A 109,911-nucleotide genomic window follows, 5' to 3' on the forward strand; every position below is an offset into this window, starting at 1 on the left:
GCGTGCCGGCTGCGGCCTTGGCGGCCGCCCGGACCACGCCGGTCGTCTTCACGCAACCGACGGCAAAGGTCGCGATCGCGCCGATCACGATGAACCTGCCGGCGCGCCGCGGCCTCGGCAGCTACACGCGCAACGTCGATTGCTGGGTCTATGTCCGACCGATCCGCGACACGGATTTCCCGTACGGCGGGCCGATGACCGAGGAGTTGCGCAAGGCGCTCGTCGGCTCCAAGGTCGACGTCGTGCCGGGCGACAAGGCGGACGTCGCCGGCGCCCAGGGGGCCGACTACCTGATTACCGGCAGCGTGCCGATCGCGCATGCCGACCTCTGCATCAACGACTTCTTCAACGCCGACCCGGCCGACGTCGACGCCCAGGTGACCGTCGCCTGGCAGGTCTGGTCGGTGCGCGAGAACCGTGTCGTGTTCCAGACGACGACGACAGGCACCGGTTCGGCCAAGAGCCCGGAACAGGTCATCACACCGGCAGCCCTGCTCGCCATGGGTGACGCGACCGAGCAGCTGCTGCAGAGCGCGTCCATGCAGCAATACTTGACCTTCGGCCATCCGAACTTGCCGCAGGTGGCCCTGCCGGTGCCGGTCGGCGCCGCACCCATAGGCCAGGTACCGGCGGGCCAGGTGGCGCCGCCGGCCGGCGTGCCGCTGCCTGGCCTGGTGACGGCGCCTGCGGGCGTGCCGGCCGCTGCGGTGGCGCCGGTGCCGGCCTCGGCCGTGCCGATCCTCGTCGCCCTGCCGGCACCCGGCGCCGCGGCCGATCTCAAGGGCAGCACGATCACGATCGGCAAGAGCGCCGGCTTCTATGTCGGCACCGACGGCTACGCCATCGCGTCGGCTGCCGCGGTCGGCGGGGCCGCGACTGTGGCCGTGACCGATGCGGCCGGCCGGAGTGTCACCGCTCAGGTCGTGCGCCGGGCCGATACCGCGGGCCTGGCCCTGCTGAAGCTGCCTGATGCACCCACGGCACCGTTGCCGATCGCGCCGCACCGGCTGGCCGCCGGCGACAGGGTGACGTCGCTCAATGGCGCCGGCACCGTCGCAGGCGCGCCCGGCGCCGACGGCAAGGTCCAAGCGAAGCTCACCGGCAGCCCGGCCGGAGCACCAGTGCTGGATGCGACCGGCAATGTCGTCGGCGTCAGCGAGGGTGGTGGGGCCTACCTGCCGATCGCGGCGGTCTTCCGTGCGCTGACGCTCGGTGTCACACTGACGGAGCGATAACCGAAGGGGCATGGGCCGGGAGGCGGCGATGGGCGAGAGCGTGGTCGAGAACGGCACCGCACCACGGCTCGCCCTGCCGCCTCGGCCCAAGACCCGGCTCGGGCTGTGGCAGCATCTGAAGGCGACGCGCGCCAACAGCGTCAGTACCTGGAGCGACGCCGCGTTCGAGATGGAGCTGGGCGAGCGCCACATGCTGTGGCGCCACGTCATCATCGCGAACGCACCCGAGCACGTCCGGCATGTGCTGCTCGACAATGCCGAGAATTACGTGCGCAGCTCCTTGTCGCGCCGGCTCCTGGAGCCGGGGCTCGGGCAGGGGTTGCTGACCACCCATGGCGCCACCTGGCGGCGCCAGCGGCGGATGATGGCGCCGGCGTTCGCGGCCAAGCGGATCGCCGATTTCGCGCCGGCGATGGTCGAAGCGGCGGAGCGGCTGGCCTGGGACTGGTCGCGCGTGCCGCCCTCGGCGCCGGTCGACCTCGCCGAGGCGATGAGCGGTCTCACGCTCGCGATCATCTCCGAGGCGATGTTCTCGGTCCGGGTCGACCCGGAGATCGCGCTCATCGGCCAGGCAGTCGCGGTCTATCAGTCCGCGATCCGGCCATCCATCGCCGATTTGATCGGCCTGCCGGACTGGCTGCCGCGGCCGGCCGTGCGCCGGGCGCACCGGATCTTTGCGGAGAGCGACCGGGTGATCCAGCGCCTGATCGACGAGCGGCGCCGGCATGGCGGTCCGGACGATCTGCTGGCCATGCTGCTGGCCGCCCCCGACGGCGAGGCGCCGGCGAGCGCCAAGGAAGTGCGCGACCATGTCGCCACCATCTTCACCGCCGGCCATGAGACGACGGCGAACGCGCTCGCCTGGACCTTCTATCTGCTGTCGCTGCATCCGGCTGAGCGCCGGCGGCTCGAGGACGAACTCGACCGGGTGCTGGGCGAGCGGGCCGCGACCGCCGAGGACGTGCCGAACCTCACGTTCACGCGCATGGTGATCGAGGAATCAATGCGGCTCTATCCGCCGGCCCATACCATGTCGCGCCAGGCGCTGGGGCCGGACCGGCTGGGCACCATCGAACTCCGGAAGGGTTCGTCGGTGTTGATCGTGCCCTGGCTGCTGCACCGCCATCGCAAGCTCTGGGACCGGCCCGACGAATTCCGGCCGGATCGTTTCGCCCCGGCCGAGGTCGCGGCGCGGCCGCGCTTCGCCTATATCCCGTTCGGCGCCGGGCCGCACATCTGCATCGGTGCCAGCTTCGCCATGACCGAGGCGATCCTGTGCCTGGCGACGATCGCCCGGCGCTTCCGCCTGACCCTCGTGCCCGGCACGACGGTCGAGCCGGTCGGCCTCATCACACTGCGCCCGAAGCACGGCCTGCCGATGCGGCTCGAGCGGCGGTAGAACTGGACAGCCGCGAGCTTGACGAAGAGGGGAGAGTGAGGGTGCTTAGGCCGACGTATCGGTCTTGCGCTTGTCGTCGATCGACTGGGCTGGGCTCAGCGTGTCCTTGGTCTCGGTCTCGCCGACCAGCTTCATGGCGGCGAGCGTGATCACGTTCATCATCGCCAGCATGGGCTGGTTGAGCAGCTTCGGCGTGTCGAGCGGGCTCTTGAACACGGCGGCGTCGACGGCGCCGTCGCTCGTGTCGCCGGTGGCGCTGCTGTACTGGTTGATCTGGCGTTCGATCTTGGCCGCGAAGTTCTGGTAGATCTGGGCGACGGTCTTCGCTTCGCCGGTGGTGCTGTCGTAGAAGACTGAGCGGTTCGCGGCCGCCGCGGCGGGCAGCAGGTCGGCCGCCTTGGTCGAGCCGTCGTGCTCGATCGACTTCACGACCGATGTTGCCCCCTGGGCACCCAGGAAATGGGCGAGGTAGAGATCGGTCGAGCTGGCCGGCCGACCGAGCGCGCGCTCGACCTCGGTCTTATTCTCGTGCGCGAACTCGGCGGCAATTTCCGACGCGATCTTGGGGTCCTTGCGCAGGTCGAGGATCGCCTTGCGCACCGCCGGATCCGCCACGTGGGGCTGGCCGGCGTCGCCGGTTGTGATCTGGCTCGCGTATTGGCCGAGCCCGTATTTGGCGCCGTAATTCTTGACCGCGGTCAGCCAGGTCGAATCGATGAACTGATAGAGCCCGGTGGCCGAGCTGGTCGTGGCCTTGGCGTCGGGCTGGAAGCTGCTCTCCTGCGACGCTTGCGCCATCAGATAGCCGAAATCGACATTCGCCAGCCGGCTGGCACGGCGGATGTCGGTGACGATCGCCGGATCGACGGCGGGAATGGCGGAAGGCGGGCGGGCGGTCATGGTGGCAGTGAGATCTCCGGACACTACCGATTACTATTCGACAACAACCTTAACCGATCTTTGCTTCCGGTACTCGCTTGATCATCGATGCGCGATCGCCAACGCCTGCTCCATGTCGGCGATCAGGTCGTCGGCATGCTCGATGCCGACCGACAGGCGCAAGAGGTCGTGCGGCACCGGGCTCGTCGGCCCCTCGACCGAACGGCGATGCTCGATCAGGCTTTCGACGCCGCCCAGCGACGTCGCGCGCTTCCAGAGCCGCGTCTCGGCCGCAACCGCGACGGCGGCCGCTTCGCCGCCTTTCGTGCGGATCGACAGCATGCCGCCGAAGCCGCCCGTCATCTGCCGGGCCGCGAGCGCATGGCCCGGGAACTCGGGCAGGCCAGGATAGAGCACCTCGGCCACCAGCGGGTGATGGGCGAAGTGCTGGGCGATCTTGAGCGCCGACTGGCTCGCGCGCTCGACGCGCAGATGCAGCGTGCGCATGCCGCGCTGCAGGAGCCAGGCCTCGAACGTGCCGAGGATGGCGCCGACGTTGGAGCGCACGGCCTTGATGCGCTCCCAGTACTCGTCCTCCCGGGCGGTGGTCAGCGTGCCGGCGATCAGGTCGGAATGGCCGTTGAGATACTTGGTGCCGGAGTGCATGACGAGGTCGGCGCCAAGCTCGATCGGCCGGGTCAGGATCGGCGTCGCGACCGTGCTGTCGACGGCGACGCGGGCGCCCGCGTCATGAGCGAGCTTCGCGATGGCCGCGATGTCGCTGATACCCCAGGTCGGGTTGGTCGGCGTCTCGAGCCAGACGAGCTTGGTGCGGCCGGGTGCCAGGGCACGGGCGAAGGCCTGGGTGTCGGTCGCATCGACGAAGCTGAAGGCGAGGCCCCATTCGGTCGCAGCGCCCTTGAGCCAGTTGCGCAGGCCCCAGTACATGACTTCGGGCGCCACGACATGATCGCCCGGCTTCAAGGCCAGGAACGTCGCGGTCGCCGCCGCCATGCCGGACGAGAACAGCAGGCTCGCGGCCCCGCCTTCGAGCGCGGTCAAGAGCCGCTCGGCCGTCTCGAACGTCGGGTTGTGCGGGCGGGCATAGACCCGGCCGTTGCGGTACTGGTTGTCCGGATCGCGCTGGTAGGTCGAGGCCGGGTAGAGCGGCGGCGTCACGGATTTGGTGATCGGCTCGATGTCCCCCAGCGCCTGGGCGATCTTGGTCGCGGGATGGTCGTCGTTGCGCAAGCTCGCCATGTCTGTCGTCCTCTCGGGAAAAGGCCTGGATCGAAGCGTGCGGAAGTTCATCTCGGCCGGCAACCCGGCTGCCGCGCAAGGCGATTGCGCCTCCCGCGCATGGGGCGGGAACCAATGGGTCGAGGCGGTGCGGCTCGCGGTCGCGGAGTGGTTGCTTCTGCGTCCTGCGGTTTACAGGCGGGCTGCCGGTACGGTAATCGGGGAGCTATGCGCCCAATGCCCTTCTTGGCCGCACTCATCGCGGCCGTCCTTCTGCTCGCTTCCCCGATCGTTCGGGCCCAGCAGCCGCCGCTCGCCAATTTCAAGCATGGCGAGCTCACCATCACCGGCGACGGCGGCAGCCATCGGTTCCAGGTCGAGCTCGCGACGGACAACGCGCAGCGCGAGCAGGGCCTGATGTTTCGGCAGAGCATGGCGGCGGACGCGGGCATGCTGTTCATCTACGACCGGGCCCAGCCGGTCGCCATGTGGATGAGGAACACCTACATCCCGCTCGACATGCTGTTCATCGCCGCCGACGGGCATATCGTGAATATCCGTCAGCGCGCGGTGCCGCATTCCGAGGAAAACATCGTCTCCGACGGACCGGTCAAGGCGGTGCTGGAGCTGAACGGCGGCATCGTCTCGCGCCTCGGCATCAAGCCGGGCGACCTGGTCAAGGGGCCGGGGCTGGGCGACTGAGACGACAGGAATGTCTCACCGGGCCGTCGAGCAGCGCCGACGCGGCCTCGGCGGGCGTTTCGACCGTCAGCCCGCGCCGACGATCGCGGCCAGGGCGGCGGTGCCGCGCTCCAGCACGGCAGGCGGCGCGCCGGCGAATGTCAGGCGCAGATAGGCGCCGTCCGCCTCGCCCGGAAACCAGTCGCGTCCTGGGCTCACGACGAGGCGATCGCGATGGCAGCGCAGGCCCACGTCGGCCTCGTCCGTTCCCTCCGGCAGCCGCACCCACAAGTGAAAGCCGCCGTCCGGAACCCGGGCGAGCGCCCGGGCACCCAGATGGGTACGAACAGCGTCGACCAGCGCGTCGCGCCGCTCCCGGAGTGCCGCATGCAGCCGACGCAGATGGCGCGGCCAGGCCGGCGAAGTGACGAACTGCAGTGCCGCCTCCTGCAGGGGGCCGGCGACGTAGAAATCCTCCGCACTGCGCGCGCTCCGCAACCGGGCGAACGCCGCACCGCGCGCGCAGAGCGCGCCGACGCGGAGGCCGGGCGCTGCCGATTTGGTCAGCGAGCGCAGATAGACGACATGCCCGTCCGGATCGGCCGAGGCGAGGGGCGGCGGCAGCGGGTGCGCGCCGAAATGCAGGTCGCGCGCCCAGTCGTCCTCGACCAAAAAGGCGCGCGCAGCGCGGATCACCTCCATCACCTCGCGGCGCCGACCGGGGCTCAGCATCGCGCCCGACGGGTTGGCGTGCGCCGGTTGGCAATAGAAGACCCGGGCGCCCGACGCGGCGAGCGCGGCTGCGAGCAGATCCGGCCGGACGCCCTCGGCGTCGGTGGCGACCGGCACGATGCGGAGGCCCGCGGCGCGCGCCGTGGCAATGGCGCCGATATAGCTCGGGCTCTCGATCGCGATGGCGTCGCCGGGGGCGGCGAGGCCGCGAAATGCCGCAGCGATCGCGGGCTTGCTGCCGGGGCAGACGAGCACGTCGCGCGGGGTGAACGCGCCGCCGGCTTGCGCCGCGAACCAGGCGCGCAGCGGCTCGGCGCCTTCGAGCGGCAGGCGGTCCCACACGCCGGGGCGGCTTGCGGCCCGGGCGAGCGCACGGGCGAGATCGTCTGTCGGCTGGAGATCCGGCGGCAGATAGCCGGTCGAAAGCCCGATCGTGCCCGGCGGCGGCACGGCGACCAGCTCTTCGAGCGCGCGCGAATCCGCCCGCGCGGCGCCGAGTGCCACGGTCTGCCACCCGAAATCGCCGCCGGTGGTCGTGGCCCAGCCTTGGGTCACGAAGGTGCCGTAGCCGGGCCGAGCCTCGATCGCTCCTTCGGCGACGAGGCGTGCTACGGCGGCGCGCACCGTGAGCGGGCTCACGCGCAACTCGCCGACCAGCTCACGCACCGACGGCAGCCGCGCGCCGGGCTGGAGCGTCGCGATTCGCGCTTCGATGACTTGCCGGACGCGATGGCTACTGATATCGTCATTCATGAAAATATATAGTAACACTATCCATCGCTCGCCAGAAGCGTTATCGACCCGGGTGCCGCACCGGACGGCCGGGTTGTTCTGGGGCGCCGTCGGCGTCTTCGCCTTCTCGTTCAGCTTTCCGATGACGCGGCTCGCCGTGATGGAAATCGACCCGACGTTGGTCGGGCTCGGGCGTGCCGTGGTTGCCGGGTTGCTGGCCGCCGTGTTTCTGGCCGTGAGGCGGGCACCGATCCCGGCGCGGGCGCTCTGGCCGCGGCTGGCGCTGGTGGCGACCGGCGTGGTCGTCGGTTTCCCTCTGTTCAGTTCGCTGGCGCTCCGGCTGATATCGTCGGCCCATGGCGCCGTCATCACCGGCCTGTTGCCGATCGCGACGGCGATCATGGCGGTGCTGCGCGCGGGCGAGCGGCCGTCCGGCGGCTTCTGGGCCGCCGCCGCCCTTGGCCTCACGGCCGTCGTCGGCTTCGCGATCGTGCAGGGCGCCGGCCGGATCGAGGCGGGCGACGGGCTGGTCTTCCTTGCGGTGGCGCTGGGCGCGCTCGGCTATGCCGAGGGCGGCGCGCTCTCACGCCTCATGGGCGGCCCGCAAGTCATCTGCTGGGCGCTCGTTCTGTCGCTGCCGGTGCTGCTGCCGGTGATGGCCTGGCGGATCGCGGCCGTGGGCTGGCCACAGGCCGGCGCCGCTTCCTGGGCGGGTTTCGCCTATGTCGCGCTCATCAGCATGTTCCTGGGCTTCTTCGCCTGGTATCGCGGCCTGGCGCTGGGCGGCGTGGCGCAGGTCGGCCAGATTCAGCTGGCCCAGCCGGTGCTGACGCTCATCTGGTCGGCGCTGCTGCTCGGCGAAGCCGTGTCGGGGGCGACGCTGCTGGCGGCCGGGCTCGTGCTGTCGAGCGTCGTGCTGACCCAGATGAGCCGGGTGCGGCGATAGCTCAGCCGAGCGCGAGCGCCCATTCGCCGCGCACGGCCTCGTCGGTCTCATGAGCGCGATGCGCCGCCAATGCTGCGAGCTGCGCCGGCGCCAGCCGGCCCAAGGCCCAGACCGCCATGCCGCGTACGAGCGGCGACATATCGTCGAGCAGCTGTTCCGCCGCCGATGCCAGCGCGTCATCTTCTGAATTGCCGATCGCGATCAGCACATTGCGCACGAAGCGGTCGCGGCCGATGCGCTTGATCGGCGAGCCCGAGAAGATTTCGCGGAAGCCGGCGTCGTCGAGGGCGGCGAGGTCGGCCAAGCGCGGCGCCGTCAGTTCCGCGCGCGGCAGGAAGGCGGGCTCAGTCGCGGCTTCAGCGAACTTGTTCCAGGGGCAGACGGCAAGGCAATCGTCGCAGCCGTAGATCCGGTTGCCCATGGCCGCGCGGAATTCGGCCGGGATCGGCCCCTTGTGCTCGATGGTCAGGTACGAGAGACAGCGCCGGGCATCGAGCGTGTAGGGCGCCGGAAAGGCCTTGGTCGGGCAGATGTCGAGGCAGCGCCGGCATTGGCCGCAATGGTCGGTCTCGGGCGCATCCGGGGCGAGTTCGAGGGTTGTGTAAATCTCGGCCAGAAACAGCCACGAGCCCCAGTCGCGCGCGACGAGATTGGTATGCTTGCCCTGCCAACCGACGCCCGCTGCCTGGGCGAGCGGTTTCTCCATGACCGGTGCGGTGTCGACGAAGACCTTGAGCTCGGTGCCGGTCGTGTCGGCGATGAAGCGGCCCAGTTCCTTCAAGCGCTTCTTCAGGATGTCGTGATAGTCGCGGTTCTGGGCATAGACCGAGATGGTCGCCCGGTCGCGCCGGCCGAGGCGGGGCATGGGGTCGACGGCCGGACCGTAGTTGGCCGCCAGCATCAGGATCGATTTCGCCTCGGGCCATAGGCCCTGCGGCTGGGTCCGGCGCTCGGGCGTGCGGGCGAGCCAATCCATGTCGCCCTGGCGGCCCTCGGCCAGGAAGTGATCGAAGGCGAGCCGGTAGCGCTCCGCGAGTTCGGCCGGCGCCACGCGCGCGACGTCGAAGCCCAGCGCCCGCGCCTTAGCGACAATCGTCTGCTTGAGGTCAGCCGCGGCCACGGTAGGGCTCGACCCCCTGATCGGGGATCCAGACGCCGCCGGGCGCCTCGCCGGTCTGGTAGAACACGTCGATCGGGATGCCGCCGCGCGGATACCAGTAGCCGCCGATCCGGAGCCATTGCGGCTCAATCTCTTTGACCAGGCGCTTCGCGATGCCGACCGTGCAGGCCTCGTGGAAGGCGCCGTGGTTCCGGAAGGACGTCAGATAGAGCTTCAGCGACTTGCTCTCGACCAGGTACGGGCCCGGCACATAGTCGATGACCAGATGGGCGAAGTCCGGCTGGCCCGTGAGCGGGCAGAGCGAGGTGAACTCGGGTGCCGTGAAGCGCACGAGATAGGGCGTGCCCGGCTCCGGGTTCGGCACCTTCTCGAGCACGGCGGCCTCGGGCGAGGCGGGTTGCTCGGTCTTCTGGCCGAGCTGGGTCAGGCCGCTGTAGATCGTCTCGGTCATCTCGTCACTCGATCGCCGGAATGTCGCCCCGGCCTTGCACCTCGTGGAAGGCGGCGGCGAAATCGTCGACCTCGCGCCGCTCGATCGCCTGGCGCAGGCCGGCCATCAGGTCCTGGTAATAGGTCAGATTATGCCAGGTGAGCAGGATCGGCCCCAGCATTTCCTCTGACCGGAACAGATGGTGCAGATAGGCGCGGCTGTAGTTCCGGCAAGCAGGACACCGGCATTCCGCGTCGAGCGGCCGCGGGTCGTCCTGGTGCCGGGCGTTGCGGAGATTGACCTTGCCGCGCCGGGTGAAGCCCTGGGCGGTGCGGCCGGACCGGGTCGGCATGACGCAGTCGAACATGTCGATGCCGCGCTGGACCGAGCCCACGAGGTCGGCAGGCGTGCCGACGCCCATGAGATAGCGCGGGCGATCGGTCGGGAGCGCCGGCACCGTGCCGTCCAGCACCTGGAACATGATCTCCTGGCCTTCACCCACGGCGAGCCCGCCGACCGCGTAGCCGTCGAAGCCGATGTCGGTCAAGGCCGCGACCGAGCGGTGCCGGAGGTCGACATAGACGCCGCCCTGCACGATGCCGAACAGGCCGTAGCCCGGGCGCGTGCGGAAGGCTTGCTTCGAGCGGTAGGCCCAGCGCATGGAGAGACCCAGCGAACTCTCGGTCTGCTCGCGCGTCGCCGGGTGCGGCGTGCATTCGTCGAGTACCATGGTGATGTCGGCGTCGAGCATGCGCTGGATGTCGATCGAGCGCTCCGGGGTCAGCTCGTACTTGGTGCCGTCGAGATGGGAGCGGAAGGTCACACCCTTCTCGGTCATCTCGCGCAGGCTGTTGAGCGACATGACCTGGAACCCGCCCGAATCGGTCAGGATCGGCTTCGGCCAGTTCATGAACGTATGCAGGCCGCCCAGCCGCTCGACCCGCTCGGCCGTCGGGCGCAGCATCAGGTGATAGGTGTTGCCGAGCAGGATCTCGGCGCCGGTGCCGGCGACGGCCTCTGGCGTCAGGCCCTTGACCGTGCCGGCGGTGCCGACCGGCATGAAGGCCGGCGTCTCGATCGTGCCGTGCGCGGTGGCGACCCGGCCGCGCCGCGCAGCGCCGTCCGTGCTGAGGAGTTCGAAGCCGAAGGCGGGCGCGGTCATGGTCTGGTCTCCGGGTCGAGCAGGCTCGCGTCCCCATAGGAATAGAAGCGATAGCCGGTCTCGCGCGCATGGACGTAGGCGGCCTGCATCCGCTCGAGCCCGGCAAAAGCCGCAACCAGCATGAACAGGGTCGAGCGCGGCAAGTGGAAATTGGTCATCAGCCGGTCGATTGCCTTGAAGCGATAGCCGGGCGTGATGAAGAGCCGCGTGCCGCCCTCGAACGGTCTCACCCGGCCGTCATCGCCGGCGGCACTTTCGAGCAGGCGCAGGCTGGTCGTGCCGACGGCGACGATGCGACCGCCGGCGGCTCGGGTCCGGTTGATGCGCTCCGCCGTCTCGGCGGTCAGCACGCCCAGCTCCTCGTGCATGACATGGTCGCTCGTATCCTCGACCTTGACCGGCAGGAACGTGCCGGCACCGACATGGAGCGTCAGCATGGTCGAGCCGATGCCCTTCGCGGCGAGCGCCGCCATCAGGTCTTCGGTGAAATGGAGGGCGGCGGTGGGGGCGGCGACGGCGCCTTCCTCTCGGGCGAACAGCGTCTGATAATCGCTTCGGTCACGCTCGTCGGCGACGCCGCCGCGGATATAGGGCGGCAGCGGAATGCGGCCATGCTCGTGCAGCGCCGTCATGAGCGCGGCACCGCCGCGGTCGAAGCGCAGAGCGATGTCGCCGGCCGGCCGCTTCTCCAGCACCTCGGCCGAGAAATCGTCCGCGAACTCGACCCGGTCGCCGACGCGCAGCCGCTTGCCTGGCTTTGCGAACACGAGCCAGGTGTCGAGTGCCAGCGCCTGGTGCAGCGTGATCGAGACGGTGGCGGCACCCCGGCGCCCGACCAGGCGGGCGGGGACCACGCGCGTATCGTTGAACACCAGAAGGTCGCCGGGGGCGAGCAGGTCGGGCAGGTCGCGCACCTGGCGATCGGTAATCGCGTCGGCGGTCACGCACAGCAGGCGTGCCGCGTCGCGCGGTTCGACCGGGCGCTGCGCGATCCGATCCGGCGGCAGCTCGAAGTCGAACGCATCGACGCGCATGGAACCGAAACCCTCGTTTGAGAAGGCAGGGTTCCTAGCACGAGATGCCGGCCCAGGGCAGGGGCTCCGGTGCAAGCCGGACCGGAGCCCCAGGTAGGGCTCGCCTTCGTCTCCGGTGCCTTCGTTTCTTGAGGCGTTTCTTCAGCCGCGGGTGAAATCCATGATCCAGTTGGTCTCCCAACTGGCGCCGCCATCCGCCGAGAAGGCCTGTTCCCAGCGGCACGCCGTCGTCGAGATCGGCGTCCAGATGAAGCGCACGCGGATCGGCCGGCCCTCGAACAGTTCATCGGCATAGAACGTGCCGATGCCGTTCTCGAACCGCCCGATCATCGGGGTGTCGATGCCGAGGCGGCGGCTGTCGAGCCAGTAAATCGACCAATTGCTCGTCTCGGGATCGAACAGGCGCAGCGTCGCGCCGTTGTAGATGCCGCGCGGCGAGCGAATCTCCGTCTCGTCGAAATTGCCGAGGCCGCCCAGGATCTTGCGCATGCCGATCCGGCCGTCGAACTCGAACCATTCCGTATCGCCGGCCAGGCGGTTGCGCAGTTGGCGGTGATGGACCGCCCAATCGCCGGCGAAGAAGTCGAAATCATGGATGCCGCCGGCGGCGGTTGTGGCTTGCGACATGGCATTCTCCCTCGTGCCCGATGCGATGAGCGGAGAATGCGCGCCGTTACCTGCCAGCGAATGTCAGGTATCGACCGGCCGCGGTCGAAATATTCGGCGGGCGAGGGGCGCGACCTAATCGGCGGCGAAATTAATGTCTTGGAGGGGTGGATTGCGGATGGTCTGCTTTACGCTCCGAATAGGCTGAAGCGGACACTGGCTGAATGCTAGTCTTGGCGAGCGCTTAACTTACACACCGTGGTTTAAAAAACAGAGACGTGGCTTGCGCCTTTCGCCGATAGATCAAGTGGGAATAAAGCATGCTCGCGCGAGTGATCTCTGCCTTCGTGATAATAGTCGGTCTCCAGACGATTTTTCACGGCCTGTTAAACGGCATCATCCGCAGGAAAATTCGTGACCGATTTCGTCAAAAGACACCATACGTCACTGGCTCGCATGCCGTGCTGCTGGGGACACTCACAATGATAGCCGGGGTATTTTTTACCTTAACCGGCCTCTTCATGATCATGCACAAATCTTAATTTAGGCACCTAAGCTCCCCTTCCTGACGTACTGGACGCTGCGCAAGGTCGGCTCAGGGTGGTTTTGACATGCGAACTGCCTTCAAAACTTCGGCTTAAGAAGTTTCTCGAAATCCCGATAAATTTCGTAGAAATCATTGCTCATTTCACTATCTAATTGGCTCATTCTAATTTCTAATTCGGACGTATCTCCACTATCACTGTTTTCAATTTTATGCGTTACATCTGACCAGTTCCAAAATTTGTACGTAAATGAAATCATTTTTCTATAAAGCGCATTATCGACGATGAACCTAGCTTGATATATTTGGCCTCTCATCATCAGAAATTCGTCATCAGTAGTTTTCTCCCTGTTAGCAACTCTTCTAGACAATTTATAAAGAATTTCGAACTTCTCTAATCTGCGTTCATACAGATCATAGCGCACTTTTCGCGCGCTATCTTCATTTGTTGCCAAGCGATAATGCCGCCGACGATGGTTAGTGCGGCTAGGATGAGTGGTTGAACGATGCTGATGTATTGTTGTATTTGCCAGATTTGCATCGGTGTAAGTGCGTTCAACATTCGTAATTTCCTGTTACCTCGGACCCAACTTTTTGGTGAATGCTTTTCGGCCCGTGGCCTGAGACTTGCGTCTGGTCAATGTGATGCACCAAAGCGCTGCGGGCAACGGCTGCTTCCGAGGAAGAGGAGTGCCATACCAGATGACGATATTGGGTCGGAAACAGTCACCGTTCTAAACCCGATTGAGCCTCGACCCTAAGCGAGCGCTTTGAGATCGCGCCTGAGACGGTCGGGGGCGCCGTCGGGCAATTGCGCGTCTACGTCCGCGTGGGTCTGCTGCCAGATCGGCACGGCGCGGGCGAGCAGGGCCTGGCCGGCGTCAGTGAGCGTCATGAGCCGGCTGCGCCGATCGGCGGGATCGGCGGTTACGACAATGAGGCCGCGCCGTTCGAGCGGCTTCAGTGCCGCAGTCAAGGTCGTGCGGTCCATGGCGAGCAAGGCTGCGACCGATCCTATGCCGGGCGGCGCCGGCCGGTTCAGCGACATCATGAGCGAGAACTGGCCGTTCGTGAGGCCGAGCGGGCGAAGCGCCTCGTCGAAGCGGCGCGCCAGCGCGCGGGCGGCGCGCTGGACATGCAGGCAGAGGCAGGTGTCGCGCACCAGGAGCGTGGTCTGAAACGGAACGTGCGCCGGTTTAAGGTCGGTCGCGCTCGAGGCGAGGTCGTTTGACATGGCTCAATAATGTTGATATCAACCTATTTAGTCAAGGCATATGCCGAACGAGACGAATGCGAGGAGAGGATCATGCAGGATCATCCGGTCGTATCGCGGGAGGAATGGCTGGCGGCGCGCCGGGCGCTGCTCGTGCACGAGAAGGAGGAAACCCGGCTGCGCGACAAGGTCAATGCGGAGCGTCTGGCGCTGCCCTGGGTCAAGGTGGAAAAGAGCTATGTCTTCGACACGGCCCAAGGCAGGCGGACGCTGGCGGAGTTGTTCGCCGGGCGCAGCCAGCTCATCGTTTATCATTTCATGCTGGGGCCAGGCTGGAAGGCGGGCTGCCCCGGCTGCTCGTTCCTCGCCGATCATCTGGGCGGTGCCTTGCCGCATCTCGAGCATCACGACGTGACGCTGACCGCCGTCTCACGCGCGCCCCTGGCGGAGATCGAGGCTTACAAGCGGCGCATGGGCTGGCGCTTCCCGTGGGTTTCGGCGTTCGAAAACGACTTCAATTTCGACTATCATGTGTCGTTCACCACGGACGAGCTGGCTCGGGGCGAGGTGTTCTACAACTTCACCATGACCCCCTCGGACCGCGCCCATAACGAATTGCCCGGCCTCAGCGCCTTTGTGCGCAACGCGGCCGGTGAGGTTTTCCACACCTACTCGAGCTACGCGCGTGGTCCGGAAGAGCTCATCGGCACCTTGATGATTCTCGATCGCGCGCCCCTGGGCCGCAACGAGACGACGATCATGGATTGGGTTCGCCGCCATGACGAATACGAGGCTGTGCCGCAGGCGACGTCCTGCTGCGCGTCATAATCAACGATGGGGAGAGAAAGATGACTGAACTCAAAGGCAAGTTCATCTGGTACGAGCTGGGCACGACCGACACGGCCGCCGCCGAGGCCTTCTACAAGAAGGTCGTCGGCTGGGGCGCCCAGGATTCCGGTGTCAAGGACGAGGCCGCGCCGGACAAGACCTACACGATCTGGAGCGCCGGCGAGGTGCCGATCGGCGGCCTGATGGCGCTGCCGGCCGAGGCCTGCGCCGCGGGTGCCCGGCCCGGCTGGATCGGCTATATCGGCGTCAAGGACGTGGACGGTTTCGCCGAGCAGGTGAAGCGGGCCGGCGGTGCGGTCGTATTCGGTCCGGCGGATATTCCGACCGTCGGGCGCTTCGCCATCGTGACCGATCCGCAGGGCGCACGGTTCACCCTGTTCAAGGGCCTCTCCGACCAGGAGATGCCGACCCTTCCGCCGGGCACGCCGGGCACCACCGGCTGGCACGAGCTCGTGACCTCCAATTGGCAGGGCGCCTTCGATTTCTATTCCGGCCTGTTCGGTTGGGTGAAGGGCGAGGGCATGGATATGGGGGCCATGGGCACCTATCAGATCTTCCACATCGGCGACATGCCGGCGGGCGGCATGATGACCATGGCCGACCGGCCGCCGTCCTGGGGCTTCTATGTCAACACCGACGCGATCGATGCCGCGGCGGCACGGGTCAGGGACGGCGGCGGGCAGGTCGTCAATGGCCCGATGGAGGTGCCGGGCGGCAGCTGGATCATCAACTGCATCGATCCGCAGGGTGCCGCCTTCGCGCTCGTCGCGCCGAAGCGGTAATTCCTAAGCGCGCATTCAGCTATGGCGGGGCCGGTGCGGTATTGCAGCCGGCCCCGTTCCTTTTACGCGGGCGTCAGGCCGCCTGGCCGAAGCGGCCGACGATGAAGTCGATGAAGCTGCGCAGCTTCGGCGACATGCGGCGGTCGCGCAGGTAGATGAGGTTGAGCGGCCGGATCGGCGGTGTGTAGCCGTGGAGCAGCGGGACGAGCCGGCCGGCCTCGATATCTTCCGACAGCATGATCTCGGGCAGCATGACGATGCCCATGCCGGCAAGTGCTGCCCGGCGCAGGCCCTGGGCGCTGTCGACCTGCATCCGCCCGGCGATCGGCATGCTGATCTCGCCCCAGGACTCGCCCACCGGCCCGGTCATGCGCCAGACCGCCTGCGCCGAGCGCCATTCGGAGCGCGAGGAATAGGTGTAGGCGAGGCACTCGTGCCGGGCCAGATCCTCCGGCCTGAGCGGCTCGCCGCGCTCAGCCAGATAGCGGGGCGCCGCGCAGATCATCAGCTTGTAGGCGGCGAGCGGGCGCGCGACCAAGTCCGAGCCCTGCAGGCTGCCGATGCGGATCGCCGCCTCGAAGCCGTCCTCGGCGAGGTCCACCACCGTGTCGGTGATCACCACGTCGAGGTTGATCTTGGGATAGAGCGCCGCATAGTCGGCGAGCGCCGGCATCAGGCGCTCGGTGCCGAAGGCGGCTGACGCCGTGATGCGGAGCCGCCCCTTCGGCTGTGCGTGCGCTTCCTGCGCCAGCGAATCGGCATCCTCGACCAGCCGCAGGATCTCGACGCAGCGGTCATAGTAGGTCTGGCCGAACTCGGTCAGATGCTGCCGGCGTGTCGTCCGGTTCAGGAGGCGCGTGCCGAGCCGGTCCTCCAGCGCCTGCAGATGGTTGCCGACCATGGTCGGCGACAGGTCGCACGCAGCCGCTGCAGCGGTCAGGCTGCCGCTGTCGACGGTCCGAACGAAGACGCCCATGGCCTTCAGCACGTCCATTGCCAAGTTTTCCTGGGAAGTGATCGAAGGTTTGGCCAGTTTATCAATCATCTATGGGGCAATACATAGAAACCGGCATCACCGGCGCGCATTGGAAGGGCGAGGCCGCGTGCCCCTCATTCGATAATGCCGGGATCCGCATCCATGCTGCTTGCCAAGCCTGCCGCTTCCTTCTCGCCGGCCCTGACGCTCGCCGGCACCAGCCTCGGCTTCGTCCTGGTCATCCTCGACGTCACCGTCGTCAACGTGGCGCTGGCCCGGATCGAGGCGACGCTCGGCACCGGCGTCGCCGGCCTGCAATGGGTGGTCAACGCCTATACGCTGGTGTTCGCAAGCCTGCTATTGACGGGCGGCGCGCTCGGCGACCGGCTCGGCGCCAAGCGCGTGTTCATTGCCGGCTTCGTGCTCTTCACCGCGGCGTCGGTCGCCTGCGGGTGTGCCACCAGCATCGGGGCCCTGGTCGGCGCACGCATCGTCCAGGGCATCGGCGCGGCACTTTGCGTGCCGGCGTCGCTGGCATTGCTGAACGCCTGCTTCCCGGAGGCGGCGGCCCGGGCGCGGGCGGTCAGCATCTGGGCCGGCGCCGGTGGTGCCGCCATGGCGGCCGGGCCGGTCGTGGGCGGTCTCCTGGTCGATCGGCTGGGCTGGCCCAGCATCTTTTTTCTCAACCTGCCGCTGGGACTTGTCGGCATCTGGCTCACCGCCGGTTTCACGCCGCCGGCGCCGCAGCGACGCGGCCGCGGCCTCGATCCTCTGGGCCAGATCCTGGCGATCGGCGCGCTCGGCGGCTTCACCGTCGCCTGCATCGAGAGCGGACCGCTTGGCTGGCAGCACCCGCTGGTCGTTTCGGGACTGGTCTGCTTCGTGCTGGGCGCCGCCCTGTTCCTGCGTGTCGAGGCCACCTCTGCCGATCCGATGCTGCCGCTAAGCTTGTTCCGCTCGCGCGCCGTGAGCGTCGCCTGCCTGGTCGGGCTGCTCGCCAACTTTGCCTATTATGGGCTTATGTTCGTGCTGAGCCTGTTCTTCCAGTCGGCGAAGGGCTACTCGCCGCTCGCAACCGGGCTCGCTTTCCTGCCCATGACGGCGCTCATCACCGTCGCCAACCTCGTGGCCGGGCGCCTGACCGCGCGCTTCGGGCCGAAGCCGGCCATGGTCGCGGGGCAGGCGCTGGCGGCGGTGGGCTATCTGGCTCTCGCCGGCATCGCGGTTGAAACTTCCTACGCGGCCATCGTCGGCCCGCTGCTCGCGGCCGGCGTCGGCGTGGCGCTGGTCGTGCCGTCGATGACGGCCGCCGTGCTCGGCAATGTCGCGCGCGAGCGTGCCGGCGTCGCCTCGGGCGTGCTCAACGCCGCGCGCCAGACCGGCGGCGTCGCCGGCGTCGGCCTGTTCGGCTCGCTCGTCGGCGGGCCGCCGGACACGCTCCTCGGCGGCATGCACCTGGCGCTCGTGCTCGCGGGGGCGGCGCTGCTTGTCGGCTGCGCCGCGAGCCTGACGCTGCGGCGATGAGTCGGGGGCCGGGGCCGGGCCGGCCTGGAATGCCAACGCGGTAACGAGCCGTTGGCGCGCGCGGTGCGGCAGTTCATCTACCGCCGTTGTATGAGGTCGCAGTGACAGTGGCGCTTCCGTTTGATCGCCACGCGTCAATCCCACGGATCAGGCGGCACAGGTTCGCTGGGCGCCGGTACCGGCGGCTGAAGGGGCTCGGAATCATCTGGTTCGGGACGCGGTTTCGGACCAAGCGTCATCTCGAATACTCCTATGGCAGCCACCAGTTCGAACGGTCTACGCGTTGTTTTATCGCGTTTTGAATGGCTCGCTCTTGCTCAATGGGCAGCTTAGGTGGGTCTTTGGGATTGGCTCTCTGGCGTGCGTCTCGTAGTCTCTGCGCTCTCGTCTCGAAGGTTTTTGTCCATTGTTGCTTTATATTTATATCATCAATCAAAAATCTATATTCCATGGCTAGATGATCATAACTCTCGACGGTCTTGTCGGCATATTGAATTATTTCATCCCAATGATAGACCTTTCTGGCGGCCGTGAGCCCAGCTCCCAGTACCGTGAGTGGTGCACACACCCACGCTAGCCATGACAAATGCCCTACTATCCCTACAAACCCTGTAGCGCCGCTTGCTGATCCGCTTAGGGCGATAACTAAATTAAGCGGTTTCACCCAGTGGTTTCGGCTGTTTCTGATATGTCTGAAGTAGTCTTGAGTGTATAAGACTTCGAGATAGGCGTAGTGTATTTGCTTAACTTGCTGCCGTGATGGGTTTTGTACTGCGCCAATATCGGACACCGTAGCACCTTCTTGTCGGCAATGAGTATCGCGCTATGGTAGCGAAAATCTTCATGTGTTGCACGCGTTAGGGGTGCCTGGTTCACAGAGTTGGTTGTTAAACTGTGTCTCCAGGGCGGAGCCCATCGACCGGAACCTTGATGCGGACGCGAATCGGATAGAGCCGCTCGGCCTCCGAGGAAAGCGCAGCTGGCGCGACAGCCGCCCCATGCGGGACACGAGTCGTACGAACGGGTGCGGCGGACAGAGCCGCTACACCTGGATTGTCTCGTGATTCGGGAAAAATGGCGCGCCCTACTGGATTCGAACCAGTGACCCTCGGCTTAGAAGGCCGATGCTCTATCCAGCTGAGCTAAGGGCGCCCCGGAAAGCGATATCGCGCGGTGATCGACTGGACGCCGCGTCAGCGGATCCGGTCGAAACGGAAATTGTCGGCGTAGGCCTTGGGCTTGAGGTGCTTCTGCTGCGGCTGCTCGATCGTATAGGCGAGGCTGTGCTTGTCGGCGTAGGCCACCGCCTCCTCGAGCGTATCGAACTTGAGGCGGATCTGGTTCAGCGTGTCGGCCGCGGCGATCCAGCCCATCAGCGGCTCGGCCTGGCGCTTGGTCGCCGTCTCGAACTCGAGAACCCAATGCTTGGTCTTGGCCGTCCCGGACGACATCGCGGTCTTGGCGGGGCGGAGGATGCGGGCGAGCGCCATGGGTTCTGAAACTCCGTCGTCTGAATGCCGGCCATCTAAACACGGGCCTTGGAGACCGCGGCGCGAGCGCCGGATGGCCAAGCGACACCGAATGGTCGGGGCGAGAGGATTCGAACCTCCGACATCTTGCTCCCAAAGCAAGCGCTCTACCAGGCTGAGCCACGCCCCGGCCGTTCCGGACGGAAAGGGATTTAGAGGTTTCCGCGGCCGCGCGCAACTGATCACGGCTGCAGAGCGGGTCTGCCAAGTGCCCGAGGGGTGCAGCGTGGAGGGCTCGCGCGGCGAGAAGGCAGGCGGGCGAGAGGGACCGGCGCCGCGCGGCAGCCGGCCCTTCGCGACGGACCGAACGGTCCGGTCTGGCTTACTTGGCGCTCTTCGCCAGGGTCTTCAGCAGGTTGAGCGCGGCGTTGCGCTGCTTGTCGTCGTCGATCGCATAGAAGGCGCGAACCAGCTCGACGGTCTTGCGCTTCTTCATGAGATCGCTCGGCACCTCGTCCGCCTCAACAGCGGCCTCGTACGCTTCCTGCGCTGCTTCCGGCCCGCCCTCGACGTCGACAGTCTCGAAGAAGTAGGAGACCGGCACATGCAGGATCATGGCGAGCTGATAGAGGCGCGAGGCGCTGATGCGATTCGTGCCGTGCTCGTATTTCTGGAGCTGCTGGAAGGTCAGGCCGATGACCTTGGAGACCGCTTCCTGGGACAGGCCGAGCAGGATACGGCGGAGCCGGACCTGCGCGCCAACGGCGGAATCGATCGCTTTCAGCTGCTCGGTCGACAGCTGACCGCGGATCTGGCTGCGAGCGGCACTCGCCGCATTGGGGTGGGAGGAGCGTGCCACGAGATATCCTCTGGGAGTTGAAGTTTCGCTCGACAATAACAATAGGTACTGCCGGCCTGTAAAAAAAGAGCTTATTATAACAAAAGCTATGCAAATCTTGGATCCGGCGAACGCGCGGCCGGTGATGGCGACCCTTTGGCGCAGTTTCTCGCCAGGGACGTTATGGCGAATCGGGGCGGATTCGCTGTCCGCGCCCGCTCAGAGTGCGGCGACATTCTTCCGCTCTCGGCGAAGTGGCGTCTAGATCACCACGCAACACTAGCGAAACGCCCGACAGTTCAGTTGGTTCAATGTGGTTTCTAAGTATTTGTGATTGCCGTCGTTGGAAGTTGTGTTCCCGGATTGTGCCCTCGCCGTTGCCGCGCCGAGCGGGCGCGTGGGCGGGACGCAACTCGACGGCGAACAACCTTGGGGCGCTGGTGAGAAGCGCTCAGCGGCGGTGTCGCCACCCACGTCCGTGCGAAACGGAACACGGCGCCGCATCCACCCGGGCCGACCCCGTCCCGTTGTGGCGGCGACGCTAGCTCGCGATTGCGGCGAATGTTGGGCGCGGCGCCACGACTACCGGCACGAGGGGCTCGCTTCGGCCGCTCGCCATCGTTGCGGGCGTAACGAAAGGCGTGGTTTTTCCGCGCTCTCCGCCGTTGCGGCGACGCCCGGCCCTATGCTAGCGTCCGCACGGTTCCGAGCCAAAACCGGGTCAAACGGCACGACAGTTGCTGAGACTCGGGATAGACGAAGCAATCGTTGGCCGGGCAGGGAAGCTCTGGGGACTTTGAGGATCTTTTCAATTGCAACATTTCGGGGGTAGGTCGATGAAGCGGATATTGGCTTCTGCCGTATTCACGCTGGCGCTGGGAGTAGCCGCGTCTGCCGAGGCGGGTCAGACGCTCGACAACATCAAGAGCAAAGGCGTCCTCACCTGTGGCGTGAACGAAGGCACCGCGGGTTTCGGCCTGGCTGACAGCACCGGCAAGTACACCGGCCTCGACATCGACGTCTGCAAGGCGGTCGCGACCGCGATCTTGGGCTCGCCCGACAAGATCAAGTTCGTCCCGCTCTCGGCGCCGCAGCGCTTCACCGCGCTGCAGTCCGGCGAAGTCGACATCCTGTCGCGCAACACGACCTGGACGCTGACGCGCGAGGCCGACCTCGGCCTGCTGTTCGGCCCGGTCACCTTCTATGACGGCCAGGGCTTCCTCGTGAAGAAGTCGCTGAACGTCAAGAGCGCGAAGCAGCTCTCCGGCGCCACCGTCTGCGTGCAGCCGGGCACCACGACCGAGCTCAACCTTGCCGACTACTTCCGCGCCAACAAGATGGAGCTGAAGCCGGTCGTGATCGAGAAGCTCGACGAGGTCGAGAACGCGTTCTTCTCGGGCCGCTGCGACGCCTACACCACGGACTCGTCCGGCCTCGCCGGCACGCGCGTCACCAAGGCGCAGAAGCCGGATGACTACATCATCCTGCCCGAGCTGATTTCGAAGGAGCCACTGGCCCCGGCCGTGCGCCAGGGCGACGACCAGTTCTACGACATCATGCGCTGGAGCGTGTTCGCCCTCCTCCAGGCCGAGGAAAAGGGCATCACGTCCCAGAACGTCGACCAGATGCTGAAGAGCGAAGATCCGGACATCAAGCGCTTCCTCGGCGTGACACCCGGCAACGGCAAGGCGCTCGGTCTCGACGAGAAATGGGCCTATAACATCATCAAGTCCGTCGGCAATTACGGCGAGATCTTCGACCGGAACGTCGGCAAGAACAGCCCGCTCAAGCTCGAGCGGGGCTTGAACGACCTGTGGACGACCGGCGGCCTGATGTATGCGCCGCCGCCGCGCTAAGGAACCGTTCCATATGAGGCACCCCGCCGCCGGCCATGCGGCGGCGGGGCAGCCTTCGAAGATCGTTGCATCGTCGCGATGCACTCGTAAGCCGTGACGAGGCGGTAAGCTGATGGCAACTTCCGGGGCAACTGGGCGGTCGGCGACCGCGCGGTCGAGCGACAGCAAAATCTGGAACAACCCGACGGTTCGCGGGGTGTTCTGGCAGATCGTGATGGTGGTGGTCGTCGTCGGCAGCGTCGCCTATCTCGCCAACAACGCGATCAGCAACCTTGAGCGCCAGCACATCGCGAGCGGCTTCGGCTTCCTCAGTCGCGAAGCCGGCTTCGACATTTCCGAAAAGCTGATCGATTACGACCCGTCCTACACGTACCGGGACGCGTTCCTCGTCGGGCTCCTGAACACGTTCGAGGTCGCCGGCCTCGGCATCGTGCTCGCGACCATCCTCGGCACGCTGATCGGCATTGCGCGCCTGTCCAAGAACTGGCTCCTGAGCCGGCTCGCCCAGTTCTACGTCGAGCTGTGGCGCAATATCCCGCTCCTGCTGCAGCTGTTCTTCTGGTACGCGATCCTGCACGTCACGGCGCCGGGCCCGCGCGATGCGTGGCATCCGCTGCCGGGCGTCTTTCTGTCCAACCGCGGTCTCATGTTCCCGGTGCCGTCGGCCGACCCGACCCACAAATACATCTGGATCGCGTTCTTCGTCGCGATCATCGCGACCGTGTTGCTCGACTGGTGGGGGCGCAAGCGGCAGGAGACGACCGGCCAGCCGTTCCCGATCATCGGTGCCGCCGCGGGGCTCATCATCGGCTTGCCGGTCCTGGTGTTCCTGCTGACCGGCCTGCACTTGCAGCCCGACCTGCCGGAGCTCAAGGGCTTCAACTTCGCCGGCGGCGCCAGCTTCTCGCCGGAGTTGACGGCGCTCCTCGTCGGCCTCGTGATCTATACCGCGTCCTACATGGCGGAGATCGTGCGCAGCGGCATCCTGGCGGTGAGCCACGGCCAGACCGAGGCCGCGGGCGCGCTCGGCCTCCGCGGCGGCCTGATCCTGCGGCTCGTGGTACTCCCTCAGGCCTTGCGCATCATCATCCCGCCGATGACGAGCCAGTATCTGAACCTGACCAAGAACTCGACGCTTGCGGTCGCGATCGGTTTTCCCGACCTGGTGTTCGTCGCGAATACGCAGATGAACCAGACGGGTCAGGCGATCGAGGGCATCTCGATCATCATGGCGACCTACCTCGCCATCAGCCTGTCGATCTCGCTGCTGATGAACATCTACAACGCGCGCATCGCGCTCAAGGGGCGCTGAGCCATGGCCACGACGACCGCGGTTCCGGCATCGGGCCCGACGGCCGGGCGCCTCGTGCCCTGGCTCAAGGCCAACCTGTTCAACTCTGTCGGCAACAGCATCATCACCATCGTGCTCGCGGTGCTGCTGTTCTGGATCCTCAAGGGCCTCGTCCAGTGGGGCATCATCGACGCGGTCTGGTCGGCCCCCAACATGCGCGCCTGCCAGGCGGCGGGGACGGGCGCCTGCTGGGCGTTCGTCGGCGAGAAATGGCGCTTCATCCTGTTCGGCCGCTATCCGTTCGAGCTGCAATGGCGCCCGGCGCTCGTGACGCTCATGCTGTTCGCCATCACCGGGGCCTCCTTCGTGCCGAAGCTCTGGCGGCGCGAGACTGCGTATGCCTGGGTGGCCGTGCTCGCGGTCTCGACCGTGCTCATGTATGGCGGCATCCTCGGCCTCGAATATGTGCCGAGCGACCTGTGGAGCGGCTTGCCGCTGACGCTGATCCTGTCGCTCCTCAGCATGATCCTGGGCTTCCCGCTCGCCGTGCTGCTGGCGCTCGGCCGGCGCTCGAACCTGCCGGTGGTGAAGCTGTTCTGCACGGCGGCAATAGAGATCATGCGCGGCGTGCCGCTCATCACCGTACTGTTCATGGCGAGCTTGATGCTGCCGCTGTTCCTGCCGCCGGGCTTCACCGTCGACAAGCAGTTGCGCGCCCTCGTCGCGATCACGCTGTTCCTCGCCGCCTACCAGGCCGAGGATGTGCGCGCCGGCCTGCTGGCGCTGCCCAAGGGCCAGTTCGAGGCGGCGGATGCGCTGGGCCTGAGCTACTGGCGCAAGACGAAGTCGATCGTCCTGCCGCAGGCAATCACCATCGTGATCCCGCCGCTGGTCGGCAATCTGATCGGCAATTTCAAGAACACGTCGCTCGTCTCGATCATCAGCCTGCTCGATCTGATGCAGACGACCCAAGTCGCCCTCATCGATCCGAACTGGCGCGGCCTCACGAGCGAGGCCTATCTGTTCCTCGCCGCCATCTACTTTGTCGCCTGCTTTGCCATGTCGCGCTACAGCCAGTGGCTCGAACGTCGTCTCAACAAGGGCAAGCGCCGCTAGGAGTCTGAAACGCCATGTCTGAAGCCGCCGCCACCGCACCTGCCACTGCGTCCAAGCTCGGGGCGCCGATCATCGAGATGCGCGACGTCAACAAGTGGTACGGCGAGTTCCACGTGCTGCGGAACGTCAACCTGACGGTGCGCAAGGGCGAGCGCGTCGTGGTCTGCGGCCCCTCGGGCTCCGGCAAGTCGACGGCGATCCGCTGCATCAACCGGCTGGAAGAGCACCAGAAGGGCCAGATCATCGTCGACGGCATCGAGCTTACCGCGAACCTCAAGAACATCGAGGCGATCCGGCGCGAGGTCGGCATGGTGTTCCAGCAGTTCAACCTGTTCCCGCACCTGACCGTGCTCGAGAACCTGACGCTGGCGCCGATCTGGGTGCGCAAGGTGCCGAAGAAGGAGGCGGAGGAGACCGCCATGTACTACCTGAACCGGGTGCGCATCCCGGAACAGGCGAACAAGTACCCGGGCCAGCTGTCGGGCGGCCAGCAGCAGCGCGTCGCGATCGCGCGCTCGCTGTGCATGAAGCCCAACATCATGCTGTTCGACGAGCCGACCTCGGCGCTCGATCCGGAAATGGTCAAGGAAGTGCTGGACGTGATGGTCGGCCTCGCCAACGAAGGCATGACCATGATCTGCGTCACCCACGAGATGGGCTTCGCCCGCACCGTCGCCGACACGATGGTGTTCATGGATCGCGGCGAAGTGGTCGAGACCTCGGCGCCGCAGGAGTTCTTCGCTCAGCCGAAGAGCGAGCGCACGCGCGCTTTCCTCGGCCAGATCCTGCATCACTAAGCTTCGCGCGCTTACAACGAACGCCGGCCCGGGGATACCCGCGGCCGGCGTTTTTGTTGGCTGCATGACTAGGTTCCGCGACCCGGCATCCGATATCAGGCGAGGATCGCGCTGGTTCGGCGTTGGCTGAAACGGCACGCCGAAATTGCGCTTCTCGCGGAGGATGGCCGGAATGTTGATCCTGTCGGAGCTGAAGACTCTCACGCCCAGTCAACGCAACGCCTTCGTCGCGAGCTTCCTCGGCTGGACGCTCGACGCTTTCGACTTCTTCCTGATGTCGTTCACGCTCGGCGCGATTGCCGAGGATTTTGGCGTCCAGGTGACGGCGGTGGCGTTCGCGATCACGCTGACGCTCGCCTGCCGGCCGATCGGCGCCTTCATCTTCGGGCGGCTCGCCGACCGGTTCGGGCGCCGGCCGGTGCTGATGGTCGACATCCTGCTGTTCGCGGTGCTGGAGATCGGCTCGGCCTTCTCGCCCAACCTCATCGTTTTCCTGGTGCTGCGCGCGCTGTTCGGCATCGCGATGGGCGGCGAATGGGGCATCGGCGCCTCGCTCACGTTCGAGAGCATTCCGGAGCGCACGCGCGGTGCGGTCTCCGGCATCCTGCAGCAAGGCTACGCCTGCGGCTTCCTGCTCGCGTCTGTGGTCAACTGGGCGCTGTTCGAGCTCATCGGCTGGCGCGGCATGTTCGTGATCGGCGTCGTCCCGGCGCTGCTCGTCATCTATATCCGGATGTTCGTCGAGGAATCGCCGGTCTGGCAGAAGGGCGAGCACACGAGCGCCCGGCTCGGCTTCTTCGAGGCGATGCGCGGGCACTGGAAGCTCGCCGGCTATGTCATCGTGCTGATGACCGCCTTCAACTTCTTCAGCCACGGCACGCAGGATCTTTATCCCGAATTCCTGCGGACGACCCACCAGTTCGACAACGCCGCCGTCTCGCTCTTGACCATCGTCGCCAATGTCGGCGCCATCGTCGGTGGCGTCGCGTTCGGCGCCTGGTCGGAACGGATCGGCCGGCGCCGGGCGATCATCCTGGCCGTGCTGCTGGCGTTGCCGGTCCTGCCGCTCTGGGCGTTCAGCACGACGCCGCTCTGGGTCGGCACCGGCGCGTTCCTCATGCAGATCTCGGTGCAGGGCGCCTGGGGCATCGTGCCGACGCACTTGAACGAGCTGTCGCCGGACGCGGTGCGCGGCACCTTCCCAGGCCTCATGTATCAGCTGGGCAACCTGCTGGCCGCGATCAACGCGACCTTCCAGGCTTGGCTCGCGGTGCAGTTCGACGGCAACTACGCGATCCCACTCGCGCTCGTCGCGGGCGTGGTCGCGATCGTCATCGTCATCCTGGCCGCAGTCGGCGTCGAGAAGAAGGGCGTCGCGTTCGGCACGGCCGCGAGCACTTAGCCGCGGCGTGTTGCTGTCAACGCGATTCCGTTACGCCCCAGAGGTTTCGTTCAGCAGCGCGATCTTGCGGACAGGGATCGGCTCTGCTTGCATGCTGGACACGAAGCCTCGCCGAAAAGGGGATGTCATGAGGATCGCCGTCCGATGCTGTGCCCTTGCGGGGCTTTTCATGTTCGTGGCCACCGGCGCCGTGGCTGCAGGGAAACTGCGGTTCTGGAACCAGACGACCAGCACGATTGTCGAGCTCTATCTTGCTCCAGCCGGCACGGAGAAATGGGGACCGAACCAGTGCGAGAACGACAAGGATAAGGCCGTCGATGGCGATGAACGGCTGCAGCTGACCGGCGTGGCCGCCGGTCGGTACGACGTGAAGCTGGTCGAAAAGTCGGGACGGCGCTGCCTTGTCCGCGACGTCGAGCTCAAGGCGGACGGGCCTTACGCCTTTGCCCTCGCGGAAGAGGATCTCAAGGACTGCAAACCGTAACGCGCCGCCCCGGCTTCAAGGCGTTAGAAGTTCGCGAGCGCTAGCGGCCCCTGGTCGCGCACCATCGGATGGCGAGCGCGCTCGCATAGGCGGCGGCCGCCGCGACGGCGACCAGCCACCATTCGTGCGGCAGGCCGAACAGGCGGACGGCGGCCTCGGTATAGGCGACCAGCAAAGCCGGGAACCACAGGCCCCAAAGGCCGGGCAGCGTCCGTCTGGGAGCGATGCGCGCGAGCAGGGTGAGCGGGTTATTCATGCCGGTGAAATCTATTTGAAACCGCGCAAGCGCGTTCAAAGGTCCAGTCGCACTGCCGACCAAACAGTTTCGCCTGCTTGATCAGCTAGAATGAAGCGAAGGTCCACTTCCTTCAGTTGAAAAACATGTATTTGTCCCTCTCTGCTGCATCTGACGGCGTCGAAGGGCTGGTGTGAGGTAGCGAGCCGGACATAGCGCCAGGGCGCGGTGTCTTGCTTTGGAACGACGACGAGCTTGGCGTTGGCCTCTAGATCGTGGTCGTCAAACCCGTAACGGCCAAAATGAACGGCCTTCCCTGAACTATGAGCCTCAAATTCGCAGACCTCGCAGACGAGCGTTCTGAATAGAGCCTCTTCAACACGCTCCCAGCTGTCATATTGCTTACCTTCTTGCCAAGGCACCGCCGCGACGTCGAGTACAGGAACAAGCAGGCGGCACGCCTTCGCGAAGTTGAAGACCAGGTCCGAGACGGAAATGGGCGAGGTCATCGCCGGCCGTTCCTCAGCGCCGCGCGGGGCCGGTCTCGACCGGCGTGTCGCCCGGCAGGCCCCATTCGGACCAGGAGCCGTCATAGACCGCGAAATTGCGGTGGCCGATCAGGTGCAGTCCCAGCGCCAGCACGCTTGCCGTGACGCCGGAGCCGCAGGTGGTGACGACCGGCCGGGCGAGGTCGACGCCGGCCGCCTCGAACGCCGCCTTGATTGCCTCGGCCGGCTTCACGAGCCCGGTCGCGGCATCGACCAGGTCCAGATGGTCAAGATTGAGGCTGCCAGGGACATGGCCGGAGCGCAGGCCCGCGCGCGGCTCGGGTGCCGTGCCCTCGAACCGCCCCTTGGCGCGGGCGTCGACCAGCTGGGCTTGCCGGCTCTCGATATTGGCCAGCACCTGGCCCTTGTCGCGCACGAGCAGGCTGTTGAAGCGCGCGGTGAAATGCCGGTCGCGCGGCGGCGGCGGCAGGTCGTCGACCGGGCGCCCCTCGGCCTGCCATTTCTTGAAGCCGCCGTCGAGGATGGCGACGTCCGTGTGGCCGAACACGCGGAAGGTCCACCAGACGCGGGCGGCACCCGGCAGGCTCGAGCCATAGAGCACGATGCGGTTGCCGTCGCCCAGGCCCAGCTGGCGCACACGCGAGGCGAATTTCTCCGGCGACGGCAGCATGTGGGGCAGGGAACTGCCGGTGTCGGCGATCTCGTCGATGTCGAAGAACACGGCGCCCGGGATATGACCGGCCTCGTAATCCTCGTGCGCCGTCGGTGTCACACCCGGCATCTTGAAGCTGGCGTCGACGACCCGGATGTCGGGCGCGCCGAGGCGCTGGGCGAGCCACTCGGTCGAGACCAGCGTCTCGGGATGGGCGTAAGGCATACTCACTCCTCGATTAACCCCGCGAAGGGGATCAGCCTGCGAAGGCGATGTTGATGCGCCGATTCTGGCGCCCCTTGTTCTCGATCTTGGCGACGACGACCGGGCCGATCTCGGCCGTATTGCGAATGTGGGTGCCGCCGCACGGCTGCAGATCGACGCCGACGATGTCGAGCAGGCGCACGCGGCCGGCGCCGGTCGGCGGCTTCACCGACATGGTGCGGATGAGCTCCGGCTGGGCCGCGAGCTCTTCGTCGGTGATCCAGCGCGTCTCGACCGCGTGGCCGCCTTCGATGAGCGCGTTGAGCTTCGCCGTGATCTCGTCCTTGTCGAGACTGTCGCCCGGCACGTCGAAATCGAGCCGCGCCTTGCCGTCGGAGATCTGGCCGCCGGTGACGGAGCCGGGCACGACGGCGCACAAGAGATGCATGCAGCTGTGCATGCGCATCAGCCGATGGCGATAGTCCCAGTCGATCGCGGCCGTGACCGCCGTCCCCGGCGCGGGTGCTGCGGCGCCTTCCTCCAGCAGGTGGAGGACGCTGTCCGGTGTCTCGCCCTTGCGCGTGTCGACGATCGTGAAGACCTGGCCGTCGGCCGTGGTGAGCGTCCCGCGGTCGCCCGGCTGGCCGCCGCCCAGCGGATAGAACACTGTGCGGTCGAGCTCGACCCGATTGCCGTCGACGGCGACGACCGTCGCAGGCGTGCTTCGCAGGTAGGCGTCGTCGCGAAACAACAGCTGGGTAGCCCCTGGCATGGCGCGCGTTTCTCCCCGTTTTTGGCTTCAGAGGTCGAGCGTAGTGAGGCCGTGGTGCGGCTTCAAGAGGTGGCAAGTATCTGCATGGGTTCGATGCAACTGCAACTAACGTCATCGAACTGCAACCCGAACGGAGCATAAGAGGCCGATCGATTCTGCTGGTGGATCGAATGCAAAAGTTGTTAAAGAAGTACTTTTACATCTTTTACGCGTTCTTGCTCTACTCGGCCGTGCGTCCTGCCGTCGCCGAGACCTGGACCATGGTCAGCGAGGACGACGTGCCGCCGTTCGTGTCGATCGAGCAGGGCCGCAAAGTCGGCCTCGACGTCGACCTGATGGGCGCGGTGCTGCACGAGGCCAAGGTCGAAGCCCAGCATCGCGGCGTGCCGTGGAACCGCGTCATGCAGATGCTCGACCGCGGCAAGGCCGATCTCGGTTTCCCCTTCGTCGATACGCCGGCGATCCGCGCGAAATATATCCTGGTCGGCCCTTACCGGAACGGGCGCTCGGCCCTGGCCGGCGTTGCCGGCACCCGCATCGAGTTCAAGGAATTCGGCGATCTCAAGCGCTTCGTCGTCGCGACCGTCCAGGGTTACGCCTACTCGCCCGAATTCGACACGGCGACGGGCCTACGCAAGGACCAGACCGCGACGAGCCAGCTCTTGCTGCTGAAGAAGCTGATCGCCGAGCGCGACGACCTGATCGCCGGCGATGCCGACACGCTGAAGGTGCTGGCCGAGCGTGAAGGGGTCGCCCGCCGCATCGCGTTCCTGCCGCATCTCGTCGAGGAAGGCCCCCGTTACGTCGCGTTCCCGAAGGACCGCGCCGACAAGGCCGACCAGTTCCGCGCGGCGCTCGAACGGGTGCGGGCGCAGGGCGAGCTCGACCAGATCCTCGATCATTGGCGCGACCAGCATGCGGACGCGCCGCAAGTGGGACAATGACGATGCAAGACCTGTCGCCCCCGGCCGAACTCGCGTCGGCCCTGCCGAAAGCCCGCCGCCCGCTGTTCGCCAGGCTCGGCCGCCCCGCTGTCTTGCTCTTCCGTCCCGTTCTTGCCGGCTGGCGCCGGCTGCCGGCGCCGGTGCGCGCGGTTCTCGGCTTCGTGCCGGCCCGGCTTGCCTGGCTCGCCCCGTGGCGGCTCAGCCTGCAGAATCGTGTGCTGGCGACGATCGGCCTGGTCATGACGGTGATCATCATCGCCTCGGCCGTCGTCAACATGCAGACGGCGCAGGAGGAACGGCGGGCGACGCTCGAGGCGCGCGGCAAGCAGCTGGTCCTGATGCAGGCCGAGGCGATGTCGAAGCCGCTCTGGGACATCAACAAGCCCGAGATCGAGGGCATGCTGGCGACGCTCGCCCAGGACCCCGACTTCGCCCATGGCGTCGTGATCGACGCCGACGGCCAGACGGTTGCCGAGCGGGACAAGCCGGGCCCCGGCGGCCGCCTCAAGTTCGGCCTGCCGATCAACTACAAGGACGAGACCCACCAGGAAAATCTCGGGCGGCTCGACCTCATGCTCTCGACCGCGCGGCTCGAGGCGGCCGACGAGGCGACGCTGGTCGATACCATCGGCGTCGCGGTGCTGCTGCTGGTCGCGACCATGGTGGCGGTCTTCCTGGCCTTCCGGCAGATCAGCCGGCCGCTCAACGGCATCACCGGCGCCATGCGCCGGCTTGCCGGCGGTGATCAGGACGCCGCGATCCCGGCGACGCAGCGCCGGGACGTTATCGGCGACATGGCGCGGGCACTCACCGTCTTCCGCGACAACGGCCTGGAACACGAGCGGCTCAAGGCCGAGCAGACGGAGCGTGAGGCGGCCGCCCAGCTCGACCGGCGCCAGACGCTCGAGCGACTGGCCGATGCCTTTCAGGCGAGCGTACTGGGCGTCGTCGAGCGGCTGGGCGAGGCGGTCCAGGCGTTGCGCATCAACGCCCAGGGGCTGAATGCGACGGCCGACGAGACCTCGGCGCAGTCCGCCACGGTCGCCGCCGCGTCCGAGGAAGCCTCGGTCAACGTGCAGACCGTGGCGACGGCGGCCGAGGAGCTCCATGCCTCGATAGCCGAAATCAGCCGGCAGATGGCCGAGGCGAGTGCCATCGCCGCGCGCGCCGTGGCACAGGCCAAGGCGACCGATGCCGCGATGCATGGCCTTGCCGATGGTGCTGAGCGCATCGGCGCCGTGGTGCAGCTGATCCGCGCGATCGCGCACCAGACGAACCTGTTGGCCTTGAACGCGACGATCGAGGCGGCGCGCGCCGGCGAGGCCGGCAAGGGCTTCGCCGTCGTGGCGTCGGAGGTGAAGTCGCTCGCTGTCCAGACGCAGAATGCGACGGGCGATATCCAGGCGCAGATCGACGCGATTCGCGGCGAGACCGGCCGCGCGGTCGACGCGATCCGCGACATCGTCGGCACGATCGGCGACATCAGCGAGATCACCACGGTCGTCGCCGCCGCGGTCGAGCAGCAAGGGGCGGCGACCCAGGAGATCGCCCGGAACGTTCAGGAAGCGGCGCGCGGCACCAACGAGGTCTCGGTCAATATCGTCGGCGTCACCGACGCGGCCGGCAAGACCGGGGCGGCCGCCGGCACCCTGCTCGACGCGGCCGGCGCCTTGGCCGAGCAGTCGCAGCTGCTGCGTGGTGAAGTCGACCGCTTCACCGAGGTCGTGCGGCGCGGCTGATCGCCGAGCCGCCGGCAGGTTCGGGCGCCGGCAGGTCAGGCGCGGGCAGGTCAGGCGCCGCTGCGCAGCCGGTCGCGGTTGAGCGCCAGCCACAGGCCGGCGTGAAGCGTGAACAGATTCGCGATGCGCCCATCGGTCTGCCAGGCGGCGAAGGTGTCATAAGGCTGGACGAGGACACGGATATCCTCGTCCTCCGTCGCGAGCCCATGCAGGCCGCCGGCAGCGCCGGCATCGACGATCGCGCAATAGAGATGGAGACGTTCGGTATTGTAGCCGGGCGAGATGAGGGCGACGGCGATGCGCTCGGGCGCGCCCAGGATGACGCAGCCGGTCTCCTCGCGAACCTCGCGCTCGACCGCGGCAAGCGGCGGTTCGCCGGGATCGATCCGGCCGGCGACGATCTCGACCTGGATGGCGTCCTCGCCGGTCACCGCCGCAGGCAGCCGGAACTGCTCGATCAGCACGACCGCATCGTGCACCGGGTCGTAGAGCAGCACGCCGACGCAATCTGCGCCGACGACGATCTCGCGATCGAGCACGGGCGTCGTGGTGCCGTCGAAGCGGCGATGACGAACCTGATAGCGATCCAGCTTCAGAAAGCCGTCATGGCATCGGTCATGGGCGAGAAGGGTGTACCCTTCGGCGCGGAGGCGGCCGGCATCATCCATCAGATCGCGCTCCCTTGGTGGCTGGCCCAAGGGCACTATTCCTCAACGGGGCTGATATGGACAAGCTCTCAGGCGGCGCGCGCCGGCCGTGACCGATCGATATAGGCGCGCAGCGACGCGGTGGTGAGCGCCAAGGCCGCGGTCGACATCAGGCGCGCGGGGGCATCCGGCAGCACCGCGAGGTCGGGGCGGTAGAGATCGGCGATCCAGCCCACGGCCCGGCCGCGGCCGTCGGTGCGCTGGGCGAGTTGCGCAATCGTCCAGCCCTTGGGCACCAGCATCATTGCCGCATCGAGCGACTGGCTGTAGGGCGCCGAGGCGGTGCCGAGGGCTGTGGCGATGGCATCGTCGAGCTCTGTCGATCCGACGAGGGCAGCCTCGACGAGGGCCAACGTTCGAGGGAGCGACAAGGGACGAGCCTCCAAGGATCCGACGATCATCCTCAAAGGATAGTTGTCACCCGGCCGCCTATCGCGCGTCATTTTTGCGTCAGGGCGCGGCGGATCGGCAGGCGGATCCGGACGAGCAGCCCGGCCGGCATCCGGTTTTCCGCCGTGACGCCGCCGCCCAGCGCCTCGACGTTGCGCCGCACGATCCACAGGCCGACGCCGAAATGGACGCTCTGGTCGCCGTTGTCCGGCAGATCGGGGCGCGAGGAGAAATAGCGGTCGAAGATGCGCGGCAGGTCCTGCGGGGCGACACCCGGGCCGGAGTCGGCGATGGTGAGGTCGGCCCAGTCGCCGACGATGGCAAGGCGCACCTCGATCCTGTCGCCGGACTTGGCGAAGGAAATCGCGTTCTCGATGATGTTCTCGAACACGGTTTCCAGCATCTCGACATTGGCGCGGACCGGCACATGCGCGTCGAGGCTCGCTTCGAGCACGATGCCGCGCTCGTGGAACAGGTCGCTGTGGGCGCCCAGCACCCGCTCCAGGAGCCGGGCGAGGTCGAGCTCGATGCGCGGCATGTCGAGCAGGTCCGCCGTCGCCTCGTCGAGCCGGCGTGAGGAGGCGACGAGCCCGTCGAGCTTGTCGAGCGACCGCTCGATGAGGCCGATCGCCCGATGGCCGCGGGTATTGTCTTCCGGCAGGCTGCGCGCGACCGGCTCCAGTGACTGCCGGATGATGGCGATCGGCGTCTTGAACGCGTGGGCATTGTCCTCGGCGGCACGGCGGATGTCGCGGGCCGAATCCTGCAGCATGTCGACCATCCGGTCGAATTCCTCGGCCACCGTCGCCAGTTCCGGCACCGTGTTGCGTACGAGGAAGCTCGCCCCCTGCACCTCGCGCGCCCGGATCTGGCGCGCCCGCTCGGCGAAGCGGCCGAGGCCACGCCAGATGCTCCAGAAGGTCGTGAAAGTGAGGAGCGCCATCAACAGATAGATGGCGCCGGCGAAACGGATCTCCGGCGAATCGTAATAGGGCCGGCCAAGCGAGAGGCCGGGCAGCGACGACGCCGACAGTGAGGTTACGAGCGCCCAGCAGCCGGAGGTCGACTGAATCGGGATCAGCGAATTCACCACCTCGTCGTGCCCGTCGGGCGCCGTGTAGCGCTGTTCGATCGGTACGTCGCCGCTGCAGCTCTCGTCGAGCCGGCCGAGCACGCCCTGCTGGGCAAGGCTCGCTCGCTCGGCCTCGAGCTCCTCCGACGGTTCGGGCGCCGAGGTCGCGACATAGTAGAAGCCGCCGACGCCGCTCGAGACCGGCCGGAACAAGAGCTTGATCGTGGTCAGCGGATTGGCGAAACGGGAGAGCTCGCGGCCGATCGCCGGCAGGTTGGCCGGTCCCGGCTGGGTCAGGGTCGGGGTGAGGGCGGCCGCAACCGTGTGACCCTGTTCGCGGACGCTCGCGGTCACGAGCGCCCGCTTTTCCTGGTCGGCGGACAGGAACTGCGCATAGATCAGGACCGGGACGATCAGGAAGATCGCGCCGAGAAGGGCAGCTTTCGTCGCGACCCTGAGATGGGGGCGCATGCGATGGCCGGCGCTGCCGGCTTCATAGGACCGCGGCCAGGCCGGTATCGGGTCCTTCGTTTCACTCATTGGCGATCCAGCGATAGCCGAATCCGGCGTAGTTGCCGATACCGTCGAACTCGGGATCGACCTCGCGGAACTTCTTCCGGATCCGCTTGATGAACGTACGCACGTTCGCACGATAGCCTTCAGCACCGTAGCCGGCGACGAAATCCTTGCCATGCACCAGGTCGTAGATGTCGCGGTAATGCACGTCTTCGCCGGCGCGGCTCGCCAGCAGCTGGACGATGTTGAACTCGGTGAGCGTGAGCTCGACGGTCTCGCCGCGCCAGAGCGCGCGGCTCGTGTCGCCGCGCAGCGTGAGTTGGCCATAGTCGGTCGTGCTGAGCCGCTTCGGGTCCTGGTCCGACGTGACGGGCCGCACGCCCTGGGCGATGAGCTTCACGCGCTTCAGAATGATCGACAGCCGGCGCGACTTGTCGATGAAATCGACAGCACCGCCCTCGAGTGCCGCTTCCTCATAGAAATCGTCGCTGAGCGCGGTCAGGAAGATGACCGGGATCGTGATGACGCGCCGGCGGATCTCGCGCAGGACCGCAAGCCCGTCCATGCTCGGCATGCGCCAGTCGAGCAGCAGGACGTCGGCCGTCCCGCCATTGGCGAAGAAGGCAAGCGTATCGGGCCCGTTGGAGAAGCTCGTCACGCTGAATCCCTCATCCTCGAGATTGAGGCCCAGGGACTCGCGGAACAAGTCATCGTCGTCAACGAGGAGGAGGCGCATCGGCTGCATGACGCTCGACAAGGCGCTGGAGGCAGACATCACGTCGCTGATCGGATCGGTCATCACCCTTTACATCGACGAATAGGGCGCGGAGCGCGCCGCTTTTGAGATCTTGATAGAAGTAGACGTCCACGGCGCAGTCGTCGGCAGCATAGCGCCAGACGACGGCGGGCGGCGAATCGGCCTGTGCTTGCGGCGGCCCCAAGCGCGCTTCGACCGCGGATGCCTCGAGCCCGTCGAGCGTGACGACCGTCGGACCGGTGGCGGGCGATGGGGTCGGCGTCGGCGGTATCGTCGGCTCTGGGTGCAACGGTTCGGGCGTGCCGATGGTTGCATTGGCCGGCTCCGACGGCGGCGATGGCTTTCGCTTGGGCACTGGTACCTTGGCCGGCGGCTGGGAGGGCGCCTCGGTAAGGGGCTCGGGCGTCGTGGCCGGCGGGGGTGGGGCAGGCTTGTTTGCGCACCCGGCGACGAGAATGGCGAGGAGAACGGAGACCGCGGTGCGACGGCCCGGCCATACTCTGGCCGGGCGGGTCATGCATTGATGCTTCGCGGTTGAAGCGCAAGGTTCGGGCAGGTGTGGCCTCCGTAGGAAGAGGGCACCGCCGACGATGGCTCCGGGGGTCGGATTCGAACCGACGACCGATCGGTTAACAGCCGATTGCTCTACCGCTGAGCTACCCCGGAACGGTCGGTGCGCCGTTGAGCGCCCGCGGGTTATAGCGACCTCCCCGCGTGGCACCAAGGATTTTTTCCGTCATGCAGGCCGCGTTCGCAACGCATGGCTCGTGGGCTGAGCATTTCTCTCGAATCCGATTGCTTCATGCGAACGCTGAAATGCCCGATCGGTTTCCCAAAGGCTTCGCGAATCGGAAAAATAGTCGGTCACTTGCCATAAGGATAGGGACCGTCGAACCGCCCGATCGGCAGGATATGGCCGACGAGCCCGATGCCGTCCTCCCAATGCAGCAGCTGCAGAGCCGGCGGCTCATATATATAAGCAGCGGCCGCGCCGGGCCGGAGGTCGAGCGTCACGGCGTGGGTCGAGCTGGGCGCCGTACTGGCGATGGTCCCGGCCCAGCGGCGCTGCATGGCGCGATGGACATGGCCGGCGATCACGCGCTCGACCTGCCGATGGCGCGCGATGACGGCGGCGAATGCGTCGGCGTCTTCGAGACCGACGGCATCCACATGGCTGATGCCGGTCGGAAAGGGCGGGTGATGCAAGGCCACGACCGTCGGGCGCGCCGGCGCTTCTGTCAGCCTATGGTCGAGCCAGGCAAGCTGCTCTGGGCCGAGCCGGCCCCGCCCCATGCCCTCGATCAGGGAATCGAGGCAGATCAGCCGCACCGGAAAGGACTCGACCGTATAAGCGAACAGGTCCGTGGCGGGCAGGACGCCCAAGTCGGCGAAGGCTGCGCGCAAGGGTGCGCGTCGGTCATGGTTGCCGGGCAGCACGACGAACGGGGCGGCGAGCGCGGCCAGGATGCGGCGCAGCTCCGCATATTCCTCCGGACGGCCGCGTTCGGTCAGGTCGCCGGTGATGACGACCAGGTCGGGCGGCGTCGGCGAATGGCCGAGGCAGCGGATCGCCTCTTCAAGCGCCGCCGTCGTGTCGGCCCGACCGAACAGCCGCTCGCCCGGGGCGCAGATGTGAGGATCGCTGAGTTGCGCCAGGATCATCGCGGCAGGGCCGGTTTCCCGGTCATCGCGTTGCGGCGGTGACGATGCTCGCTGGAAACGGGTGGAGGCCGGACCGAGAATCGAACTCGGATACGAGGATTTGCAGTCCTCTGCATAACCACTCTGCCATCCGGCCACCCGTGGGAGGCGACGATATAGGCGCCAAACCAGGGGCGGGTCAAGCGGCTCCGGCGGAAAGGCGATCTGCGCGCGGTGGAGGGCCGACGGAATAGCTGGGGATCGCATTGTTTTCCGTGCGATCCGGCTTTATACCTTGCCGGCGAGCAAGATGCTGCACCGCCCTCGCGACGGGCGGCTGCTGCCGTTTTCCTGATGATTTCAAAGTCGCCGTTCTGGCGCCGAGCGCAGATTCCTGACATGACCGATTACGCCAAGGTTCGCATGAATATGGTCGAAAGCCAGATTCGACCGAACAAGGTGACCGATCCCGCGGTGCTGAGCGCCTTTCTGGAGGTGCCGCGCGAACTGTTCGTGCCGGAGGCGTTGCGGGGGGCCGCCTATATCGACGAGGACCTGCCGGTCGGCGGCAATCGCTTTCTGATGGAGCCGATGGTGCTGGCGCGCCTGCTGCAGACGGCGGCACCGCGCCCGACCGAGCAGGCGCTCGTCGTGGCGAGTGGCGCCGGCTATGACGCGGCGATCCTCGGGCGCCTCGTCCAGGGCGTCGTCGCGGTCGAGGCCGATGCCGCCCTCGCCGAGGCCGCGCGCGCGGCCTTTACTGCTTGCAACACGGGCAACGTCACGCAAATCGTCGCCGATCCCGCGGCAGGACACCCGGCGAAGGCGCCCTATGACGTGATCCTGCTGGCGGGCTCCGTCAGGCACCTGCCGGATGCGCTGACGCAGCAACTGGCCGAAGGCGGCCGCCTCGTCGGCGTGGTTAAGACGGGCGAGGGCGCTATCGGCCAGGCATCGGTCGGCCAGGCCGTGCTGATCGAGCGCGGTCCGGGCGGCTTCTCGCGCCGGGTGCTGTTCGACGCGGCCGTTGCCGAGCTGCCCGGCTTCGAGCCGGCGCCGGCCTTCGTCTTCTGATCCCGGTCATGACGGACCAACCGGTCAGCGTCACGGTCGCCGAACTCGATCGCCGCCGCCGTGCCGGCGAGGCGCTCGTCATCCTCGACGTCCGGGAGTCTTGGGAACTGGAGATCGCTCGGTTTCCCGACGCACTCACGATTCCGCTTATGAGCCTGCCGGCGCGCGTCGGCGAGGTGCCGACGGATCGGCCGGTCGTCGTGGTCTGCCACCATGGCATGCGGAGCTACCAGGCAATGTCCTGGCTCAGGCAGAACGGCGTCGCCAATGCGATCAATCTTGATGGCGGGATCGACGCGTGGGCACGTGAGATCGAACCGACGATGGGAGTCTACTGATGCCGACCACGCCGAACCGCCGGGTGCCGCACCTTCGTCATGTCGGCGCCGTCTCCATCGTGGCATTGGGGGTGGCGGCCGGGCTGCAGCCGGGCCATGCCGCGGCCCAGACGCTGCAGGACGCCCTGGTGCAGGCCTATCAGAGCAATCCGCAGCTCTTGGCCGAGCGGGCCAATCTGCGGGCGACCGACGAAGGCGTCCCGCAGGCGCTGGCGAATTGGCGCCCGACCGTGCAATTGTCGGCCTCGCAGGGCTATACCCACGTCGACAGCACATCGCCTGAGGCGGTGACCAACGTGCTGGGGCAGCCGACCGGCAAGACGGCCGACGTCTCGGGCAGCTCGAACAGCCACCCGCAGACCTACGGCGTCTCGATCACCCAGCCGCTCTATCGCGGCGGGCGCACCGTCGCCCAGACCGCCGAGGCGCTGAACCTGGTCCAGGCCGAGCGGGCGCGTCTCGTCGCGGAAGAACAGACGATCATGCTGACCGTCGCCACGGACTATATGAACGTGGTGCGCGACCAGGCGACGGTCGATCTCGACATCAACAACGAGCAGGTGCTGAAGCGGCAGCTCGAGCAGACCCAGGACCAGTTTCGGGTCGGCGAGGTGACCCGGACGGACGTGGCGCAGGCCGAGGCGTCCTACGCCCAGGCGATTGCGACCCGCCAGGCCGCCGAGGGCGCGCTGCAGGTCGATCGCGCCGCGTTCGAGCATGACGTCGGCATTGCCCCGGGCAAGCTTGTGGCGCCGACCGGTTTGCCGCCGCTGCCGACCAAGCGCGAGGCGGCAGTCGACTTGGCCTCGACCAGCAACCCGAACGTCATCGCCGCCCAGTTCGCACAGCAGGCGAGCGAAGACAACGTCAACGTCGTCCGCGGTCAGCTCCTGCCGCAGGTCGGGCTCACCGCTTCGTGGCAGCACGCCAAGGATTCGACGAACACCGCCGGCCTGCGCGCGGACGACGCGCAGGTCGTGGCCCAGGTCACGATGCCGCTCTACGAAGGCGGCGCCATCTATTCGCAGACCCGCCAGGCGAAGCAGACCGTGGCGCAGCGCAAGAGCCAGGTCGACGACGCCCGGCGCGTCGCCGTCCAGTCCGCCGCATCCTTCTGGGAGCAGATGTTGTCGGACCGGGCGACGATCACGTCGCTGCAGGCCGCGATCCGGGCCAACGAGATCTCGCTCGACGGCACTCGCCAGGAGGCCGCGGTCGGCCAGCGCACTGTGCTCGACATCCTGAACGCCGAGCAGGTGCTGCTGCAGTCGCGGGTCAATCTCGTGTCCTCGCAGCATGACGAGATCGTCGCCGAACTGTCGCTCGCCTCGGCGATCGGCGCACTCACCGCAAAAAATCTGGGCTTGCCGGTCGAACTTTATGAGCCCGACAAGAATTTCAACGAGGTTCGCGACAAATGGGTCGGCTTCGGCTCCGCCGAATAGTCCTGGTTTCCGAAGCCTGCCGCCGGGGAACGCTTCCCTTTGCGTTTTTCTCGCCGAACGTTACAGTCCAAGCCTGCTTTTCGCACGGGTGTGAGCGCTAATGTCCGAGGCCAAAGGTCAACAAGAACCCTCGATGGAGGAGATCCTCGCATCGATCCGTCGGATCATCGCCGAGGACAATGATGCGGAGAAGCCGGCCGAGGAGGCTGCGGCACCGCCGCCGCTGCATGTCGCCGAGCCGGAACCAATCTCTGCGCCGGCACCGGTAGCGGCAATGAAGGATGACGTGCTCGAATTGACCGAGGTGGTCGAGGACGAGCCGGAGCCTGAGCCGCAAGCACCCTACGAGCCGGAGGAGCCGCTGTTCCAGCCGCGCCGCTTCGAGATGCCGGAGGACCCGACGGAGGGGCTGGTATCGCGGGCGACTGCCGCCGCCTCGACCGCTGCCTTTGCCGCCATGCACAGCCGCGTACGCGAGCGCCGCGACAGCGACGTCTATCTGGGCAATGGCGCCATCACGCTCGAGGAGCTGGTCAGGGAGCTGCTGCGGCCGCAGCTGCAGGATTGGCTCGACCGGAACCTGCCGGGCATGGTGGAGCGCCTGGTGCGCGAGGAGATCGAACGGCTGGCACGCGCTGCGAAGTAGCGCGGCGGCCGCTCGAGATCGCGACATGCGGGTCGGCACTGCCGGCCCGTTTTCGTTTCGGGTCGGGTGCCATGCTTCGTCCGCGAACGAAGCGTCTCGCCTCGACCGGCGGCTCTGCCGCCGCCATCATCGCCTTCCCGATCATCAAGCCGCATCCGGGGAAGGGCGATGAAACGAGAAGTGATCCGCGTCGAGCCGATCTCGACCTATCTTGAGCGATTCCGCGCACCGGCGTCGGCCGTCACGCGCGGTGGCGGTCTGGTCTTCGTCTCCGGGCTGCCGCCGTTCGATCCGGCAACGGGCGAGATCGCCCAGGTTCCGCTCGAGCGCCAGGCGGAGCTGGTGCTCGACCAGCTGAAGCTGTGCCTCGAAGCGGCGGGAACAAGCGTGGACAATGTCCTGAAATGCAATGTGTTCTGTACGTCCGCCGAGAAGTTTGCGGCGGTGAACGCGATCTATGCCCGCTATTTCCCGGTCGATCCGCCGGCTCGCATCTTCGTCTGCGTGCCGGAGTGGAGCGGACCGTTCGACATCGAGGTCGATTGCGTGGCGGTCGCCTGACGGGGCTTGGTTCCTAACTCTCGGCCGGCTCTGCGCCGCGCCGCTCGAGGGCGGCGCGCAGCCGTTCCCGGCTGTTGGTCAGATGCAGGCGCATGGCGGCACGCGCGGCCTCGGCATCGCCGCGCGCGATCGCCTGCTGGATCTGGGCGTGCTCCTGCTGGATGCGCTGCAGATAGGCGACCTTGCCCTCCGGATCGTTCTTGAACAGGTCGAGCCGGGCGCGCGGCACGAGCCGCGGGGCGAGCCGGCCGTAGAGCTCGGTGAAATAATGATTGCCGGTGGCGCGCGCGATCTCCTGATGAAAGCGCACGTCGTGCTCGGCCGAGCTGTCCGGCCGGCTGAGGCTCGCCTCGAGCGCGTCGAACGCCTGGCGCAGCGCCGTCAGCTGCTCGCTCGTGCGCCGTTGGGCTGCGAGTGCCGCCGCTTCCGATTCGAGCGCGATGCGGATTTCCATCACCTGCAGCACGTCCTTGACGGTGCTGAGGTCAGCATCGTCGAGCTGGAAACCGAGCGAGGAGGGCGGGTCGAGCACCCAGGCGCCGCGGCCCTGTTGGGTCGCGATCCGGCCGGACGAGCGAAGGCTCGACACGGCCTCGCGCACGACGGTCCGGCTGACGCCATAGAGCGCCATCAGCTCCCGCTCGGTCGGCAGGCGGTCGCCCGGCTTCAACTCGCCCTTCTCGATGCGCGCCGACAGGTCGCGCAGCACCTGGGTCGTCAGGCTGTCGCGCTGGCGGTGCTCGATGGAACGGCCGAACAGGGGAGGCATGGGCGGGGAGGTCCTTGGAGAATATCGCCAGTTGTCGATGCTTTATGGGCGGCGGTCCCGCCGGCTGGCAAGCGGCCGGCGAGGACTTGCCGTCGTTCCAATCCTACCATATGTCTGTTGTCGTACAAGGAAACCCCAATTGGAGGAACGAAGCATGGCCGAGCATCCCGATTATCGTGCGCTGTTCGACCTCACCGGCCGTGTCGCGCTGGTCGTCGGCGGCGGCTCGGGGATCGGCGAGGCGGGGGCGCTGGCGCTCGCCGCCCATGGCGCGCGCGTCGCCGTCGCCGACGTCGACCAGGCCAAGGCGGAGGCGACGGTGGCCCTCATCACCGAGCGCGGCGGAACGGCCTCGGCCCATGTCGTCGACGTGCGCGACACGGCGAGCGTCGATCGGCTGGTGGCGACGGTCCAGGCCGCCGAAGGCCGCATCGACGTTCTGCTCGACATGCCGGCAATCAACATCCGCAAGCGGCTTGCCGATTATACGGACGAGGAGTTCGACCGGGTCGTCGACCTCAATCTCAAGGGCACGTTCCGCGTCGCCCGGGCGGTTGCCAAGGTCATGGCGGCGCAGAAGTCCGGCTCGATGATCCTGATGTCGTCGATGCGCGGCACCAGCGTCGAGCCGGGCCAGAGCATCTATGGCTCGACCAAGGCCGCGATCACGCTGCTGGTCAAGGGGCTGGCCAGCGAGATGGCCGAGCATAATGTGCGGGTGAACGCGCTCGCCCCCAGCATCATCGCGACGCCGATCAACGCGGTGATCCGGGACAATCCGGCCTGGAAGGAGGCCTATGCCTCGCGCACCGCGTTCGGCCGGTGGGGCGAGACCTATGAGATGGCCGGTCCGATCGTGTTCCTTGCGTCCGACGCGGCGAGCTATGTCACCGGCACGACGCTTTATGCCGACGGCGGTTGGACCGTTGTCGACGGCCGGTACAAGCCGCCGGTCTGAGGTCGTGCTGATGGAGGCCCGGTGCGGGTGGCGTGCCCGCACCGGATTCGATCATTGCTGCCCGAGCTTGGCGATGAGGGCGGCGAGCGCAGCCGTTTCGTCGGGCTTGAGGTCGGACAGCGGCGAGCGGACCGAGCCCGCCGGATGGCCAGCCACGGCGGCACCGGCCTTGATGATGCTGACCGCATAGCCCGGCTGGCGGTTGCGGATGGCGAGATAGGGGAAGAAGAACTCGCGCAGCAGCCGGCCGCAGGTCGCGTGATCGTCCGCCATGACCGCGTCGTAGAACTCGAGCGCGGTCTTGGGGATGAAGTTGAACACGGCCGAGGAGTAGGTCGGCACGCCCATGGCCTTGTAGGCCTGGGCATAGACCTCTGCCGTCGGCAGCCCGCCGAGATAGGTCAGCCGGTCGCCGAGCGTATTCCAGATCGAGACCATCGCCTCGATCTCGCCGACACCATCCTTGAAGCCGATCAGGTTCGGGCAGTCCTGGGCGAGGCGCACCATGGTTTCGGCCGTGAGCCGGCAAGTCGCGCGGTTGTAGACGATGACGCCGAGCTTGGTCGCCCGGCAGACCGCGGTGATATGGGCCCTCAAGCCCTCCTGGCTCGCCTCGGTTAAATAGTGCGGCAGCAGCAGCACGCCGGCGGCGCCGAGCCGCTCCGCCTCCTGCACGTACTCGATCGCCATGCGCGTGCCGTAGCCGGCGCCGGCGATGATCGGCGTCCGGCCGCGGCAGGTCTCGACCGCCGATCCTACGACCCGGCTATATTCCGGCAGGGTGAGCGAGAAGAACTCGCCCGTGCCGCCGGCGGCGAACAGCGCGGAGACCTTGTAGGCCGACAGCCATTCGAGTCGGGCGGCATAGGATCTGGCGTCGAAATCCCCGGCCCCGTCGAAGTCCGTCACGGGGAACGACAATAGGCCGGTCGGAATCGTCGCCTTCAATTCCTCGGGCGACATCAGGGAAGGCATGGGATCTGGGCTCCTGGCGGCGGGTGTGAAGGTTAAAGATAATACATCGTACAAATTTTCTGGACCAACGACAAGCAGCTGGATGCCTCCCTTGTCAGGGCGGCGCTTGTCGGATGGCCGGCGCGGGCTTAAGGACAAGGGATCATGTCCGATCCTGCGATCCTGCCGACCGGCGGAAACCGGCCGCTGCGCCGTCCCGACGAACTGGTCGAAGCCGGGCTGGCGCCGGCCGACCGGCTCGCAGCCCTCGAACGGGTCGCTGCGCGCTATGCGATCGCGATCACGCCGGCGATGGCCGATCTGGTCGATCCGACAGATCCGGACGACCCGATCGCCCGGCAGTTCGTGCCCGACGAGGCCGAGCTCGACCATCGGCCGGAGGAACTGGCCGACCCGATCGGCGATCACAGCCATTCCCCGGTCAAGGGCATCGTCCACCGCTATCCCGACCGGGTGCTGCTGAAGCCGTCGCACGCCTGCCCGGTCTACTGCCGGTTCTGCTTCCGGCGCGAGATGGTCGGGCCGGGCGGCGAGGCGCTGACGCCGGCGGAGCTCGCGGCCGCGATCGGCTACATCGCCGACCATCCCGAGGTCTGGGAGGTCGTCATCACCGGCGGTGACCCGCTCATGTTGTCGCCGCGGCGCTTGGGCGAGCTTGTCCGCGCGCTCTCGGCCGTGCCGCATGTCGCCGTCATCCGTTTCCACAGCCGCGTGCCGGTCGTCGATCCCGGGCGCATCGACGCCGCCCTGGTCGCAGCACTGGCAACCGACAAGGCGGTGTGGGTCGCGGTCCACGCCAATCACGCGCGGGAGCTCGGCGACGAGCAGGCCGCGGCGTGCCGGCGCCTTACCCAGGCCGGCATCCCGCTCATCGGCCAGAGCGTGCTGCTGAAGGGCGTCAACGATGATGTCGCGACGCTCTCGGCCCTGTTGCGCCGCATGGTGGCGCTCAGGATCAAGCCCTATTACCTGCATCACGGCGACCTGGCGCCGGGCACCCAGCAGTTCCGCACGTCGATCGATGAAGGCCAGGCGCTCGTGCGCGCGCTGCGCGGCGCGGTCTCAGGCCTGTGCCAGCCGACCTATGTACTGGACATTCCAGGCGGGCACGGCAAGGCACCGATCGGACCGGATTTCCTTGCGCGCGATACGGCCGGGCACTGGCTGGTCACGGATTTCCGTGGGCAGTCCCACCGCTATCCGCCGCCCGCGACCGAGGATAAGGGCTGAGGCAGCGACGGCGGCCGTTCAAGGCCCTTGTCTCGGTTGTGCTCGAACCGACATGCTAGCCCGCGTGGAGCGGGCGCGGGCCCGCGGGTGATCCCGAGAGCCTATTGAAACAGAACCGCCTTTACCTGCCGTCGACTTTCGAGGAGCGCGGCACGGCCGCGCCCTTCACGACGCCAATGTTCGTCTTGAGCCGCGTCCGTCCGGACGAGCGCCACGGCTTGGTTCTGCTGCTGCCGAGTTTCGTCGGCACCGAGGGATCCTATGTTGTGCCCTGGAGCGCGGTCCAGGAGATCGGCGGCATGTCGACCCACGACCGGGCGCTGCACGAGGAGATCCTGGCGGCCAAGGCGACCTCGCCGGACGAGATGCGGGCGGCGGCCTTCAAGGTGGCGGCGACCGGGCTCGCCGGCCCTCTGGCCGCCGAATCGGCCAGGCAGGCGATCGCGGCGGACCGGAAGAAGATCGACGAAACCCATATCCTGCTGATCCTGGCGCTCCTGACCTCGGCCGGCATGACCACCCGGGAACTGACCGAGACCGATCCCGAGACCGACGAATGGCGCGGCAAGACCAAGGCGATGCTGACCCAGGCGGCCGGGGAGTACGGCACCGACATCGACCAGGTCTATCATCGGATCGGCGAGCTTAGCCGGGCGCTGGCCCCGGTCGGCCTTGCGATTTCCCGGCAGGAAGCCCGGCTTCGGCAGATGCTGCAGCGTCTGGGCGAATTTCGCCAGTCGATCGCCGAGTGGGCCGAGCAGGATGTGTCCGACATGGCCGAGGGGGCATCGTTCGCGGCGGGCGTCGCCGACCTGACGCTCGATCTCGCCGGCAAGATGTTCCGCAGGCTCGATGTCGCGGTCAGCGACATCGGCAAGGTCGTGCGCAACTGGGCGGCGGAAGGGCCGCAAGCGCGCCGTCTGGCCGGCCGGCTGTCGTGGCTGCTCGACGGCTGGGAGACCGTCATGGAGCTGTGGCGCAGCGTGGCCGATCAGCCGGTCGATGTGCAGCGCGACGGCGTCACCAACCTCATGCGGGTGCTGCCGCTCATTCCGCGGAGCGAAACCGAAGATGACGGCAGCGAATTGGGCAGGCGCTGCGAGATCTTCCGGCACACGCGCTTGCAGGCCCATGTCGACTGGCGTACCGGGAAGTACGATGTCGAGCTCGTTTCCCGCATCGAGCAGATCAAGGCGAGGGCGACGGCATGAGCGATCCCAGCAATACCGGTGGGGGCGGGAGCGACAAGGCAGCCGCCGCCATGCACGATCTCGAGCGGCCGCTCGAACATATTTCCGAGGCGAAATTCCGCGAGATCGCCCGCCTCCTGGAAGAAGTGCACGAGCAGCCGGGCGTGCAGCGGATCCTCGACCATGTCCGCCCGCGTCTTGCCAAGCTCAGGCCGGGGCGCAAGCCGAACCTGCAGCGCCTGTTCTACCAGCCGCTCGAGGACCTGCTGGTGCCGGACGGGGCGCCGCCGAACAACGGTCTGTTGCCCCGGCATCTGGTGGCGCTGGTCTGGCGGCAGGTGGTCAAGACCGGTGATGCGGAGACGCGCAAGCGGTTCGAAGACGCGCTCCGCCGCGCCAAGGCCGACGACCGGGCGACCCAGGCGGCCGTTGCGAAGGAGCTGTGGCCGTGGGCCGCGGCGATCATCGCCGCCGTCGCCGGCAACCAGGGAGCCGCGAAGGCGATGCTGGGGAGCCATGCCGGCCTGCTCCCTGAGTTGATCGAGGTCGCGACGCTGCTCGAACTCGCCCCGGCGGTCGAGCGGCTGAAGGCCGAGCTGCCGCCTCGGCCGATCCACGGCCTCGCCGACGAGCAGATGGGCCAGATCCGCCGGATCATCGCCGACAGCACCGGCGGCGACGCCCAGAAGGTCTATGTCATGGTGCTGATCGCCATGGTGCGCATGGCGAAGCGGGCGGATTTCCTCGAGAGCATCATGGGCATGACGCTCGGGCTCGCGGCGACCGACAAATCCGCGGTCTACATGCGCCTCTCTCGGCTGGTCATGACCGAGATCAGTGACCGGGCCCGGCAGATGGCCGAGACCGACCGCGCGAACCTGGTCGGCCTCGCGGACAGTGCCCGTTCGCTGGTAACGGGCGTCGTCGCGGCCGAGCGAGCGCTCAAGAACGACCCGCAGGCGCGCCGGGAGTTGAGTGAAATGCGCAAGAGCGCCGAGAAGACCGTGAGCCAGGTCGTCGACACCGCGAAGGGCGCCGTCACCGTTGCGATCGCGGAAGGCCCCGGCGCCGGCCTCGAGGCACAGGTCGAGACCGAGAACAATATCCTGGCGCTCCGCAAGTGCCAGACCTTCGCCAACCATATCGGGCTCGACCGTGCCGTCGAGGGCGCCTTGGGCGGCATTGTCGGCGAGGTGCGCCAGAAGGCCGACGGGTTGTTCACCGCGTTGCGGGCTGCCGACAGCGAAGCGCCACCCCGCGATACGGCGCAACAGCAGATGTACTGGGCCGTGCGCATGACCGAGCTTGCCGGCAATCCCGACGATGCCGACAAGCTGCGCCGCGATGGCCTGAAAGCGATCGGCTGAAAGCGATCGGCTGAGCTGGTTACGCCAGGTCGAGCACGACCGGTGTGTGGTCCGACGCCTTCTCCCGGCCGCGCGGCTCCTTGTCGATCTCGCAGCCCTGCGCCCGGTCGCTCGCCCGGGGCGACAGCAGGAAATGGTCGATGCGCAGGCCCTCGTCGCGATACCAGCGGCCGGCCTGATAATCCCAGAACGAGTAGCGATGCGGCTCGTCGTGGAACAGGCGATAGGCCTCGGTCAGGCCGAGGTTGAGGAGGGAGCGGAACTTGGCGCGGCTTTCGGGCCGGCAGAGCGCATCCTCGCGCCAGCCGACCGGGTCATAGACGTCGTCGTCGGTCGGGCAGATGTTGTAGTCGCCGGCGAGCACGAACGGCTGCTCGGTCGCGAGCAGCCCTCTGGCATGGTGATAAAGCCGGTCCATCCAGGCGAGCTTGTAGGGATATTTCTCGGTGCCGACCGGATTGCCGTTCGGCAGATAGAGCGAGGCGATGCGCACGCCCGCGACCGTGCCCTCGACATAGCGCGCCTGCTCGTCGGCCGGATCGCCGGGCAGGCCGTAGAGCACGTCCTCTATCGGCTGCCGCGACAAGAGCGCCACGCCATTGTAGCTCTTCTGGCCCAGCACATGCGCCTCGTAGCCGGCGCTCTCGATCTCGAGCCGCGGGAAATCCGCCGTTTGGCACTTGATCTCCTGCAGACAGACGACGTCGGGCTGCGCCGCCTCGAGCCACGCCAGCACGTTCGGCAGGCGGGCCTTCAGCGAATTCACGTTCCAGCTGGCGATCTTCATTTGGCTTCCCCTGCGCGCCTGTTCGAGACGTTGCTTTGTCACCTCACGAGCGCAGGGACGGAGGATTCCTCGGCAGCCGTCGCCCCCTCATGCTCGACGTCGATGTCTTCGAGCGGGAGCGGCGCCCTGAGCGACTTGCTGGCACGTAGTCCGTGTAGCATGCCTTTCAGCCGCCGGGCGAGAATGTCCCAAGACCGCTCCGCGAGCCAAGCGGCGGTGATCTCTTGGAGATGTGCCCGGCGTGGCTGATCGCGCAGCAATTGATCGAGGTCGCTCACCATTGCCGCCACATCAATGGCAGCGAAGCGATGCACGGCATCGTTGGCTTCCTCGAAGATTGCCGTTGGCGTGACCGCCACCGGCACACCGCTCGACAGCGCAATCCGCACGGCGCCGCTGGCCGATTCTTTGCTCTCGTCGTACGGCAGCACCAGGAGGTCGCAGCTGCTGAGTTGCCGCATGCTCGTCTCGTGCGGATTGAACGCCGTGTCCCATTCGATCGCATCGCTCACGCCGAGTGCAGCCGCCAGCTGGCGGCAGCGCTCGATCTCCGCCGCGGATTCTGGTGCGGGGTACTCGGCATTGACGAGCCGGAGCTTCAAATTCGGCCAAGCCTGCCGCAGTTGTGCGACGCTCTCGATCAAGCGCGGGATGCCCTTGCCGGGCAGGAAGAAGCCGTAGCAGCCGATGACAGGTGCATCGCTGGGCGTCAGGGGGCGAGCCGCCGCAGTCGGTGCGCGAGGCGGTACGCCGTGCGGGAACAGGGTAACGTTCGCCGTCAGTCCCAGGTCTTTGAGCAGGTTCAGATCCGCCACGCGATGGACCAGGATACGAGTGGTCCCTCTGAGCGCATCGACGACATTGCTGCGCTCCTCTTCCGGCAGATCGAGCAGATGCAATGCCGCATGAAGGGTGACGACGGTGATCCTGTTGCGAATCCGTTGATCCTTGAGCAAGTGCGCCAGATCCGGCCACAAGATCAAGCCTGGTTGATGTTGAATGACAATGGCATCGGAGTCCGCGGCAGCGACGGCCCTGGCAAGGTCGTCCAGGCTGTCGGAATCCGCCAGGGCCCAGCTTGGATCGATATGAAGCCCGTTTGCCTCGGTCGATGGAGGGGTGCGCCCGTCAGCCAGAACGAGCATGGGCGCCGTCCGCCCGCCATCCGGCTGGGCAAGATAGTCCATCAGAAAGCGAGAATATTCCGCGACGCCACACCGGACGCCCCAGGTTGAAATCCACGCGACCCGCAATGGCTGCGACGGCGGCGCCGTCAGAGCCTCGACTGCCGCCGCTCTGACGCGACGGACCCAATCTTTGTGATCAAGCCGCCGGCGCACGGCCGCCTGAGCACGGCGAGCACGATCGGCAGACCCGCCGCTGAAGCCGTCCTCGAACGCTTCTCGCAGGGCGGCCGTGAGATCATCCTGGTCCGGCTCGACCCAGACTGATCCCGACACGGCCACGTGGCTGCCCGAAGGTTGAAAACGAAAGTCGACGAAACGCGCTTCGGTCGGCTTGCAGAAATCCAAGTGCCCGCCGTAGCCCGTCACGATCAATGGAACGCCTGCGGCCATGGCCTCCGCTGCCGGAAGATTGAAACCCTCTCCGCGGGTCGGCAGTACCAGGGAATCTGCATCCGCATAGAGTTCGAGCATCCGGTCAATATCCAGATCCTCATTAATCATGACGATCTCGGCCACGTCCGGATCGCGAATACGCAGCGCCTCAATCTGTTCCGGAACGTCATTGTGGGGGTTCGGGAACCCTTTGATGACCAGGCGGACGTGGTCGGTCTTGCGGAAGGCGCGAGCGTAGGCTGCCAGCAGCACGTCCACGCCCTTGCGAGGGAAGCAGGAGGATACGTGGAGAAACGTAAAGTGCCCGTCCTCGTGCCGGGCAGCGCGCCGCTTCAGACCGAGACGGTAAAACTCATCAAGATCGGGCGGCTGGCCTGTCGTTCGGACCGGGATCGGCAAGCCCGAATCGACAAGTGCCTTCGCGACCGAGGCAGCCGGGACGAAGACCCCGTTGAACCCCGCTGCGAGCGTGTCGATCGTCGCTGGCGGTACGAGGGATTCCTCCCAAGCGAACAAGGCGAAGGCTGCATTGCCGATGTTTTCCGGGACCAGGACTGGGTAATGCTGACTGATGACGAATTCTGGCCCGGTCGGCGGTGCTGGGCGCGATGCTAGGGCGGCCACTTGTTGAGCATCGCGAGACGGTACGCCCGATAGGTCGTCGACCGGCCCGTTCTCCCATGGAATAATCCGGACAGCGCCAGGAACGTGAGCCTCGTAGGTTAGCGCCATCATTCGGTTTATGGTCGCGAGGCTGTACGTGCCGTTGATATGCCCGGTAACGGCCACGCGCATGTTGTCGACTACCGACGACACGGTCGCGTCTCGTGGCGATGCGGCGCCGGCAGTGAGCAGGGCTTGGACCAGATGTGGCATCTGATGCTCGAGCCGGAAACCATCCAGGACTGCACGTTGCCGGGCGACGATTTCTCGCCGCCGCTCGGGTGACGCTGCAAGGTCGAGGATCGCGGCCGCGACGGTCCCGGGCGAGCGGTCCGCCAGCAGCACGCCTGCACCGCCGAGCGTGTAGGGCACGGCGCCGCACGGCCAGGCGATTACCGGCACGTCATGGGCCATCGCCTCGATGAGCGGCACGCCAAATCCTTCATGCTTGCTCAGCGATACATAAACGTCTGCCTCTCCGTACCACGCGTGCAGTTCGCTGTCCGAAACCGGTCCGGTGAGGAATACCTCGTCCTGAAGGCCGTGCTGGGTTATTCGACGAGAGATTTCCGTCGGGTAGGGAGCATCAGGCGCTGCCGCGCGCCCGACCAGCACGAGCCGGCAAGGCTCGCCCCATGCGCGGCGGAATTCCGCAAAGGCGTCGACCAGCTCGGCCTGTCCCTTGGAGGCAACGACGCGACCGACGAAGAGGATGGTGAAAGGCGCGTTCGCCCGTCGGTTCGGCCGCTCGCCAGCTTTAGCGATGAGCGCGCTTGCGTCAAACAGCAACGGGCAGGCAATTGGCGCGTCATACCCATAGGCACGCAGCTCGAGAGCATTGTACTCGCTGGCGGCGAGGGCTGCAGATACATGTGGTCGTAGCTGCTCGAGTTGTCGCAGCCCCAATTCGGCGTAGGCCCGCGTCGATTGAGAATCGTCCAGAAACTCGGACGGCGTGATGTTGTGGTACATCAAGACTTTGCGCACTGGCAAAGCCAGGATCCGGCCAAAAGCGTCATACCCCATCGAATGATGCACGATCAGCGCGTAGTCCGCGTGCTGCGGCAGGTCATCAATCTCCAGCAGGCGATCGGCGAGATCCGGAGCCCGATGCTCGACAAAGATGTCGCTCTCATAGCCCATGGCGCGAAGCTGCGCCTGGATTAGGAACATCGAATTGGTGACTGCGTCGCCAACCGCCGAGCCGGAATGAAATTGGTGAACCTTGTGGGGTCGGATGCCGTGCGTCGGCGCCGATCGTGAGTATTGCTGGCGGAATTTGCGGGTCGAGGCGAAGCCCCGATAGACCGGCGCCATGAGGGCTGAGGCCTTATAGGCGGCGTCCCGTCGTTGCAGCCATTGCCACGGGCCGGGAATGATCCGCTCGAGTCCCGCCCCGACGCGGGCGCTCCCCGGGAGGCGGGCGGCGGCCCGTGCGACCACATAGAACAGCACGCGGGAACTGCGTTTGAGAAACCCGGCATCGGTTCCACCGACACGCTGCAGACGTTCCGCGCGCGCCGGCGGCATTCCGGCCTCAATGAGGGCGCTTCCCACCCGCCCGCGCGCGACGAAGGTCGCGGCGCGCAGCGCGGCGGTAATGCGCCATGAGTGGCTTCGATGGGGCGCTTGAAGCTGCGCCTCGCGCTGGCGCAGCATGTCCGAGTTGATTCGGCCCTTCTCGATTTCGGTCCTGAGCAGGGCTTTCAATTCGGTGATCTGCAGGGTCGCCTTCCGCGATTCTTCCTCCGAAGCCTTCGCGCGCGTCCGTAAATCAGCCTCTAACTTACGGGCCCGATCCTCCGCCGCCCTGGTTGCGACGATCTGATCCTGGAGCGCGTGGCGTGAGCGCGCGGCACGCGCTTCCGACTCCTGCATCCGGATGACGGATGCCTCGTGCATGTTGGTGGTGAAGCCGTCAAACACATTGGGCGGATAGTGAAGGGCCGACGTCAGCTCGGCATGCTCTTCGGCCACATAGAATCTGTTCAACCCATCGGCGTAGGCGAAACGGTAGCGATGGGCGAGGACGAGCGGCTCCCACTCGTCAAACGTCTCATCCTGGGAATTTGGCCGCGTCGCTTCGATGACCAGGATCCAGGGGCGCCAGCGCTCGAGGTCGAAACCCTGCAAGACCGCCTGCTCGCCGCCTTCGACGTCGATCTTGAGAAAATGGATGTCGCCTGTGACATGCGCCGCGCAGATCTCGTTCAGCGTCAGCACCTCGACTTCCAGGGTGTCGACGTCGAAACCTTCGCGTCGGTGCTGCGCGGCGATATCGGCGCTGGGCGTCGACAGCCCCGTCTGCGGGACCTCGTGAAGCGTGAGCATGCCACGCTCGCTGCCGGCGGCGACGCGCAGGTTGATGTCGTCCGGCCGCTCATGCGCCAGCCTGTCGAAATAGAATTGGGTGGGCTCGATGTTGATGCCGTGCCAACGGCGGGCGTAGAACGCCTTCGTCACGGAATCGACCGTCGGGTCGTTCGCGCCGACATCGATATAGAACCCCTTCTCCACATGCTTCAGGGCACGCCAGAGCATCACGTCTTCAAAGTTCTGCGCATAGGAGACGAAAGCTGTCATCGAGAGGCGGACCTGCGGGCGTAGTCTCGGCGCCGGAACAATCGGCGCATGAAGGAATTGGCATCGGCACGCACCATGGCCGCCTGCGGGCGGCAGGGTCAAGCCGCGATGCACTCCGCCTGTGCCCGGTCAGGGCTGCCCGCCTGGTGGTGGCCGGCTATCTCGCTGCCGGCCGGTCGGCTGTTGCCGCATCGCGCGCAGTCGCAGAGACCGGCGTGCCGGTAACGGACAGCAGGTCGCCGGGGGCTGCGACCGGCGCCTCCGGTGCGGCCCGCACGGCGGCCGCGTGATAGCCATGGCTTGCGGCCAGCCCCTGCCAGCGTTTCGTCTCTGCCGGATCGGGCGGCACGCCGCGGCCGAGTTGATAGGCGCGCGCGAGATTTGCCATGGCGACCGCAAGGTTCTGTGCGGCTGCCCGGCGGAACCAGCGCGCGGCTTCGGTCGGATCGGCCGCGACGCCGCGACCCTGGTCATAGAGCACGCCCAGGTGGTTCTGCGCCTCGGGCAGGTTGCCCGTGTCCGCCGCCATGCGGAACCACCGCGCCGCCTCGGCTGGGTTCGCCTGGCCGTCGGCGAACCCCTGCTCGACGATGACACCCAGGCGATAGGCTGCCTGCGGCACGCCCAAGTCGGCCGCCCGCCGGTACCAGCGGGCGGCTTCGGCATAGTTCCGCGCGACGCCGCGTCCCTGTTCGTAGAGTGCGGCCAGATGGGTCATCGCCGGACCGTCGCCAGCCTCGGCGCCGCGCCGGTAGAGTTCGAACGCGACGAGATCGTTCGTCGGGCCGCCGCGTCCCCGTTGGCGGAACTGACCCAGGAGGTCGAGCGCCGGGGCGTAGCCCTGGCTGGCCGCGCGTCCCAGGTAGTCGACCGCCACGGCATCCGCGTCGGGCGCCGTCACATGGCCGTTGGCGGCGCATAGCGCATAGCGATATTGCGCCACCGCCAGGCCTTGGTCGGCCGCCTGCTTGTAGAGGGCAACGGTCTCGGCGAACGGCGGCACCGTGCCGAGGCCGCGGTCGTGCAGATATGCCAGGTCGTATTGCCCCATGGCGAAGCCCTGGAGCGCGGACAGGCGGAACCATTTCTCCGCCTCGCCATAGTTCTTGGCCACGCCCAGGCCGGATTCGTAGAGGCGACCCAGGTTGTTCTGGTCGGACGCGCTGCCGGCCAAGGCGGCGAGCCGGTACCATTTCGCGGCCTCGCGATTGTCGTGCGGCACGCTGTGCCCGGTCTCGTAGGCCCAGCCGAGCTCGTTCTGGGCGGTCGTGTTGCCGGCGAGCGCATAGCGCTCGATCACCGGCAGGCTCATTGTGGCGTTGCCGGCATCGAGGGTGCGGATCGCGTCGACGAGATCGGCTGGGTCGGCCGCAAGCGCGAGCGTCGGCGCGGCCGCCAGCCAGACAAGCGTTAAGCAGAGGGCGCGTCGGCCGCCCGTCATTATGGATGGCCAGTCATTACGGATGGCCAGTCATCGCAGAAGACGCGTCAGATCGAGAAGGACATGCCGCAGCCGCACGACGAGCTGGCATTCGGGTTGCGCATATGGAACTGCGCCCCGGACAGGTCCTCGACGAAATCGAGTTCGGCGCCGGCCAGCAGATCGAGTGACGTATCATCGATCACGACGGTGGCGCCGTCGCGTTCGAACGCGTGGTCGTCCTCGTGCCGCTCGGTCGAGAGCTCGAAATTGTACTGGAAGCCGGAACAGCCGCCGCCCGAGACGCCGACGCGCAGGAAGGCTCCGACGACGGCCCCTTCCGCCGTCGCGGCCTTGCGGATGCGCCGCGCTGCGCTTTCGCTGATCAGAAGCTGCCGGGTTCCGGCCATGCCGCCTTCGGCCATCGTCGATATCTCCACCCGAACATCGGGACTGAGTGTCAAGTCGGCCCATATGTGGGGCGCCTCGTCCCGTGTTTGTAGGACAGCGTCGTCGAAAACCCAAGCGTTCGCCGCGCAGGGTTGCTCGACGCGCAGGGTTGCTTGGCGCTAGGGTCGAAGCGGTGCAGCCGAAGAGGATAGGACCCAGGGACATGATGCGTTGGCAGGAGCTATTGTCGACCCGCCGCCTCGGGCAGCGCACGCCGCGGCGGACCGACGATCACCGCTCGCCGTTCGAGATCGACGTCGATCGTTTCGTGTTCTGCAGCGCGTTCCGGCGTCTGCAGTCGAAGATGCAGGTGCATGGGCCGTCGTTGCAGTCCGATCAGCCGGGTGACTATGTGCGCAACCGGCTGACCCATTCGCTCGAGGTCTCGCGCGTCGGCCGCAGCCTCGGCCAGATCGCGGGGCAATATCTGATCCAGCGCGGGCTGGCCGAAGGTGTGACCGCCGCCGATGTCGGCCATATCGTCTCCGGCGCCGCCATCAGCCATGACGTCGGCCAGACGCCGTTCAGCCATCAGGGAGAACAGGCGATTTCCGCCTGGTGGACGACGAGCCCGATCGCGGCCGAGATCTTGGCCGGCCTGCCGCCGGAATGGGCGTGGGAGCTGACGCGGTTCGAAGGCAACGCTTTCGGCTTTCGCATGCTGACCCGGCTCGAGGGCTGGCAGCCGAATGGCGGCCTGCAGCTGACCTGTGCCACGCTCGGCGCTTTCTCGAAATATCCCTGGTCGGGCGTGCTGCCGCCGGACCGGCGGCCGCATCCGATGAAATACGGCATCTTCGCGAGCGAGCTCGACCTGTTCCGCGAGGTGGCGGAGGCGACGGGGCTGATCGAGCGCGAGCCTGGTATCTGGTGCCGGCACCCGCTGGCATATCTGACCGAGGCGGCCGACGACATCTGTTATCGAATCGTCGATGTGGAAGATGCGGTCCAGGTCGGCTCCCTGCCGTTCGTCGAGGCCGAGGAGCTGCTGGCGCCGCTCGCCGATCTCGAGGCCGGCGTCTATGCGGGCCTGGTCGGCGTCGAGCGCAAGCTCACATATCTGCGCGCCCGGGCGATCTCGACTCTCATTACCGACACGCTCGACGTCTGGCGCGACCAACACGACCGGATGCTGGCGGGCGAGGCGATCCCGGCGCTGCTCGACGTCTCGCAGCACAAGGCCCAGCTCGACCGCATCGCGCGCATCACCAAGAGCAAGATCCTGCGCGGCGAGCGGCGCGCCGAGACGATGCTGATCGCGAGCCGGACCATCGATATGCTGCTGGACGGCATCGCCGGCATGCTGCTGCGGCGCGAGCGGACGAAGCGCGACGACGAGCTGGCGCTCAGGGATAATGCGGTGCTCGACATGCTGAACCGCGGCCGCGATCCGTCGCGCCCATTCTCGCGCGACCGCGCCCTATGGGTGCGCGAGATGATGGATACGATCGCGTCACTCACCGACCATGCGGCGATCCGCATGGCCAAGATCATCGCCGGCGGCCTCGGCTGAGAGATCAGGCGAGGAGATCAGGTAAGGCTGGCCGCGACCCGTTCCAGGCCGGTGAGATAGCGCTGCCAGCCGTATTGGGCACCCTGGAAATTGCGCTCGTCCTGCGGTCCGAAACCTGACTGCTCCATGCGCACGAGCACGCCGCCCTGCGTCGGTGTCAGCGTCCAGGTGACGACGGTCTTGAGGCCGTCGGCCGCATCGGTCGTGTTCCAGCTGTAGGATAGGCGCTCGCCCGGCTCGACCGCCAGCACCTCGCACTCGAGGATGCCGTTCCAGTGAGGCATCGGCTCGGTGCGGAAGTTGAAGCGATGGCCGACCACCGGCTGGAAGTCGTTCTTCATGAGCCAGTCCTCGAGCAGCGCGCCCTCGGTGAGCGCGCGCCAGACCTTGTGCGGCGGGTGCGGCATCTCGCGTTCGATGACGAGGGAGCGGGTGTCGGCGTCGGTTCGGATCATGGGGTCGTCCTGTCGCGGGTTGTGGCCGGCTGTCAGCGATGGACAATTCATAACTCAATGGTTATTGATTTGTCAAACCCGCGGAGCGTACCCGCCCGTCCGTGCTGTGCCGGGCGAATTCCCGGATCAGCCAGTCGATGAACACGCGGACGCGCGGCGAAAGCTGGCGGCTGTGGGGGTAGAGCAGCGAGACCGGCATGGGCTCGGACGGGAACGCCTCCAGGATCGGAACGAGCGTGCCGGCGTCGAGCTCCCGCTCGACGTGGTAGCGCGGCACTTGGATCAGGCCCAGCCCCTGTTTCGCCGCGAGCACGAAGGTCTCGGCGGCCGTCACGGAGACGGTGGCCGGCAGCACCACGGGCTTTTGTGCGCCGTTGATCCTGAACGACAGGGGCAGCGGGCTGCCCGTCGCCGACGAGACGAAGCCCACCATACGGTGGCCGTCGAGCGCGTCCGGCGTCGCGGGCGTGCCGAACCGTGCGAGATAATCGGGACTGGCGCAGGTCACCTCGTCGAGCAGGGCGATGCGGCGTGCCACCATGCTGCTGTCCCGCGGGTCGCCGGCACGCAGCACGCAGTCGATGCCTTCGCGCACCAGGTCGACGAGCCGATCGCCTTCGCCGATGTGCAGCTCCAGCTCCGGATATTGCGCGAGGAAGGTGGGCAGGGCGGGCAGCATGAAATGCCGGGCGAGCGTGCCGTGCACGTCGACGCGTAGCAGGCCGCGCGGCTTCACGTCGCGGAACCCGGCCTCCGCCTCTTCAATGTCGGCCAGGATCGCCAGGCAGCGCTGGTAATAGGCCTCGCCGTCGAGCGTCGGGGCGACGTGCCGGGTCGTGCGCTGCAGCAGGCGGGCGCCCAGCCGCGCCTCGAGCTGCTGCACCGCTTCGGTCAAGGTCGAGCGGGGCAGGCCCAGATCCGCCGCAGCCTGTGTGAAGCTGCGCCGCTCCACGATCCGCGCGAACACCCGCATGGCGTCGAACCGGTCCATGATGCCTCGCTATTCGGAAATCCCGAATAGTATTGCCAAACATAGGGTGATTATCCAGATCGGGCGAAGGCTCATGTTTTTCCCGGGCCGCCATCCCGGCGGCGACGGAGAAGGGAATGAGCACTCACTCGAACAAGGTCGCGATCGTCACCGGCGCGTCGCGCGGCATCGGCGCCGCGGTCGCCGAGCGCCTCGCCAAGGACGGCTTCACGATCCTGGTCAATTATTCGGGCGACGCGGCGCCGGCCGAGGCGCTGGTCCAGAAGATCGAGGCCGCCGGCGGCAGCGCCCGTGCAGCCAAGGCCGATGTCAGCGATCCGGCGGCGGTCCGCCGCCTGTTCGATACGGCCGAGGCGGCGTTCGGCGGTGTCGATGTGCTGGTCAACAATGCCGGCATCATGACCCTGGCACCCATCGCCGAGGTCGAGGATGCGGCGTTCGACCGGCTGATAGCGGTCAACATCAAAGGCACGTTCAACACGCTGCGCGAGGCGGCGCGCCGGCTGCGCAATGGCGGCCGGATTATTAATTTCTCGTCGAGTGTGGTCGGCCTCTACCAGCCGACCTACGGCGTCTATGCCGCGACCAAGGCGGCGGTCGAGGCGCTGACCTCTGTGCTCACCAAGGAGCTGCGTGGCCGCGCGATCACGGTGAATACCGTTTCACCCGGCCCGACCGCGACCGACCTGTTCCTCGTCGGCAAGCCGCAGGAACTGGTCGACCGGCTCGCGAAGATGGCGCCGCTCGAGCGGCTGGGCACGCCGGACGATATCGCCGCGGCGGTCGCCTTCCTGGCCGGGCCGGACGGCGCCTGGATCAACGGCCAAACGCTGCGCGCCAACGGCGGCATCATCTGACATCGGAAGGAGGGGACCCATGAAAAGCGTCATCGTCGTCACCGGCGCGTCGAGCGGCTTCGGCCGGCTCGCCGCCGAGGCGCTCGCCCGGGCCGGCCACGCGGTCTATGCCAGCATGCGCGAGATCGCTGGCCGCAACGCGCCGCAGGCCGCTGCCATGCGGCAATATGCCGGGGCGCACGGCGTCGATCTGCGCCCGATCGAGCTCGACGTCGCATCCGAGCCGTCGGTCGGCGCGGCGATCGCCCGCATCGTCGCTGAAGCCGGCCGGCTCGACGGGATCGTGCACAATGCCGGTCACATGGCGTTTGGCCCGGCCGAGGCGTTCACGCCGGAACAGTTCGCGGCGCTCTACGATATCAACGTGCTCGGGACCCAGCGGGTCAACCGGGCGGCCCTGCCGCATCTGCGGCGCCAGGGCAGGGGGTTGCTCGTCTGGGTATCCTCCAGCAGTACGCGCGGCGGCACGCCGCCCTACCTCGCGCCCTATTTCGCCGCCAAGGCGGCGATGGACGCGGTCGCGGTCAGCTACGCCGGCGAGCTTGCGCGCTGGGGCATCGAGACCTCGATCATCGTGCCGGGCGCCTTCACCAAGGGCACCAACCACTTCACCCATGCCGGCGCGCCGGCCGACCAGGCGCGGGCTGCGGAATATGCGGCGGGACCGACGGCCGACCTGCCCAAGGTGGCGCTCGAAGGGCTGGCGGCGCTCGAGCCGCCGGAAGCGGATGCAACCGCCGTCGCGGAGGCCATCGTCCGGGTCGTGGACGCGCCGTTTGGCAAGCGGCCGTTCCGTGTCCACATCGACCCGTCGGACGACGGGGCCGAGGTCGTCAACGGCATGGCCGACCGGGTGCGGGCGGAACTGCTGCGCCGCATCGGGCTCGCCGACGTGCTGAAGCCGCGCGCGGCCTCCTGAGGCTGCAAGCGGGCCGGACTCGCCTAAGCGCCGGCCCGCAATCGATCGTTGCCTGGCGAAATTGCAAGGGGCGGCTGCCCGAAGTCTCTATGGACGGGGCGGCCGTTCTTCCCTAGGAAGGGTGCTGGTTTCGGCACGCGTCCGGCCTGGGTGATTCGGCCCGGCCGCGCTCGTGCGCCTCAGTTGGGTCCGCCGCTTCGATGAACGTCTTTTCCTATTTTCATGCCGAGATCGCGGGCGCGCTCGGCCGGCTCGCCGCCGAGGGCAAGCTGCCGGCCGGACTCGACCTCGCGAAGCTCGTGGTCGAGCCGCCGCGCGACGCCGCCCACGGCGATCTCTCGACCAATGCGGCCATGGTGCTGACCAAGCAGGTGGGCAAGCCGCCGCGCGCCATCGCCGAGCTGCTGGTGGCGGCGCTCCGCGCCCATCCCGCCGTGACGGAGGCGACGATCGCGGGGCCCGGCTTCCTCAATTGGCGGCTCAAGGATGATTTCTGGCAGGAACGCCTCAAGGACATCCTCGCCGTCGGCCCGGCCTATGGCGCCTCCGACATCGGCCGCGGCACCAAGATCAATGTCGAGTATGTCTCGGCCAACCCGACCGGCCCGATGCATGTCGGCCACGCCCGGGGCGCCGTGTTCGGCGACGCGCTCGCGAGCTTGCTGGCCAAGGCCGGCTTCGACGTCTGCCGGGAATATTACATCAACGACGCAGGCGCCCAGGTCGACGTGCTGGCCCGCTCGGCCTATCTGCGCTACCGCGAGGCGCTGGGGGAGGCGATCGGCGAGATCCCGCAGGGCCTCTATCCGGGCGAGTACCTGAAGGCGGCCGGCCAGGCGCTCGTTCAGTGTTACGGCGACAAGTGGCTGGGCAAGGACGAGTCGGAGTGGCTGGTGCCGGTCCGCGACGTCGCGATCGAAACCATGCTCGCCATGATCAAGGACGATCTCGCGAGCCTGGGCGTGCGTCACGACGTCTTCACCTCCGAGCGGGCGCTGCACGCGTCCGGCGCCATCGACAAGGCGCTGGCGACGCTAGAGGCGGCGGGGCTCATCTATGTCGGCGTGCTCGAACCGCCGAAGGGCAAGACGCCGGACGATTGGGAGCCGCGGCCGCAGACGCTGTTCGCGGCGAGCCGCTTCGGTGACGACGTCGACCGGCCGCTCAAGAAGTCCGATGGTGCCTGGACCTATTTCGCCGCCGACATCGCCTATCACCTCGATAAGTATCGGCGCGGCTTCGCCCAGCAGATCGACGTGCTGGGCGCCGACCATGGCGGCTATGTGAAGCGCATGCAGGCGGCGGTGACGGCGATCACCAACGGCGGCGGCTCGCTCGACGTCAAGATCTGCCAGCTCGTCCAGCTCCTGGATAATGGCGAGCCGGTCAAAATGTCGAAGCGCTCCGGCACGTTCGTGACACTGCGCGAGGTGGTGGAGGAGGTCGGCAAGGACATCGTCCGCTTCATGATGCTGACGCGGAAGAATGACCAGACGCTCGATTTCGATTTCGCCAAGGTGGTCGACCAGTCGCGCGACAACATGGTCTGGTACGTCCAGTACGCCCATGCCCGCGCACAGTCGGTGCTGCGCAAGGCGCGGGCGGAGGATCCGGCAGCGGACCTCGCCGACCAGGCACTGGCCGCGGCCGACCTCACGCCGCTCGTCGATCCGTCCGAACTGGCGCTCATCCGCCAGCTCGCCGGCTGGCCGCGTCTGATCGAAAGTGCCGCAGAGGCGCACGAACCGCATCGGCTGGCGTTCTATCTCTATGAGATCGCGGCCCAGTTCCACGCGCTGTGGAACAAGGGCAAGGATGATGCGAGCTTGCGCTTCGTCCTGGCTGGCGATACCCGGACGACGCTCGCGCGCCTGGCCCTGGTGCAGGCGGTGGGCTTCGTCATCGCCTCTGGCCTGGACGTGTTCGGGGTCGCCCCGGTGATGGAGTTGCGTTGATGCCGCCGCGCCTGTTTCCAGACGAGCCCGAGCCGCCGCGCCACGACGACGGCCTGTCGATCGACCCGACGGACCGGCCCTACTACGCGTCCGAAGACGAGCCCCGGCGCGGCGGCCTGATCCGCAACATCGCGGTCGTGGCCGTGATGCTCGTCTGCGCCGGTGCCATCTATTTCGCCTACAACAAGGGCAAGCAGGCCGGCAGCGCGCCGGGCGGCGCCATTCCGCTCATTCGTGCGGACCAGGACCCGACAAAGAAGAAGCCGGACGATGCCGGCGGCTCGGTGCCCGACGAGGACAAGCTCGTCTATAACCCGAACGATCCGAACGCCGCCAAGTACGAGCGCCTGTTGCCGCCGCCGGAGCAGCCGCTGCCGAGGCCCGCGGCACCGCCGGCCGCCGACGAGCCGCTGCCGGTGCAGAACGTGGCGCCGGCGGCGACGCCGCAGATGGCGCCGCCGACGGCTGCGGCTGGGCTTGCGACCGAGAGCGCCTCGCAGCAGGCGAACACGACGGGCATGATGACGGCGCCGCCCGGCGCCAAGGCCGCGCCCGGCGTGGAGATCCCGCCGGCTCCACCGCCGCAGGCGGTGCCCGCCGCGCCCGCGAAGCCCGTGCCGCTGGCACCGCAGACGGCGGCGGCTCGTCCGGCGCCGCCGGCCGCCGCTGCCTCGGGCGGCCCGTTGCGCGTCCAGATCGCCGCCACCAAGGACGAGGCGTCGGCGCGCACCGAGTTCGCCCGGCTGCAAAAGGCGCATCCCGACCTGCTGGGCAATCTTTCGGCGACCGTGGTCAAGGCGGACCTGGGCGACAAGGGCACCTTCTACCGCATCCAGGCTGGCCCTCTTGCCGACCGGGCACAGGCCGACAAGCTGTGCGGCCAGCTGAAGCCGCTCGGGATCGGGTGCATCGTTGTCCATTGAGCGGACGGGACGACATGCTGCCGCGATCTTCGGCTGCGCCGGGACGTCCCTGACGGCGGAGGAACGAGCCTTCTTCCGCGCGGTCGACCCGGCTGGCTTTATCCTGTTCAAGCGCAATTGCGAGGCGCCGGACCAAGTCCGTGCGCTCGTGGCTGACCTGCGTGCGCTCGTCGGCTGGCGGGCGCCGGTGCTGATCGACCAGGAAGGCGGCCGGGTGCAGCGGCTGCGCCCGCCCCATTGGCGCGCGGCACCGCCGGCGCGGCGCTTCGCCGAGCTCTATCGTTTGGACGCGGTCGCCGGCTTGCGCGCCGCCTGGGTCAATGCCCGGCTGATCGCGGACGAACTCGCCGACCTCGGCATCGACGTGGACTGCGCGCCGGTGCTCGACAATCCCGTGCCGGGCGCCCACGACGTGATCGGCGACCGGGCCTTGGGTGACGATGTCCGGACCATCGCGGCACTCGGCCGCGCCGTCATTGCCGGGCTTACGGCCGGCGGCGTGCTGCCGGTGATCAAGCACTTGCCCGGCCATGGCCGCGCCCAGGTCGACAGCCACCTGCATTGCCCGGTCGTCGAGGCCGACGAAGCGGCGCTCGGAGCCCACGACCTGCCGCCGTTCCGCGCCCTGGCCGACGCGCCTTTCGCCATGACCGCTCACGTGGTCTATCGCGCATGGGATACCGAGCGCGTCGCGACCTGGTCGCACCGGATCATCACCGACGTCATCCGCGGCGCCATCGGCTTCACGGGCTGTCTCCTGAGTGACGACCTCAGCATGCAGGCGCTCGACGGCGGCCTTGGCGAACGGGCGGAGCGCGCACTCGCCGCCGGCTGCGACCTTGCGCTTCATTGCAACGGCGATCTCGCCGAGATGCGGGCGGTCGCGGGCGCGGCCGGCACCCTGTCGGACATCGCGGCCGACCGCTTCACGGCAGCGCTCGACCGCCGCACTGCGCCGGACCCGATCGACCGGCTGGCCTTGATGGCGGAGCTAGACGCGCTGCTCGCGCGTCTTGCGAACGAAAGGGGCTAGGTTTTTGAATCATTTGATGCAGACGCTTCAGGGCCTGACCGTCTGGGTGCTGCCGGTACTGTTCGCGATCACCTTGCACGAGGCGGCGCACGGCTATGCGGCGCTCGTGTGCGGCGACACTACGGCGCAGCGCGCCGGCCGGCTCTCGGTCAATCCGCTACGCCATGTCGATCCGTTCGGCACCGTCATCCTGCCGGCCGTCTCCTATTTTGCCGGCGGCTTCCTATTCGGCTACGCGAAGCCGGTCCCGGTGAATTTCGGGGCGTTGAAGCGGCCCCGGCTCGACATGATCTTCGTCGCCTTCGCGGGGCCGCTGACCAACATCGTGCTGGCGTCGCTGTCGATCTTTCTGTTCGCCCGGCTGACGCCGCTGATGCCGCCCTGGGCCCAGCTGTTCGTGCTCAGGAACCTGCAGAACTCGGTCTCGATCAACCTCATCCTGGCGATCTTCAACTTGCTGCCGATCCCGCCGCTCGACGGCGGGCGTATCGTCACAGGCCTGCTGCCGGCGCGGCTCGCGTCCCGCTTTGCCAAACTCGAGGAGGTGGGTATCCTCATTCTCCTGGGGCTGCTGGTGCTGATACCGATGCTGGGCGCGCAGTTGCACATGAATTTCAACATCTTGGCGCCCGTCATCCAATATCCGCTGAACTGGCTCGGCACGCTGCTGGTCCAATTGTTCGGGTGAATGCCGCCCATGACCGCCGAAGACGCCGCATCGAATGCCGAGCTCGTCGTCGATCTCGACGGCTTCGAGGGCCCAATCGGCATGCTCCTGGTGCTGGCGCGCGAACAGAAGGTCGATCTGACGCGCATCTCGATCCTGGCCTTGGCCGAGCAGTACCTGACCTTCATCGCCGAGGCGCATCGGCTCCGGCTCGAGCTTGCGGCCGACTATCTGGTGATGGCCGCCTGGCTCGCCTATCTCAAGTCTCGCATGCTGCTGCCCGATCCGCCGCCGGAGGACGAGCCGAGCGCGGAGGAATTGGCTGAAGCGCTGCATTTCCGCCTGCTGCGTCTGGAAGCGATGCAGAAGGCCGGAAAGTCGCTGATGGAACGGCCGCAGCTCGGCCGTGACATGTTCGCGAACGGCGCGCCGGAGGGGCTCAAGACCGTGGCGCGCCCGGTCTATGCGGTCAGCCTCTATGAACTGCTCAAATCCTATGGCGACCATCGCTCGCGCGGCGAGGCGACGGTGCTGCACATCCGCGCGCCGGAATATTTCTCGGTCGACGATGCCATCCGGCGGCTCTCGCAGATGATCGGGCACAGCGTCGAGTGGCGGCAGTTGGGCCAGTTCCTGCCGCCGCAGCTGCGTACAGGCGTGCTCGGCCGCTCGGCCTTGGCCGCGACGTTTGTCGCCAGCCTGGAATTGACCAAGAGCGGCGAAATCGAACTGCGCCAGGACGAGACTTACGGGCCGATCTTCGTGCGCGGCGTGAGGCCCGGCTCATGACGGCGCCAGACGCAACTGCATCCGAGATGACTGATCGAGAATTGGCCGAGCAGGACGGCGAGGCCGAGATGCCGGAGCCGACCGATCGGGACACGGAGCGGGAACGCGCGCTGCGCCTGATCGAGGCGTTGCTGTTCGCGTCCGACCGGCCGCTCGGCGACGCCGAGCTTGCGGCCCGCCTGCCCGAGACGCTGGTGCTCGAAGAACTCATCGAGACGCTGCGCACGCACTACCGCTTCCGCGGCATCAACCTGGTGCGTGCGGCCGGCGGCTGGACCTTCCGAACCGCGCCGGACCTGGCGGGCTTGCTGGCACACGAGACCGTGCAGGCGCGCAAGCTGACGCGCGCCCAAATCGAGACGCTTGCCATCATCGCCTATCACCAGCCGGTGACGCGCGCCGAGGTCGAGGAGATTCGGGGCGTGACGCTGGCCAAGGGCACGCTCGATCTCCTGATGGAGGCGGGTTGGGTCATGCCGAAGGGCCGGCGCGAGACCCCGGGCCGGCCGGCGACGTGGGTTACGACTGAAGGATTCCTTCTGCATTTCGGCCTCGATTCGCTGCGCGACCTGCCGAACGTCGACGAGCTCCGGGCGGCCGGTCTGCTCGATGCGCGCCCGGCCTCGACGCTGGGCGAGGCGGCGCCGGAGGAGAGCGACGACGACCGCGGTTATGCTGGCGAGGAGGATGATCCGCCATGATCGCGGCCCTGCTCGCGACCCGGCTCGCGGTCATGCCGGAACAGGCGGCAGATGCGCAGCCCGCCGCGTTGCTTGGGCCAGGCCTTTCTGCCATCATCCGCGCCATTCGATGAGGGCGGTTGGAGCGGCGCGTGATCGGTATCGGTATCTGGCAAGTCGTTCTGGCGGTAGCGATTGCGGCGCTCGCGGCCTGTGGGCTCCTGAGCGAGCGCCGGCACCGCTCGCGCGACGATCGCTAGGTTCGGCATCCGCCGCCCGATCGAGCCCTCCCTTTCCTCCGCCGTGCTGAAGCGAGTACCGGACCCTCATGTTTGATTTCGCCTGGTCAGAGATAGCCGTTCTCGGCGTGATCGCGCTGGTCGTGATCGGGCCCAAGGACCTGCCGCGGGCGCTCAAGACGGCCGGGTTCATGGTCCGCCGGGCGCGCATGCTGGCGCGCGAGTTCCAGAGCAGCGTCGACGACATGATCCGCGAATCCGAGCTGCACGACATCCGCGAGCAGGCGGCGAAGGCGGCCGGCGTCGACGACCTGAAGCAGGCGGTTCAAGAAGCGATGGACGTCGGCGGCGAGATCCGCAACGTCGTGAACGAACCGCTGGGTGGGCCGGCACTCCAGCCGCCGGGCGCGCCGCAGACCCTCGAAGGCGCGACGGCCGAGAGCCCGGCGGCAGCATCTTCCCCGACAACGCCTGCTTCCACCGAACATCCAGCGCCCGAACATCCAGCGCCCGTGACCGACCATCATTCCGAGGCGGGCAAGGACGCACCGCCGGAGCTGCATAGGACCCCGCCCGCACCATGAGCGACGAGCTCGACGAAGGCCGCATGTCGCTGATCGAACATTTGATCGAACTGCGCAAGCGCCTCATCTACTCCCTGTCCGGTCTCCTGGTGTGCTGGGGCGTCTGCTACTACTTCAGCGAGGAGCTGCTCGATTTCCTGATCCGCCCGCTGGCGGCACAATTCGGTGCCGACTCCGGTCGACACCTGATCTACACGGCCTTGACCGAGGCGTTCGTCACGCGGGTCAAGGTCGCGTTCTGGGCGGCCTGCTTCCTGGCGTTTCCGCTCATCGCGACGCAGGTCTGGATGTTCGTGGCGCCGGGCCTCTACAAGAACGAGCGCAAGGCGTTCATGCCATACCTGGTGGCGACGCCGATCCTGTTCTTCATGGGCGGGGCGCTCGTCTATTACCTGATCTTCCCGACCGCCTGGCACTTCTTCCTGAGCTTCGAATCCGCCGGCAATCCCGGCAGCCTGCCGATCGAAGCCGATCCCAAGGTGAGCGAGTATCTGTCGCTCGTCTTGACGCTGATCTTCGCCTTCGGCGCTGCGTTCCAGATGCCGGTGGCCCTCACGCTCATGGCGCGGGTCGGACTCGTCAGCTCGAAGTTCCTGGTCGAGAAGCGGCGCTACGCCATCTTCATCAACTTCGTCATCGCCGCCGTGCTGACCCCACCCGACGCCATCAGCATGACCGGCCTCGCCGTGCCGCTGCTGCTGCTCTACGAGATCTCGATCTGGAGCTGCCGCATCGTCGAGCGCAACAAGGCGAAGCGCGCAGCCGAGATCGCTTCCGACCTCGCCAAGCTTTAGACGCGGCCGCCCGTCCGATGGACGGGCGGGGACCTGACGCCTATAAAGACTTCACCCTTCAGCCTGACAGTCCGCCCCCATGCATGATTTGAAAGCGATCCGCGACGCCGCAGCCGACTTCGACCGAGGGCTTGCCCGGCGCGGCCTGGCCCCGCACTCGGCGCGGATCCTGGATCTGGACGCGGCCCGGCGCGCGGCGCAGACCGAGCTGCAGGAGATCCAGACCAAGCGCAATGAACTGTCGCGCGGCATCGGTATCGCCAAGAGCAAGGGCGAGCCGGTCGAGGCGATCATGGCCGAAGTCGCCGCCATGAAGGACCGCATGGCGGTGCTCGAGGGCGACGAGCGCCGGCTGGGCGAGGAATTGGATGCCATTCTGGCCGCCTTGCCGAACCTGCCGGCGCCCGAGGTGCCGGACGGTGCCGACGAGCACGGCAATGTCGAGGTCCGACGCTGGGGCAGCCCGCGCAATTTCGCCTTTGCACCCAAGCAGCATTTCGAGCTGGGCGAGGCGCTGGGCCTCATGGACTTCAGCCGCGCGGCCAAGGTCGCCGGCGCGCGCTTCACGGTGCTGAAGGGCGCGCTCGCTCGCATGGAGCGGGCACTCGGCGCCTTCATGCTCGACACTCATACGACCGAGTTCGGCTATACCGAGGTGATCCCGCCGGCGCTCGTCAATGACGCGACCGTGTTCGGCACGGGCCAGCTGCCGAAGTTCAGCGAAGACCTGTTCCGTACGACCGACGGGCGCTGGCTGATCCCGACGGCGGAGGTGCCGCTCACCAACCTCACGGCCGACGAGATCCTGGATGAGGCGGCGTTGCCGCTGCGCTGGACGGCCTTCACGCCCTGTTTCCGCAGCGAGGCCGGCTCGGCCGGCCGCGACACGCGCGGCATGATCCGGCAGCACCAGTTCTCCAAGGTCGAACTGGTGTCGATCGCGCATCCGGACCATTCGGAGGCCGAGCACGAGCGGATGACGAGCGCGGCCGAGACGATCCTGCAGAAGCTGGGCCTGCCCTACCGGGTCATGCTGCTCTGTGCCGGCGACATGGGCTTCACTGCGCGCAAGACCTACGACCTCGAGGTCTGGCTGCCGGGCCAGCAGGCCTACCGCGAGATTTCGAGCTGCTCCAACTGCGGCGAGTTCCAGGCACGGCGCATGAAGACGCGCTTCCGTCCGGCCGAGAGCAAGGGCAACCGCAACGTCCATACCTTGAACGGCTCGGGCCTGGCGGTCGGTCGCACGCTGGTTGCGATCCTCGAGAACTACCAGCGCGAGGACGGCACAGTCGAGGTGCCGGCCCCGCTTCGGCCCTATATGGGCGGCCTGGAGAAGATCGGCCTCTGATGTCCAGCATGCCGATTGATCTCGCCAAGGCGCGCATTCTGCTGTCGAACGACGACGGCATCGACGCCCCTGGGCTCAAGGTGCTGGAGCGCATCGCGCGCGCGCTCAGCCGCGACGTCTGGATTGTGGCGCCGGAGCGCGAGCAGAGCGGCGCTGGCCACTCGCTGACGCTGCGCCAGCCGTTGCGCATCCGCAGGCTCGGGCCGAAGCGCTTCGCGGTCGACGGCACGCCGACCGACTGCGTGCTGCTCGCAGTCAACGAGATCATGAAGGACCACCGGCCGACCCTGCTGCTGTCCGGCGTCAACCACGGCGGCAACATGGGCGAGGACATAACCTATTCCGGCACGGTCGCGGCCGCGATGGAGGGCACGCTCATCGAGGTGCGCTCGATCGCCTGCAGCCTCGCCACGGTCAACGGCCAGAAGCCGATCTGGGACGCGGCCGCGGCCCATCTGCCGGAAGTGATCCGCGCGCTCGCCGCGGCCCCGTGGCCGCCGAACACGCTGGTCAACGTCAATGTGCCGAACCTGCCGCCGGACGAGATCCGCGGCGTCAAGGCGACGGCGCAGGGCCAGCGCAAGCTCGGCGGCAACATCGTTGGCGCTACGGACCCACGCGGCCGGCCCTATTACTGGATCGGGCCGAATCGCGACGAGGATGCGGAGAAGCCGGGTACCGACATCTGGGCCGTCGCGCAGGGCTATGTCGCGGTGACGCCGGCGTTTCTCGATCTTACTCACCGGGCCGCCCTGGCATCGCTCGGAGAATTGTTTCCGTGACCGGCGGCGCCCGCTCGCCCTCGTCGGCTCCTGCGGCGCGCTTGATCGAGGAGCTGCGGCGCGCCGGCATCGCGGACGAGCGGGTGCTGGCCGCGATGGCGCGCGTGCCGCGCGACCAGTTCGTGCCGGCGGCTTTCGTCGATCATGCCTGGGACAATGTCGCCCTGCCGATCGGCCATGGCCAGACGATCAGCCAGCCGCTGGTCGTGGCGCTCATGACCGCGGCGCTCGAGGTGACCGACCGGCACAAGGTGCTCGAGATCGGCACCGGCTCCGGCTATCAGACGGCGGTCCTGGCGCCCTTGTGCCGGCGCGTCTTCACCATCGAGCGGCACCAGGCGTTGCTGCACGAGGCGAACAAGCGCTTCGCGGCACTCCGGCTCGGCAATGTCACGAGCCGGTTCGGCGACGGCACCAAGGGCTGGCCGGAGCCGGCACCGTTCGACCGGATCCTGGTCACTGCTGCAGCCGCCAAGCTGCCGGTGACGCTGCAGGAGTTGCTGGCACCGGGCGGCGTGATGGTCGCCCCGGTGGGCGCCGAGAAGGGCAAGCAGATGCTCGTGCGCGTGCGCCGGACCGACGAGGGCTTCAAGACCGAGGACCTGGTCGCCGTGCGCTTCGTGCCGCTGGTCGAAGGGTTGCCGCGCAATCCGCGCCGTCCGGTGGAGGCGGCGTCGACGTGAGCGTGCGACATCTCGGTCCCGGCGTGCTGGTAATGGCACTGCTGGCCGGCTGCCATCAGTCCACCACCCCGGCGCCCATCTACAATGGCGGCTCGGGCGAGACGCGGCCGCTGGCGCCGGCGAACGCGGCTCCGGACGCGCAACCAGGCAGCGCGCAGACCGGCATCCTCGAGACGGCGGGCGGTCGCGTGACCGTGCAGCAGGGCGAGACGCTCTATGCCATCTCGCGGCGCTCGGGCGTGCCCGTCCGGTTCCTGATCGATGCGAACAACCTGCAGCCGCCCTATCGGGTCCAGTCCGGGCAGGTGCTGACCCTGCCGCGCACCCGTCAGCATATCGTTCAGCAGGGCGAGACGCTCTATTCCGTCGCCCGGCGCTATGGCGTCGAGGCCGCGAGCCTCGCCCGCATGAACCACATCGACCCGCCCTATACGATCAAGCTCGGCCAGCCGCTGCTGCTGCCGCCGACGGTTGCCGAGGCGCCGCAGGTCGCAAGCGCACTGCCGCTCACATCGGCGCCCCCGTCGGCGCCCGCATCGGCGCTGTCGCCGGTCGAGCCTGCGAGCCCACCACCGCCCGCTGGCGCCCCGGGCGGCAACGGCGTCATGACGACGGCACTATCGCCGCCCCCGTCGGCACCGTCATCCACGGCGGCCCCACCCGCGGCGACGCAACCGCCGGCTCCGGTGGCAGTGCCGGGGCCGCCGCAGGTGCTCGCACCGCCGGCTACGTCGTCCGCTGCGCCACCTGCTGCGCCGCAGAATACGGCGGCCGTGCCGGTGCCGCCGCCTTTGCCGCAACGGCCCGGCCCAGCACCAACGTCGGCGCCTGCACCGACCCCGACGCCTGCCCCGACACCAGCACCGGCGCCGGAGGCGGCCGAAGAGGCGCCGCCGCCAGCAGGCACGACCGTGTCGCCGCCCGAGCCCGAGAGCGGGGCCGCGACCCCGCCGCCTCGCGCCGCGGCACCGTCCGCCGCCGTCGCTGCCATTGTCGATGGCCATCGACCGCCGACGGCGCCGCTGTTCAGCTGGCCGGTCAGCGGCCGGATCATCTCGACCTTCGGGCCGGCGGCCGGCGGGACCCACAACGACGGCATCAACATCTCGGCACCCGAAGGCACGACCGTCGTCGCGGCCGAGGCCGGCACCATCGCCTATGCCGGTAACGAGCTGCGCGGCTTCGGCAATCTGCTGCTCATCAAGCACGACGGCGGCTGGGTCACTGCCTATGCCCACAATGAGGTGCTGCTGGTGAAGAAGGGCGACCGGGTCCGCCGCGGCCAGGCGATCGCCCGGGTCGGCAACACCGGCGGCGTCAACGGCTCGCAACTGCATTTCGAGCTCAGGAGCGGCACCAAGGCGGTCGATCCGCTCGACCATCTGCCGCAGCTGACGGCGGGCGACTGACAGGTCTCCGTTTCGAGGGCACCGTGTTGTGTCTCGACCGCGGCTTTTGCCCGGGACGGAAATGGAGATCAGAGATGGTTAAGCTTTGGCTTGCCGGCCTTGCCGGACTGCTGATGACCTCGACCGTCGCGGTCGCCCAGGATGCGCCGATCAGTTCGCCCTCGACCACACCGACGAGCATCGACCGATCCGCCTCGCAGGAAGGCGGCATGCTGACGGAGCGGACGCGGACCTATCAGACGCAACAGCCGAGCCCGGTCGTCGTGGTGCCGCCCACGACTGAGACCACCACGGTCGAGCGGACCATCACCGTCGAGCCGCAATGACGTGGGGCTCCTGAAATGAAAACGGCGCGGTTCCAGGTCGGAGCCGCGCCGTTTCTCGTTTCACCGCCAACCTCATTGCGGCGGCTCGACCGTCGTCGTGGTCGTCGAGCTCGTGCCCGCCGTCACTGGCGGTAGCGGCGTCGTCGTAACGTAGCTGGGCGTCGTGGTGGTCCGGGTCGTCTCCGTCCGGGTCACGGTCGACGTCGGCGGCGCTTCGGTGTAGCAAGCTGCCAGCCCCATCAGCACAGTCATGGCTGCGAGCGGCGCCAAGAGGCGGGCAGGGACATTCGCGTGTTTGCGCATTCTCGGTTCCTCCGAGTGGTGTCCTTGATAGCAGAACACCATTCCCAGCGGATTGGTTTCGTCCGGCTTTATTATGACTCTATTCGAGCTTGTAGCGCCGGCGGCCGGCCAGGTCCTGGATATATTGCCAGGCGACGCGACCCGACCGGCCGCCGCGGGTCACGGCCCATTCATTTGCTTCCGCGACGAGGCTCGGATCGTCGATCTCGATGCCGTAGCGCTCGACATAGCCGCGGATGATCGCAAGATAGGTCTGCTGGTCGCAGGCGTGGAAGCCCAGCCACAGGCCGAACCGGTCGCTGAGCGAGATCTTCTCCTCGACCGCCTCGCCTGGATTGACCGCGGAGGAGCGCTCGTTGTCGATCATGTCGCGCGGCATCAGGTGCCGGCGGTTCGAGGTCGCATAGAGCACGACGTTCGCCGGCCGGCCCTCGATGCCGCCGTCGAGCACGGCCTTCAGCGATTTGTAGGCGGCATCGTCATGGTCGAACGACAGATCGTCGCAGAACAGGATGAAGCGGTGCGGCTCGCCGCGCAGCTGGTCCAAGAGCCGGGGCAGCGACGGGATGTCCTCGCGATGGATCTCGACGAGCTTGAGCTTGCCCGGCGCGCCTGCCGGCATGGATGTCAGCACCTCGGCATGGATGGCCTTGACGAGCGAGCTCTTGCCCATGCCGCGCGAGCCCCAGAGCAGGGCGTTGTTGGCCGGGAACCCGGCGGCGAACTGCTCCGTATTCTCCAAGAGGATGTCGCGGACGCGCTCGACCCCGCGCAGCAGCTTGAGCTCGACCCGGCTCACGGCCGGCACCGGGACCAGGCGGTCGCTTTCGGCGTGCCAGGAGAAGGCATCGGCCCCCGCGAGATCGACGGGCGGCGCTGGTGGCGGGGCCAGACGGTCGAGCGCATCGGCGATGCGGGTCAGGAGAAGGTCGAGCGAGGCGGGCTGGGTCATCGGTCTCTCGAACTGGAACGGAAGGCGGGTGGAACGGCAGGCGCGGGCGACGCTAACATAGCTGGCGCGGCGCAGAAAACCGGGCGGGAATCGGGGCAGGGTCGCGCGCGGCGTTCCCGACCATTGCTCTTTGCCGTCCTTTCTCGTACCTATGCGCCCCTCCGGACGGCGATCCCGCCGCCGGCCCGTTCGGCTGCGTCCGAACACCGACCACGCGTTCAGGAGTCCGCCTCGCATGTTGTTCTCGACCGCCTTCGCGCAAACCGCAGCTGGTGGCGGCAGCGATTTCCAGGCTCAGCTCGTGCAGTTCGCGCCGCTGATCATGATCGCGGCCGTGTTCTATTTCCTGCTGATCCGGCCGCAGCAGCAGCGCGCGAAGCAACTGAAGACGGCGCTGGCGGCACTCCGTCGCGGCGACAAGATCGTCACCGCCGGCGGTATGATCGCGAGCGTGTCGCGCGTCATCAACGACGACGAGGTCGAGGTCGAGATCGCGGCGGGCATCAAGGTGCGGGTCGTACGCAGCACGATCACGACGATTCTCTCGAAGCCGGAGCCGGCCGGCAAGGACGCTGGCAAGGACAAGGGCGGCAAGTCGGGCGAGACCAAGGACGCGGAGGCCGAGACGGGCGAGGGCGGCGAGGGCACCGACGGGTCGGCCAAGCGGCGCCGCGGCCCGGCCAAGCCCGCCGGCAAGGCTCCGGAGACCGAGGCCGCTGACGCCAAGCCCACGGATGCGCCGAAGTAACCGATGCTGAATTTTCAACCCTGGAAGACCTGGACGGTCATCCTCATCTGCCTCGCGGGCGTGTTCCTGGCGCTGCCCAACGTCCTGCCGGCGACGGTGGTGGCACAGCTGCCGTCGTGGATGCCGGCGCCGCGCATCAGCTACGGCCTCGACCTGCAGGGCGGCAGCCATCTGCTGCTCGAGGTCGATCTGAAGTCTGTCACCAAGGAGCGCTTGAACGGCGCGCTCGACGGGCTCCGGACCGCGCTGCTCAAGGACAAGATCGGCTACACCCAGCTCGCCGTCGAGGGCGACCATATCGCGGTGACGCTGCGCGACGCGGGCGATGCCGACAAGGCCAAGGGCCTGGTGCGCGACGTCGATCCCGATCTCGAGGCCAGCCAGACGCCGGACGGCAAATTCTCCATCGCCTATAGCGCCCAGTCGATCGCGCAGCGCCGTACCTCCGCCGTCGACCAGTCGATCGAGATCATCCGCCGCCGCATCGACGAGACCGGCACCAAGGAGCCGACGATCCAGCGCGAGGGCGAGGACCGCATCCTCCTGCAGCTGCCGGGCATCGACAATCCGGAGCATGTGAAGGAGCTCTTGGGCCGGACCGCCAAGATGACCTTCCAGCTGGTCGACGAGGGTATCTCGCCGGAGGAGGCCAAGGCCGGCCATCTGCCGCCGGGCGACGAAATCCTGCCGGGCGACGATGCCGCGGCACGCCAGGGGCAGCCGACCGAATACGTCATCAAGAAGCGCGTCATGGTCGACGGCGGCACGCTCACCAGCGCATCCGCGACCTTCCAGGACAATCGCCCGGTCATCCAGTTCAAGTTCGATTCCTCGGGCGCCCGCCGCTTCGCCGACACGACGCGCGACAATGTCCACAAGCGCTTCGCCATCGTGCTCGACAACAAGGTGATCTCCGCGCCCGTGATCAATGAGCCGATCACCGGCGGCCAGGGCATCATTTCGGGCAGCTTCACCGTGCAGAGTGCCAACGACCTGGCCCTGCTGCTTCGGGCGGGCGCGCTGCCGGCGCCGCTCACGATCCTCGAGGAACGCACGGTCGGCCCCGACCTCGGCGCAGACTCCATCCGGGCCGGCACGACCGCCTGCCTGGTCGCGGTCGGGCTCGTCGGCGTCTTCATGATCGTGTTCTACGGCCTGTTCGGCATCTATGCGAACATCGCGCTGTTCTTCAACCTGTGCCTGCTCCTGGCGGCGCTCTCGACGCTCGGCGCCACGCTGACGCTGCCCGGCATCGCCGGCATTGCGCTGACACTCGGCATGGCGGTCGACGCCAACGTGCTGGTGAACGAGCGCATCCGTGAGGAGGCGCGGCACGGCCGCGGCGTCATCTCCGCGATCGACGCCGGGTTCAGCCGCGCCTATGCGACGATCATCGACGCCAACGTCACCCACCTGATCGCCGGCTCGCTGCTGTTCGAGCTGGGTTCGGGACCGGTCAAGGGCTTCGCGGTCACGCTCTGCCTCGGCATCCTGACCTCGCTCTTCACCACCATGCTGGTGTCCCGTCTCCTCGTCGTCTGGTGGCTGCGCCGTACGCGCCCCAAGGCGATCCCGATCTAAGGTCAACCGATCCATGCGCCCGCTTTTAGTTTTTCTGCATGAGCCGCCGCACATTCCGTTCGTGAAGCTGCACACGCTGGGCTTTGTGGTCTCGATCCTGCTGACACTCGCGTCGGTCGGTCTGCTCGCGACCAGGGGCCTCAATTTCGGCATCGACTTCCGCGGCGGCATCGTCATGGAAGTGAAGGCCCCGGGCGGCAAGGCTGATCTCGAGGCCATGCGCGGCCAGCTCAACGGGCTGGGTTTGGGCGAAGTGTCGCTGCAGACCTTCGGCCAGCCGGACGACGTGCTGATCCGCCTGCCGCGCCAGCCGGGCGACGACGCGGCGCAGAACAAGGGAGTCGAGACCGCCCGGAACTCGCTCGGCCCAACTTATGAATACCGCCGCACGGAGGTGGTCGGCCCCAAGGTCGGCGGCGAGCTCATCCATGCGGGCACGATCGCGACCATGCTGGCGATCCTGGCGATCGCGGCCTATGTCTGGTTCCGCTTCGAGTGGCAGTTCGGCCTCGGCGCCGTGATCTCGACCTTCCACGACGTGATCACGACCTTGGGCCTGTTCTCGCTGCTGCAGCTCGAGTTCAATCTGACGACGCTCGCCGCGATCCTGACCATCGCCGGCTATTCGATCAACGACACGGTCGTGATCTATGACCGCGTGCGCGAGACCATGCGCAAGTTCAAGCAGATGCCGCTCGGCGGCGTCATCGACTTGAGCCTGAACGAGACGCTGTCGCGCACCGTGCTCACCTCGTCGGTGACGGCGGTGGCCGTGCTGGCGCTCCTGCTGTTCGGCGGCGAGGTCATCCGCGGCTTCAGCGCCGCGATGCTCTGGGGTATCGTGATCGGCACCTATTCGTCGCTGTTCATCGCGGCGCCGCTGCTGCTGCACGCGAAGCCGCGCCGCGGCGGCGAGAAGCCGGCGCCGGCAGGAACGGCGCCGACCAAGGCTTAAAAGGGCCGCCCCATGGACGTGACGCCGATCATCCCGGCCGGCAAGCAGGTGCTCGAGCGCTACGGCACCGAAGGCTTCCGGGTGAGCGGCACGCTCCATCAAGGGGCCATCCTGCTGTTCCCGGACGAGACGCTTGCCTGGGCGCCGCGCGCCATGGCCGAGGTCACCGAGGCGAGCCTGGCACCGGTCGTGGCCCGCGGCGGCGTCGAGATCCTGCTGCTCGGCTGCGGCCGGCGGATGGCGCTGGTGCCGCCGGCGCTGCGCGCCCACCTCAAGGCGGCCGGGGTCGTGATCGACGCCATGGATACGGGGGCAGCCTGCCGAACCTACAGCGTGCTCCTGGGCGAGGGGCGGCGCGTTGCGGCCGCCCTTCTGCCGATAACGGCCGAGTAGTACTCGATACCTGCCCGATTAATGACACGGGTGTCATTGGAGAAATTCACGCGGCTCACCCGTATATCCTCATGTTGGGTCGACATTGTCGGCCACGACGGAGGACATTCGAGATGGAACCTTGCAAGCGGGGGTATCGGGGCCATACGGCCATTGCCGCCATCGGTGGCCTGATCGCGATTGCCGGCTTCGGCCTTGCAACCCTGCAGATGGCTCATGCTGACGACGACGACTGGCATACCGAGGCGACGCGCCCTGTGGCAACGGACTCTCGGCCGTGCCAGCCGAAAGCCGAGGCCGACCGTGACGACGCCATGCCGCGGGTCGCGGAAAAGCCCCAGCGCGAGACGCTCTACGTGCCGCCGAGCCAGGTCCGGTCGCTACCGTCCTTCCCTTATATGCTGACCGCCTACCAGACCGCCGACGTCGCGCGCCCGCACTGACGAGGGCGCGCTGACGGGGCCTAGCCGAAAAACCGAAAAGAGAACCAAGGAATGATGAAGCAGATCGCAGTGATTGCTGTGGCCGCCGTCCTGCTGGCCGGTTGCTCAAACCTTAGCCGTGCGGAGCAGCGGGCGCTGTCGGGCGGCGCCATCGGTGCGGCCGGCGGTGTGGCACTCGCAGCCGCGACCGGCGGCACCAGCCTGCTCGCCGGCGGCCTGATCGGCGCCGGCGCCGGTGCCACGATCGGCGCGCTCACCAAGTAAGCCCGCGCCCAAAAGAAAAGGCGCCCGGCCGAAGAAGGTCGGGCGCCTTTGTCTTGCCTGCTTTTGTCTCTTCCGCTTGCGGGGATCAGGCCTTCGCCAGGTTCTCCGCGACGAAGTCCCAGTTCACCAGCTTGTCGAGGAAGGTCTGGACGAAGTCCGGCCGGCGGTTCTGGAAGTCGAGGTAATAGGCATGCTCCCAGACGTCGACGGTCAGGAGCGCCTTCTGGCCGTTGATCATCGGCGTCACCGCGTTCGCGGTCTTCGTGATCTTGAGCTCGCCGCCGTCCAGCACCAGCCAGGCCCAGCCCGAGCCGAACTGGCCGACCGCGGCCGCCTTGAAGGCTTCCTTGAACTTGTCGAGGCCGCCGAAGGTCTTCTCGATCCGGTCGGCCAGCGCGCCGGTCGGCGCACCGCCGCCATTCGGCTTCATGCAGTGCCAGAAGAAGGTGTGGTTCCACACCTGGGCGGCGTTGTTGAAGATGCCGACCTTGGATTCATCCTTGGCCGACGCGAGGATGATCTCTTCCAGCGACTGCGACGCCGCCGGCGTGTCCTTCACGAGGTTGTTCAGGTTCGTGACATAGGCCTGATGATGCTTGCCGTAGTGGAACTCGAACGTCTGCGCCGACATGTGCGGCTCAAGAGCGTTCTTCGGATACGGCAGAGGGGGAAGCTCGAATGCCATGGAGACCTCGTTCGGTAGGTTCCGAAAGAATGGAACGGCGCTTGCTCGGGAGGGGAGCCTGACGCCGGTGGGAACACCAGGGGCGTCGGAACCGATCCACCCGCGGGCGCGGGACGGGGCGGGCCACCGGTCGATGACCCGCCATAGGAGATATGTTGCGGCGGCCGGCTTTGGAAGCGAAAAGGATGGGGCCTCAACGCTTTCTCACCGATCGGACCTTGTTTCATGCCGTCGCGTCCCGCCGAAGCCGCCCAGCCGGTCGATGTCCAGCCAGTCGATCCTGGGCCGATCGATCTCGTGCGGCGCTACGACCATGACCGCTTCCTGGCCTCGCTGTTCGCGCCGGCGGGGCTGCGCCCGGCGATCTGGGCGCTGCTCGCGTTCAATCTGGAGATCGCCCGGGTGCGCGAGGTGGTGAGCCAGCCGGTCATCGGCCAGATCCGCCTGCAATGGTGGCGCGACGCGCTCGACGAGATTTACACCGGCAAGCCGCCACGCCGGCATGAGGTGGTCGAGCCGCTGGCGGCGGCGATCGTCGCGCACGGCCTGACACGCACCCACTTCGACACGATGATCGACGGCCGCGAGTTCGATCTCGGCGACGAGCCTCCGGCGAGCCTGGATGCGCTCGAGCGCTATCTCGAGCAGACTTCGTCCCGCCTCATCGACCTGGAGCTCGAGGTGCTGGGCGTCACCGCACCGGCCGCGTTCGAGGCGGCACGCCATGCCGGCGTGGCGTGGGGGCTCATCGGACTCGTCCGCGCCGTGCCGTTCCACGCGGCGCAGGGGCGGATCTACCTGCCGGCCGACCTGATGGCCGGGGCGGGGATCGATCGCGATGTGCTGCTGGCCGGCAAGGGGGCTTCGGCGGTGCTGGTGAAGCCGTTGGTCGACCGGGCGGCGGAGCATCTCATGGCCGTGCGACGCCGGCGCAAGGAGATTCCGCGCAAGGCGGTGTCGGCGCTGCTGGTCGCCCGTCAGGCGGCGGCCTATCTGCGCCGGCTGGTGCAATCGGGCTACGATCCGTTCGATCCGCACGTCAACGCGCCCGACCCGGGAGCCGTGTTCCGGCTCGCCGTCGGGCGATATCTCGCCTTGATCTAGGGGAAATACCGCCGTTGCGCGCCTGGATGCGGCGATGCGGATTGGCATGTGCGTTGGCCTTGGCGGCCTGCGCTGCAGGCGCGCCGGCGCCGCCAGGGACGCTAGCTGGGGTGGCCGGGCCCGAAGAGGTGACGGACCGGGCGCAGCTCTGGTGGGTACCGGTCCGGCCCTATATCGACAGCGACGCGACCTTCCTGCTCGAAACCATGGTCTATCGCCCGCCGGGTCCGGGGCCGTTCCCGCTCGTCACGATCAACCACGGCCTGCCGGCCGACAAATGGAGCCTGAGGGCCGTGAAGCCGGCCTTTGCGGCGGCGGCCCATTGGTGGGTTGCCCGGGGCTATGCCGTAGCCGTGCCGCTGCGCCGCGGCGTCGGCCGCTCCCAGGGCGATTTCGTCGAGGCGAGCGACGATTGCAGCACTGAAGACCTCGTCCAACTCGCCTATGTCGGCGCGCTCGATCTGCGTGGTGTGGTCGATTATCTCGCCCGGCAACCGTTCGTCGATCCGCACAGCATCGTCATCGTCGGCCAGTCGGCGAGCGGCTTCAGCGGCCTGGCGCTCGCGGCCGACCCGCCGGCCGGCGTTGCGGCGCTGATCGCCTTTGCGCCGGGCGTCGGCGGCTATGGCAATGGCGAGATCTGCGGTGGGACTGAGGCGCTGATCGAGGCGGCACGGCAGCTCGGCCAGCGCGGCAAATTGCCGGAGCTCTGGCTCTATGCGCAGAACGACCGCTGGTTCGGCGCGATCGGCGAACAGATGTTCTATGCCTACCGCTCGGGCGCGCTCGCGCCGATCCGTTTCGTCTCGCTACCGCCGTTCGGCGCGGACGGCCACAGCACGCTCTACCAAGCCGATCCCGGTTTCTGGGGGCCGGCCGTCAGCGACTTCCTGAAAACCATCCCGGCCCTGTCCGGTGCCGGCGGCTGACGGCTATTCCGCGGCGGTGCTGACCCGGCCGAGCCAGCCGTCGAGGTCGGCCAAGGCACGGCGCGCCATGGCCGGCTTGCGCTCGGTCTTGGCCTTCGGCACGTCGGCCAAGGGTGGGAACAGGCCGAAATTGACGTTCATCGGCTGGAACGTCTCGGCCTCCGCCCCGCCAGTGATGTGGGCGACGAGCGCGCCCAGCGCCGTCGTCGGCGGCGGGGCGGCCAGCAGCTCGCCCTTGCGCTCGGCCGCCGCCATGCGGCCGGCGACGAGCCCGATCGCCGCCGACTCGACATAGCCCTCGACGCCAGTCACCTGGCCGGCGAAGCGCAGCCGCGGCAGGGCCTTGAGGCGCAGCTGGCCGTCCAGCACCTTGGGGCTGTTGAGGAACGTGTTGCGATGGAGGCCGCCGAGGCGTGCGAACTCGGCCTTTTCCAGGCCCGGGATGGTGCGGAAGATCCGAACCTGCTCGGCATATTTCAGCTTCGTCTGGAAGCCCACCATGTTGTAGAGCGTGCCCAGCGCATTGTCCTGGCGCAGCTGGACCACGGCCCAGGGCTTCGAGCCGTTGTGCTTGTTGGTGAGCCCGATCGGCTTCATCGGGCCCCAGCGGAGCGTCTGCGGCCCGCGCCCGGCCATGACCTCGATCGGCAGGCAGCCCTCGAAATAGGGCGTGTTCTGCTCCCACTCCTTGAACTCGGTCTTCTCGCCGTCGATCAGCGCCTGGATGAACGCCTCGTACTGGTCGCGGTCGAGCGGGCAGTTGATGTAGTCGCGCCCGGTACCGCCGGGGCCGGGCTTGTCGTAGCGCGACTGGAACCAGGCAATGTCGAGGTCGATCGTCTCGGTATGGACGATCGGCGCGATCGCGTCGAAGAAGGCGAGCGAGGCCTCGCCGGTCAGGCCCAGCACCGCCTCGGCCAGCGCCGGCGAGGTCAGCGGGCCGGTCGCGACCACGACGCTGTCCCAGTCGCCCGGCGGCAGGCCGGCAATCTCCTCACGGACGATGGTCACGAGCGGATGCTCGACGAGTGCTGTCTCGACTGCGGCCGAGAAGGCCTCGCGATCGACGGCGAGCGCGCCGCCGGCCGGCACCTTGTGGTGATCGGCGGCCTTGAGGATGAGCGAGCCCGAGCGCCGCATCTCCTCGTGCAGCAGGCCTACGGCGTTGGTGAGCGGCTCGTCGGAGCGGAACGAGTTGGAACAGACAAGCTCGGCCAGGCCCTGGGTCTGGTGCGCATCCGTCTTGCGAACCGGCCGCATCTCGTGCAGCACGACCGGCACGCCGGCTTCGGCCAGCTGCCACGTCGCCTCGCTGCCGGCGAGACCGCCGCCGATCACATGCACCGGACGAAGCTCGACCATCGAAAACCCACTCCAAACCGCGAAAAGCAAACCCCGACTTTACGCGATGCAGCTGGAGCTGTGCAGCCCGGCGTCCGCAGGGCGGCCCTGCGGGCGTTCAGGCTGCCTGGGGACGGTGGAACCGGTCCAGGAGCCGGCCGTCGATGCAGGCGAGGCCGAGGCCGATCGCCGCCATGCCGGCGAAGGCCACGGGGGCCACCGTCTCGCCGAGCGCCAGCCAGCCGATCAGCAGCGCGCTCACCGGCAGGAGGAAAGTCACGAGCATCAGGTTGGTGGCGCCGGCCGTGGCCAGGATGCGGAAATAGAGCATATAGGCGAGCGCCGTCGAGACGAGCGCCAGGGCGGCAAGCGTCGCCCAGGTCGCAGCACCGGGCATCGGCAGCGTCCATGGCTGGTCGACGAGGGCCGCGAGTGGCAGCAGGATGAGCGTGCTGCCGGTAATCTGCCCAGTCGCGACCTTCAGGGGCGCGATGCCCTGGAAACGCCGGCCATAGATGCCCGCGAGCCCGTAGACGAACGCGGCGGCGAGGCAGGCGAGCTCGCCCGGCAGATCCTGGTTGGCGAGGCCGGCGAGCGCGTCCGGGCCGATCAGGATCGCGACGCCGGCGAAGCCCGCCAGCACGCCTAGCCCACGCCGCACGGTCAGTTTCTCGTTCCGGGTCAGCAGATGCGCGCTCAACACGGCGAAGACCGGCGTCGTCGCGTTCAGGATCGAGGCGAGGCCGCTCGAGATGCGCGTTTCGCCGAACACGATCAGGCTGAACGGCACGACGTTGTTGAGGAGCCCCATGACGAGGAACCGGCCCCAGAGCCGCGGCGTCATGGGCATCGGGTCGCGCCGCGCCAGAAGATAGAGATTGAGCGCCGCGGCCGCGATGCCGACCCGGCCCAGCACGATGGTGAAGGGCGGCAGGACCGCGACCAGGACCTTGAAGAAAAAGAAGGTTCCGCCCCAGAGCACCGAGAGCGCCACGAGGAGCAGCCATTCGGTGGCACCCATGCGGAGCGGTGGGGTGGCAGGCATCGATAACCTCGTCCAAGGGAGCAGTGGCCCGAGCTTGCCTGCACCGGCCAGCCGTCGCTATCCGATTATTGTCACCGAAACGGCAATATCATTTGTACACAAACAATCATGCTTGATCGGCGACGCGGCTTGGCGCACAGTCGTCACCGGATAGCGCGGACAACAGGGCGATAAGCCCGGCCGCGGGACGGATTGCTGGACGCGGTGCCGGATTTCCGGAGCCGACGCCCTCGGCCAAGGGAGGTTTCGATCGGGATGCGGACCACGCTGGCATTGAGCTTCGGCCTCGAATTCGAGGATCTTTATCGTCGGGATGGGCTCGTCCGGCTGGACCAGGCCTTCGTCGACTGGCTGCGCGTGGCGGAGCCGGCGCTCCTCGACCGGCTGATGGCCGCCCGTGCGACGCCTGAGGCGCTGACCGCCAAGGACGAGTCGGAGCTGCTGGTCGAGACCGCACCGCATCTGGAAGATTTCATCGGCCGTCTGTTCGGCATCGAGGCCGAGGTCGGAGCGCTTGCGGCCACCCACGACGCATTGGCGCCGCTCTACCGGGTGAAGCGCCTGTTCGTGCAGCGCCGCGCGGTCAAGGGCGTGACAGCGGAGCAGGCGGCCGCCCTCGACGGTCCGGCGCTTGCGGCCGAGATCGAGGCCCTCATCGGCGAGCCCTTGACCGAAGCGAGCTTCGCCACCCATGTCGAGCGCTGGAGCACCGACGAGGCCGCGCACGGCGCCGCCCTTGATCTCGCGGCGCGCTATGCCCGTTGGGCGACCCTGTCCGACGCCGGCCGCGCCCGCCATGGCGCCGGCATCCTCTTCAAGGTGCCGCACAAGCTCGATCCCGCCCATCTGGTGCCTATCGAGATCGTGACGGTCGACGGCGTCGCCATGCAGCGCCTGCCGGAGACACACTGGCGCCGGCGCCAGGGCTTCGGGCTCACCGACCAGGGCATGGATCTCACCCATGGGCTCGACCAGGCGAACTACTGCATCTGGTGCCACAACCAAGGCAAGGACAGCTGCTCCAAGGGCCTGAAGGAGAAGGACGGCGGCTTCAAGGCGAGCCAGTTCGGCGTACCGCTCGCCGGCTGCCCGCTCGAAGAGAAAATCTCCGAGATGAACCTGGTGAAGTCGCGGGGGCATGCGGTCGGCGCGCTTGCCATCGTCACCATCGACAATCCGATGGCGGCGGCGACCGGCCACCGCATCTGCAACGACTGCATGAAGTCCTGCATCTATCAGAAGCAGGAGCCGGTCGACATTCCCCAGGTCGAGACGCGCAACTTGAAGGATGTGCTGGGCCTGCCCTGGGGCTTTGAGATCTATGGGCTCTTGACGCGCTGGAACCCGCTCAACATCCGTCGCCCGCTGCCGCGGCCGGAAAGCGGCTACAAGGTGCTGGTTGTGGGACTGGGCCCGGCGGGTTTCACGCTGTCGCACCATCTGATGAACGACGGCCATACCGTGGTCGCGGTCGACGGGCTCAAGATCGAGCCGCTCGATCCGGCGCTGTCCGGCGTCACGGCCTTGGGCGAGCCGGTGCCGTTCCGGCCGATCCGCGACGTGGCCGAGGTCTACGAGCATCTGGGCAACCGCGTCATGGCGGGCTTCGGCGGCGTCGCCGAATACGGCATCACCGTGCGCTGGAACAAGAATTTCCTGAAGCTGATCCGCCTGCTGCTCGAGCGCCGGCGCGAGTTCTCAATGATGGGCGGCGTGCGCTTCGGCGGCACGCTCACGATCGACGGGGCGTTCGAGCTGGGCTTCGACCATGTGGCGCTGTGCGCCGGCGCCGGGCGGCCGACCGTCATCCCGATGAAGAACGGCCTCGCCCCGGGCGTGCGCCAGGCGTCGGACTTCCTGATGGCGCTGCAGCTGACCGGCGCCGCCAAGGCGGATTCGATCGCCAACCTGCAGGTCCGACTGCCGGTCGTCGTGGTCGGCGGCGGCCTGACGGCGATCGACACGGCAACGGAATCGCTCGCCTATTACCCGGTCCAGGTCGAGAAATTCCTCCAGCGCTACGAGACGCTGGTGGCCGAGCGCGGCGAGGCGATGGTGCGCGCCGACTGGCGGGCGCCCGAGGTCGAGGCGGCCGAGGATTTCATCGCCCATGCCCGGGCGATCCGCGCCGAGCGGGCGGCAGCGGCGGCCGAGGGCCGGGCGCCGCGGATCATCGAGCTCATCAACGGCTGGGGCGGCGTCACCATGGCCTATCGCCGGCGCCTCGTCGATGCACCCAGCTATACGCTCAATCACGAGGAGGTGGCGCTGGCGCTCGAAGAGGGCATCCGCATCGCCGAATGCCTGGCACCGGCGGAAATCGAGGTCGACGCCTGGGGCCAGGCGCGCGGCATCGTCATGACGCCGCAGATCGTCGACGAGACGGGGCGCATCGCGCCGGCCGACACGACGGTGACCCTGCCGGCGCGCACCGTGCTGATTGCGGCGGGGACCCAGCCCAACACCGTGCTCGGCCGTGAGGATCCGCACAACATCTCGCTCGACGGCCGCCACTTCCAGGCGTTCGACGAGACGGGCCAGCCGGTCAAGCCGCAGAAGAGCGCCAAGCCCGCCGACGTCCATGTTCTGATCAGCCTGCGCCCCGACGGGCGCGCCATCAGCTTCTTCGGCGACCTGCACCCGTCCTACGCCGGCAACGTCGTGAAGGCGATGGGCAGCGCCAAGCAGGGCTATCCGGTCGTAAGCCGCGTGCTGGCGCGCCGCGCGCCGGCCGAGCCTGCGCCGGCAGCGCTCGCGCGCACCATGAACGAGGGGCTGCGCCCGACCGTGCATGCGGTGACGCGGCTCACGCCGACCATCGTCGAGGTCGCGGTCAAGGCGCCGTTTGCGGCGCGCGCGTTCGAGCCCGGGCAGTTCTATCGCCTGCAGAACTACGAGACGCGGGCGCTCTCGGCCGAGGGCACGCGGCTCGCCATGGAGGGGCTGGCCTTGACCGGCGCCTCGGTCGACAAGGAGCAGGGGCTGCTCTCGACCATCGTGCTCGAGATGGGCGGCTCGTCCGACCTCTGCGCGCTCTTGCAGCCGGGCGAGCCGATCGTGCTCATGGGCCCGACCGGCACGCCGACCGAGACGCCGGCCGGTGAGACCGTGCTGCTGGTCGGCGGTGGCCTCGGCAACGCCGTGCTGTTCTCGATCGGCCAGGCACTGAGGCACCAGGGCTCGCGCGTCGTCTATTTCGCCGGCTACAAGCGCATGATCGACCGCTACAAGGTCGAGGAGATCGAGCGCGCGGCCGACCTCATCGTCTGGTGCTCGGACGAGGAGCCGGGCTTCGTGCCGGGCCGGCCACAGGATCGCGCGTTCGCCGGCAACATCGTCGAGGCGATGCGGGCTTATGCCTCTGGCGCGCTCGGCGGCGCGCCGGCGATCCCGCTGAGCGCGGTCGACCGCATCGTCGCGATCGGCTCCGACGGCATGATGAACGCGGTCGCCCGCGCACGCCATGGCGTGCTGCAGCCGTACCTGAAGCCCGAGCATCATGCGGTCGGCAGCATCAATTCGCCGATGCAATGCATGATGAAGGAGATCTGCGCCCAGTGCCTGCAGGTCCACAAGGACCCCGCGACCGGCGCCGAGACGGTGGTGTTCTCGTGCTTCAACCAGGACCAGTCGCTCGACCAGGTCGATTTCACCAGCCTGCGCGCACGGCTCAGCCAGAACGGCGTGCAGGAGAAACTGACCAAGCAATGGATCGACCGCTGCCTGCACCAGCTGGGACATCGCCCGGCTGTCGCGGCGGAGTAGGGGCTATTCGGCGCTGGCCACGATGTCGTGTGCCAGCGCCGAATAGCCGGCGTCCTTCAGGCGCGCGACCTGGTCCTGGTCGCTGCTGCGCCGGCCAATCATGGCGCTCAGCTGCTCGTCGTCGATCGGCAGCGGGCGGTACATCCGCCAGTGGCCGGTAGCGACGTCGACCAGAACGGCGCGCAGCACGATGCGCATCTTCTGCGTCTGGTCCGGCACCAGCCAGCCGGCAATCGGGACCCACGACACGGCCTTGGTGACTTCGTCGGTCTTGGAGGACTCGAGCGTTCCCCAGTAACAGAGAAGTTGGCCGTAGCCGCCCTGTGCGGCAATGAGCCGGAGCTGCCGGGCGTAATCGTTGTGGGGCTGCCCCGGAACGCCGGAGAGCGAGCCGAGCGAGAAGTCAGCGCCGAGCGCGCTCAGCATTTCGCTATCGGGTGTCATGGCGCCCGACTGGATGACCAGGATCCGTTCGTTGCGATGCGGCGCCAGCTGCTTCGCCGATGCTAGGGTCTCGGCGATCTGCGTGTCGGTGATTGGGCCGGTTGCGGGCGCGCCCAAGACGTCGAAGTCGCTGAGTTCGCCGTGATAGAGCGGGTTGTTTGAGCCCGGGTAGCCGGAATTGGAAATTGATCGGGTCACGCAGCCCGCAAGCAACAGAGCGGCGATGGCGAGCACGCCCAATCGAGACGGGCGAAGGAACTTGGTCTGCATCAGAAGGTTCCTGTTTTAGATCAGCCAGTTGACCAATCGCCGCCGATGCTAGCGTACGTGTATAGATGTCGCTCGTGGCAATTTTTGGATGTGTTTCCCAATCCGGCTCGCGCGATATCGCGGACAGCTACGCGGTTTTTGCCACGATCCACGTCTCCCTTACGTCGACGAACCGGGCGAAGCGCAGGTCTGCGGCGGTGAGGGCCTGCTCGATGTCGCTGAAGTCGATTTGCTCCGTGGTGAAGCAGTGGGTCCAGGTCTCGGCGCCGATCGTGTGCCTCAAGGTCATCCGCACGAGCGTGTCCTCGCGCACCACCGCGTCGACTTGGTTCCGCACGCCGTCCGCCTCCCAGGCGAAGCCGGGTTGGGCGCGGTCGAGCCAGCTCGGGTCGTGGCGCTGGATCAGCACCTGGCCGTCGGGCGCCAGATGCCGTCGGCAGGTCGCGAGCAGGGCGTGCCGTGTCTCGAAGCCGGGGGCATGGATCAGGCACGAGCCCATCAGCACCGCGTCGAACTGGCGGTCGAGCGCCAGGTCCTCGATGTCGGCGAGCACGGTTTCGGCGCCGCGGATCTCGGCCAGCATCTCGGGCGAATTGTCGACGGCCGTCACGCGATATCCCCGCGGCAGCAGTGGATGGGTGATGCGGCCGACGCCGGCGCCCAGCTCCAAAATGCTGCCGCCGGCCGGCACGGCTGCAGCGACGATATCCGGCTCCGGCCCCGGCTTCAGCTGCTTCCAGAAGTCGACCGAGCAGCCGTCGACGGTCCGCGCGCCCGGGCCGGTGCCGCCGTTCCTGATCATCGTTGCCATCGCCTGCACCTCCGTCGCCGTTCCGGCCGATCTGTAGTACCGTCGTCAGGCGTCGTCCAGGCGTCGTCCCGCCCGCAAGTTGTGTTCCCACAAACGGTCGGAGGAGCGCGATGCGTCTCGTCTTGCTTGGTCTTGCCCTGCTTGGTCTTGGGGGCGCGATGCTGACGCTGGCGCCGCCGGCTGAGGCGGCATCATCCGCACTGGGGCGAACGGTCCCGCCGGCATCGGTGCAGAAGCCGATCGAACAGGTCCGCATGGTGAGGCGCTGCCGCGTCGTGCGCGTCTGGCGCCGCGACCGTTACGGCCGCCGGCATCTGGTGCCGGTGCGCCGCTGCCACCGGGTTCACGTGTACTGACGGCACATCGATCCCGGTTGTCGACGGCCGGTCCCGTGTGCTAGTCCCGGAGTCCTATACAAGTTTAGACAAGGGAGACGGCGGGTGGTCGACGGTCATATCGAGCTGGTGCCGGGACATTTGTCGCTGCCGCAGCTCCGGGCACTCTACGAGAGCGACCGGCCGATCCGGCTCGCCGCGGACGCCTGGTCCGCCATCGAGCGGTCGGCGGACGCGGTCGGCGAGGTGCTGGCCGGTGGGCGCGCGACCTATGGCGTCAATACCGGCTTCGGCAGCCTCGCGACGACCCGCATCCCGGCGGAGTCCGTCGCCACCTTGCAGCGCAACCTCGTGCTGTCGCACGCCGCCGGCACCGGGCCGCTCGTCGAGGACCGGCTCGTCCGGCTCATCCTGATCCTCAAGATCAACAGCCTGGGGCTGGGATATTCCGGCATCCGCCGGCCGACGCTCGAACTGCTGATCGAGCTCGTCAATCGCGGCATCCTGCCGTGCGTGCCGTCCCAGGGCTCGGTCGGCGCCTCCGGCGACCTGGCGCCGCTCGCCCATCTGACACTGCCGCTGATCGGCGAGGGCGAGGTGCGCGTGAACGGCGTGCGCATGCCAGCTGCCGCGGCGCTCGCCGAGGCCGGGCTCCAGCCGGTGACGCTCGGCGCCAAGGAGGGGCTGGCGCTCTTGAACGGCACCCAGGCCTCGACCGGATTCGCGCTCGCCGGCCTGTTCGCGATCGAGCATGTGCTGGCGGCGGGGCTCGTCTCGGGCGCGATGTCGGTCGACGCCATGCTGGGCAGCGACGCGCCGTTCGAGGCCCGGATCCACGTGGTGCGCGGGCAGATCGGCCAGGGGCTGGTGGCGGAGAAGCTGGCGGCACTGCTCGCCGGCTCCGAGATCCGCAACTCCCATCTCAATTGCGACCGGGTGCAGGACCCCTACAGCCTGCGCTGCCAGCCACAGGTGATGGGCGCCGTGCTCGATCTCATGAGCTATGCCGCGGGCGTGCTGCGCCGCGAGGCGAACGGCGTGTCCGACAATCCGCTCGTGTTCCGCAACGCGACCGACGGCACGGCCGAGATCGTGTCGGGCGGCAATTTCCACGCCGAACCGGTCGCCTTCGCCGCCGACGCGCTCGCGATGGCAGTAGCCGAGATCGGCTCGATCTCGGAGCGGCGCATGGCGCTTCTGGTCGACGCCAAGATGTCGAGCGGCCTGCCGGCCTTCCTTGTGGCCGAGCCAGGCCTGAACTCGGGCTTCATGATCGCCCAGGTGACCTCCTCGGCCTTGACGGCCGAGAACAAGATGCTGGCCCATCCGGCGAGTGTCGACAGCCTGCCGACCTCGGCCAACCAGGAAGACCATGTCTCGATGGCGGCCCATGGCGCGCGCCGGCTCGGCCGCATGGCCGAGAATGCGGCGGCGATCGTCGGCATCGAGCTCCTGGCCGCGGCCCAGGGCATCGATTTCCGCACGCCGCTCCAGACGAGCCCGCGCCTCGCCGAGGCCATGGCGGCGATCCGGGCGCGCGTACCGTTCCTCGACCGCGACCGGATCATGGCGCCCGACATGGCTGCAGCATCGGCGCTGGTCGGCGAGGGCTGGTTTCGCCGGCTGGTGCCCGGTATTCTCCCGTCCGAATGAAATCATCAGACAAATACGAGGAGAACGCCCCGATGAAGCCCGAGATCCTGGTCGCCTCACAGATGCCGGCGCCGACGATGCGCGCGCTCGAGGAGAATTTTACCCTGCACAAGCTCTACGAGGCTGAGGATCAGGCGGCGTTTCTGGCCGGGATCAAGGATCGGGTGCGCGGCATCGCGACCTCGGGCGGCAAGGGGGCGAGTGCCGCGCTGATGGACGCCGTGCCCAAGACCGAGATCATCGCCAATTTCGGCGTCGGCTATGACGCGGTGGACGTGGGCGCGGCCAAGGCACGCAACATCGCCGTTACCAACACGCCGGACGTGCTGACCGACGACGTGGCCGACCTGGCGCTGGCCCTCTTGCTCGATGCCGCCCGGCTGGTGAGCCGGGCCGACCGCTTCGTGCGCGCGGGCCAGTGGCTGAAGGGCAATCATCCGCTCGGCCACGCGGTCGCCGGCAAGAAGCTCGGCATCGTGGGACTGGGCCGCATCGGCGCCGCCATCGCCACCCGCGCCGAGGCGTTCAAGCTCCAGGTCTCCTGGTACGGCCCGCGGCCGAAGCCGGACGTGAAATGGCCCTATGTCGCCGATCTGGTGGCGCTCGCGCGCGACGTCGATTTCCTGTGCGTCATCTGTCCCTTGACCAAGGACACGCACCATCTCATCACCCGCGAAGTGATCGAGGCGCTGGGTCCCGAAGGCACGCTCATCAACGTGGCGCGCGGGCCGGTGGTGGACGAGCCGGCGCTGGTCGAAGCGCTCAAGGCCGGCAAGCTCGGCCACGCCGCCCTCGACGTGTTCGAGGACGAGCCCCGAGTGCCGGAGGCTCTCCTCGCCATGGACAATGTCGTGCTGCTGCCGCATCAGGGCAGCGCCACGATCGAGACCCGCACGGCCATGGGCCAACTCGTGGTTGACAATCTGGTGGCGCACTTCGCAGGCCAACCGCTGCTGACGCGGGTCGCGTAGGATCTATTCACCGGGGGCAGGGGTGCTTAATACCCTGCCTCCCTTTCATGCCGGACGGCCAGAAGCACGACGTCACGGCCATCGTAGCGGTACATCACGAGATAGCTGCCGCTGCCAAAGCCGACCGGCCACTCTCGAAACTCCGGCGGCATGTCTTCGGCGGGACGACCGGCCTGCGGGTGGGTTCCGAGCAGGCGGACGCCCTGCCGGATCGCCTTGACGGCGCGGGAGGCGGCATCGGGATTCTTGGGCTTGAGAAATCCATGCAATCTGGCGACGTCGCGGAGCGCGGCGGGCGACCAGATCAGTCGTGGCACGGCGGCGGCTCTGCGTCCTCACCGGATTCGAGGCGTGCCAGCCAGGCGTCGGCTTCGTCGGCCGTCGCGTGCATTCCCGTGGCCTGATATTCGGCCCAGGCTGCCAACGCCGACTGCCGAAACTGCTCGCGCCGTTCTTCGCGGTCGACATACTGCTCGATCGCTTCACGCAGGAGCCAGTGCGTCGAGCGACGGCGCGTCTTGGCGAGTTCTTGCACGCGACGCTTTGTTTCCTCGTCAAGCTTGACGCTCGTCGTCGATGTCGCCGCCATCGGGTGCTCCAAGGTGTTACCTGGCAACACCCTATCACATGGAGATTTGACGCGCGAGCGGGAGGGGGAACGGCGTCGAAGCGGTGCGACCCTCACTAAGTTCGCTGCCACTCATCACCCGCTCCCGCCAACCGAGGGAGGGTTTAATTTTCAAGCCGCGGCGTCGCGTCGAGCGGGATGATGGCCCCCCGGTGCTGGATGACCGAGGCGGCGACGCGGCCGCCGAAGCGGGCTGATTCCGCCGGGCTTTGCCCCAGTAGGCGGGCGGCGAGATAGCCGCCGTTGAACGAGTCGCCGGCGGCGGTCGTGTCGATCGGCTTCACCAGCTCGGCGACCGGCACGGTCTCCTCGGCACCGCCAATCGAGATCAGGCTGCCGGCCTCGCCCTGCTTCACCACGACCTCGCCGACGCCCAGGTCATGGAGCCGGGCGGCGACGTCGCGCGCGGTGCCGGGGCCGAACAGGTTCGCCTCGTCGTCGACCGAAGGGAGCGCGATGTCGACCAGCTTCAGGAAGCGCCGGAAGCAGCCGCGCGCCGCCTCGGCGCCCGGCCAGCCCGCTGGCCGGTAGTTGCCGTCATAGGCGATGGTCGTGCCTTGGGCGCGTGCCGCCGTCAGGACGTCGAAGAACCGGTCGCGCCCGGCGTCCGACAAGATCGAGAGCGTGATGCCGGAAAAGATCGCGAGGTCGGCCGCCGCGATTTGCTCCGCAAGCGGGAAGGTCTCCGGCGCCTCGAACATCAGCTTCGCCGCCGCGGCCGAGCGCCAGTAGTAGAAGCGGCGCTCGCCGGCCGGATCGGTCTTGATCATGTAGAGGCCGGGCAGCTTGCCCGGCAGGCGTGCGACCGAGTCGGTCCCGATGCCTTCCGACTGCCAGAAGGCCAGCATCGAGTCGCTGTAGGGATCGTCACCGAGCGCCGTCAGATAATCGACCGCGATCCGGGCGCCGGCCGCGCGCTTCAGATAGACGGCGGTATTGAGCGTATCGCCGGCATATCCGAGCGCCAGCGCGCCCTGGCCGCGGTCGCTGAGCTCGATCATGCATTCGCCGATCGCGACCACCCGGGAAATCGCATTGCCGCTCCGCTCGCGGCGGACTTTCAGTCCCGGCCCCGCTTGGTTTAGGTTGGCGGCCATCGTCACTTTCGCATCACCCATATCACCCAGGTCAAATTAGGGAGCCCTAGCCATGCCCCAGCCGTTCGATCATACGCCGGTTATTCCGGTCCTGACCATCGAGCGGGTGGAGGATGCCATCCCGCTCGCGACCGCGCTCATCGAAGGCGGGCTCAACGCGCTCGAGGTGACCCTGCGCACGCCGAGCGCGCTCGGCGTGATCGAGAAGATCGCCCGCGACCTGCCGCATGCCCTGGTCGGCGCCGGCACGGTGCTGCGCACCGCCGACGTGACAGCGGCCAAGAATGCCGGCGCCAAGTTCCTGGTGAGCCCGGGCCTGACCCAGAGCCTCGCCGCGGCCGGCATCGCCTCGGGCCTGCCGTACCTGCCGGGCGCCGTCACGCCGAGCGAGGTCATGATCGCCCGCGAATTCGGCTTCTCGTTCCTGAAATTCTTCCCGGCCAAGGAGTATGGCGGCGTCGCCATGCTGAAGGCTTGGGCCCCGATCTTCCCCGGCATCGAGTTCTGCCCGACCGGCGGCGTCAGCGAGGCGAACGCCGCCGAGTACCTGGCGCTGCCGAACGTGCCGGTCGTCGGCGGCACCTGGGTCGCCAATGCCGAGGCGATTCGCAGCGGCGACTGGGCCGGCATCCGCGAGCGGGCCCTGCGCGCGTCGAAGCTGCGGCCGCCCCGGTAACCGGCTAAGCCCCGTCCTCGACGCAGCTGATAGGGCGCGCGGCTAATAGACCGCGCGGCCGCCCGACAGATCGAAGACCGCGCCGGTCGAGAACGAGCATTCCTCGGACGCGAGCCAGGCGATCATCGCGGCGATCTCGGTCACGAGCCCGAATCGGCCCATCGGGATCTTCGACAGCATGTACTGGATATGCTGCTCGGTCATCTGGGCGAAGATCTCGGTCTTGATCGCGGCCGGCGTCACGCAATTGACGCGGATGCCGGTCTGCGCCAGCTCCTTGCCCAAGGATTTGGTGAGCGAGATGACGCCCGCCTTGGCCGCCGAATAGGCGGCGGCGTTCGGATTGCCCTCCTTGCCGGCGATGGAGGCGATATGGACGATCCGGCCATAGTCGCGGCGGCGCATGCCGGGGATGACGGCGCGCGAGCACAGGAACGGGCCGGTCAGGTCGACGTCGAGCACCCGGCGCCAATCCTCGACGGGATAGTCATCAACCGGCCGGTTCGGGCCGGTGATGCCGGCGCTCGTGACCAGGATATCGGTCGGGCCGATTGCCCGTTCGCTGTGTTCCAGTGCCGCGGCGATCGCGTCCGGATCGGCCACGTCGACGGCGACGCCGAACTGGCCGATCCGTTCGGCCTCAGCCGCAGCGACCGCCCCGTCACGGTCCCAAATCGCGACCCGCGCGCCGGATGCGGCGAAACGCTCAGCCACCGCAAGTCCGATGCCGCGCGCCCCACCGGTGACGATCGCCCGTCGCCCGTTCAAATCGATCCGGTTCATCCGTCCTCCCAAAACTGCGCCAATATGTCTGACAATTAGTCTTCCGCTCGGCGTGCGGCTGCCTTAGGATCACGCAACGAAGGGGGTGGTCGTCAAGGGCGGCTCTCTTTTCCGAAGGCGGGCGCCTAGACCCGTCCGGGGAAAGGTTTTTTTGGGGGAGGTCGCCGGTGAAAGCTCTCGGGCTATCTTGGTGCCAGGACCGATGCGGGGTGCGGCTTAACGCCGGTCCGCAGCCGTTCGATCTCGCTCGTTGAAGGCAGCGGGAGGATAGGCGAGCAATGGCATCGGTCGGCATTCGCGGCGTCAAGAAGCAGTTCGGTTCGGTCCAGATCATCCACGGAGTCGACATCGACATCGCGGACGAGGAATTCGTCGTGCTCGTCGGCCCGTCGGGCTGCGGCAAATCGACCCTGCTGCGCATGATTGCCGGCCTGGAGCAGATCAGCGGCGGCGAGATCTCGATCGGCGGCACGGTGGTGAACAGCCTGCCGCCCAAGGAACGGGACATCGCGATGGTGTTCCAGAACTACGCGCTCTACCCGCACATGACGGTCTACGACAACATGGCGTTCAGCATGAAGCTGCGCGATGCGGGCAAGACCGAGATCGACAGCCGGGTCCAGCAGGCAGCGGAGATCCTCAGCCTCAAGCCCTATCTCGACCGGTATCCGCGGCAATTGTCGGGCGGGCAGCGCCAGCGCGTCGCCATGGGCCGGGCGATCGTGCGCGATCCCAAGGTGTTCCTGTTCGACGAGCCGCTGTCGAACCTCGACGCGAAGCTGCGCGTGCAGATGCGCACCGAGATCAAGGCGCTGCACCAGCGGCTCCGCACGACATCGATCTATGTCACCCACGACCAGGTCGAGGCCATGACCATGGCCGACCGGATTGTCGTCATGCACGATGGCGTCGTCGAGCAGATCGGCTCGCCGCTCGAGCTCTATGACTTCCCGGCCAACCAGTTCGTGGCCGGCTTCATCGGCTCGCCGGCGATGAATTTCCTGCCCGGCACGCTCCGGCGCGCCGCCGGCACCGCCTGGGTCGACAGTGCCGGCGGCGTGCGGCTGCCGCTGCCGCCCATCGCCGGCGGGCGGGACGGCCAGCCGGTCGTCTACGGCATCCGGCCCGAGCACCTGACGCTCGATGCGGCCGGTGTTGCCGCCGCCGTGTCGGTGGTGGAGCCGACCGGTGCCGACACCTTCGTCTATGCCGAGATCGGCGGCGTGCCGATCTGCGCCACGTTCGACGAGCGCCACGAGTTTCACCCCGGAGAACCGATCGCGCTCGCCCCGCGGCTTGACGCGGTCCATCTGTTCGACGCGGCCACGGGGACCAAGGTCGCCGCTTCGGCCTGATCTGTTTCCTGACGAACGGCGCCCGCCGAAGAACGGTGCCGACGCAATGAGAGAGGGAGGACGTACATGACGGACATCACGAGACGAGATGCCATCAAGATCGGTGCCGCGGCGGCGTTGACCGCGGGGGCGGCGGGCCTGGTCGGCGGCGCTGATGCGCAGGCCCAGACGGCCTTCGCGCTGAAGCCGGAGGCTGGCGCCTCGCTCAAGGTCTTGCGCTGGAAGCGCTTTGTGCAAGGCGACGAAGACGTCTGGCTCGCCAACAGCAAGAAATACGCCGAGACGACCGGCGTGCAGGTCCGCGTCGACAGCGAGAACTGGGAGGACGTGCGTCCGAAGGCCGCCGTCGCCGCCAATGTCGGCAGCGGCCCGGACATCATCATCACGACGAACGACGACGCCCAGAAATTCCCGGGCAAGCTCCTGGACGTGAGCGACCTTGCTGACTACCTGGGCGGCAAGTACAGCGGCTGGTATCCGGTCTGTGATCGCTATTCCAAGCGCGACGGCAAGTGGATCGGCATTCCGATGGGCTGCGCCGGCAATGCGCTCGTCTATCGCAAGAGCCATATCCAGAAGGCCGGGTTCGAGGAGATCCCGAAGGATCTGCCGGGCTTCCTGAAGCTCTGCCAGGGCCTGAAGAAGAACGGCACGCCGGCGGGCTTCGCGCTGGGTCATGCCACGGGGGACGCCAACTGCTGGACGCACTGGTGCCTGTGGGCCCACGGCGCCAAGCTGGTCGACGAGAATAACCACGTGACACTCGACAGCCCTGAGACCGTGGCGGCGCTCGAATATGCGAAGCAGCTCTACCCGACGTTCATCGACGGCACGCTGAGCTGGCTCGACCCGTCCAACAACAAGGCGTTCCTGGCCGGCGAGTGCAGCCTGACCTCGAACGGCATCTCGATCTACTACGCGGCCAAGACCTCGACCGATCCGGCGCAGAAGGCGATGGCCGAGGACATCTACCACTCGAACTTCCCGATCGGTAAGCCCGGCATCCCGACCGAGCAGAACCTGTTCTTCAACATGGTGATCTTCAAATATTCGAAGTATCCCAACGCGGCGAAGGACTATCTGCGCTTCATGATGGAGCAGGAGCAGTATCTGCCCTGGCAGACGGCCTCGATCGGTTACGTTGCCCATCCGCTGGCGGCCTACGCCTCGAACCCGTTCTGGACTGAAGACCCGAAGGCGACGCCTTACCGCGACGCGGTCAAGGTCATGCGCGACACGGGCTATGCCGGCGCGCTTGGCGCCGAATCGGCGCAGTGCATGGCCGACTTCCTGATCGTCGACATGTTCGCCAAGGCCTGCACCGGCGCCGTGTCGCCCGCCGAGGCGGCGAAGCAGGCGCACGAGCAGGCGAAGCGGATCTACAAGGCGTGATGCGGCGGGCGGGATCGGCCGACGGTCGATCCCGCCCGAAGCCGGAGATTGAAATGTCATGACGGTCGTATCGGAAGGGGTGGGCGGACGGGCCGGCCGCCGGCAGGGGTTGCTCGCGGTCATTGCCGACAGCAGCGATCTGCTCGGCTGGCTGTTCATGGTGCCGGCCGCAGCCCTGCTGCTCGTTTTCCTGGCCTATCCGCTGGTGCTCGGCATCTGGCTGGGCCTGACCGACGCAACGCTGGGCGACCCTGGCCATTTTACCGGGTTCGATAATTTTCTTACGCTCTTCAGCGACGACGTCTATTGGCTGAGCGTGTTCAACACGATCGTCTATACGGTCGTCGCCAGCGCCGCCAAATTCCTCTTGGGCCTGTGGCTCGCCATGCTGCTGAACGAGCATGTGCCGTTCAAGGCCTTCATCCGCGCCATCGTGCTGCTGCCCTGGATCGTGCCGACGGTGCTGTCGGCGATCGCGTTCTGGTGGATCTACGACGCCCAGTTCTCGATCGTGTCCTGGGCCTTGAAATCCATGGGGCTTATCCACAGCAACATCGATTTCCTGGGCGACCCGACGAACGCCCGCATCTCGGTCATCATCGCCAATGTCTGGCGCGGCATCCCGTTCGTCGCGATCTCGTTGCTCGCCGGCCTGCAGACCATCCCGGCCTCGCTCTACGAGGCGGCGACGCTCGACGGTGCTTCCGGCTGGCAGCGCTTCCGCTTCATCACGCTACCGATGCTGACGCCGATCATCGCGGTCGTCATGACCTTCTCGGTGCTGTTCACCTTCACTGACTTCCAGCTGATCTACGTGCTGACGCGCGGCGGGCCGATCAATGCGACCCACCTGATGGCGACGCTCGCGTTCCAGCGCGCCATTCCGGGCGGCCAGCTGGGGCAGGGGGCAGCACTCGCCACCTCAATGATCCCGTTCCTGGTCGCTGCCGTCATGTTCAGCTATTTCGGCCTGCAACGCCGCAAGTGGCAACAGGGCGGACGCGACTAGAGCCCCCTCCACGCCGACAAGGACAGCGCCCCATGGCCCGTACCCTCGCCGACCAGGCTGGTGGCATGAACTATCTGGTGTCGACCCCGCGCAAGGTCGTCACCGTCTATCTGCCGCTCGCGATCTTTCTCTTCGTGCTGCTGTTCCCGTTCTACTGGATGGCGATCACCTCGATCAAAAGCAACGATGAGCTCTACGACACGAGCCACGGCAGCCCGTTCTGGGTGATCAAGCCAACCCTGCAGCACTATTACCACCTGCTGTTTGAGACCGAATATCCAGCCTGGATGTGGAACACGATCATCGTGTCGGTCGTGTCGACCTTCCTGTCGCTGTTCGCCTCGGTGCTGGCTGCCTACGCGATCGAGCGGCTGCGCTACAGGGGTGCCAGGACGGTGGGCCTGGCGATCTTCCTCGCCTATTTGGTGCCGCCGTCGATCCTGTTTCTGCCGCTCGCCTTCATGGTGCTGCAGTTCGACATGTTCGACAGCAAGTTCGCTTTGATGCTGACCTACCCGACGTTCCTCATCCCATTTTGCACCTGGCTGCTCATGGGGTACTTCAAGTCGATCCCCTACGAGCTTGAGGAATGCGCGCTGATCGACGGCGCCTCGCGCTGGCAGATCCTGGTCAAGATCATCCTGCCGCTCGCCGTGCCCGGCCTGATCTCGGCCGGCATCTTCGGCTTCACCTTAAGCTGGAACGAGTTCATCTACGCGCTCACCTTCATCTCGTCGTCGGAGAACAAGACGATCCCGATCGGCGTCGTGACCGAGCTGGTCGAGGGCGACGTCTATCATTGGGGGCCGCTCATGGCCGGGGCGCTGCTGGGCTCGCTGCCGGTCGCGATCCTCTATTCCTTCTTCGTCGAGCACTACGTCTCGAGCATGACGGGGGCAGTCAAGGAATAGGGCGGACCAAGCTTGCAGCAGATCATCGCGGAGACCGACCGGCCGCGGACGCGGGCGAGCCTTGCCGCCGATCTCGCGGCGCTCGGCGTGGCCCCGGGGCAGCTCGTCATGCTCCATGTCTCGCTGCGCGCGCTCGGCTTCGTCGTCGGCGGTGCCATGACCCTGCTCGATGCCGTGCTCGATCGGCTGGGGCCTGACGGCACGCTGATGATGCCGGCGCATTCGGCCGATCTCAGCGACCCGGGCCAATGGGCGGCACCACCGGTGCCGGCGGGCTGGGTCGAGGAGATCCGCGCCGCAATGCCGGCGTACGATCCCGCCCGCACACCGACATGGGGGCTGGGTGCGGTGGCGGAGCTGTTCCGGACCTGGCCGGGCGTGATGCGCAGCAACCATCCGGCAGCCTCGGTGGCGGCGCGCGGCCCGCTGGCGGCGGAAATCGTCGGCCGCCATCCGCTCGATGATCCCCATGGCGAGGCGTCGCCGCTCGCCCGGGCCTACGACCGCGACGTCAAGCTCCTGCTGCTGGGCGTCGGCTGGAATCGAGCGACGCTCTTGCACTTGGCGGAGCGCCGGGCCTGGCCCGATGCGGCCCCCGTATCGGCCGGCGCCCCGATAACGCGCGACGGGCGCCGGGTCTGGCAAACCTATCGCGATTACGACAGCGATCCGGAGCGGTTTGCTGCCGTGGGCGAGGCGCTGGCGGGCGACGTTGTCCGCGGCAAGGTCGGCTCGGCGGCGGCGATCCTGGTCGATGGCCGCACCGCCGTCGACACCGCGGTCAGGGTTCTGGCGCGATCCTGACCGCGTAGGTCGGCCGGCCGTCCTCGTCGATCAGGCCAAGGGCGGCGAGGCGGTGGAGGGTCGCGCGGAAGAAGTCGGCCGTGCCGGCGCGGCCGGCGCCTTCGAGCCAGTTCTGTTCCTGGAATGCCAAGATCGCCGGTTGGCCGAGCTCGACCTCCCACAGGATGCCGAGGAGCGAGGCCATGGCCTCTTCGGTCTCGCGCGTCGCGTCGTCGGCCGCGCGCGCGCCGTCGGCGATCGCGATCTCGCCGGTTTCCGGACCGGCGCCGAGCCCGAAGTCGGGCAGGAACCGGCGCGACGGTGACGCGATCTGGTAATGGGCGACCTCATGGACCAGCACGGCTGGCTCGCTCTTGGTCCTGACGCGCGCGCCATCCCAGCTGAACGCCTGCTGCGGTGCCTCGGCGAGCGGCTGCATGCCGAAACACTCGGTCAAGGCCACGGCGTCGGCATGCCAGAGCTCGACCGGCCCGCCTTCGGCCGCCCGGCTGTCGGCGATGCGCCGGAACACGGCGGTCTCGAACGGCGCCCCATCGAGCGCCCGCTCGAACGCCGCCAGCACCAGGTCGAGCGCATGGGGCGCGATCGGTGTCAGGATCATCAGGCAGGCTCGGGACGGGCGGACATGGCGGGAATGGAAGCTTGCCGAAAGTCCAGGTCAGTGCAAGAGCCCGCCGGGCGCGGCAGCCATGAGCCAGGCCGGTTCGTGCCTAGGGGCGCCTCAGCCGCGCCATGTAATAGGCGTCGACGAGCACGCCATCCCGGAGCCCGAATTGCCGGGCGACGCCCTCGCGCTCGAAGCCGCAGCTTTCATAGAGCTTGATCGCCGCCGCGTTGTCGACGAACACCGTGAGCTCGATGCGGGTCAGGCCCAGCCAATTCTCGCCGAGGTCGACGGCGGCCTCCAGAAGCTTCCGGCCGATGCCGCGTCCGTGAAAGCTGTCGTGCACGAACAGGCCGATCTCGCCAACATGCCGGCGCCGGCCTTCGCCCTGGTTGAGCGACAACAGGCCGACGACCTTGCCGTCGAGGATGGCGGCGAGGCGATGCCGGTTCGGATCGGCCGTATCGAGCCGCTTGCGCAGCACGTCGCGCGACGCATAGGGCAGCCGCAGCGTGCCCCAGATGCAGCGCGGCTGCTGGAACAGCTCGGCCGCCGATTCCCAATCGGCCATGTCGAAGCCGCGGATCACAATGTTCTTCATGGCGCAGGTGTCTTTCTCGGGTGGGTGCGGGGATCGAGTTCGGCCGCTGCCGGCGTCGAGTTCGAGACGAGCTGGAACGGCGTCTGGAGATACGACGGCCGTGCGCTGCGCCGTGCCATGCGGAGTGCTACGACGCCGGCGAGTGCCGCCGAAGTAATGGTGCAATAGACGAAGAGCCCGGCCGGCCCAAGCCACTCCATGAGCGCCGCGCCCAGCAGCGGGCCGACCGTGGCGCCGATGCCGTAGGCGAACAGCAGGGCGCCGGCGGCGGCAACCCGGTCCTCCTCGGCGACATAATCGTTCGCATGGGCGGCCGTCACCGGGTAGATCACCTGGCTGACGCCGCCGAACACCAATGCCAGGGCCAGGAGCGACCAGAGGCCGAAGCCCTCCGCGGCCGAGAGCACGCCCGAAACCGCAGTTACGCTGATGATGACGACGAGCAGCACACTCCGCCGATCGAACCGGTCGGAGAGCCGCCCGACCGGCAGCTGGAACAGCAGCGCGCCCAGGATCGTGACGCTCATGAACACCGAGATGCGCGGGGTCGAAAGCCCGATGCCCTGGGCATAGATCGGTGCCAAGCCGGCGAAGGCCGCGTTGATGAGCCCGGCGAACAGCGAGCCCAGCACGCCCAGGGGCGTCATGCGGAACAATTGGCCGATCGACAGCGTCGAGTGGGCGGCCGGCAGCGGCGCCTCCGCATTGGTCGCGGCGACCGGGATCAGCGCCAGGACGAACAGGCCGGCGGTCAGGATGAAGCTGCCGGTGCCGCCGGTCGGCAGCAGGTCGATGAGGTACTGGCCGAGGCCGGTCGCGACCTGCTCGATCATGACGTAGAGCGCCAGCACCTGGCCGCGCGTCGCCTCGTCGGATCGATGGTTGAGCCAGCTCTCGGTGACGAGGAACAGGCCGGCGATGGCGAAGCCGCCGCAGGCGCGGAGCCCGGTCCAGGCGACCGGGTCGACGACGAGCGCCTGGAACAGGACCGAAGACGACAGAAGTGCCGAGAAGATCGCGAAGGCTCGGATGTAACCGACGCGTCGGACGACCCTGCCCGACAGCATGGAGCCGGCCATGAAGCCCGCGAAATAGGCGGCGAGGATCAGGCCGATGGTGAGCTGCCCGAACCGCTCGTAGGCCATGCGCAGGCTGAGGAACGTCTGGAACAGGCCGGCGCCGAGCAGGAGGATGCTGACGCCGAACAGCAGCGCGCCGACATTGCGCAAGATCCGCCCCAAGCCCGCCCCCGCGATTGTTTGCCGGTGCCCGATCACCCGCCCTCCGTGCGGACCATAGCTGAAGCATGGCGGCCTGCGCACGCACCGCTTGGCGCGGCGGCGGAAACGGCCTATGGGAACGCTGATTTTGGGTATTGCGATCGAGGACGGGAATGACGGGCGAACCCTTCTGGCGTGCGAAGCCGCTGGCGGCGCTCAGTGCCGAGGAGTGGGAATCCCTCTGCGACGGCTGCGGCAAATGCTGCACCATCAAGCTGCAGGACGAGGATACCGACGAGATCCTCTATACGGACGTGGTGTGCCATTTGCTGGACACCCACAGCTGCCGCTGCAGCCGCTATAAGGATCGGGCGCGGCTCGTGCCCGACTGCGTCAAGGTCACGCCGGACAATATCGCCGACCTGGGCTTCATGCCCTCGACCTGCGCCTATCGGCTCCTCGCCGAGGGCAAGGATCTGCCGGATTGGCATCCGCTCGTCAGCGGCCGGCGCGATTCGGTGCATCGCGCCGGCATGTCGGTGCGCCACCGGGTCTTTTCAGAGGAAGAGATCGAAGAGGAAGACCTGCCCGGCCATATCGTCGACTGGGTGCGCTGAACGGCCTTCAAATGTCGCGGTGGTTTTTCTCGGCCGGTTCCGCCGGCGCGGTGACGACGCGGCTGACCGGCGCCGCTTCGCCCGGCGCTGCCACGGGCGCGCGCAGACCGCCGGATCGGGCGACACGCAAGGCAACGCCGCTCAGCCTGTTGTCCAGGCTGCGGTGTAGCATGCTGGCTTCGAGATAGGCGGGATCGCTTGCCGCGGGAGCATCGCCGACCGACAGCGACAGCTCGACGCCCATGACGCCGAGCTTGGCTTCGACGCTCGGCAAGCCGGCGCCGACCAGTAGCACAGCCGCTGCCCCGGCGCCGAAGGCGGCCGATCCGATCGCGAGCTTTCCCAAATCCCGGGCTGGCATCCCCACCTCCATCCCTCAGGAAGGACGCGGGTAATCTAGCGGTGAACGTGCAAGAGGGCGAGCGGTTTCGGCGCCGCAGCCTTGGGTCAGCGGCGGCAGCGCCGATTGCCGCGCCGGCTCTCGCCGACGCTCGAGATATAGATCGCGACCACGGCGAAGGCACCGAGATCGCAGAGTTCGCTCAAGATCATCTGCACCATGGCCCTAACCCTCCGAGGCCGATGTGGTGCAGGTAATACGCTCCAGCTGGCAAAAACATCCCCGGCAATGGCATGCCAGCCGCGCATTTTTCTACCGAGGCGGGTATTCCCCCATCGCACCGGTGGCAGCACCCGCATTCCCTCGCCCATGAAATGGGAGAGGGAGGGGCCCAATCCGCCAGGATTGGGAGGGTGAGGGTGTTGCTGCGGCGAAACCCTCACCCTCCCGTCGCTCTGCGCCGGGGCCCTCCCTCTCCCGCAAGCGGGCGAGGGCGATAACGAACGCGATCGCCGCTATTCCGCAGCGGTGCGTGCCGGCTCCTCGGGCTTCCAGCGCAGGACCGGCTGGCGGGCGGCCGAGGTCTCGTCGAGCCGGCGGCGCGGCGTCAGCGTCGGGGCGGCGCGGAACTTGTCGACCTTGCCTTCCCTGGCTTCGGCCGCCAGCGCCTTCAGCACGCCGATGAACCGGTCGAGCGTTGCCTTGCTCTCGGTCTCCGTCGGCTCGATCAGGAGCGCGCCATGCACGACCAGCGGGAAATACATGGTCATGGGATGGAAGCCCTCGTCGATCAACGCCTTGGCGACGTCGAGCGTGGTGACGCCGGTGTCCTTGAGGAAGCGGTCGTCGAACAGCGCCTCGTGCATGCACGGACCCTCGAACGGCGCCGTCAGGTCGTCCTTGAGGCCGGCCAAGACGTAGTTCGCGTTCAGCACCGCGTCGCTCGCGACCTGGCGGAGCCCGTCGGCGCCATGGCTCATCATGTAGGCGAGCGCCCGCACGAACATGCCCATCTGGCCATGGAAGCCCTTGAGCCGGCCGAGTGCCTGGGTTGCAGCACCCTCGGCCTTTTCAAGCACTTCGAAGCCGTTCTTGCCATGGACGACCCAGGGTAGCGGCGCGAACGGCGCGAGCGCGGCCGCGAGCACGACCGGACCGGCACCCGGACCGCCGCCGCCATGCGGCGTCGAGAAGGTCTTGTGCAGGTTGATGTGCATGACGTCGACGCCGAGATCGGCCGGCCGGACGCGGCCGACGATGGCGTTGAAGTTGGCGCCGTCGCAGTAGAAATAGGCGCCCGCCGCATGGACCGCGTCCGAGATCTCGCGGATCTCGGTCTCGAACAGGCCGCAGGTGTTGGGGTTGGTCAGCATGACGGCGGCCACGTCGGGCCCCAGCTGCGCCTTGAGCGCCGCGAGATCGACCCGGCCGCGTGCATTGGCCGGCACGGCCTCGACCGTGAAGCCGCAGGCGGCCGCGGTCGCGGGGTTGGTGCCGTGCGCTGATTCCGCGACCAGCACCTTGTTGCGCGTCTCGCCCTTGGCCTGGTGCGCGGCGCGGATCGCCATCATGCCGCACAGCTCGCCATGGGCGCCGGCGGCGGGGCTCATGGCGACCGCCGGCATGCCGGTCAGCACCTTCAGCCAATGGGCGAGCTGGTCGATGACCGCCAACGCGCCCTGCACGGTCGAGACCGGTTGCAGCGGATGGATGTCGGCGAAGCCGGCCAAGCGCGCCATCTTCTCGTTGAGCCGCGGGTTGTGCTTCATGGTGCACGAGCCCAGCGGATAGAGGCCGGTGTCGATCGCGTAGTTCTTCTGCGACAAGCGCGTGAAGTGCCGGACGATCTCCGGTTCCGAGATGCCGGGCAGGCCGATGCGGCCCTTGCGGGCATTGGTGCCCAAGCGGTTCTTCGCCTTGGGCGGGGCGGGCAGGTCGACGCCGCAGCGGCCCTCGCTGTCGCGCTCGAACAGCAGCGGCTCCTCGATCTGCAGGCCGCGATGGCCGCTATAGGTGCCGCTGGCACCCAGGTCGGCGGTGAAGTTGCTGATTGCCTTGCTCCACTCGTTCATCGCAGCACCTCCTGGAGCTTGGCAGCGAACGTGTCCATGTCCGCCTCGGTATTGGTCTCGGTCGCCGCGACCAAGAGCAGGTTCTTGAGCTCCGGCCGGTCCGGATAGAGGCGCGAGACCGGCACGCCGGCGAGCACGCCGTGGCCGACGAGCGCCTCGACCACGTCCGCCGCCGGCTTCGGCAGGGCCATGGTGAACTCGTTGAAGAAGCTGTCGTTCAGCACCGTGACGCCCGGCACGCTCTCGAGCTTCTCGGCGAGCAGCGAGGCATGGGCGTGGTTGATCTCTGCCAGGCCCGTGAAGCCGATCTCGCCCAGGAGCGACATGTGGATGGTGAAGGCGAGGGCGCAGAGCCCTGAATTCGTGCAGATATTGCTCGTCGCCTTCTCGCGCCGGATATGCTGCTCGCGCGTCGAGAGCGTCAGCACCCAGCCGCGCCTGCCATCGGCATCGACGGTCTGGCCGACGAGGCGGCCCGGCATCTGGCGGACGTATTTGTCGCGCGTCGCGAACAGGCCCACATGCGGTCCGCCGAATGTCAGCGGGTTGCCGATCGACTGGCCCTCGGCCGCGACGATGTCCGCGCCCATCTCGCCCGGCGGCGTGATGGCGCCCAGCGAGACGATCTCGCTCACGACGACGACCAAGAGCGCGCCCTTGGCATGCGCCGCCGCAGCGAGCGCCGAGTAATCGCGGATCCGACCGAAGAAGTCCGGGTTCTGCACGACGACGCACGAGGTCTTGTCGTCGATCAGCGCCGCCAGGTCCTCGTCCGCCTCCGGATGCGGGTCGGCGGCGACGATCGTGACGCCGGCGAAGCGGGCGTTGGTCTCGGTCGTCTCGCGATAGTGCGGGTGCAGGCCGCCCGACAGCACGGCGCGGCTGCGACGCGTGACGCGGTTCGCCATCATCACCGCCTCGGCGGTGGCGCTGGCGCCGTCGTACATTGAGGCGTTCGCCACATCCATGCCGGTGATGAGCGCCACCTGCGTCTGGAACTCGAACAGGTACTGCAGCGTGCCCTGAGTCACTTCCGGCTGGTACGGCGTGTACGAGGTCATGAACTCGCCGCGCTGGATGATGTGATCGACCGTCGCCGGCACATGGTGGCGATAGGCGCCGGCGCCGAGGAAGCTCGGCACCGATCCGGCCGGAACGTTCTGGGCGGCGAGCCGGGCGAGCGCACGCTCGACCTCGAGCTCACCCTGGTGCGGCGGCAGGTCGAAAGGTTCGTCGCGCCAGGCGGCCTTCGGCACGTCGCGGAACAGCGCGTCGACCGAGGGGACGCCGATGGCGACAAGCATCTCCCGACGTTCCGCCTCCGTCAGCGGAAGGTAGCGCATCAGTTGCTCTCCGCGACCATGGCTTCGTAGGCCGCCTCGTCGAGCAGATCGGCGAGCTCGCCCTTGTCGGCAACGGTCATCTTGAAGAACCAGCCGTCGCCCGTCGGGTCGCGGTTGACCAGCGCCGGGTCGTCGGCCAGCGCCTGGTTGCCCTCGGTCACTGTGCCGGAGACCGGCGCATAGATCTCGCTCGCGGCCTTCACCGACTCGACGACGGCCGCTTCCTTGGCCTTGGCGACGACCTTGCCGGCGGCCGGCACCTCGACATAGACGACGTCGCCCAGCGCCTCGGCAGCGTGGGCCGTGATGCCGACGGTCGCCGTGTCGCCGTCGACCCGGATCCATTCATGGCTCTTGGTGTAACGGATCTCGCTCATCATTCGAACTCCTTGGGGACGGCGGCGTGAGCCGCGGTAGTAACCGCGGCATTAGCCGCGGTAGTAGCGGTGGGGAACGAAGGGTAGGGCCACGACCTGCGCCGGCCGCGGCACGCCGCGCACCATGAGCGTCACGGCCGTGCCGACTTCGGCGTACTTGGCGTCGACATACCCCATGGCGACCGGGCCGCCCTGGCTCGGGCCGAAGCCGCCGGAGGTGATTTCGCCGATCTTCTGGGTGCCGTCGGTGATCTCGGTATGCTCGCGCGCAGGCGCCTTGCCCTCGGGCAGGATGCCGACGCGGCAGCGCGGCGCCCCTCCGGCCAACTGCTGCTGGATGATCGCGGCGCCGGGGAAGCCGCCCTCGGTGCGGCGGCGCTTGCCGATCGCCCAGGCTAGATCGGCCTCGATCACAGTGGTCGTCTCATCGATGTCGTTGCCGTAGAGGCAGAGGCCGGCCTCGAGTCTCAGCGAGTCGCGGGCGCCGAGACCGATCGCGGCCACTTCCTCGTGCTTGAGCAGCAGGCGGGCGAAGCGCTCGGCGTCCTTGGCCGGCACCGAGATCTCGTAGCCGTCCTCGCCGGTGTAGCCCGAGCGGGTGACGAAACAATCGATGCCGTCGAACGTGACGTTAGCGGCGGTCATGAACGCCATCGTGGCGACCGACGGCGCCAGGCGTGCCAGCACGGTCACGGCGGCCGGCCCCTGCAGCGCCAGGAGTGCGCGATCCGACAGCGGCTCGACCGTCGCTTGGGTCCCGAGCCTCGCCTTCAGATGGGCGATGTCGGCGTCCTTGGTCGCGGCATTGACGATCAGGAACAGGTGATCCTCGAGGTTGGTCACCATCAGGTCGTCGAGGACGCCGCCCTTATCGTTGGTCAAGAGCGTGTAGCGGGTGCGCCAGGGCTTGAGTGCCTGGATGTCGCCCGGCACCAGCGTTTCGAGCGCGGCCGCGGGATTGGCGCCGCGGAGGCGCAGCTGGCCCATGTGCGAGACATCGAACAGGCCGGCCTTGGCCCGGGTATGGAGATGCTCGCCCAGCACGCCCAGCTTGTACTGCACCGGCATGTCGTAGCCGGCGAAGGGCACGAATTTGGCGCCGAGCTCGGCATGGAGCTCATGGAGCGGCACGCGCTTCAGGGCTGTTTCGGTCGGGGCGGCGCTCATGGTTCCTCTCGGGACGAACAGTGTGGACGCGTAGAGACCCGTGCTTGCACGGTTCGCGCCCCCTCTGTCCTGGGAACCTGAAAGATTGGCCGCGGCCGCGGCTTACCTCGTCGGTGAGGCGCCGATGGATCGGTGCCTGCTTTCCAGAGTCGCCGTCCCCTCGCGGTCCTTTTGCCTGAGAGTTTCCGGGGCGGTTGCTCCTTCGGCGCGGCAGAGCGATGCTGGCTCTCCCGTCTCTCCCACGAGGCTCAGTGGCTGGCGTCACCCGTCGCATTTTCGGGTTCCGCTGTCAACGCGCGAGGTCACCCCGGCGATGGAAATCTGGACGATCGGCTATGAGAAGGCGGCGCAGAGCGACGTCATCGCCGCCCTCGAGCGTGCCGGCATCCGCACCGTGATCGACGTGCGCGACCGGCCGCAGTCGCGCCGCGCCGGATTCTCGAAGAGCATGCTTGCGGGTTCGCTCAACGCGGCCGGCATCGGCTATGTCCACCTGAAGGCGCTCGGCACGCCCAAGGAGGGGCGGGTTGCCCATCATACGGGCGATCAGGTGACGTTCTGGCGTATCGTCGACGAGTCGCTCTCGACCGAGGCGGCTGGCGAGGCGCTCGAGGAGATTGCGGTCCGCGCCAAGGCTGAGCGCTGCTGCCTGCTTTGCTACGAGGCGGACTGGCGCCAGTGCCATCGCGCCCGCATCGTCGAGCGACTCGGCTGCCCCGCGCACCACCTGGAGGCGGTCGCGAGCTTTCTCTGAGCGTCAAGCACCCTCTGAGCGTCAAGCACCGGCCGTCTTCGGACGGGGCAGGAACCGCCGGGCGAGCGCCGCCAGCGCCGGCACCGTGGTCGGCCGCAGCAGGCGCGCGTCATAGCCGGCCATGCGCCGCTCGTTCTCGCTGAGACAGAGCGCGATGAGGGCCTGCGGGCTCAGGTCGCTGCCGACGGCGCTGCCGCCGGTCATGGCGAAGTTCGCGTCCTGCGCCGTGCCGTCGGCGTCGATGCCGCGGGCAATGCCGATCCGCTCCCAGATGAGAAACGCCCAGACGGCAACGACGCGCGCCTCGAACGCGATGCGGCGCCACCAGGGCAGATTGCGCCGATGCCAGGCCACCCAGTTCGCGAAGAACAGGATGTGGCGCGCCTCTTCCTGGATGACCGGCTCGAAGGTCTCGACCAGCTCGGGCGGAAAGAAGCCCGATTGCTTGGCGAGCGCGAACAGGCCAAAGGCGAAGAAACTGTCGACGCATTCGCTGTAGCCGGTAACGAGCCAGGCCCATTCCGCATCGGCCGGCGGCGGGTAGGCGGGCTCGGGCGCGAGCTTGATGCCGTAGGACGCGACGAGGTGACCCAGCACGACCTTGTGCCGCGCTTCCTCGCCCGCATCCATGTCGAGCGCCTGGCGCAACAGCGGCTCGCTGATCCGCTCGGCGAAGGTCTTGACCCGAATCGAGGCGCGGCCCTCGGTC

General features: G+C 67.5%; 111 protein-coding genes, 4 tRNA genes and 2 riboswitches (2 of these 117 only partly in view). Of the genes, 60 read left to right on the forward strand and 55 right to left on the reverse strand.

Features of this window, described 5'->3' with window-relative positions; genetic code table 11:
- A protein-coding gene (locus tag IEY58_RS09265) for a trypsin-like peptidase domain-containing protein (RefSeq protein ID WP_189044894.1) crosses the window boundary here: on the forward strand, positions 1–1,235 show its 3' portion. It extends 91 nt beyond the left edge of the window; 1,235 of the gene's 1,326 nt are visible here — the last part of the coding sequence; its start codon lies off the left edge, out of view; its stop codon occupies positions 1,233–1,235.
- Between the two features lie 28 nt (positions 1,236–1,263).
- Entirely contained in the window at positions 1,264–2,634 is a 1,371-nt protein-coding gene (locus IEY58_RS09270; RefSeq protein WP_189044896.1) for a cytochrome P450, read from the forward strand.
- Positions 2,635–2,679: 45 nt separating this feature from the next.
- Here IEY58_RS09270 and IEY58_RS09275 read toward each other — a convergent pair whose 3' ends face one another.
- Positions 2,680–3,534, reverse strand: coding sequence for a transglycosylase SLT domain-containing protein (locus IEY58_RS09275; protein WP_189044898.1), 855 nt, complete (start codon positions 3,532–3,534; stop codon positions 2,680–2,682).
- Positions 3,535–3,615: 81 nt separating this feature from the next.
- Complete coding sequence (locus IEY58_RS09280) at positions 3,616–4,773, reverse strand: trans-sulfuration enzyme family protein (protein ID WP_189044899.1); 1,158 nt, start codon at positions 4,771–4,773, stop codon at positions 3,616–3,618.
- Between the two features lie 216 nt (positions 4,774–4,989).
- Here IEY58_RS09280 and IEY58_RS09285 point away from each other — a divergent pair, with 216 nt between their 5' ends.
- Positions 4,990–5,454: a DUF192 domain-containing protein gene (locus IEY58_RS09285; protein WP_229743603.1), complete on the forward strand. Its 465-nt coding sequence runs from the start codon at positions 4,990–4,992 to the stop codon at positions 5,452–5,454.
- Between the two features lie 66 nt (positions 5,455–5,520).
- On the opposite strand, the gene IEY58_RS09290 is transcribed toward IEY58_RS09285, so the two are convergent.
- Positions 5,521–6,918 carry an aminotransferase-like domain-containing protein gene (locus IEY58_RS09290; protein WP_189044903.1) on the reverse strand — a complete coding sequence of 466 codons (1,398 nt, stop codon included), beginning with the start codon at positions 6,916–6,918 and terminating at the stop codon, positions 5,521–5,523.
- Between the two features lie 52 nt (positions 6,919–6,970).
- Here IEY58_RS09290 and IEY58_RS09295 point away from each other — a divergent pair, with 52 nt between their 5' ends.
- Positions 6,971–7,843: a DMT family transporter gene (locus IEY58_RS09295; protein ID WP_229743604.1), complete on the forward strand. Its 873-nt coding sequence runs from the start codon at positions 6,971–6,973 to the stop codon at positions 7,841–7,843.
- Between the two features lies 1 nt (position 7,844).
- Here the strand turns inward: IEY58_RS09295 and queG are convergent, their stop codons facing one another.
- From queG to IEY58_RS09330, 7 genes are all read right to left on the reverse strand, one after another.
- On the reverse strand, positions 7,845–8,963 hold the full coding sequence (gene queG, locus IEY58_RS09300) for a tRNA epoxyqueuosine(34) reductase QueG (RefSeq protein WP_229743605.1): 1,119 nt from the start codon (positions 8,961–8,963) through the stop codon (positions 7,845–7,847).
- Positions 8,950–9,414, reverse strand: coding sequence for a preQ(1) synthase (queF, locus tag IEY58_RS09305; protein ID WP_189044907.1), 465 nt, complete (start codon positions 9,412–9,414; stop codon positions 8,950–8,952). The genes queG and queF overlap by 14 nt, the downstream gene beginning before the upstream one ends.
- Positions 9,415–9,418: 4 nt before the next feature.
- A complete protein-coding gene (gene tgt / locus IEY58_RS09310; protein WP_189044909.1) occupies positions 9,419–10,555 on the reverse strand; it encodes a tRNA guanosine(34) transglycosylase Tgt in 1,137 nt (378 codons plus the stop codon).
- Positions 10,552–11,589: a tRNA preQ1(34) S-adenosylmethionine ribosyltransferase-isomerase QueA gene (queA, locus tag IEY58_RS09315; protein WP_189044910.1), complete on the reverse strand. Its 1,038-nt coding sequence runs from the start codon at positions 11,587–11,589 to the stop codon at positions 10,552–10,554. Before queA ends, tgt begins: the two co-directional genes overlap by 4 nt.
- Before the next feature lie 141 nt (positions 11,590–11,730).
- Positions 11,731–12,216, reverse strand: coding sequence for a DUF1579 domain-containing protein (locus IEY58_RS09320; protein ID WP_189044912.1), 486 nt, complete (start codon positions 12,214–12,216; stop codon positions 11,731–11,733).
- 603 nt (positions 12,217–12,819) lie between these two features.
- Entirely contained in the window at positions 12,820–13,164 is a 345-nt protein-coding gene (locus IEY58_RS09325) for a hypothetical protein (protein WP_189044914.1), read from the reverse strand.
- 332 nt (positions 13,165–13,496) lie between these two features.
- On the reverse strand, positions 13,497–13,973 hold the full coding sequence (locus IEY58_RS09330; RefSeq protein ID WP_189044916.1) for a MarR family winged helix-turn-helix transcriptional regulator: 477 nt from the start codon (positions 13,971–13,973) through the stop codon (positions 13,497–13,499).
- Positions 13,974–14,045: 72 nt separating this feature from the next.
- On the opposite strand from IEY58_RS09330, the gene IEY58_RS09335 reads away from it, so the two are divergent.
- Positions 14,046–14,780 (forward strand): DUF899 domain-containing protein, encoded by a 735-nt coding sequence (locus IEY58_RS09335; RefSeq protein WP_189044918.1) that lies wholly within the window; start codon positions 14,046–14,048, stop codon positions 14,778–14,780.
- A 20-nt stretch (positions 14,781–14,800) separates the two neighbouring features.
- Positions 14,801–15,583, forward strand: a complete 783-nt coding sequence (locus IEY58_RS09340; protein ID WP_189044919.1) for a VOC family protein — start codon at positions 14,801–14,803, stop codon at positions 15,581–15,583.
- Positions 15,584–15,656: 73 nt separating this feature from the next.
- On the opposite strand, the gene IEY58_RS09345 is transcribed toward IEY58_RS09340, so the two are convergent.
- Positions 15,657–16,577, reverse strand: coding sequence for a LysR family transcriptional regulator (locus tag IEY58_RS09345; protein WP_189044921.1), 921 nt, complete (start codon positions 16,575–16,577; stop codon positions 15,657–15,659).
- 144 nt (positions 16,578–16,721) lie between these two features.
- Between IEY58_RS09345 and IEY58_RS09350 the strand changes: the two genes are divergently transcribed.
- Positions 16,722–18,083 (forward strand): MFS transporter, encoded by a 1,362-nt coding sequence (locus tag IEY58_RS09350; RefSeq protein WP_189044923.1) that lies wholly within the window; start codon positions 16,722–16,724, stop codon positions 18,081–18,083.
- Positions 18,084–18,333: 250 nt separating this feature from the next.
- Here the strand turns inward: IEY58_RS09350 and IEY58_RS09355 are convergent, their stop codons facing one another.
- The 5 genes from IEY58_RS09355 to IEY58_RS09375 all read right to left on the reverse strand — a co-directional run bounded on the left by IEY58_RS09355 (position 18,334) and on the right by IEY58_RS09375 (position 20,411).
- Positions 18,334–18,873 (reverse strand): hypothetical protein, encoded by a 540-nt coding sequence (locus tag IEY58_RS09355; RefSeq protein WP_189044925.1) that lies wholly within the window; start codon positions 18,871–18,873, stop codon positions 18,334–18,336.
- Between the two features lie 285 nt (positions 18,874–19,158).
- Positions 19,159–19,235, reverse strand: a tRNA-Arg gene (locus IEY58_RS09360).
- Between the two features lie 41 nt (positions 19,236–19,276).
- Complete coding sequence (locus IEY58_RS09365) at positions 19,277–19,573, reverse strand: ETC complex I subunit (RefSeq protein ID WP_189044927.1); 297 nt, start codon at positions 19,571–19,573, stop codon at positions 19,277–19,279.
- Positions 19,574–19,665: 92 nt separating this feature from the next.
- A tRNA-Pro gene (locus tag IEY58_RS09370) sits at positions 19,666–19,742 on the reverse strand.
- 192 nt (positions 19,743–19,934) lie between these two features.
- A complete protein-coding gene (locus IEY58_RS09375) occupies positions 19,935–20,411 on the reverse strand; it encodes a helix-turn-helix domain-containing protein (RefSeq protein WP_229743606.1) in 477 nt (158 codons plus the stop codon).
- Between the two features lie 815 nt (positions 20,412–21,226).
- On the opposite strand from IEY58_RS09375, the gene IEY58_RS09380 reads away from it, so the two are divergent.
- The 6 genes from IEY58_RS09380 to IEY58_RS09405 all read left to right on the forward strand — a co-directional run bounded on the left by IEY58_RS09380 (position 21,227) and on the right by IEY58_RS09405 (position 27,336).
- A complete protein-coding gene (locus IEY58_RS09380; RefSeq protein WP_189044929.1) occupies positions 21,227–22,246 on the forward strand; it encodes an amino acid ABC transporter substrate-binding protein in 1,020 nt (339 codons plus the stop codon).
- Between the two features lie 112 nt (positions 22,247–22,358).
- Positions 22,359–23,558 (forward strand): amino acid ABC transporter permease, encoded by a 1,200-nt coding sequence (locus tag IEY58_RS09385; protein ID WP_189044931.1) that lies wholly within the window; start codon positions 22,359–22,361, stop codon positions 23,556–23,558.
- Positions 23,559–23,561: 3 nt separating this feature from the next.
- Complete coding sequence (locus IEY58_RS09390) at positions 23,562–24,653, forward strand: amino acid ABC transporter permease (protein ID WP_189044933.1); 1,092 nt, start codon at positions 23,562–23,564, stop codon at positions 24,651–24,653.
- Positions 24,654–24,667: 14 nt separating this feature from the next.
- A complete protein-coding gene (locus tag IEY58_RS09395) occupies positions 24,668–25,450 on the forward strand; it encodes an amino acid ABC transporter ATP-binding protein (RefSeq protein ID WP_189044935.1) in 783 nt (260 codons plus the stop codon).
- A gap of 172 nt (positions 25,451–25,622) precedes the next feature.
- Positions 25,623–26,852: an MFS transporter gene (locus tag IEY58_RS09400; protein WP_189044936.1), complete on the forward strand. Its 1,230-nt coding sequence runs from the start codon at positions 25,623–25,625 to the stop codon at positions 26,850–26,852.
- 91 nt (positions 26,853–26,943) lie between these two features.
- Positions 26,944–27,336, forward strand: a complete 393-nt coding sequence (locus IEY58_RS09405; RefSeq protein WP_229743607.1) for a hypothetical protein — start codon at positions 26,944–26,946, stop codon at positions 27,334–27,336.
- A 40-nt stretch (positions 27,337–27,376) separates the two neighbouring features.
- Here IEY58_RS09405 and IEY58_RS09410 read toward each other — a convergent pair whose 3' ends face one another.
- Genes IEY58_RS09410 through IEY58_RS09425 form a run of 4 tightly spaced genes read right to left on the reverse strand, consistent with a single transcriptional unit; the run spans position 27,377 to position 29,708 of the window.
- Complete coding sequence (locus IEY58_RS09410; RefSeq protein WP_189044938.1) at positions 27,377–27,592, reverse strand: hypothetical protein; 216 nt, start codon at positions 27,590–27,592, stop codon at positions 27,377–27,379.
- A gap of 35 nt (positions 27,593–27,627) precedes the next feature.
- A complete protein-coding gene (locus IEY58_RS09415; protein ID WP_189044940.1) occupies positions 27,628–28,080 on the reverse strand; it encodes a hypothetical protein in 453 nt (150 codons plus the stop codon).
- 13 nt (positions 28,081–28,093) lie between these two features.
- The gene (gene sseA / locus IEY58_RS09420) at positions 28,094–28,957 is read right to left on the reverse strand and encodes a 3-mercaptopyruvate sulfurtransferase (RefSeq protein ID WP_189044942.1); all 864 of its coding nucleotides are present in this window, start codon (positions 28,955–28,957) and stop codon (positions 28,094–28,096) included.
- Between the two features lie 31 nt (positions 28,958–28,988).
- Entirely contained in the window at positions 28,989–29,708 is a 720-nt protein-coding gene (locus IEY58_RS09425) for an alanyl-tRNA editing protein (protein ID WP_189044944.1), read from the reverse strand.
- 170 nt (positions 29,709–29,878) lie between these two features.
- Here IEY58_RS09425 and IEY58_RS09430 point away from each other — a divergent pair, with 170 nt between their 5' ends.
- Both IEY58_RS09430 and IEY58_RS09435 read left to right on the forward strand, forming a co-directional pair.
- On the forward strand, positions 29,879–30,652 hold the full coding sequence (locus IEY58_RS09430; RefSeq protein ID WP_189044946.1) for a substrate-binding periplasmic protein: 774 nt from the start codon (positions 29,879–29,881) through the stop codon (positions 30,650–30,652).
- Positions 30,649–32,391: a methyl-accepting chemotaxis protein gene (locus tag IEY58_RS09435; protein ID WP_189044948.1), complete on the forward strand. Its 1,743-nt coding sequence runs from the start codon at positions 30,649–30,651 to the stop codon at positions 32,389–32,391. Before IEY58_RS09430 ends, IEY58_RS09435 begins: the two co-directional genes overlap by 4 nt.
- A gap of 50 nt (positions 32,392–32,441) precedes the next feature.
- Here the strand turns inward: IEY58_RS09435 and IEY58_RS09440 are convergent, their stop codons facing one another.
- The 7 genes from IEY58_RS09440 to IEY58_RS09470 all read right to left on the reverse strand — a co-directional run bounded on the left by IEY58_RS09440 (position 32,442) and on the right by IEY58_RS09470 (position 37,631).
- Positions 32,442–33,059 (reverse strand): NUDIX domain-containing protein, encoded by a 618-nt coding sequence (locus tag IEY58_RS09440; RefSeq protein WP_189044949.1) that lies wholly within the window; start codon positions 33,057–33,059, stop codon positions 32,442–32,444.
- Positions 33,060–33,127: 68 nt separating this feature from the next.
- Positions 33,128–33,469 carry a hypothetical protein gene (locus tag IEY58_RS09445; RefSeq protein ID WP_189044951.1) on the reverse strand — a complete coding sequence of 114 codons (342 nt, stop codon included), beginning with the start codon at positions 33,467–33,469 and terminating at the stop codon, positions 33,128–33,130.
- Between the two features lie 68 nt (positions 33,470–33,537).
- On the reverse strand, positions 33,538–35,100 hold the full coding sequence (locus IEY58_RS09450) for a sensor histidine kinase (RefSeq protein ID WP_189044953.1): 1,563 nt from the start codon (positions 35,098–35,100) through the stop codon (positions 33,538–33,540).
- Complete coding sequence (locus IEY58_RS09455; protein ID WP_229743608.1) at positions 35,093–35,875, reverse strand: response regulator transcription factor; 783 nt, start codon at positions 35,873–35,875, stop codon at positions 35,093–35,095. Before IEY58_RS09455 ends, IEY58_RS09450 begins: the two co-directional genes overlap by 8 nt.
- Positions 35,876–36,424: 549 nt before the next feature.
- Positions 36,425–36,499 (reverse strand) — tRNA-Asn (locus IEY58_RS09460).
- Positions 36,500–36,697: 198 nt separating this feature from the next.
- Positions 36,698–37,495, reverse strand: a complete 798-nt coding sequence (locus tag IEY58_RS09465; RefSeq protein WP_189044955.1) for a phosphodiesterase — start codon at positions 37,493–37,495, stop codon at positions 36,698–36,700.
- A gap of 62 nt (positions 37,496–37,557) precedes the next feature.
- Positions 37,558–37,631: transfer RNA gene (locus IEY58_RS09470), tRNA-Cys, on the reverse strand.
- A 242-nt stretch (positions 37,632–37,873) separates the two neighbouring features.
- Between IEY58_RS09470 and IEY58_RS09475 the strand changes: the two genes are divergently transcribed.
- From IEY58_RS09475 to IEY58_RS09495, 5 genes are all read left to right on the forward strand, one after another.
- Positions 37,874–38,548: a protein-L-isoaspartate O-methyltransferase family protein gene (locus IEY58_RS09475; RefSeq protein WP_189044957.1), complete on the forward strand. Its 675-nt coding sequence runs from the start codon at positions 37,874–37,876 to the stop codon at positions 38,546–38,548.
- A gap of 8 nt (positions 38,549–38,556) precedes the next feature.
- A complete protein-coding gene (locus IEY58_RS09480) occupies positions 38,557–38,886 on the forward strand; it encodes a rhodanese-like domain-containing protein (protein ID WP_189044959.1) in 330 nt (109 codons plus the stop codon).
- The gene (locus tag IEY58_RS09485) at positions 38,886–40,331 is read left to right on the forward strand and encodes a TolC family outer membrane protein (protein ID WP_189044961.1); all 1,446 of its coding nucleotides are present in this window, start codon (positions 38,886–38,888) and stop codon (positions 40,329–40,331) included. Before IEY58_RS09480 ends, IEY58_RS09485 begins: the two co-directional genes overlap by 1 nt.
- Before the next feature lie 133 nt (positions 40,332–40,464).
- Positions 40,465–40,977, forward strand: a complete 513-nt coding sequence (locus IEY58_RS09490; protein ID WP_308422404.1) for a DUF2497 domain-containing protein — start codon at positions 40,465–40,467, stop codon at positions 40,975–40,977.
- A gap of 168 nt (positions 40,978–41,145) precedes the next feature.
- On the forward strand, positions 41,146–41,538 hold the full coding sequence (locus tag IEY58_RS09495; protein WP_189044965.1) for a RidA family protein: 393 nt from the start codon (positions 41,146–41,148) through the stop codon (positions 41,536–41,538).
- Positions 41,539–41,551: 13 nt separating this feature from the next.
- Here the strand turns inward: IEY58_RS09495 and IEY58_RS09500 are convergent, their stop codons facing one another.
- The gene (locus IEY58_RS09500) at positions 41,552–42,307 is read right to left on the reverse strand and encodes a FadR/GntR family transcriptional regulator (RefSeq protein WP_189044967.1); all 756 of its coding nucleotides are present in this window, start codon (positions 42,305–42,307) and stop codon (positions 41,552–41,554) included.
- A gap of 154 nt (positions 42,308–42,461) precedes the next feature.
- Here IEY58_RS09500 and IEY58_RS09505 point away from each other — a divergent pair, with 154 nt between their 5' ends.
- On the forward strand, positions 42,462–43,265 hold the full coding sequence (locus tag IEY58_RS09505; protein WP_189044969.1) for an SDR family NAD(P)-dependent oxidoreductase: 804 nt from the start codon (positions 42,462–42,464) through the stop codon (positions 43,263–43,265).
- A 51-nt stretch (positions 43,266–43,316) separates the two neighbouring features.
- Here IEY58_RS09505 and kdgD read toward each other — a convergent pair whose 3' ends face one another.
- Complete coding sequence (kdgD, locus tag IEY58_RS09510) at positions 43,317–44,240, reverse strand: 5-dehydro-4-deoxyglucarate dehydratase (RefSeq protein ID WP_229743609.1); 924 nt, start codon at positions 44,238–44,240, stop codon at positions 43,317–43,319.
- Between the two features lie 144 nt (positions 44,241–44,384).
- Here kdgD and IEY58_RS09515 point away from each other — a divergent pair, with 144 nt between their 5' ends.
- From IEY58_RS09515 to IEY58_RS09525, 3 genes are all read left to right on the forward strand, one after another.
- Positions 44,385–45,470: a lysine-2,3-aminomutase-like protein gene (locus IEY58_RS09515; protein ID WP_189044971.1), complete on the forward strand. Its 1,086-nt coding sequence runs from the start codon at positions 44,385–44,387 to the stop codon at positions 45,468–45,470.
- A 104-nt stretch (positions 45,471–45,574) separates the two neighbouring features.
- Positions 45,575–46,681: a hypothetical protein gene (locus IEY58_RS09520; protein WP_189044973.1), complete on the forward strand. Its 1,107-nt coding sequence runs from the start codon at positions 45,575–45,577 to the stop codon at positions 46,679–46,681.
- Positions 46,678–48,027 carry a hypothetical protein gene (locus IEY58_RS09525; RefSeq protein ID WP_189044974.1) on the forward strand — a complete coding sequence of 450 codons (1,350 nt, stop codon included), beginning with the start codon at positions 46,678–46,680 and terminating at the stop codon, positions 48,025–48,027. Before IEY58_RS09520 ends, IEY58_RS09525 begins: the two co-directional genes overlap by 4 nt.
- 19 nt (positions 48,028–48,046) lie before the next feature.
- Here IEY58_RS09525 and IEY58_RS09530 read toward each other — a convergent pair whose 3' ends face one another.
- From IEY58_RS09530 to IEY58_RS09545, 4 genes are all read right to left on the reverse strand, one after another.
- Positions 48,047–48,814 (reverse strand): exodeoxyribonuclease III, encoded by a 768-nt coding sequence (locus IEY58_RS09530; RefSeq protein ID WP_189044976.1) that lies wholly within the window; start codon positions 48,812–48,814, stop codon positions 48,047–48,049.
- Between the two features lie 38 nt (positions 48,815–48,852).
- Complete coding sequence (locus IEY58_RS09535; RefSeq protein ID WP_189044978.1) at positions 48,853–53,640, reverse strand: FkbM family methyltransferase; 4,788 nt, start codon at positions 53,638–53,640, stop codon at positions 48,853–48,855.
- Positions 53,641–53,797: 157 nt separating this feature from the next.
- On the reverse strand, positions 53,798–55,081 hold the full coding sequence (locus IEY58_RS09540) for a tetratricopeptide repeat protein (protein WP_189044980.1): 1,284 nt from the start codon (positions 55,079–55,081) through the stop codon (positions 53,798–53,800).
- 47 nt (positions 55,082–55,128) lie between these two features.
- Complete coding sequence (locus IEY58_RS09545; RefSeq protein ID WP_229743610.1) at positions 55,129–55,485, reverse strand: HesB/IscA family protein; 357 nt, start codon at positions 55,483–55,485, stop codon at positions 55,129–55,131.
- A gap of 188 nt (positions 55,486–55,673) precedes the next feature.
- Here IEY58_RS09545 and dgt point away from each other — a divergent pair, with 188 nt between their 5' ends.
- Positions 55,674–57,023 carry a dGTP triphosphohydrolase gene (dgt, locus tag IEY58_RS09550; protein WP_189044982.1) on the forward strand — a complete coding sequence of 450 codons (1,350 nt, stop codon included), beginning with the start codon at positions 55,674–55,676 and terminating at the stop codon, positions 57,021–57,023.
- A gap of 17 nt (positions 57,024–57,040) precedes the next feature.
- Here dgt and IEY58_RS09555 read toward each other — a convergent pair whose 3' ends face one another.
- Complete coding sequence (locus IEY58_RS09555; protein WP_189044984.1) at positions 57,041–57,478, reverse strand: SRPBCC family protein; 438 nt, start codon at positions 57,476–57,478, stop codon at positions 57,041–57,043.
- Between the two features lie 61 nt (positions 57,479–57,539).
- Complete coding sequence (locus IEY58_RS09560; RefSeq protein WP_189044986.1) at positions 57,540–58,469, reverse strand: LysR family transcriptional regulator; 930 nt, start codon at positions 58,467–58,469, stop codon at positions 57,540–57,542.
- Between the two features lie 116 nt (positions 58,470–58,585).
- Between IEY58_RS09560 and IEY58_RS09565 the strand changes: the two genes are divergently transcribed.
- From IEY58_RS09565 to IEY58_RS09635, 15 genes are all read left to right on the forward strand, one after another.
- Positions 58,586–59,326: an SDR family oxidoreductase gene (locus IEY58_RS09565; RefSeq protein WP_189044988.1), complete on the forward strand. Its 741-nt coding sequence runs from the start codon at positions 58,586–58,588 to the stop codon at positions 59,324–59,326.
- A gap of 19 nt (positions 59,327–59,345) precedes the next feature.
- Entirely contained in the window at positions 59,346–60,245 is a 900-nt protein-coding gene (locus tag IEY58_RS09570; RefSeq protein ID WP_189044990.1) for an SDR family NAD(P)-dependent oxidoreductase, read from the forward strand.
- Positions 60,246–60,445: 200 nt separating this feature from the next.
- Positions 60,446–62,200 carry an arginine--tRNA ligase gene (argS, locus tag IEY58_RS09575; protein ID WP_189044991.1) on the forward strand — a complete coding sequence of 585 codons (1,755 nt, stop codon included), beginning with the start codon at positions 60,446–60,448 and terminating at the stop codon, positions 62,198–62,200.
- Entirely contained in the window at positions 62,200–63,123 is a 924-nt protein-coding gene (locus tag IEY58_RS09580) for an SPOR domain-containing protein (RefSeq protein ID WP_189044993.1), read from the forward strand. The genes argS and IEY58_RS09580 overlap by 1 nt, the downstream gene beginning before the upstream one ends.
- Positions 63,113–64,156, forward strand: a complete 1,044-nt coding sequence (gene nagZ, locus IEY58_RS09585) for a beta-N-acetylhexosaminidase (protein WP_229743611.1) — start codon at positions 63,113–63,115, stop codon at positions 64,154–64,156. The genes IEY58_RS09580 and nagZ overlap by 11 nt, the downstream gene beginning before the upstream one ends.
- A 16-nt stretch (positions 64,157–64,172) precedes the next feature.
- The gene (locus tag IEY58_RS09590; protein ID WP_189044995.1) at positions 64,173–64,844 is read left to right on the forward strand and encodes a site-2 protease family protein; all 672 of its coding nucleotides are present in this window, start codon (positions 64,173–64,175) and stop codon (positions 64,842–64,844) included.
- 9 nt (positions 64,845–64,853) lie between these two features.
- On the forward strand, positions 64,854–65,612 hold the full coding sequence (locus IEY58_RS09595; RefSeq protein ID WP_229743612.1) for a segregation and condensation protein A: 759 nt from the start codon (positions 64,854–64,856) through the stop codon (positions 65,610–65,612).
- A gap of 68 nt (positions 65,613–65,680) precedes the next feature.
- Positions 65,681–66,313: an SMC-Scp complex subunit ScpB gene (scpB, locus tag IEY58_RS09600; RefSeq protein ID WP_189045373.1), complete on the forward strand. Its 633-nt coding sequence runs from the start codon at positions 65,681–65,683 to the stop codon at positions 66,311–66,313.
- Positions 66,314–66,620: 307 nt separating this feature from the next.
- Positions 66,621–67,115 (forward strand): Sec-independent protein translocase protein TatB, encoded by a 495-nt coding sequence (gene tatB, locus IEY58_RS09605; protein WP_189044999.1) that lies wholly within the window; start codon positions 66,621–66,623, stop codon positions 67,113–67,115.
- Positions 67,112–67,909, forward strand: a complete 798-nt coding sequence (gene tatC / locus IEY58_RS09610) for a twin-arginine translocase subunit TatC (protein WP_189045001.1) — start codon at positions 67,112–67,114, stop codon at positions 67,907–67,909. Before tatB ends, tatC begins: the two co-directional genes overlap by 4 nt.
- Before the next feature lie 79 nt (positions 67,910–67,988).
- Positions 67,989–69,260, forward strand: a complete 1,272-nt coding sequence (serS, locus tag IEY58_RS09615) for a serine--tRNA ligase (protein WP_189045003.1) — start codon at positions 67,989–67,991, stop codon at positions 69,258–69,260.
- The gene (gene surE / locus IEY58_RS09620; RefSeq protein ID WP_189045005.1) at positions 69,260–70,042 is read left to right on the forward strand and encodes a 5'/3'-nucleotidase SurE; all 783 of its coding nucleotides are present in this window, start codon (positions 69,260–69,262) and stop codon (positions 70,040–70,042) included. Before serS ends, surE begins: the two co-directional genes overlap by 1 nt.
- Positions 70,039–70,725, forward strand: a complete 687-nt coding sequence (locus IEY58_RS09625; protein WP_189045007.1) for a protein-L-isoaspartate(D-aspartate) O-methyltransferase — start codon at positions 70,039–70,041, stop codon at positions 70,723–70,725. The genes surE and IEY58_RS09625 overlap by 4 nt, the downstream gene beginning before the upstream one ends.
- Positions 70,722–72,134, forward strand: a complete 1,413-nt coding sequence (locus IEY58_RS09630; protein ID WP_229743613.1) for a peptidoglycan DD-metalloendopeptidase family protein — start codon at positions 70,722–70,724, stop codon at positions 72,132–72,134. The genes IEY58_RS09625 and IEY58_RS09630 overlap by 4 nt, the downstream gene beginning before the upstream one ends.
- A 74-nt stretch (positions 72,135–72,208) precedes the next feature.
- Positions 72,209–72,460, forward strand: coding sequence for a hypothetical protein (locus tag IEY58_RS09635; protein WP_189045008.1), 252 nt, complete (start codon positions 72,209–72,211; stop codon positions 72,458–72,460).
- Positions 72,461–72,532: 72 nt separating this feature from the next.
- Here the strand turns inward: IEY58_RS09635 and IEY58_RS09640 are convergent, their stop codons facing one another.
- Together IEY58_RS09640 and IEY58_RS09645 are read right to left on the reverse strand one after the other, a co-directional pair.
- A complete protein-coding gene (locus IEY58_RS09640) occupies positions 72,533–72,763 on the reverse strand; it encodes a hypothetical protein (RefSeq protein ID WP_189045010.1) in 231 nt (76 codons plus the stop codon).
- Positions 72,764–72,842: 79 nt separating this feature from the next.
- Positions 72,843–73,715, reverse strand: a complete 873-nt coding sequence (locus IEY58_RS09645) for an ATP-binding protein (RefSeq protein WP_189045012.1) — start codon at positions 73,713–73,715, stop codon at positions 72,843–72,845.
- A gap of 235 nt (positions 73,716–73,950) precedes the next feature.
- Here IEY58_RS09645 and yajC point away from each other — a divergent pair, with 235 nt between their 5' ends.
- From yajC to IEY58_RS09675, 6 genes are all read left to right on the forward strand, one after another.
- Positions 73,951–74,463: a preprotein translocase subunit YajC gene (gene yajC, locus IEY58_RS34720; RefSeq protein WP_189045014.1), complete on the forward strand. Its 513-nt coding sequence runs from the start codon at positions 73,951–73,953 to the stop codon at positions 74,461–74,463.
- A 3-nt stretch (positions 74,464–74,466) separates the two neighbouring features.
- Positions 74,467–76,044 (forward strand): protein translocase subunit SecD, encoded by a 1,578-nt coding sequence (secD, locus tag IEY58_RS09655; RefSeq protein WP_189045016.1) that lies wholly within the window; start codon positions 74,467–74,469, stop codon positions 76,042–76,044.
- Positions 76,045–76,057: 13 nt separating this feature from the next.
- Positions 76,058–76,999 (forward strand): protein translocase subunit SecF, encoded by a 942-nt coding sequence (gene secF / locus IEY58_RS09660; protein ID WP_189045018.1) that lies wholly within the window; start codon positions 76,058–76,060, stop codon positions 76,997–76,999.
- 12 nt (positions 77,000–77,011) lie between these two features.
- Positions 77,012–77,392: an Mth938-like domain-containing protein gene (locus IEY58_RS09665; protein WP_189045020.1), complete on the forward strand. Its 381-nt coding sequence runs from the start codon at positions 77,012–77,014 to the stop codon at positions 77,390–77,392.
- Positions 77,393–77,505: 113 nt separating this feature from the next.
- On the forward strand, positions 77,506–77,835 hold the full coding sequence (locus tag IEY58_RS09670; RefSeq protein WP_189045022.1) for a hypothetical protein: 330 nt from the start codon (positions 77,506–77,508) through the stop codon (positions 77,833–77,835).
- Between the two features lie 51 nt (positions 77,836–77,886).
- Positions 77,887–78,099: a hypothetical protein gene (locus tag IEY58_RS09675; protein ID WP_229743614.1), complete on the forward strand. Its 213-nt coding sequence runs from the start codon at positions 77,887–77,889 to the stop codon at positions 78,097–78,099.
- 85 nt (positions 78,100–78,184) lie between these two features.
- Here the strand turns inward: IEY58_RS09675 and IEY58_RS09680 are convergent, their stop codons facing one another.
- A complete protein-coding gene (locus IEY58_RS09680; protein WP_189045024.1) occupies positions 78,185–78,784 on the reverse strand; it encodes a superoxide dismutase in 600 nt (199 codons plus the stop codon).
- 225 nt (positions 78,785–79,009) lie between these two features.
- Between IEY58_RS09680 and IEY58_RS09685 the strand changes: the two genes are divergently transcribed.
- Positions 79,010–79,888, forward strand: a complete 879-nt coding sequence (locus IEY58_RS09685; protein WP_189045026.1) for a phytoene/squalene synthase family protein — start codon at positions 79,010–79,012, stop codon at positions 79,886–79,888.
- Between the two features lie 110 nt (positions 79,889–79,998).
- Positions 79,999–80,817: an alpha/beta hydrolase family protein gene (locus IEY58_RS09690; RefSeq protein ID WP_189045028.1), complete on the forward strand. Its 819-nt coding sequence runs from the start codon at positions 79,999–80,001 to the stop codon at positions 80,815–80,817.
- 3 nt (positions 80,818–80,820) lie between these two features.
- Here the strand turns inward: IEY58_RS09690 and trmFO are convergent, their stop codons facing one another.
- Positions 80,821–82,179: a methylenetetrahydrofolate--tRNA-(uracil(54)-C(5))-methyltransferase (FADH(2)-oxidizing) TrmFO gene (gene trmFO, locus IEY58_RS09695; protein WP_189045030.1), complete on the reverse strand. Its 1,359-nt coding sequence runs from the start codon at positions 82,177–82,179 to the stop codon at positions 80,821–80,823.
- Positions 82,180–82,276: 97 nt separating this feature from the next.
- Complete coding sequence (locus IEY58_RS09700; RefSeq protein ID WP_229743615.1) at positions 82,277–83,203, reverse strand: DMT family transporter; 927 nt, start codon at positions 83,201–83,203, stop codon at positions 82,277–82,279.
- A 255-nt stretch (positions 83,204–83,458) separates the two neighbouring features.
- Between IEY58_RS09700 and IEY58_RS09705 the strand changes: the two genes are divergently transcribed.
- Complete coding sequence (locus IEY58_RS09705; protein ID WP_189045032.1) at positions 83,459–86,968, forward strand: FAD-dependent oxidoreductase; 3,510 nt, start codon at positions 83,459–83,461, stop codon at positions 86,966–86,968.
- A 3-nt stretch (positions 86,969–86,971) separates the two neighbouring features.
- Here IEY58_RS09705 and IEY58_RS09710 read toward each other — a convergent pair whose 3' ends face one another.
- Together IEY58_RS09710 and IEY58_RS09715 are read right to left on the reverse strand one after the other, a co-directional pair.
- Positions 86,972–87,682, reverse strand: coding sequence for an aminopeptidase (locus tag IEY58_RS09710; protein ID WP_189045034.1), 711 nt, complete (start codon positions 87,680–87,682; stop codon positions 86,972–86,974).
- Positions 87,683–87,809: 127 nt separating this feature from the next.
- Positions 87,810–88,493: a class I SAM-dependent methyltransferase gene (locus IEY58_RS09715; protein WP_229743616.1), complete on the reverse strand. Its 684-nt coding sequence runs from the start codon at positions 88,491–88,493 to the stop codon at positions 87,810–87,812.
- Positions 88,494–88,603: 110 nt separating this feature from the next.
- On the opposite strand from IEY58_RS09715, the gene IEY58_RS09720 reads away from it, so the two are divergent.
- From IEY58_RS09720 to IEY58_RS09730, 3 genes are all read left to right on the forward strand, one after another.
- A complete protein-coding gene (locus IEY58_RS09720; protein ID WP_189045036.1) occupies positions 88,604–88,849 on the forward strand; it encodes a hypothetical protein in 246 nt (81 codons plus the stop codon).
- An 84-nt stretch (positions 88,850–88,933) separates the two neighbouring features.
- On the forward strand, positions 88,934–90,481 hold the full coding sequence (gene hutH / locus IEY58_RS09725; RefSeq protein ID WP_189045038.1) for a histidine ammonia-lyase: 1,548 nt from the start codon (positions 88,934–88,936) through the stop codon (positions 90,479–90,481).
- Between the two features lie 32 nt (positions 90,482–90,513).
- Positions 90,514–91,452, forward strand: a complete 939-nt coding sequence (locus IEY58_RS09730; RefSeq protein ID WP_189045040.1) for a 2-hydroxyacid dehydrogenase — start codon at positions 90,514–90,516, stop codon at positions 91,450–91,452.
- Positions 91,453–91,478: 26 nt separating this feature from the next.
- On the opposite strand, the gene IEY58_RS09735 is transcribed toward IEY58_RS09730, so the two are convergent.
- From IEY58_RS09735 to IEY58_RS09745, 3 genes are all read right to left on the reverse strand, one after another.
- On the reverse strand, positions 91,479–91,769 hold the full coding sequence (locus IEY58_RS09735) for a type II toxin-antitoxin system RelE/ParE family toxin (protein ID WP_189045042.1): 291 nt from the start codon (positions 91,767–91,769) through the stop codon (positions 91,479–91,481).
- The gene (locus IEY58_RS09740; RefSeq protein ID WP_189045044.1) at positions 91,757–92,041 is read right to left on the reverse strand and encodes a CopG family ribbon-helix-helix protein; all 285 of its coding nucleotides are present in this window, start codon (positions 92,039–92,041) and stop codon (positions 91,757–91,759) included. The genes IEY58_RS09735 and IEY58_RS09740 overlap by 13 nt, the downstream gene beginning before the upstream one ends.
- Before the next feature lie 143 nt (positions 92,042–92,184).
- Positions 92,185–93,177: a sugar kinase gene (locus tag IEY58_RS09745; protein WP_229743617.1), complete on the reverse strand. Its 993-nt coding sequence runs from the start codon at positions 93,175–93,177 to the stop codon at positions 92,185–92,187.
- 52 nt (positions 93,178–93,229) lie between these two features.
- Here IEY58_RS09745 and eda point away from each other — a divergent pair, with 52 nt between their 5' ends.
- Complete coding sequence (eda, locus tag IEY58_RS09750; protein WP_189045046.1) at positions 93,230–93,853, forward strand: bifunctional 4-hydroxy-2-oxoglutarate aldolase/2-dehydro-3-deoxy-phosphogluconate aldolase; 624 nt, start codon at positions 93,230–93,232, stop codon at positions 93,851–93,853.
- 42 nt (positions 93,854–93,895) lie between these two features.
- Here eda and IEY58_RS09755 read toward each other — a convergent pair whose 3' ends face one another.
- On the reverse strand, positions 93,896–94,636 hold the full coding sequence (locus tag IEY58_RS09755; protein ID WP_189045048.1) for an SDR family NAD(P)-dependent oxidoreductase: 741 nt from the start codon (positions 94,634–94,636) through the stop codon (positions 93,896–93,898).
- A gap of 278 nt (positions 94,637–94,914) precedes the next feature.
- Here IEY58_RS09755 and IEY58_RS09760 point away from each other — a divergent pair, with 278 nt between their 5' ends.
- From IEY58_RS09760 to IEY58_RS09780, 5 genes are all read left to right on the forward strand, one after another.
- The gene (locus IEY58_RS09760) at positions 94,915–95,991 is read left to right on the forward strand and encodes an ABC transporter ATP-binding protein (protein WP_189045050.1); all 1,077 of its coding nucleotides are present in this window, start codon (positions 94,915–94,917) and stop codon (positions 95,989–95,991) included.
- Positions 95,992–96,057: 66 nt separating this feature from the next.
- Positions 96,058–97,383, forward strand: coding sequence for an ABC transporter substrate-binding protein (locus tag IEY58_RS09765; protein ID WP_189045051.1), 1,326 nt, complete (start codon positions 96,058–96,060; stop codon positions 97,381–97,383).
- A 58-nt stretch (positions 97,384–97,441) separates the two neighbouring features.
- The gene (locus IEY58_RS09770; RefSeq protein WP_189045053.1) at positions 97,442–98,392 is read left to right on the forward strand and encodes a carbohydrate ABC transporter permease; all 951 of its coding nucleotides are present in this window, start codon (positions 97,442–97,444) and stop codon (positions 98,390–98,392) included.
- A gap of 32 nt (positions 98,393–98,424) precedes the next feature.
- Positions 98,425–99,303 carry a carbohydrate ABC transporter permease gene (locus tag IEY58_RS09775; protein ID WP_189045055.1) on the forward strand — a complete coding sequence of 293 codons (879 nt, stop codon included), beginning with the start codon at positions 98,425–98,427 and terminating at the stop codon, positions 99,301–99,303.
- A 12-nt stretch (positions 99,304–99,315) separates the two neighbouring features.
- Positions 99,316–100,107 carry an aminoglycoside N(3)-acetyltransferase gene (locus tag IEY58_RS09780; protein WP_229743618.1) on the forward strand — a complete coding sequence of 264 codons (792 nt, stop codon included), beginning with the start codon at positions 99,316–99,318 and terminating at the stop codon, positions 100,105–100,107.
- Here IEY58_RS09780 and IEY58_RS09785 read toward each other — a convergent pair.
- From IEY58_RS09785 to IEY58_RS09795, 3 genes are all read right to left on the reverse strand, one after another.
- The gene (locus tag IEY58_RS09785) at positions 100,085–100,708 is read right to left on the reverse strand and encodes a hypothetical protein (RefSeq protein WP_189045057.1); all 624 of its coding nucleotides are present in this window, start codon (positions 100,706–100,708) and stop codon (positions 100,085–100,087) included. The two genes, IEY58_RS09780 and IEY58_RS09785, sit on opposite strands and share 23 nt — an antisense overlap.
- A gap of 109 nt (positions 100,709–100,817) precedes the next feature.
- A complete protein-coding gene (locus IEY58_RS09790) occupies positions 100,818–101,312 on the reverse strand; it encodes a GNAT family N-acetyltransferase (RefSeq protein WP_189045059.1) in 495 nt (164 codons plus the stop codon).
- The gene (locus IEY58_RS09795; RefSeq protein ID WP_189045061.1) at positions 101,309–102,553 is read right to left on the reverse strand and encodes an MFS transporter; all 1,245 of its coding nucleotides are present in this window, start codon (positions 102,551–102,553) and stop codon (positions 101,309–101,311) included. The genes IEY58_RS09790 and IEY58_RS09795 overlap by 4 nt, the downstream gene beginning before the upstream one ends.
- Before the next feature lie 152 nt (positions 102,554–102,705).
- On the opposite strand from IEY58_RS09795, the gene IEY58_RS09800 reads away from it, so the two are divergent.
- Positions 102,706–103,149, forward strand: a complete 444-nt coding sequence (locus tag IEY58_RS09800) for a YcgN family cysteine cluster protein (RefSeq protein WP_189045063.1) — start codon at positions 102,706–102,708, stop codon at positions 103,147–103,149.
- 7 nt (positions 103,150–103,156) lie between these two features.
- Here the strand turns inward: IEY58_RS09800 and IEY58_RS09805 are convergent, their stop codons facing one another.
- From IEY58_RS09805 to gcvT, 5 genes are all read right to left on the reverse strand, one after another.
- Complete coding sequence (locus tag IEY58_RS09805) at positions 103,157–103,495, reverse strand: hypothetical protein (RefSeq protein ID WP_189045065.1); 339 nt, start codon at positions 103,493–103,495, stop codon at positions 103,157–103,159.
- 509 nt (positions 103,496–104,004) lie between these two features.
- Positions 104,005–105,561 (reverse strand): aminomethyl-transferring glycine dehydrogenase subunit GcvPB, encoded by a 1,557-nt coding sequence (gene gcvPB / locus IEY58_RS09810; protein WP_189045067.1) that lies wholly within the window; start codon positions 105,559–105,561, stop codon positions 104,005–104,007.
- On the reverse strand, positions 105,558–106,904 hold the full coding sequence (gene gcvPA / locus IEY58_RS09815) for an aminomethyl-transferring glycine dehydrogenase subunit GcvPA (protein WP_189045069.1): 1,347 nt from the start codon (positions 106,902–106,904) through the stop codon (positions 105,558–105,560). The genes gcvPB and gcvPA overlap by 4 nt, the downstream gene beginning before the upstream one ends.
- Entirely contained in the window at positions 106,904–107,281 is a 378-nt protein-coding gene (gene gcvH, locus IEY58_RS09820; protein ID WP_189045387.1) for a glycine cleavage system protein GcvH, read from the reverse strand. The genes gcvPA and gcvH overlap by 1 nt, the downstream gene beginning before the upstream one ends.
- Before the next feature lie 51 nt (positions 107,282–107,332).
- Complete coding sequence (gene gcvT / locus IEY58_RS09825; RefSeq protein WP_189045071.1) at positions 107,333–108,448, reverse strand: glycine cleavage system aminomethyltransferase GcvT; 1,116 nt, start codon at positions 108,446–108,448, stop codon at positions 107,333–107,335.
- Between the two features lie 62 nt (positions 108,449–108,510).
- Positions 108,511–108,597: riboswitch (glycine riboswitch) on the reverse strand.
- Positions 108,598–108,601: 4 nt separating this feature from the next.
- Positions 108,602–108,700, reverse strand: a riboswitch (glycine riboswitch).
- Between the two features lie 61 nt (positions 108,701–108,761).
- Between gcvT and IEY58_RS09830 the strand changes: the two genes are divergently transcribed.
- Entirely contained in the window at positions 108,762–109,202 is a 441-nt protein-coding gene (locus IEY58_RS09830) for a DUF488 domain-containing protein (protein ID WP_189045073.1), read from the forward strand.
- Between the two features lie 21 nt (positions 109,203–109,223).
- On the opposite strand, the gene IEY58_RS09835 is transcribed toward IEY58_RS09830, so the two are convergent.
- Positions 109,224–109,911 carry the 3' portion of a ferritin-like domain-containing protein gene (locus IEY58_RS09835; protein ID WP_189045075.1) on the reverse strand. Its footprint extends 227 nt past the window's final position, so the window shows 688 of its 915 coding nt (coding positions 228–915); its start codon lies off the right edge, out of view; it ends in the stop codon at positions 109,224–109,226.

Source organism: Aliidongia dinghuensis (assembly GCF_014643535.1).
Lineage (GTDB): Bacteria > Pseudomonadota > Alphaproteobacteria > ATCC43930 > CGMCC-115725 > Aliidongia > Aliidongia dinghuensis.

What these genes read in the sequence shown, in the direction of transcription:
- IEY58_RS09270 (WP_189044896.1), top strand. Translation starts at nt 1,264, where the DNA reads ATGGGCGAGAGCGTGGTCGAGAACGGCACCGCACCACGGCTCGCCCTG.
- IEY58_RS09275 (WP_189044898.1), bottom strand. Translation starts at nt 3,534, where the DNA reads ATGACCGCCCGCCCGCCTTCCGCCATTCCCGCCGTCGATCCGGCGATC.
- IEY58_RS09280 (WP_189044899.1), bottom strand. Translation starts at nt 4,773, where the DNA reads ATGGCGAGCTTGCGCAACGACGACCATCCCGCGACCAAGATCGCCCAG.
- IEY58_RS09285 (WP_229743603.1), top strand. Translation starts at nt 4,990, where the DNA reads ATGCCCTTCTTGGCCGCACTCATCGCGGCCGTCCTTCTGCTCGCTTCC.
- IEY58_RS09290 (WP_189044903.1), bottom strand. Translation starts at nt 6,918, where the DNA reads ATGAATGACGATATCAGTAGCCATCGCGTCCGGCAAGTCATCGAAGCG.
- queF (WP_189044907.1), bottom strand. Translation starts at nt 9,414, where the DNA reads ATGACCGAGACGATCTACAGCGGCCTGACCCAGCTCGGCCAGAAGACC.
- tgt (WP_189044909.1), bottom strand. Translation starts at nt 10,555, where the DNA reads ATGACCGCGCCCGCCTTCGGCTTCGAACTCCTCAGCACGGACGGCGCT.
- queA (WP_189044910.1), bottom strand. Translation starts at nt 11,589, where the DNA reads ATGCGCGTCGATGCGTTCGACTTCGAGCTGCCGCCGGATCGGATCGCG.
- IEY58_RS09320 (WP_189044912.1), bottom strand. Translation starts at nt 12,216, where the DNA reads ATGTCGCAAGCCACAACCGCCGCCGGCGGCATCCATGATTTCGACTTC.
- IEY58_RS09330 (WP_189044916.1), bottom strand. Translation starts at nt 13,973, where the DNA reads ATGTCAAACGACCTCGCCTCGAGCGCGACCGACCTTAAACCGGCGCAC.
- IEY58_RS09335 (WP_189044918.1), top strand. Translation starts at nt 14,046, where the DNA reads ATGCAGGATCATCCGGTCGTATCGCGGGAGGAATGGCTGGCGGCGCGC.
- IEY58_RS09340 (WP_189044919.1), top strand. Translation starts at nt 14,801, where the DNA reads ATGACTGAACTCAAAGGCAAGTTCATCTGGTACGAGCTGGGCACGACC.
- IEY58_RS09345 (WP_189044921.1), bottom strand. Translation starts at nt 16,577, where the DNA reads ATGGACGTGCTGAAGGCCATGGGCGTCTTCGTTCGGACCGTCGACAGC.
- IEY58_RS09350 (WP_189044923.1), top strand. Translation starts at nt 16,722, where the DNA reads ATGCTGCTTGCCAAGCCTGCCGCTTCCTTCTCGCCGGCCCTGACGCTC.
- IEY58_RS09365 (WP_189044927.1), bottom strand. Translation starts at nt 19,573, where the DNA reads ATGGCGCTCGCCCGCATCCTCCGCCCCGCCAAGACCGCGATGTCGTCC.
- IEY58_RS09380 (WP_189044929.1), top strand. Translation starts at nt 21,227, where the DNA reads ATGAAGCGGATATTGGCTTCTGCCGTATTCACGCTGGCGCTGGGAGTA.
- IEY58_RS09385 (WP_189044931.1), top strand. Translation starts at nt 22,359, where the DNA reads ATGGCAACTTCCGGGGCAACTGGGCGGTCGGCGACCGCGCGGTCGAGC.
- IEY58_RS09390 (WP_189044933.1), top strand. Translation starts at nt 23,562, where the DNA reads ATGGCCACGACGACCGCGGTTCCGGCATCGGGCCCGACGGCCGGGCGC.
- IEY58_RS09395 (WP_189044935.1), top strand. Translation starts at nt 24,668, where the DNA reads ATGTCTGAAGCCGCCGCCACCGCACCTGCCACTGCGTCCAAGCTCGGG.
- IEY58_RS09400 (WP_189044936.1), top strand. Translation starts at nt 25,623, where the DNA reads ATGTTGATCCTGTCGGAGCTGAAGACTCTCACGCCCAGTCAACGCAAC.
- IEY58_RS09405 (WP_229743607.1), top strand. Translation starts at nt 26,944, where the DNA reads ATGCTGGACACGAAGCCTCGCCGAAAAGGGGATGTCATGAGGATCGCC.
- IEY58_RS09410 (WP_189044938.1), bottom strand. Translation starts at nt 27,592, where the DNA reads ATGAATAACCCGCTCACCCTGCTCGCGCGCATCGCTCCCAGACGGACG.
- IEY58_RS09415 (WP_189044940.1), bottom strand. Translation starts at nt 28,080, where the DNA reads ATGACCTCGCCCATTTCCGTCTCGGACCTGGTCTTCAACTTCGCGAAG.
- sseA (WP_189044942.1), bottom strand. Translation starts at nt 28,957, where the DNA reads ATGCCTTACGCCCATCCCGAGACGCTGGTCTCGACCGAGTGGCTCGCC.
- IEY58_RS09425 (WP_189044944.1), bottom strand. Translation starts at nt 29,708, where the DNA reads ATGCCAGGGGCTACCCAGCTGTTGTTTCGCGACGACGCCTACCTGCGA.
- IEY58_RS09430 (WP_189044946.1), top strand. Translation starts at nt 29,879, where the DNA reads ATGCAAAAGTTGTTAAAGAAGTACTTTTACATCTTTTACGCGTTCTTG.
- IEY58_RS09435 (WP_189044948.1), top strand. Translation starts at nt 30,649, where the DNA reads ATGACGATGCAAGACCTGTCGCCCCCGGCCGAACTCGCGTCGGCCCTG.
- IEY58_RS09440 (WP_189044949.1), bottom strand. Translation starts at nt 33,059, where the DNA reads ATGGATGATGCCGGCCGCCTCCGCGCCGAAGGGTACACCCTTCTCGCC.
- IEY58_RS09450 (WP_189044953.1), bottom strand. Translation starts at nt 35,100, where the DNA reads ATGAGTGAAACGAAGGACCCGATACCGGCCTGGCCGCGGTCCTATGAA.
- IEY58_RS09455 (WP_229743608.1), bottom strand. Translation starts at nt 35,875, where the DNA reads ATGACCGATCCGATCAGCGACGTGATGTCTGCCTCCAGCGCCTTGTCG.
- IEY58_RS09465 (WP_189044955.1), bottom strand. Translation starts at nt 37,495, where the DNA reads ATGATCCTGGCGCAACTCAGCGATCCTCACATCTGCGCCCCGGGCGAG.
- IEY58_RS09475 (WP_189044957.1), top strand. Translation starts at nt 37,874, where the DNA reads ATGACCGATTACGCCAAGGTTCGCATGAATATGGTCGAAAGCCAGATT.
- IEY58_RS09480 (WP_189044959.1), top strand. Translation starts at nt 38,557, where the DNA reads ATGACGGACCAACCGGTCAGCGTCACGGTCGCCGAACTCGATCGCCGC.
- IEY58_RS09485 (WP_189044961.1), top strand. Translation starts at nt 38,886, where the DNA reads ATGCCGACCACGCCGAACCGCCGGGTGCCGCACCTTCGTCATGTCGGC.
- IEY58_RS09490 (WP_308422404.1), top strand. Translation starts at nt 40,465, where the DNA reads ATGGAGGAGATCCTCGCATCGATCCGTCGGATCATCGCCGAGGACAAT.
- IEY58_RS09495 (WP_189044965.1), top strand. Translation starts at nt 41,146, where the DNA reads ATGAAACGAGAAGTGATCCGCGTCGAGCCGATCTCGACCTATCTTGAG.
- IEY58_RS09500 (WP_189044967.1), bottom strand. Translation starts at nt 42,307, where the DNA reads ATGCCTCCCCTGTTCGGCCGTTCCATCGAGCACCGCCAGCGCGACAGC.
- IEY58_RS09505 (WP_189044969.1), top strand. Translation starts at nt 42,462, where the DNA reads ATGGCCGAGCATCCCGATTATCGTGCGCTGTTCGACCTCACCGGCCGT.
- kdgD (WP_229743609.1), bottom strand. Translation starts at nt 44,240, where the DNA reads ATGCCTTCCCTGATGTCGCCCGAGGAATTGAAGGCGACGATTCCGACC.
- IEY58_RS09515 (WP_189044971.1), top strand. Translation starts at nt 44,385, where the DNA reads ATGTCCGATCCTGCGATCCTGCCGACCGGCGGAAACCGGCCGCTGCGC.
- IEY58_RS09525 (WP_189044974.1), top strand. Translation starts at nt 46,678, where the DNA reads ATGAGCGATCCCAGCAATACCGGTGGGGGCGGGAGCGACAAGGCAGCC.
- IEY58_RS09530 (WP_189044976.1), bottom strand. Translation starts at nt 48,814, where the DNA reads ATGAAGATCGCCAGCTGGAACGTGAATTCGCTGAAGGCCCGCCTGCCG.
- IEY58_RS09535 (WP_189044978.1), bottom strand. Translation starts at nt 53,640, where the DNA reads ATGACAGCTTTCGTCTCCTATGCGCAGAACTTTGAAGACGTGATGCTC.
- IEY58_RS09540 (WP_189044980.1), bottom strand. Translation starts at nt 55,081, where the DNA reads ATGACGGGCGGCCGACGCGCCCTCTGCTTAACGCTTGTCTGGCTGGCG.
- IEY58_RS09545 (WP_229743610.1), bottom strand. Translation starts at nt 55,485, where the DNA reads ATGGCCGAAGGCGGCATGGCCGGAACCCGGCAGCTTCTGATCAGCGAA.
- dgt (WP_189044982.1), top strand. Translation starts at nt 55,674, where the DNA reads ATGATGCGTTGGCAGGAGCTATTGTCGACCCGCCGCCTCGGGCAGCGC.
- IEY58_RS09555 (WP_189044984.1), bottom strand. Translation starts at nt 57,478, where the DNA reads ATGATCCGAACCGACGCCGACACCCGCTCCCTCGTCATCGAACGCGAG.
- IEY58_RS09560 (WP_189044986.1), bottom strand. Translation starts at nt 58,469, where the DNA reads ATGGACCGGTTCGACGCCATGCGGGTGTTCGCGCGGATCGTGGAGCGG.
- IEY58_RS09565 (WP_189044988.1), top strand. Translation starts at nt 58,586, where the DNA reads ATGAGCACTCACTCGAACAAGGTCGCGATCGTCACCGGCGCGTCGCGC.
- IEY58_RS09570 (WP_189044990.1), top strand. Translation starts at nt 59,346, where the DNA reads ATGAAAAGCGTCATCGTCGTCACCGGCGCGTCGAGCGGCTTCGGCCGG.
- argS (WP_189044991.1), top strand. Translation starts at nt 60,446, where the DNA reads ATGAACGTCTTTTCCTATTTTCATGCCGAGATCGCGGGCGCGCTCGGC.
- IEY58_RS09580 (WP_189044993.1), top strand. Translation starts at nt 62,200, where the DNA reads ATGCCGCCGCGCCTGTTTCCAGACGAGCCCGAGCCGCCGCGCCACGAC.
- IEY58_RS09590 (WP_189044995.1), top strand. Translation starts at nt 64,173, where the DNA reads ATGCAGACGCTTCAGGGCCTGACCGTCTGGGTGCTGCCGGTACTGTTC.
- IEY58_RS09595 (WP_229743612.1), top strand. Translation starts at nt 64,854, where the DNA reads ATGACCGCCGAAGACGCCGCATCGAATGCCGAGCTCGTCGTCGATCTC.
- scpB (WP_189045373.1), top strand. Translation starts at nt 65,681, where the DNA reads ATGCCGGAGCCGACCGATCGGGACACGGAGCGGGAACGCGCGCTGCGC.
- tatB (WP_189044999.1), top strand. Translation starts at nt 66,621, where the DNA reads ATGTTTGATTTCGCCTGGTCAGAGATAGCCGTTCTCGGCGTGATCGCG.
- tatC (WP_189045001.1), top strand. Translation starts at nt 67,112, where the DNA reads ATGAGCGACGAGCTCGACGAAGGCCGCATGTCGCTGATCGAACATTTG.
- serS (WP_189045003.1), top strand. Translation starts at nt 67,989, where the DNA reads ATGCATGATTTGAAAGCGATCCGCGACGCCGCAGCCGACTTCGACCGA.
- surE (WP_189045005.1), top strand. Translation starts at nt 69,260, where the DNA reads ATGTCCAGCATGCCGATTGATCTCGCCAAGGCGCGCATTCTGCTGTCG.
- IEY58_RS09635 (WP_189045008.1), top strand. Translation starts at nt 72,209, where the DNA reads ATGGTTAAGCTTTGGCTTGCCGGCCTTGCCGGACTGCTGATGACCTCG.
- IEY58_RS09640 (WP_189045010.1), bottom strand. Translation starts at nt 72,763, where the DNA reads ATGCGCAAACACGCGAATGTCCCTGCCCGCCTCTTGGCGCCGCTCGCA.
- IEY58_RS09645 (WP_189045012.1), bottom strand. Translation starts at nt 73,715, where the DNA reads ATGACCCAGCCCGCCTCGCTCGACCTTCTCCTGACCCGCATCGCCGAT.
- yajC (WP_189045014.1), top strand. Translation starts at nt 73,951, where the DNA reads ATGTTGTTCTCGACCGCCTTCGCGCAAACCGCAGCTGGTGGCGGCAGC.
- secD (WP_189045016.1), top strand. Translation starts at nt 74,467, where the DNA reads ATGCTGAATTTTCAACCCTGGAAGACCTGGACGGTCATCCTCATCTGC.
- secF (WP_189045018.1), top strand. Translation starts at nt 76,058, where the DNA reads ATGCGCCCGCTTTTAGTTTTTCTGCATGAGCCGCCGCACATTCCGTTC.
- IEY58_RS09665 (WP_189045020.1), top strand. Translation starts at nt 77,012, where the DNA reads ATGGACGTGACGCCGATCATCCCGGCCGGCAAGCAGGTGCTCGAGCGC.
- IEY58_RS09670 (WP_189045022.1), top strand. Translation starts at nt 77,506, where the DNA reads ATGGAACCTTGCAAGCGGGGGTATCGGGGCCATACGGCCATTGCCGCC.
- IEY58_RS09675 (WP_229743614.1), top strand. Translation starts at nt 77,887, where the DNA reads ATGATGAAGCAGATCGCAGTGATTGCTGTGGCCGCCGTCCTGCTGGCC.
- IEY58_RS09680 (WP_189045024.1), bottom strand. Translation starts at nt 78,784, where the DNA reads ATGGCATTCGAGCTTCCCCCTCTGCCGTATCCGAAGAACGCTCTTGAG.
- IEY58_RS09685 (WP_189045026.1), top strand. Translation starts at nt 79,010, where the DNA reads ATGCCGTCGCGTCCCGCCGAAGCCGCCCAGCCGGTCGATGTCCAGCCA.
- trmFO (WP_189045030.1), bottom strand. Translation starts at nt 82,179, where the DNA reads ATGGTCGAGCTTCGTCCGGTGCATGTGATCGGCGGCGGTCTCGCCGGC.
- IEY58_RS09700 (WP_229743615.1), bottom strand. Translation starts at nt 83,203, where the DNA reads ATGCCTGCCACCCCACCGCTCCGCATGGGTGCCACCGAATGGCTGCTC.
- IEY58_RS09705 (WP_189045032.1), top strand. Translation starts at nt 83,459, where the DNA reads ATGCGGACCACGCTGGCATTGAGCTTCGGCCTCGAATTCGAGGATCTT.
- IEY58_RS09710 (WP_189045034.1), bottom strand. Translation starts at nt 87,682, where the DNA reads ATGCAGACCAAGTTCCTTCGCCCGTCTCGATTGGGCGTGCTCGCCATC.
- IEY58_RS09715 (WP_229743616.1), bottom strand. Translation starts at nt 88,493, where the DNA reads ATGGCAACGATGATCAGGAACGGCGGCACCGGCCCGGGCGCGCGGACC.
- IEY58_RS09720 (WP_189045036.1), top strand. Translation starts at nt 88,604, where the DNA reads ATGCGTCTCGTCTTGCTTGGTCTTGCCCTGCTTGGTCTTGGGGGCGCG.
- IEY58_RS09730 (WP_189045040.1), top strand. Translation starts at nt 90,514, where the DNA reads ATGAAGCCCGAGATCCTGGTCGCCTCACAGATGCCGGCGCCGACGATG.
- IEY58_RS09740 (WP_189045044.1), bottom strand. Translation starts at nt 92,041, where the DNA reads ATGGCGGCGACATCGACGACGAGCGTCAAGCTTGACGAGGAAACAAAG.
- IEY58_RS09745 (WP_229743617.1), bottom strand. Translation starts at nt 93,177, where the DNA reads ATGGCCGCCAACCTAAACCAAGCGGGGCCGGGACTGAAAGTCCGCCGC.
- eda (WP_189045046.1), top strand. Translation starts at nt 93,230, where the DNA reads ATGCCCCAGCCGTTCGATCATACGCCGGTTATTCCGGTCCTGACCATC.
- IEY58_RS09755 (WP_189045048.1), bottom strand. Translation starts at nt 94,636, where the DNA reads ATGAACCGGATCGATTTGAACGGGCGACGGGCGATCGTCACCGGTGGG.
- IEY58_RS09760 (WP_189045050.1), top strand. Translation starts at nt 94,915, where the DNA reads ATGGCATCGGTCGGCATTCGCGGCGTCAAGAAGCAGTTCGGTTCGGTC.
- IEY58_RS09765 (WP_189045051.1), top strand. Translation starts at nt 96,058, where the DNA reads ATGACGGACATCACGAGACGAGATGCCATCAAGATCGGTGCCGCGGCG.
- IEY58_RS09770 (WP_189045053.1), top strand. Translation starts at nt 97,442, where the DNA reads ATGACGGTCGTATCGGAAGGGGTGGGCGGACGGGCCGGCCGCCGGCAG.
- IEY58_RS09775 (WP_189045055.1), top strand. Translation starts at nt 98,425, where the DNA reads ATGGCCCGTACCCTCGCCGACCAGGCTGGTGGCATGAACTATCTGGTG.
- IEY58_RS09785 (WP_189045057.1), bottom strand. Translation starts at nt 100,708, where the DNA reads ATGATCCTGACACCGATCGCGCCCCATGCGCTCGACCTGGTGCTGGCG.
- IEY58_RS09790 (WP_189045059.1), bottom strand. Translation starts at nt 101,312, where the DNA reads ATGAAGAACATTGTGATCCGCGGCTTCGACATGGCCGATTGGGAATCG.
- IEY58_RS09800 (WP_189045063.1), top strand. Translation starts at nt 102,706, where the DNA reads ATGACGGGCGAACCCTTCTGGCGTGCGAAGCCGCTGGCGGCGCTCAGT.
- gcvPB (WP_189045067.1), bottom strand. Translation starts at nt 105,561, where the DNA reads ATGAACGAGTGGAGCAAGGCAATCAGCAACTTCACCGCCGACCTGGGT.
- gcvPA (WP_189045069.1), bottom strand. Translation starts at nt 106,904, where the DNA reads ATGCGCTACCTTCCGCTGACGGAGGCGGAACGTCGGGAGATGCTTGTC.
- gcvH (WP_189045387.1), bottom strand. Translation starts at nt 107,281, where the DNA reads ATGAGCGAGATCCGTTACACCAAGAGCCATGAATGGATCCGGGTCGAC.
- gcvT (WP_189045071.1), bottom strand. Translation starts at nt 108,448, where the DNA reads ATGAGCGCCGCCCCGACCGAAACAGCCCTGAAGCGCGTGCCGCTCCAT.
- IEY58_RS09830 (WP_189045073.1), top strand. Translation starts at nt 108,762, where the DNA reads ATGGAAATCTGGACGATCGGCTATGAGAAGGCGGCGCAGAGCGACGTC.